The sequence below is a fragment of the Mesobacillus jeotgali genome (genome assembly GCF_031759225.1).
Classification (GTDB): Bacteria; Bacillota; Bacilli; order Bacillales; family Cytobacillaceae; genus Mesobacillus; species Mesobacillus jeotgali_B.
The window spans coordinates 613,529-728,871 of sequence record NZ_CP134494.1 but is presented as its reverse complement, the minus strand read 5'-3'; the positions used below and the strand labels follow the sequence as shown (position 1 = coordinate 728,871).

The window sequence follows — 115,343 nt, the reverse complement described above, 5'->3', positions numbered from 1 at the left end:
AGGTTACGGATGCTGGCGGAAAAAATCTTGCTGATGATGTTTGGATCACAGATCTCTTCGTCGGTGGCAATCAGCTGACCGATATACAGATTTCAGTCATTGACAGCCAGCAGGGGCATGCTTATCACGCAGGCAGTGAGGAAATTCCTCTGCTGTTGGATGGAGATTCGTATTTCACCTCGATCAACAGTGATGATAAGTTCTACTTGATTCCAAACAATGATGCGTCTCCAACTGATGCTTATACAAATAAAGAAGTTTTACAGCTCGTCTCAAAGCACCAGGGAGAATTCGAAAAAAGCGCTCCGCTGTTCCTATTTTTCGATGAGCGAAAGCTGACTGGAGACCTGCTGAAAAAACTGAGAAGAGTCCAATTTTAAAAGGAGAAACTATGAAAATCATCGATGCCCATATTCATCTATCAAACATTAAATCCTTTTATGAAACGGCGGAGAAGCTTTCGTTCGTTGACTACTCCACAGCTGGGATTCTAAAGGAGTTCGAGGAAGCCAATGTGGTTCTCGGAATCGGCATGGGCCTGACGGAAACCAATAAAATGGGCTTCCCGGATTATGAAGCCCGGACGCCGATGGTGCTCGATATGGAAGCAGAGCTCCCCGCCAACATTTTTTGCTGCGCTGGAGTGAATCCTTATGATCTGGATGAGTCAGCCCTTGCCCGGCTTGAAGAGGAACTGAAAAATCCCAAGACGGTCGGGATCAAGATCTATCTGGGGTACTACCCTTTTTATGCGTATGACAAAGTGTACGAACCGGTCTACAAGCTGGCCGCAAAATACCAGCTTCCTGTCGTGTTCCATACGGGCGATACCTATTCGGAACGCGGCTATCTGAAATATTCCCATCCGATGGCGATTGACGAGGTCGCCGTAAACCACCGCGATGTGAATTTCATGATGGCTCATTTCGGGGATCCATGGACGTTGACTGGAGCGGAAATCATCTATAAAAACCCTAACGTCTTTGCCGATTTATCCGGATTGATTGTCGGTACGAAGGCTGAACTGGATAAGCGCAGCCAGGGACGGTTCCTTGACCATCTGCGGCATGCGCTTGAGTTTGCCGATTCCTATGATAAGCTGCTGTTCGGCACAGACTGGCCTTTGATTCCAATCGGACCGTATATCGATTTTATCAAGGACCTGATTCCGGAGGAACATCATGAAGATGTATTTTACAATACCGCCCTGAAGGTGTTTCCGAAGATCAAGCCGTTTTTGGAGTAAAGCTTACGAGGTCCAGGTGCTGGTGCAAAAGCACAAAGAAGTCCCATTATCTCAATGATAATGGGACTTCTTTCGCCTTATAAAAAGAAAACCAAAACCTGTGACGCCACTGCAACAGAAATCAGGGCAAACGGATATGCTGCTGCATAAGCTATCGCCGGGTCTTCGGAATCCATCAACTGGTTAGTTGCGCCGAGTCCTGGTGTACTTGTCATTCCCCCGCACAATGCACCTAATGAGTGGATGATGCTCAGTCGGAAAAGCTTTCTCGCGATGAAAAAGCCGGCTAGGACTGGCAGGATAGTAATGATCGCACCTCCGATGACAAGGTTGAATCCTTCCTGCTGGATGACCTGCACGATTCCTTTACCAGCTGTAGTACCAGCGCCGGCTAGGAATAAAACGAGTCCAATGTCGCGAATGACCTGGTTTGACGGCTGATAATAGCGCGCATGGATGGGGCCGAGTTTTCCGAAGTGGCCGATGATCAAGGCGATGAACAATGGCCCGCCGGCGACACCGAATGTAATCGTTCCGAGTTTCGGGAAATGGAACGGAATCATACCGGCCAGCACTCCTAACAGCAAAACTAAGCTTAGCGACAGGATATGGATATTGGTAACCGTCAGCTTTTTCCTGCTGAACAGCTTTTCGACGTCATCCAAACGGTCTTCACTGCTGACAAGGGTCAGGACATCCCCTCGCTCCAGCCGCCATTTTGAGCTCTGGTTGAATTCAAATCCTCCTCGTTCAATTCTTGTAACTGTGACACCATAGGTCCGCCTCAATTCTAGCTCCCTGATCGTCTTCCCGATCAACTCAAGCGAATCCACTGTCACCTTGCGAAGCTCAACATTATCATGGTTCTCGACATTCGTCTCGACTTCTTTGCCGATATCACCGCATAAACGTTCCAAATCACTCCGCAGGCCGACAGCAACGAGCCTGTCCCCCACTAAAATAACCGTATCATTGAGGGCGATGATATTTCGGTCCCCGCGGATGACGCGGCTGATGACGACCGTATTATATTGATTGAACTCCAGTTCTTTTAAGGTTCTTTTATTGATAGATGGATCTGTCACCTCTATGGTGATCACTTCTGGCGATTCATCATTGCGTATTGGGCCTGATTTCTTTTTCAAATCTTCCGCTAAGTCCACCTTGAGCACACGCGGCAAAAGCTGGACGAACAGCACAACCGCAAGGACGCCGAATGGATATGCTATTCCATAGCCGACCGACGCGAGCGGGTCACCGGTTGCCTGAAGTGCAGCCGCAAGTCCCGGTGTACTCGTCAGCGCTCCGGTCATGATTCCGATACTTAGGGCCGGAGACAGATTGAACAGCTTGGACACAGCAATCGTCGTGACGGATGCAACGAGAACGATCAACAGGCTGATGATGCCAAAAACGATCCCGCTCGTTTTCATCATCCGGAAAAAGCGCGGTCCTGCTGATAAGCCAACTGCCACGATAAATAATCCGAGGCCAAGCTGCTGGATGACCGGCGACACCTGGTAGCCGAAATGGCCGAATACCATCGCCGCCAGCAAGACACCTGATGTTCCAAGGCTGAGCCCCCGTATTTTGATTTCTCCCAGCGCAGAGCCAAGAAATAATATGACAAATAGTAAAATTAATGGTTCCTCAAGCAAACCAATTATGCCGTCCACAGATGATTCCTCCAATGATTGCGATTGTGAAAATCCACACAACTTAGAATATCACGATGCCTAAATTATTCATAACCAGACAGTGACGAATTTAGTACAAAACTACATCAGGTCGAAAAAACTTTTTCATTATTATGCTTTTATGCGTTTTCCTCAAAAAAGGTATCTGTAAACGGTTATTTTGGCGCTCTTTCAGTAGATGCTCGGCATTTTTACTAGCTGCGAACTCCGATTGTATAGCAATACATAGAAAGAATATCTCTTTTATAGCTACCTGTTTATCTTTATAGCGACTTTTCCTTTTATATAGCGACTTTTCTACTCTTATAGCGAATTCATCTTTTATATAGCGACTTCTCTTTTTATATAGCGACTTGGAAAATTTCGCTCTTTTTTTCCAATTGAAAAAGAGACCCATTGCTGAGTCTCTTTCCGCTTATATCACTTCATAGACATCCTGGGAGGATTCCAGGATATGATCTGGTTTTGGCTGGCTGATTTTGGCTTTGTGGCTGGCGATATGGTCGGGATGCTTCTCCCAGTTCTTCCAGTCCTGCTCGGATTGCCAGCTGATCATGACCATGACTTCTTCATCGCCACGGCGGCTCTTTTTAACGAGAACCTGCTTATCCAGGAAGCCTGGCTGCTGTTCGATCAACATGCCTTTTTTCGAGAAGCGCTCAACAACCTGGCTGGAATGTCCTTCTTTCACTAAAATTCTCTTAATTTGATAGAACATTATAATGCTGACCTCACTTCATCAATCATGGATTGCATAGACTGCAAGCCTCCGCCGCTCAGGTACCAGTTTGTGCCGTCAAGGTAGATGATTTTGCCGTTCTTGAAGGCATCAGTCTTTTTCACAAGTTCATTTTCGATTGTTTCCTTCGCGCCGACTTCGCCACCTACAGCTGCGGTACGGTCAATGACAAACAGGATTCCAGGGTTTTTCTCTAGCACATATTCAAATGTGATGCTCTGGCCGTGAGTGGATGCTTCGATATTTTCATCTGCAGCCTTGAAGCCGAATACATCGTGCAAGAAACCGTAACGGGATCCGGCACCATAAGCGCTGACCTTGCCTTCATTCGCCAGCACAAGCAATGCTTTCTCATCTGCAGCAGACGCCTCTTTATTGATTTCATCTATGCTTTTATTGACTTCCGCTAATTTTTCCGTCACAACCTCTTCTTTTTCAAAAATCTCACCAATCAGCTTCATGTTCTTTTCAAAGGATTCCATGTATTTTGTATAGTCCATGCCAACGAAAACAGTCGGAGCGATTTCCTCGAATTGGTCATACAATTCAGCCTGTCTCGCGGAAATGAAAATGACGTCTGGCTTCATTGCGTGGATGGCTTCGAAATCTGGTTCTTTCAAGCTGCCGACATTCGTGTATTCCTTGCCAGCGTATTTTTCAAGATATTCAGGAACGATTGCCTGTGGAACGCCTGTAACCTCTACACCGAGTTCATCAAGGGTATCCAGTACACCGAAATCGAAAACGACAACTTTTTCAGGACTCTTTTTGATAGTTGCTTCTCCATATTCATGCTTGATTATCATTTCGTCTTTTCCTGCTGCTGCGGTTGTTTCTGCTTTTTCATCAGAACCACATGCTGCCAATGCAAATACCATCGCTAAAACAAGTGCTAGTAAACTAAGTTTTTTCATAGTTAAACTCCCCTTTTACTAAGAATTAAAATAAACACAGATCCGGCAATTGTTCATTTCCTGGATTGGAATATCCATATCGTAAATTTCTTTTAAGGCTTCAGACTGGATGATTTCTCTCGTTGGGCCATCCTTGACGACTTTTCCATCCTTCAGGGCGACGATGCGATCCGAATAGACGGATGCAAAGTTGATATCATGCAGGACGATGACGACGGTTTTACCAAGGTCATCGACAAGCTGGCGCAGGATTTTCATGATCTGGACCGAATGCTTCATGTCCAGGTTGTTCAACGGTTCATCGAGCAGGATATACTCCGTATCCTGAGCGATGACCATCGCGATGAACGCACGCTGCTTCTGGCCGCCTGACAGTTCGTCGAGATAGCTGTCCTGCATCTCGGCCAGATGCATGTACTCAATCGCCTGGTCGACGAATCGCTCATCCTCCTCAGTCAGCCTCCCTTTTGAGTAAGGGAACCTTCCGAACGATACCAGCTCGCGAATCGTCAGGCGAACATTCATGTAATTTGACTGCTTCAAGATCGAAACAATCTTGGAAAATTCATTCGACTTCATCTTCCTGACATCGGTCTGGTCGATAAGCACTTCCCCGGAGTCAGCATCGAGCAAGCGGCTGACCATCGAAAGCAGCGTCGATTTCCCGGCTCCATTCGGCCCGATGAATGACGTGATCTGCCCTCTTTGGATATTGACAGTCACATCTTCAACGACACTCTTTTTCCCATAAAATTTGGACAGTGAACGAACTGTGATCATGAGGATCGACTCTCCTTCAGCAGTAAGTAGATGAAATATACGCCACCGACGAAATTGATGATGACACTAAGCGTGGTGGAGAATGTGAAGACTCTTTCCACGACCCATTGGCCGCCCACGAGAGAAATCACGCTGATTAAAATCGCTCCACTGATCAGGACGCTATGCTTGTAGGTTTTGAAAGCTTGATAGGATAGATTCGCAACAATCAAACCTAAAAAAGTAAGCGGTCCTACAAGGGCTGTGGAAATCGAAATGAATACGGCAACGAGCACGAGCATTTTTTTTACAATAGAATCATAGGGAACTCCAAGGTTGATCGCATTTTCCCTGCCGAGCGACAGCACATCAAGATAGGATGTGAACCTCCAGGCATAAACGATCAGCAGGACAATCAGTCCGATCGCAAGCCAGACAAGGTCGGTGTTGATATTGTTGAAGCTGGCAAACATCCTGTCCTGGACCACCTGGAACTCATTCGGGTCGATCAGCACCTGCAGGAATGTCGTAATGCTGGAAAAGAAGGTTCCAACGATGATTCCCACCAGCAGCAAAAAGTAGATTGGTTGATTTCCTTTTTTAAAAAGAAGCCGGTAAAGCAGCAAGGCGAACACAACCATGATGGCCACTGTTAAAATGAAGTTCACCTGTTTATTGACGACTGTCACATGGCCGGAACCGAGGAAGAAAATCAGCACGGTCTGCAGCAGCATGTAAAGCGAATCGAGTCCGATGATGCTTGGCGTCAGGATGCGGTTGTGGCTGATTGTCTGGAAAACGACGGTTGAATAGGCAATCGCCACTCCGGTGATGATCATGGCAGCCACTTTCATCGCCCGTCCCGGCAGGGCATAATCGAAGCTCCCATTCAGATCATGGAATAAATACAGCATGCTCGCACCAATTGCGATTAAAGCAAGGAGGATTAATTTTACTGAGTTACGCATAAGCCTTCCTCCTAAACAACAGGTACAAGAAAATTCCGCTGCCGATGACGCCGACCATCAGGGAAATCGAAATTTCGTACGGATAAATCAGGACGCGCCCGAGTATGTCCGTGACAAGAAGGAAATTAGCGCCAAGCAGAGCTGTGTGCGGCAGTGTTTTTTGCAGGTGGTCGCCCTTGAAAATCGAAATGATGTTCGGGATGATCAGCCCGAGGAACGGAATCATTCCAACTGTCAGTACGACTGTCGCTGTAATCAATGCAACAAGGATCAACCCGATGTTGACGACCCGTTTGTAGGCGAGCCCCAGGTTTTTTGAAAAGTCTTCTCCCATTCCCGCTACCGTGAAGCGATTGGCGAATAAATAGGCAATCACCAGGATTGGAATGCTTATGTACAGCAACTCATAGCGCCCCTTCATGATCATCGAAAAATCACCCTGCAGCCACGCGGACATGTTCTGGATGACATCGGCTTTGTAAGCAAAGAATGTCGATATGGATGATAGGATATTACCCAGCATCATCCCAACAAGCGGAATGAAAATCGCGTCCTTGAACTTGATCCGGTCAAGGATTTGCATGAACAAGAACGTTCCCGCCAGCGCGAATACAAACGCAATCAGCATTTTCTCAATCGTGGACGCGTTTGCAAAAAACAGCATCGAAACGAGAATGCCCAATCTCGTTGCATCGAGCGTGCCGGCCGTTGTCGGTGATACAAACTTATTCCGGCTGAGCTGCTGCATGATCAGACCGGCAATGCTCATCCCTGCGCCAGCAAGCAGGATTGCAATCAGCCGCGGCACCCTGCTGATCAGGAAGATTTCTGTTTCCTCCGATTGAAAATCAAGCAGCTCCATCGGCGTTATGCGGCTTACTCCCACAAACAGGGAAAGCAATGAAAGGATGATCAAGGATGTAAACAAGTAACGCTTTTTCATTTTCTTTGCTCCTACTCTGTATCGATAGATAATGAAAATCATTATCAATTAACCTATTTAAATATTAAATCGTCTTAATAATAAAAGTCAATAACTAATTGAGAACTTTTTTCATTTAGATTTCAATAAAGTGGGAATATGTCGCAGAATTTTCAAATTCAAGGGTGTTGTTTTGTAATGGGCTATTAGTAAAAGCGCTTAGAATCAAGGGGGACTATCCCATACTTGCCTTGGTGAGAATGGGGATCAGGTTCTGACAGCTTTTCTATCTTTTCCTCCGAACCTGTCTGAAGTTGATTGATCTTCTGACAGCTTTTCTGCCTTTTCCTCCAAACCTGTCTGAAGTTGGGCGATCTTCTGACAGCTTTTCTGCCTTTTCCTCCAAACCTGTCTGAAGTTGGGCGATGTTCTGACAGCTTTTCTGCCTTTTCCTCCAAACCTGTCTGAAGTTGAGCGATTTTCTGACAGCTTTTCTATCATTTCCTCCAAACCTGTCTGAAGTTGATTGATCTTCTGACAGCTTTTCTATCTATTCCTCCAAACCTGTCTGAAGTTGATTGATCTTCTGACAGCTTTTCTGCCTTTTCCTCCAAACCTGTCTGAAGTTGATTGATGTTCAGACAGCTTTCCTGCCTTTTCCTCCAAACCTGTCTGAAGTTGGGCGATCTTCTGACAGCTTTCCTGCCTTTTCCTCCAAACCTGTCTGAAGTTGATTGATCTTCTGACAGCTTTTCTATCTATTCCTCCAAACCTGTCTGAAGTTGATTGATCTTCTGACAGCTTTTCTGCCTTTCCCTCCAAACCTGTCTGAAGTTGATTGATCTTCTGACAGCTTTTCTATCTATTCCTCCAAACCTGTCTGAAGTTGGGCGATCTTCTGACAGCTTTTCTGCCTTTTCCTCCAAACCTGTCTGAAGTTGATCGATGTTCTGACAACTTTTCTCCCTTTTCATCCAAACCTGTCCGAAGTTGATTGATCTTCTGACAGCTTGTCCTCCTTTTCCTCCGAACCTGTCTGAAGTTGGGCGATCTTCTGACAGCTTTTCTATCATTTCCTCCAAACCTGTCTGAAGTTGAGCGATCTTCTGACAGCTTGTCCTAAGTTTTATCTGCACATGAAAAAAAGCCCCTATCAGGAGCTTAGATCCAATGACTTTTCAAGCAGCTTTTGATGCCTTATTTCGAATTTATGGATGTGGTTCATTTCTTCCAGCAGGTCGTGTATTGAGACGAGTTCATAATAGATGACGGTTTCTTCTGAGAATCGGTGGGATTTTGCTTCACGCTCATCTACCTCACGTCTTAGTAGTCCCAGCAGTTCCTTGACGATGGCGTCATGAGATTCATCCATTGCGAAATCGGGATGGTGGAAGGCGGACTTGATCGATTTCACCATGTTTTCGACGACCTGTGCTTTCTCTTCTGGCAGGTGCATAGAGGGCAAGGAAATGAGATTACCCACGTGATAATGGACTTGTCTCAAAATCGTCAGTTTCTTGAATTCATAATGGATATTCCGCATATCTTTCCGGTCGAATTGATGAAGCTTCCATTCTTTCTTTTGGTGCTTGCATAGTGTTTCAATCGCTTCCATATCTTTCAGGATTCTTTGGAAATCTGCCCTTGTTTCCCGGTGTAAAGGCTGATGTTTTGTGATTTCAGTTCCCCTGCCTTCTATCAAGTCCCCTGTTTCCACAACCAATTGCTTAATTTTTGCCTTTATCGATTTTGAATAGTCAGGTCGAATCACAAGCAGGTTCACAAGGGTTGACACCGTAAGCCCGGTCAAAGTCGTTCCAAGCCGGATGAAAAAGTTGGACAGATAATGGTCCTGGACAGTTGAAATCATCGCAACGCCCGTCAGCACTGCCACCAGCGCCCCTTCCTGCAGGTGCAGCCTGTGGCAGGCAATAATTGTCGCAACAGCAACGAGCGTATAGGTTAGCGGGCTGTCACCGAATGCAAAGTTGAAGACGACCGAAAAAGCCGCACCTATCGCTGAGGCCGGGAATCTCACATATGCTTTTCTTATCGAATCTGCCGCGGTAGGTTCAATCGTCACGATCGCTGTAATCACGGCAAACATCGGCGGCCAGCCTAACAGCTCGCAGATCACCGCCGTAATGAACACAGCAATCCCCGTTTTCAGAACCCTTCCTCCGACAAAATTAAATTTTTCCAGTATAGCCATTCTGCATTCCTCATTTTTAAATACATACATTCATTATACTGTAAGGGAGCCTGATACCAAAAAGAGCCCCTATAAAAAGGGACTCCTAACTTAATTGATCACATATCCGCCTCCGCTGACCTCGGTATCAGCCGGAACAATGATATAGATGAAATCCAGACCTTCCATCATGCCATATCCACTGGTGAATTGCTCTTCGTCTTCGCTGAACTGAGTAAATGGAAATGCGTTTTTGTACTTAACAAGCTTGATATTCAAAGGATCCCGCGGGAAGATTTTCAGAGTGTCTCTACTTAACTCAATATCTGGTGATTCGAAGCGATCAGTTATATCGATATTGTCGATATAAGAATAAGTAGAGTAATGTGTCACTTCTACTTTCCCGACAAGAGATTTATCCTTTTCGATGAACACCATTGAATTATCCATAGCCCTTATATCCAGACTCTTCTCATCAAAAGGGAAATCCCAGGATTCTTTTTTGGTGAGTCCTTCCGCTTCCTCAATTTTGCCCGATTCTACTGTATGATAGATATCGTTATTCAACCGATCATTTTCCGCTAATTGCTTATCCGTAAGATATTTGCCTTTTATAGTATCCTCCACAGGAACCATAAGTGAGACTATGCCCGCGACAAGCAGGATGGTGAGGTAACCTGCAAAGACTTTTGTGATGACACTGCCACTCATGAATCTGGAACCCAGAAATCTATTTGAAAAGCTTCCGAAACTTACGATCAGCAAAATGATAAATAATAGTAAAACTACAAAACTCATTTCCTCACCTCCAGGCTGTTCGAGATCCAGGCCGCTATTCCGTAGGCAAGCGCGGATGTCAGCAGCACTTTTACTAAAAATAGCAGAAAGGATGTTTCTCTTACAAAAATTTGGCCAATATCAATCACATAGGTTGACTCACTCGCCAGGAACACATTTAAAAATAAGCTTCCGAAAAGGAGGGCAGGAAGGATTATGGTAAAAATCTTGTTCCTTTGTACCAGCATCCCGACCATATAGCCCAGTGCTGTGAACAGGAACAAATATAGAATTGTAGCAGCAAGACCTTCTGTCATTTGCATCACTGTCATCGGCTGGCTTTCAATGAATTCCCGGTCCTTCTGGAATAAAAATGCCAGCTTCAATGATTGGCTTGCAAGCACAAAGGTGATCCCGCCGATGACACTTGCCAATCCAAGGAACAGGATATTCGATAAATGACTGCTCAGCCTGTTGGCCACAAAAGAGTAATCATCATAACGATAAGCCTGGGTGGTAACGATGATCGCTGAGATGAAAGCCCAGATCATCATAAAAACGAGAATGAAATTGCCAGAGTAATAGTTCATATCATAGCTGAAAGATTCCGATCCTCCGCCACCGCCCCCTTCTCCGCCAAGCGAAAAGAGAAGCCCCATAATCTGCAGCATCATCAAGGAAGTGAATACTCCCCGATAGGATTTCATCTTAAAACGAAATTGTTTTTTTACGACATCCCAAAGGCTAACCTTTGTTAAATACATCATCTATCCCGCCTTTCTCCTGGCTCGTCAAGTACAGACAGAGGTCTTCGTTAGAAATCGTCGAGAACTCAAGGCCGTTTTTCATCGCTGTGGCGATCTGGTCATCGGAAAGATCATTGCGAATCACCGCATAGATTCTTCGGAATTCAGCATTGCTTTTGTGAAATACCTCGTGGCCGCGGAGCCAGTTTTTCATACCTTCCTCTTTTCCGCTGACAACCACCGCATATTCACGCAGTTCTTCAATTGGCATATGCAAAAATTGCTTGCCATCCTTAAGGAGCAGGATGTCTTCAAGGATATCCTCCACCTCGTTCAAGTGATGGCTTGAAATGATAATTGTCCGGGGATTAGCGATATAGTCTTTCAAGAGCGCCCGGTAAAAGTCCTTTCTGACCCCCGCATCCATGCCGTTTGTCGGTTCGTCGAAAATGGTCAACGGGCATCTTGCCGCCAGACCTATAATCGCATTGAAGGTATTTCTCATGCCCTTTGATAACCCGGCATGTGTCTGCTTCGGGTCGAGGCGGAAATACTCAAGCAGATTCCGCGCCAATTTCATATCCCAGTTATGATAAAAATCACCCGCTGTTTCCAGCAGCTCCCCGAGATTCAATGCGGCAGGCAGATTCATATCATTATCCACCATGATCATGTTGGCAAATACCGTTAGATTATTGAATGGATTCTCTCCAAACACTCTGACCTCGCCTGAACTCTCACGCATGAAACCGGAAGCGATTTTCAGCATCGTCGTCTTTCCTGCACCATTCCTGCCAATCAGGCCGGTAATCTTATTTTCTCCGAGGGAAAACGAAAGATTATCCAACGCATTTTTCTTCCTATATGTTTTCGTTACATTTTCGAACTCCAGTACACTCATCATGAATCCCCCTTCAAATCCCGTTTGGCTTCCTGGATCATCTCGATTAATTCCTCTTCCGTCACCTTGAGATGCTCCGCTTCCCGCACCAACTCAGCCACCAATGACTTCAATGTCTGGTTCCTCCGTTTCGCCATGATGATCTTCTTCGCATCCTCCGATACAAACATCCCAAGGCCACGCTTTTTATAAACAATGTTTTCATCCGCCAAAATATTCAACCCTTTTGCCGCTGTCGCCGGATTGATATTCAGCATTTCCGCAAGCTGATATTGTGAAAAAACCTTTTCATCCCTCTTGATACTCTCACTGAGAATCTCCGTTTCCAGCCACTCAGCGATTTGGACATAAATCGGCTTCATGCTATCTGAATTAAGGATCAATCCCGCACCTCCTTTTAACAGGCCATATAGTGCATTACTGTTGTAATGTACTGTATAATACAATATGCAAGATCACAAGGGATATTTAACCAATTTTAGAAATTAATCAGTTGATGAGTTAATTTGGTGAGAGTGTATGGGGGGAACCTAATTAGGAGTGAGGAATATTCTTCCATAAACAAAAATCTGGTTAAAATTAGCCTCATTAATCCACTTAGGGTGATATTTAGAGAAATAATTCAGGCTTCATCCCAAATAACACTGACTATCCTCATCATATTTAATAGTCCAACGGGTTATTGCACCGATAACTGAGATAATTGCACGATCAAGCGGGATTATTGCACGGATAATCAGCATAATTGCTCGGTCATAGATGTTAATTGCACCGTTTAGTAAGATAATTGCACTTTCACCCTAATTTTGGAAATATGTTCGAACATCCGGAGAGATCTCCCCACATAAAAAACCCCCTCGCATTTCGCGAGGGGGGAACATCCTATAACACTTTTGTCTTTTCCAGCGGGCTTTCGATCTTCATAAGTTCCAGCTTCATCTTGTCCGTTTCAAGCAGGTAGTTTTCATGCTTCAATCTTTCGAGCTCGATTTCGTCTTTAATCATGTTGTGTTTGATTTTGGCTACTCTTTGATAATGGCTGGTGACGATCGCGACAAGCGGAATCGAGAATACCATTATGATCGTTATGGTTCCTGTCATGGAACTTCACTCCAAATCTATCATGATTTTACCCTTATCATAACAAAAACAGGAAAAATAAACCAACCCTAAATGGATGTTTCGAATTGGACCTTATGCAGGTTTGCGAAGATGCCTCCCTGTTGGATCAGCTCATCATGGCTTCCTTCTTCGGCAATTCCGTCCTCTGTGACGACGACGATTCTGTCGGCGCTTTTGATTGTTGCCAGCCTGTGCGCGATGACCAGCGTCGTTCGGTTCTTGGATAATTCGCCAAGAGCCTTCTGGATGATTCTTTCTGTCTCGGTATCAAGTGCCGACGTCGCTTCATCGAGAATCAGGATTGGCGGATTCTTCAGGAACATACGAGCAATTGCAATCCGCTGTTTCTGTCCACCCGACAGCTTCAGGCCGCGTTCTCCGATCTGCGTCTCATAGCCATCAGGCAAGGCAGCGATGAAATCTTCCAGATGCGCTTGCTTTGCGGCTCTGACGATATCCTCATGTGTAGCCCCTAATGAGCCATAAGCAATATTCTCACGCAGCGTTCCTGTGAACAGGAATACATCCTGCTGGACGATGCCGATTTGTGAGCGCAGCGATTTCTTCTTCATCTCACGGATATCGATGCCATCGATTGTGATACTGCCGCTGTTCACATCGTAAAAGCGGGGAATCAATGAACAAATCGTCGTTTTCCCTGCACCAGAAGGACCGACGAACGCGACCGTTTCGCCATGATTGATCTGCAAATCGATTCCTTCCAATACGGGTTTATTTTCATCATAGCTGAAGGTAACATCGCTGAATGCAATATTTCCTTTCAAACTAGTGACCTCAATCGCATCTTCCCTGTCCACAACATCCGGACTCTGATCCATCAGCTCGGTAAACCGTTTGAAACCTGCCATCCCTTTTGGATACAACTCGAGTATTGCACTGATTTTATCGATCGGCTTAAATAATACATTCACATACAGGACAAACCCGACCAGTTCACCATAACTCAGTTTACCCTGGAAACTCAGCCAAGCACCATACACGAGAACAACAAGGACAATCAGCCTTGTCAGCATATAAATACTGGATGAACTGAAGGACATCACTTTATAGGCACTCAATTTGGCACGGCGGAACTTGCGGTTATTCTTTGTGAATCTCTCAATCTCAAAATCTTCATTTGTAAAAGATTGAACCACCCTGATTCCCGAAACGCTGTCCTCCACTCTGGCGTTCACATCGGCAATGTCTGTGTACATGTTTTTCCACGCTGCGTTCATCTTCAGGTTGGAATAGGTAATCAGCCAAATCAGAAACGGTACAATGATCATCGTAGTCAATGCCAGATTGACGTTGATCGTCAGCATGATCCAGAACGCACCGACAAAGGTCATCACCGCAATGAATAAATCCTCTGGTCCGTGGTGCGCCAGCTCTCCTAAATCAAAAAGATCATTAGTGATCCGGCTCATGATATGCCCCGTTTTCGTGTTATCGAAAAAGCGGAACGATTGCTTCTGAACATGCTGGAACAACTGCTGCCTCATGTCTGTCTCAATATTGATTCCGAGCTTATGGCCCCAGTAATTGACGATGAATTGCAGCAATGTGCTGAAGATGTATAACAGCAGCAGCCCTATGCTTACACTCACGATCATGTTCCAGTTCCCTCCAGGCAATAAGGTATCGATAAACCATTGCACAGCGAGCGGAAAAGCCAGCTCCAGCAAAGCCACAATCACTGCACTGCTGAAGTCAATGATGAATAGCCGCCGATGAGGGCGGTAATAAGTAAAAAATCTCCGTATCATATTCGTTTCTCCTTTGATATCTTCAAGTGATTATATGCCAAGGAGTGTCACTATTTCAATAATTTTGAAAAAATTAACACAGAGGATATTTCTTCATTACATGGTTATTTTTTAAAAAAAATGGACAGTTTATAGAAGAATCGAATTGCGGTTGAGGTGAATACATAATTGATTTCAAGAAAACACTTCCTGTTTAATGTAATAATCATTGCCATTCCATGGCTGTCTTTATTGTTCATCGGCAAAAGAAGCTTCAAGCGGTTCTCTTTTGCTGGTCTTTTTATTATTGGCTTTGAGATTATCAATCATTTGTATGGTCACAAACGGAGATGGTGGAAGTTTTTCAACAAACGAAAGTCCTTCCTAAGGGATGAACTTCCATTCAGCATCGGACCATACATGCCGCTATCAATGTGGCTTCTGAAACTCTCATATGGTAATTTCAAAAAGTTCATTACGCTTAATGCGATTGCCGATGCGATTTTTGCTTTCGTTTTCATTGATATACTCAAGAAGCTAAAGATCATCGGATTGAACAATTTGAGCCACATTCAGTTCTTCTTTTACCTGCATTACAAGGCGTACTTACTGTATGGGGTGCAATACCTGTTTGAGAAAATGCGAGGCTATAGGTTATATATGTAAAAACGCTCCGGGATTCTGTGCCCGGAGCGTTCTTTTTATTAAGAAGGAACAAGGACTCCTTCAAGTTCTCGATTAATTTCTTTAGAGCGGTTTGCCGCATGGTTTACCGCCTGGTAGATGGCGGTACCGCCATTGTACTTCCTTAACGCGTTCAGGCCCGATGCTGTCGTTCCATTTGGGGAGGTGACGTTTTTCCTGAGCACCTCTGGGGTTTCGTCTTTTTCGATGATCATTTTTGCCGCACCTAGGATGGTCTGGGCAATGATTTCACGGGCCATTTTTTCGTCCATGCCGTTTTCCCTGCCGACACGCTCCATGTGCTCCATCAAGTAGTAAAAATAAGCAGGTCCGCTTCCGGCAAGGCCTGTGAAGATATCCATCTGCTCCTCTTCAATCAGGAACACTTTGCCCATGCTGCTTAAAAGCTCTTTTACATCCTCGATGTTTTCGTCCGTTGTGTGCACTCCTGGTGAAATGGCAGTGGCTGATTCCTGGATCATGCTTGATGTGTTCGGCATGACACGGACAACCTGCTGGCCACTCTTAAGGTTTCCTTCCATGAAACCTGTTGAAATGCCTGCCAGAACCGACACAACCACCTGATTAGGAACTAATTTATCCTTCAAAGCTTCCAGTGCTTCCGCTGCACCTTTTGGCTTCATCGCTAAAATAAATATATCTATCTCTTCATATGGCAATTCAGCCTGTGGCATCGCATTGATTCCATATCTGGATTCCAATCGCCCCAGTCTCGCTGCATTGCTTCTGTTCGTCACATAAACATTTTCCGCACGCATCTTGCCTGATTTGACCACACCAGAAATCATTGCTTCCGCCATCGATCCCGCACCTAAAAATGCTACTTTTTTATGTTTTAACAACCGCACTCACCTCATAAAAAGTTTAATTCCGTTCATATTTTATCAACGTTACCTATAGTAACATCCTCAAAATCAGATTCAAGGAGATCGCGGCAATTCGGGAGCATATGGGCGAGATAGTGAATGAAAGCGGAAACATTTTGAAGAATACTACCTCTATATGCATCTAAAGAGCCCTAATCACCTCTTATGCTAAAATATGAAGATATATAAAGAATTAAAAATAAGAGATATTGAGGGAGCGGACATGAATATAAAAGATAAGGTCAAAAACCTTCCTTTGACTCCTGGAGTTTACCTTATGAAAGACCAAAAAGGTACCGTGATTTATGTCGGGAAAGCGAAAAGCCTTAAGAAAAGGGTGCAAACATATTTTCAAAACTCTGCAGCCCATCCGCAAAAAATCAAAAAGATGGTCGCTAACATACATGATTTCGACGTCTTGCATACTGATACGGAATTCGAGGCATTCTTGCTTGAATGTAAGCTCATCAAAGAAATGAAGCCTCTTTTTAACAAGAAAATGAAGAGCCATCTTTCTTACTCTTATATTGCGATCAAGATGGACGGACCTTTCCGGAAAATTACAATCACTTCTGAAAAATCCGAAGATGGCGACACGATTTATTTTGGACCCTATACCAGTCCCATTTATGTAAAAAAAGCAATTGAGAACTTTAAGGAGTATTTTGAAATTAACTGCCTTCAGCCACTCAAGGGTTCCCCTTGCCTGAACTATCCCCTGGGGAAGTGCAATGGTTTGTGTCTAGGAGGATCAAGAGTTGAGGAATACAATAGGATCGTGGAGAAGTTCATTTCTTTTCTCAAGGGATCTGATGCAGAGATTTTGGACGAAATACAGAAGAAAATGAATCATGCATCCGAAGAATTCCAATTTGAAGAAGCAGCAAAATACAGGAATTATATGAAATCATTCTCCATCCTTATGTATAAGGAAAATATAATTCAATTCACCGGAGGAAATAAGAACATTGTCGTGCTCGAATGGATCAACGACCGCACATTAAAGGTTTTTCTGATCAGAGGGCATAAGGTCGTTTTTAGTAAAGAATACCACCCAGAGAAGTTCAATCGTCTTTCAGAGGAGATCAGAGAGAACATTTTTCACTCTTTTCAAGGGAGTGAGATAAGGAAATCTGTCGTCATCGGCAAGGAAGAACTTGATGAAGCCCAAATCATTTATAGTTATTTAAATGGGGGCAATGCCAGATACATCATCATTCCGGAAGAATGGCTGGATGGCAGTGAATCTGAAAAACTGGACGCATCCATTGATCAATTATTAAACGGTTAAAAGGGCTGCAAAAATAAACGCAGCCCCTTCTTATGTTTCTTTTGGCCACAGTATCGAGAATGTCGTGCCGCTTGAATTGCTCTCCTTTAAAATCAAGTCAGCCCCGAGGGAACGTGCGAGCATTTTGCTGAAAGGAAGGCCGAGGCCGAGGCCCCTGACTTTAAGTTTTTTCTTCTCGCCGCGGAAGAAACGCTCAAACACCAGCGCCTGCTCTTCATCCGGAATCCCTGAACCAGTGTCTTTTACATCAATCCTTCCTTCTGAAAGAATGAGGGATATATTGCCATCTTGACCGAGAGCCTGGTAGGAGTTATTCAATAAGTTAATCAGGATTTGCTGCAATCGCAATGGATCTGTTTGAGCGCATACAGTGTGGTCAGGCGTGATGACCTTCAGATTAACAGTTTCAGTTTGCGTGACCTGCCACTGCCGCCCAATATCCTCAACAAGTTTATTCATATCACAATTCTCTGCCCGGATTGTGAATGCTCCTGCCGCCAGTGAATTGAATTCCAGCAAATCAGAAATCATCGTTTGCAATCTCTGGATTTCTTTTAGGGTGATATCCAGGAATTCCTGCCGCTCATCACCGGTTACGACTCCATCCCGTACTGCCTGGACAAGGCCGCTGATCGAGGTTACCGGCGTTTTTAAGTCATGGGTGACTCCCGCGAGCAACTCTGCTCGCATTTGTTCCAGCTGGGTCAGGCGGGTGGTCATTTCTTTAAAAGAAGTGACGAGTTCGTATATTTCAAGTTCCTTTTGGTTCGATTCCAGTGTGATGTCATAGTCACCTTCCCGAACCTGTGCCGCTGCCCTCGCTACATCCTGGATCGGTTTCAGGATTCTTTTCGTGAGAATATAAATGACAATCCACCCAAGCAAGCCAAGCCCTACCAGAAGAATGAGCAACAATCGGTATTCCTGGTCAACATCCGTCAAATCAGCAGCGTTCTGCATCACGACAACCCAGCCGGCCTGAAGCTCATCGATGGTGATTGGCGCTTTAACAGCATAAATAGCTGTTCCATTTTCTGTAATCCTTTGAGTGCTGTCATCGCTTGTAAGGATCTCCGAGGGAACATTTCTTGAGAGATGACGAGGGCCGCCCCCGCCGTGCATTGGACCTGTATTCAGGACATTCCCTTCCAAATCGGTAATGAAAAGCAGTGGCTGACTTTCCATTTCGAAAAATCTACTCGGGTCTCCCATCCTTTTGTCAAAGCCGCCAAAATCCCCGGCCTGCGCGACCCGATCGGCAGTTTCAACTGCCATGTACTCCATTAACTTCAATCTGTTTTCCAGTGTCGTTTTCTTGATCCACCACATCGAGCCTGCACCAAGCAATAGCAGCCCGACAATCAGGGTCAGAAGGTATCTGGTTGTCCAATATCTCAACAAGGTCACGTGCTTTTCATTTTTTGTAAACACTGAACTGATACCCCAATCCTCTTAATGTTCTGATTTCTCCCTGTGACGCTGGCCACCCAGCCAGTGAATGGCGGATTCTTTTTATCGAAAGGTCCACTGCCCGATCGCTTCCGTCATAATCCATCCCCCAGACATTTTCAATTAAATTATCCCTTGTGAACGTCCGGTTTGGCCTCTCCGCCAGGAAAATCAGCAAGCTGAGGTCTTTAGGGGTCAACACCACTTTTTCGCCATTGACTGAGACGACATGCGAATCCATATTGATTTTCAGACTGCCAAACTGTTTCATGTTTTCCGTTTCGAGAACCTGGGGAGAACGGCGCAGCACGGCATTTACCCTGGCTACCACTTCTTCGCCAATGAACGGCTTGGAAATATAATCGTCCGCCCCCTGGTTAAGCCCCTTTAAGCGATAGTCAATGTCCCACAGGGCAGTCAGCATGATCACGGGGCAGGAGCTGATGTTTCGGATTTCCTTAAGAACATACCAGCCGTCCATTTCCGGAACCATCACATCCAGCAGAACAAGATCCGGCTGGTGTTGAGTAAACATATCGAGACCTTCCTTCCCATCGTAGGCCTGGAGTATCTCATAGCCTTCATGCTTCAGGTAGACCGCCAGCACTCTTGAGATCGTTTGTTCATCTTCTACTATTAGTATACTTTTCATTGCCGCCACTCCCGTCATCACTAAGAGTAAATCCGACCTGAAAAATGCATGAATCAGGTCTATTTTTATGTATATTCCACTTATTATCTTACAGGAAAAATCCCCCGCTTGATACCGGGGGACCTTTACTATTTTATGAAGCTAAAACCCACGTCCGCCACCGTTTTGGTGCATGCCGCCACGGCCGCCTTCACCGCCGAAACCGCCTTGTCCCATTCCGCCTTTGCCGCCTTTTCCAAAGCCTCCGTCATGTCCAAAACCACTGCCCATTCCGAAACCTCCCCCATGTCCAAAGCCCATTCCATGGTGCCCAAATCCATCTTCAAACAACTCATCAAGCTTGTCAGCATCCTTGGCTTGAATTTCTTCCATCAACTGGCGTGTGTCTTTATCAGCAGTGGATATTCCCAGTTCCTTCGCCAGGTTCAGGACTTTCTTTTCCTGTACTTCCTGGGCGATTTCGCCAATTGTTTTGCCGTCAATCGTAATGTTCAGTTCTTTTGCGTCTGCTTTTACTTTGGCAGACTGTACCTCCTGCGTGATTTCCCTGATATCCTTGCCGTCTACGGTAATTCCATACTTCTTAGCTTCTTGATTCATATAAGCTGAATGGACTTCTTGCTGCAGTGTCTGCAGGTCTTTGCCCTCCGTAGAAACACCTAGTTCCTTCGCTTTTTCATTCAAGTTCGCTGTCCGGATTTCTTCCATTAGAGTTTGTGCATCCTTGTTGTCCGTTGAAACGCCAAGCTTTTTCGCTTCATTCTTAAGGTTCTCTAAACGGATCGCCTCGTGAAGCGCGGCCGCATCCTTCCCGTCTGTAGAAATGCCCAAATCCTTCGCTTTTTCCTTTAGATTCGCCAATTGGACTTCCTCTGCCAGCGTTGCGATATCCTTGCCATCTGTCTTGATTCCAAGTTCTTTTGCCTCACTCTTGATTGTAGCTTCCCGAATTTCACCCATTAAGGTTTGAGCATCTTTTCCGGAAGTGCTGATGCCAAGATCCTTTGCCTTTTCGATCAGCGCTTCTGAGTTCCCGCCGTAATATCCTTTATGGCCAAAACCCTTACCAAAAAAACTTTTGACAGTAGTCGCAGCTGTGCTTGTCGTACTGTCCTCATTAGCCAGTGAAGTAGTTGCATACCCTCCAAGCAATAATGCGCCTGCAATTGTGAAGCCAATAACTGATTTCTTTTTCATATCTGACATCCTCCTGTAAATCATTCTTTTTAGATTCAAGTTGGACATGAACCTTATACTCATAATTTACTCTGTGAATATGTCAACAAAATGTCAGGAGAAAAAAAAACTTTAAAAAATCAGATAACCTCTAATCGGTCGACATAGCCCAGTTTGAGCCTATCATCATTGCTTTCTTGAAAATCTTTTTATGTCGGGGGTATGTCAAATCAAAAGGAAAATCAAGAAACCCAGAAATATTCCGGGTTCGACCTGTTACTTCAACTGTACTTTCTCGTCCCCAATTTTAATAAACCATGATCCTGCATCAAAGCTTTGCTTAGATACTTCAAATACCTTTGTATCAGTAACGGTGATTCCAGGATTTAAATCACTCGCAATCTTGGCATTGTCTACATTTGTCTCAATTGCATAGTTAGAAGATGCATCAATATCGGAATCGTACTCTGTTCCTTCTTCATCCACCAGTCTAACACTTGGATAATCAAACATTCCGACCGGCTTCTTGGAAGTGTTCTTGATTTTATATTGGATTGCTGCGAACGTCCCGCCCTCAGATACCGATTTATTGATGTATTCATTGCCAACTTGCTCTTTCTCTTCAAATTTTGTAACGGTAATCTCAACCTTGTCAGCTGGAACAGCTTCTCCCACTTTATATATCTTTTGTTCTTTGACAGGTGCAGATGCTGTTGCAGCAGAGCTACCTTCATTGCTTGCTTCTTCTCCACCGCCAAGTGCTGAACCGATAATTCCAAAAAGGATCAATACACCTATGAAACTCAGAATTTTATGCCTACCGAAAAAGCTTCGCTGGTCTTTCCCGCAGTGAGGGCATTTCTTTACACCTTTTGCGATTTCTTTACCACAAGTCTTGCAGCTTCCTAAGTGATTATTTGTCATTACCCATCCTCCTCGAATTTTGTTATTACTTCATTCTTTTTTCCATGATAGATTCCGATACCATTTCATACATGTTTTCAATTCCTTTTTCAGAGGCTTCGAAGTTAAAGGAATTCTCAATATTGATTCCGAGGCTGTCAGCTTCTTTGGCAACGTCGATGTTGGCACCCATGAAGATGAATTCCCAGCAGTATTTTTCCTGCTGGTGCCGGATCAGCTCCTTCACCTTTCCATATGTGAACTCGGTGCTGGCGTTCTCCATGCCGTCCGTCGTGATCACGAAGATGACCTTGCCTGGCCTCTGTTCCTCACTGGTTCTGCCGAGACGGTAGCCAACATCAAGAATCGTCTTTCCGACTGCATCCAAAAGCGCAGTCATCCCGCGGACATAGTACTCATCTTCAGTCAGCTCAGCCTCCCTGGCATCTATCCCGTTCCAGAGCACTTCATATTTATCGTCAAAAAGCACCGTTGTCAGGATTGTCTCGCCTTCCATTTCGGTCTGTTTTTTGACAAAAGCATTGAATCCTCCGACTGTGTCTCTCTCCAGTCCTGCCATCGAGCCGCTCCGGTCTAGCAAAAAAATGATTTCCGTTAAATTATTCTTCATCGCTATCATCCTCCTAAGCTGAATCTGATATAATCATATCTAGATTCATCCATATTTTGGTCGCCTGTTAAGCGACATTTTTAAGGAGGCTGGCCACATGCTGGATCATAAGATATTGGCAGATTTACAAGAATATATCGATCGTAATATGAACTTTGTCCTGTATGAAAAGTCCGCTGGACCGATTGAGGATTATGTCCTTGAGAGCATTTCGCCGCTCGAGATTGAAAGCTTCATAGCAGAGAAGCGGAAGCCGACTCTCCAAAAAGTACTATTTGGCTTTATAGACAAAAAGGGCTGCAAGGACTCCGAGGTCTATAAGAAAGCTGGCCTCGACCGAAGGCTTTTTTCTAAGATCCGTTCAAACCCTGAATACAAACCGAGTAAAAACACGGTCACCGCACTTGCACTGGCCCTAGAGCTGAATAAAAAAGAAACCGACAAGCTGTTAAGCTCTGCCGGCTACTCTTTGTCAGACAGTGAAACATCCGACCTTGTGATTCAGTTTTGCATTGAAAGGAAAATCTATGAAATCGACCAGGTCAATTATGCCCTCGATTATTTCAGCCAGAAGCCATTAAGCGGAGTTCTATAAGAAAAGCATGAACACTGGTGCTAGCATTGTCATGAAGATTTTCCCATAAAAACAGCCTGGAGGAAATCTGCCTCCAGGCTTCGTTTATTAATGAATGGCCTTTCCACGTTCAAAATGATTCATGCATGTCAGCTCGATGATATAGTCGTAGTTAGCAATTGCTCTCTGAAGCTCACTTTTTTCATCTATAGACAGGCTTGGATTCTGCATTTTATTCGCCAGCTGCAGCTGCAATGCTTCTAATTGAGCTTTGACTTCCTGATAGTTCATGTCCAACACCCTTTCAAAAGTGAAATCGCTTTCTTACTTGTTTTTATTATATCCTGATAACCCCTTTGGGTATCATTAGATTTATTGATAATTTGTGAAACTTTTATTAGAAATTTGCCTTTTTACACGTAGCTTCAGATCTATTTTCAGAAAAGCTTCTCCAGTAAACTTTAGGAGCAAAACTTGTTCCATGCCTATCCTTTCTTAAATTTAAGTCGATTAGTCAGACGTTTGCAGTATAATGAATACTATTCAGTTTATGCATATGATGATTCTTTGCGAGAATCCTATATATAAGTCGGATAATACTAAATAAAATGAGGTTTTTTACATGAGTAAAAGAAGTTTTGACGATTACAACTTAAGCGACGAAATTAAACGCGCCCTCTCAGTGTTGAAATATGAATCACCAACAGAGGTCCAGGAAGAAGTCATTCCGTTAGCATTGGAAAAGCAGGATCTTGTCGTTAAATCCCAGACAGGAAGCGGAAAGACGGCTTCATTTGGCATTCCTATTTGCGATATGGTTGATTGGGAGGAAAAAAATCCACAAGCGTTGATTCTCACTCCAACCAGGGAGCTGGCTGTTCAGGTTCGTGAAGACATCACGAATATCGGGCGATTCAAAAGGATCAAGGCCATGGCTGTTTATGGGAAGGAACCTTTCGCAAAACAAAAAGAGGAATTGAAACAAAAAACGCACGTCGTTGTCGGTACGCCAGGACGTGTGATCGATCATATCGAAAGAGGAACACTTGTATTAGATGAAATCAAGTACCTGATCATAGATGAAGCGGATGAAATGCTCAATATGGGTTTTATCAATGATGTAGAATCGATTATCGAGGAACTTCCATCAGACAGAGTAACGATGGTATTTTCTGCGACATTGCCTAAAGACGTTGAAAATCTCTGTCACAAATATATGAAGAATCCTGTTAACATCGAAATTGCTTCCACTGGAATCACAACCAATACGATAGATCATATGCTGATTGAAGTGAAAGAAGAAGATAAGATCTCACTGCTTAAAGACATTACCGTTGTTGAAAACCCGGAGAGCTGCATCATTTTTTGCCGAACGAAGGAAAATGTGGATACAGTGTTTACACAGCTTGAGGATGCTAATTATTCCTGTGAAAGACTTCATGGCGGATTAGAGCAGGAAGATCGCTTTGCTGTAATGGATGGCTTCAAGAGGGGGAATTTCCGCTACCTCGTGGCTACCGATGTGGCTGCAAGGGGAATTGACGTCAATAACGTTTCGCTTGTCATCAACTACGACGTTCCGATGGAAAAAAGAGGGTTATGTGCACCGGACAGGCCGAACTGGGCGTGCCGGTAATAAAGGAAAAGCGATTACGCTTGCTACACCTTATGAAGGGAAATTCATTAAGGCTATCGAACGATACATTGGCTTTGAGATTCCTGTGGCAGAAGCTCCGAGCAAGCAGGCGGTTGCAAGAAACCAGGCTGCTTTCGATGAAAAAATCAGCGGGCGCCGTGTCGTGAAAAACAACAAAACAGCCCGCATCAACCAGGATATCATGAAGCTTCATTTTAGCGGCGGAAAAAAGAAGAAACTCCGTGCCGTCGACTTCGTTGGAACCATCGCGAAAATCCCTGGAGTAACGGCAGACGATATCGGCATCATCACAATCCACGATACCATGTCATATGTCGATATCCTGAACGGAAAAGGCTCGTTGGTCATTCAGGCAATGGAAAATGCAACAATCAAAGGAAAGAAACTTAGAGTCAGCAAGGCTATTAAATAGAACAAAAAGCGCAAGCGCTAAATACTACATGTAGTATTCCCCAACTAATAGCTACACAAGAAGAAAGGACGATTATGACATGCATAATCGTCCTTAAATATATTTTATTTTTTACATACAATGATCTCGCGTTCGAAGGTCCCTTTTCTCACGACACAGCGATCAGCGATTTCAAAGCCGGCTTTCCCGATGATGGAGTCGATTGGTTCAATCGTGACGATGACTACTTTATTAGCAAATCGGTATGTGCTTTGGAGCATCTCGAGCTGCTCTTCGGGTGTGATGACTGAACACAGATTGTAAGGCATATCAATAATCGCCACATCATAGCTCCCAGTGACATGGCGGATGTCCTTAAACGTCACTTCCGTTGCATAGCCAAAATGCGCGATGTTCTCCCGAGTTCCAGGCAGTATGAGCGGATTGATATCACTGGCCACGATGTCGATGCCCATCGACAATGCTTCCACAACTACTGTTCCAATTCCGCAGCATGGATCGATCGCTCTAACTCCAGTTGGATCATGAACTGCGACATTCGCGACGGCTCTTGCGACACGCGTACTTAATGAAGTTGAATAGCTATGCGGCTTCTGCTGATGATTCAGCCAGACCGCTTCACTGCTGTGGTATTCACCAAATACCCAGCGCTTGTTTACATTCATGATACCAAATAGCAGATCTGGATTTAAGAGCTCCGGCTCTCCGGGAATTTGCAGACCCACCTTCCGCTCGATTTGGCGCCTCTCTTCAAAGTTCACCTTTTCGGGACCTGCTACTTTTACATACATCACTTTAAAAGTAGAGCCATTCAATTCTAACTTCTTCACTTGCTCAATTAAGTCCTCTAATTGACCACCTTCAATAATGACATCCATACGTCCCCTCATAAACGGACTTCGGCTTGGATCGATTTTCAAAGTGCTCTCGATGACGCTGGATTCTGTATCCTCCCCAAAAAACGAGCGCATTTCCAGTGCGCATAACTCTTTTTCTTCACTTGGAAAAGCGTAATTATATATAAAAGACTTAGGCTCAAAGTTAGTGAATTCCAATCCGTTTCAAATCCTTCCGCTGTAAGAAAAGCGCAAGCGCCTTGCTCAGCCCCGACAACCGTTGGAGGGCTGACCATTGAAGTCGTTCTTTGACTTCATTGGGCGGACCGAACTCGAAATGTATAGCCGACTGTCAAGAAACGCAGAAACTGGAGACTCCGACAAAGAAGCGCTTTTTGCTTCTGCCGGCGGAGTTGAAGTTTCGGAGTTTCTAGGAGGCGACACTAGACAAACGTCTCGAGGGGCTAGGCGCTGGAGCTAGACACTAATCAAAGTATAAATTTATCCATTCCATATCTTATAACTTACCTTGTGGAAATCGAAATAAAAATGACTTACCCCTTGGGCAAGTCAAGTGCTTGGTATGCGAGCTGATACTTTCCGCCTTCAGCGACTTCAGAGTGATACAAAGCTTTTAATGCAAAGTTTTTCTCCAAGTCATGTTCTTTTATCAAACTTGTTAAGCGCGTTTGCAGCTCCGGATTATCCTTAACCAATTGTTTCATCTGTGATTTTATAAACTTCATCTATTTTACCTTTACCCTTCAAAATCTAGAATTCCAGCTAAGTATAGCATGAACAAGTCAATAGTCATTCATAACTTTTTAATATCAATCCGGCTCTACATGTACATGGACATCATATATATCGTATTCTTCCATCAGTTTCTCTTCGACCCTTGTCGAGATGTCATGTGCGGTGCTGATGTCGAGGGTCGGATTCACGGTGATGACGCAGTCGACGACAATATTGTTGCCGTAGCTCCGTGCCTTTAAATCCTTAATTCCTTTGACACCAGGAATATTACAGATGGTATCGTTATATTCTTTAATTAGGTCAACATCAAATCCGTCTGTCAGCTGGTGGGACGCTTCACGGAAAATGCCCCAACCTGTTTTTAAAATCAGTGCGCCAACAATGAACGCGGTCACCGGGTCGAGCCAAGGCAAACCAAATTGGGAGCCGATGATGCCGACGGCCGTACCGATACTCACCCATGAATCGGACAGGTTATCTTTAGCCGCGGCCATGACCGAATGGCTTTTTATTTTGTGAGCGAGGTTCCGGTTATAACGATACACGAAATACATAATGAGTGCCGAAAATAAACCCGTCCAGGCAGCAATAAGATCTGGTGCTTCCTCAGATCCTTCGAAAACGGATGTGAAGGCGCTGGTTAAAACCTGGAAACCGACAACAATGATGATAAAGGACGCCACCATCGAAGCAACCATTTCCGATTTCCAGTGGCCATAAAGATGGTCATCATCCGCAGGTTTTTGCGACAGCCTCAGACCGATCAAAACGGATAACGACGCTAAAATATCGGTTGTATTGTTCAGGCCATCAGCCTTCAATGCTTCAGAATCACTGATATAACCTACAGAAAGCTTTAAAGCAGAAAGAATTATATAAGCGATGATACTTATTATCGCTCCACGTTCACCTAGTTTCAAATTAGAATAACGTTGTTCATTCATGGACTGGCCTCCATTCAACTGCTAGAACATTTTAACAATCAAGAAGTGAGTAAGTCTACAGCAACCTTTTTACCCTTGCCCATATAATTGACATGGCAGCAAAAAAGTTTCCTGCGGCAAAAAAAAGCGTAAGAGCCGATTTAGCCCGCGAAGCGCTACAGTTTTATTAAATAGGAATAATTACCATAAACTTTTCAGGTGTTTAATTCGTACTAATAAATATCGGAAAATTACGCGATTATCGGTTCAGCTACAAATCTATTTTCAATTGTGGTAAAATGAAAACTTCAATAGATTCCTAGGAGGGATTGCATGGGGACTAAAAAGAATATGTCCGTAAGTTTTGTCTTGATCGCCATTGTTCTATTATGGCTAAAAACCTACACCGTTTATAAGTTCAATTTTGATATAGATATCGAAAATAAAATGCAGGAATTCATCCTGTTCATCAACCCATTGAGCTTCCTTATGTTCGTGATGGGACTCGGGATTTTCATGGCAGGCAGGAAGCAAAAGATTTTTGTCGTCGCGACAAGCTTCATCACTTCCTTTATTCTTTACGCCAATGTTGTTTACTATAAGGAATTCAGTGATTTCATCACGATTCCGCTATTGACTCAGACAAGCAATATGGGTGATTTAAAGAGCAGTGTCGGGGAATTGGTTGGCTGGACTGATATCATTTATTTTGCCGATGCATTATTGATTTTAGCACTTGCTTTTGTAAAGACGCCTAAGATCACTTTTAAAAAGTACAAGAGTGTATATGCAGCTGCCTTTTACTTCAGTGCATTCGGTCTTGCCTTTTTCAACCTTGGGCTTTCTGAGTCTGAGCGTCCTGAATTGCTGACTCGTACGTTTGACAGGGAGATCCTGGTTAAAAATATCGGTACTTACAATCACCATATCTACGATGCGTACCTGCAAACTAAGACAACTGCACAAAGAGCCATGGCAGATGGCAACCAGTTGACCGAAATCGAGAACTATACTCGCGCTCAATATAAAGAACCGTCAAAAGAAATGTTCGGTGCTGCAAAGGGTAAGAACCTCATTGTCATTTCAATGGAATCCACCCAGAATTTTGTCATCGGACAGAAGGTGAATGGCCAGGAAATCACGCCATTCTTGAATGAGTTTATTAAAGACAGCTATTACTTTGATAACTTTTACCATCAGACTGCACAAGGTAAAACTTCTGACTCTGAATTCTTATTGGAAAACTCTTTGTATCCGCTTGGACGCGGAGCAGTGTTCTTCACACACTCAGGGAATGAGTACATGTCACTTGCTGAAAGGCTTAAGGAAAACTCTTATTACACAGCGAAGCTTCATGCGAACAATAAGAGCTTCTGGAACCGTGACGTAATGTACAACAACTTCGGCTATGACCGTTTCTACTCATTGCCAGATTATGAAGTGAATGAAGAAAACTCTGTTGGCTGGGGCATGAAAGACATGGATTTCTTTGACCAGTCAGTTGAACATTTAAAAGCAATGCCAAAACCGTTCTTCGCGAAGTTCATTACGCTGACAAACCACTTCCCGTTCGAACTGGATGAAGAGGACAAATTCATCGATGAGTTTGATTCAAACAGCGGCACTTTGAACCGCTACTTCCCAACCGTCCGCTATACGGATGAAGCATTAAAGCTGTTCATCGAAGATTTGAAAGCTGAAGGACTTTACGAAGATTCAATTATTGTGATTTACGGTGACCACTATGGAATTTCCGAGAACCATAACAAGGCAATGGAACAGTACCTTGGCAAGGAAATCACGCCGTTCGTTTCAACTCAACTGCAGCGTGTGCCAATGATCATTCACATCCCGGGTCATGAAGGCAAGACCATTTCAACTGTAACTGGTCAAATCGACCTTCGCCCAACATTGTTGAATCTTGCTGGCATCGATACTAAGCAGGATATCCAGTTTGGAGCAGACATGTTCTCCGAAGAGCAGGATAACTTTGTTGCCCTAAGAGACGGAAGCTTCATTACTGAAGACGTAGTTTACACGAAAGGCGTCTGCTACGATAAAGCCACAGGAGAGCCAACAGATGGCGCAAGCTGTGAACCATATATCGAGCACGCCAAGAACGAACTGAGCTACTCTGACCAGATCATTTACGGAGACTTGCTTCGTTTTTATGAAAAAGATGAAGAATAATGATTGCGACCCCGCTGATTAATCAGCGGGGTTTTTAAATTGAGTTTGATAAAAAAAAACGCCCCATAAAGGAGCGTTCTCAAAATTAAACTTCCATAATAATCGGCAAAATCATTGGCCTTCTGCCTGTCTGGCTGTACAGGAATGGGTTGACGACGTCGATGACTGCCTTCTTGATGCTTGACCAGTCCTTAGTGCCTCCTGCCAATTCCGTTACAATTTTATCTTTGATCAATTCTTCAACATTCTTCATCAGGTCGCCTGACTCCCTGACGTAGACGAATCCTCTTGTCACCACTGTCGGCTTGTTGACAAGCTGCTTTTTCTCACGATCGATCATCATCGTGACGATCACAAGTCCGTCCTGGGACAGCACTCTTCTGTCTTTTAACACGATATGTCCGATATCGCCGATTCCGCTGCCGTCGACATAAACTGGCTGTGCCGGCACTTTTCCGCCAAGCTGGCCGCCATCAGCAGACAGTTCCAGGACATCCCCATTATCTAAAATAAACGAGTTTTCACGCGGGATTCCGCATTGCTCAGCTAATTTAACGTGCTGATCCAACATACGGTATTCACCATGAATCGGAATGAAAAACTTCGGATTCAGCAGTTTGATCATCAGCTTCTGTTCTTCCTGCTTACCATGTCCAGAAGTGTGGACTTCACTGATCTTATGATGGATGACATCAGCGCCGATTCGGTGCAATTTATCAATCACTCGGTTTACGCTGATTGTGTTACCTGGTATCGGTGATGATGAAAAGACAATCGTATCTCCAGGTATGACCGAGATTTGTCTGTGCGTACCATTCGCAATCCGTGCAAGGGCTGCCATAGGCTCGCCCTGGCTTCCGGTACAGATGATTGTCAGCTGATGGCTTGGAACCTGTCCGATCTCATTGATGCTGACGAATACCTCATCCGGCGCCGTGATATAACCCAGCCTGCGACCGATCTCGAACGTCTTCTCCATACTTCGGCCAACAATAGCAATTTTTCGATTATACTTGAGGGATGACTTCACAACCTGCTGTACTCGGTCAATATTGGATGCAAAGGTTGCGAAAATAACGCGGCCATCCACCGTCTGGAAGATATCCTCGATGGCTTCCCCGACACGTCTTTCAGATACAGAAAAACCTGGCTGTTCACTGTTCGTGCTGTCCGATAACAGGCACAGCACACCTTCACTGCTGATTTCTGCGATCTTCTGAAAATCAGTGCCTCTTCCAACCGGTGTTAAATCGAATTTGAAGTCGCCAGTATGCACAATATTCCCTTCCGGAGTCGTCACGACTACCCCGAATGAATCCGCGATGCTGTGGGTTGTCCGGAAAAAGCGAACCTTGATATTCTGGAACTCCACGACTGTATCATTGTTGATCTGGTGGAACTTCACACCCTTGATTTTGTGTTCCTGCAATTTGGACTTGATCAACTCAACTGCAAAATCGCCTCCATAAATCGGCGCCTTCACATCCTGCAGCAAAAACGGCAAACCGCCAATATGGTCTTCATGGCCATGAGTGACGAAAATCCCGACCAGCTTGTCCTGGTTTTGCTTCAAATAGGTGTAATCCGCGAGCACATAATCAATTCCGAACAACTCATTATCCGGAAACTTAATTCCGCAATCCACTAACACCATTTCATTTTTATATTGTATGACATACGTATTTTTACCGATCTCACCAAGACCGCCCAAAGCGAAAATCTTGAGATCCTTTTTCAATTTCGTTTCCATAGTTCAGCTCCTGTTTCTTTGTGTAAATGTATTTATCAATTCCCATGGGAATCATATCTCTTTTTAAAGAATAGTGAAGAAATTAGATGGAGAAAATAGGGGTTTGAAGTTCTTAAAATATACCATAAATTAAACGTTACAACAAATAATGCTCTCCCTTGTACGATTGAGACGAGAAATATAGGAGAAAAGTTGCTGAGTTCGGATGAATATTGCATTGTACCGGGAGATTTTATATTTCCGAAGAAGAAAAAGCTTCTGCTTTTACCGTTTTGGCTCTTTCGGCTCTTTTTCGGGTAATGCAGGTGCATATTGCTTCTATATGAACTTTTGGTGCTTTTTCCAATCCATCTGGCTCATAGAAAAATTCTAATGACCTTTTACTGATGTTTCCAACTGTTCGGGTTTATAGAACGTTCCTATCATAAAACAGATCTCCTTAGCTCACGACAACCCATCCCCTTTTTATCCACATCAAAAAAACACCGCCATCACCGCGGTGTCCATGTCCTTTATAAAATTTCCTTGAATGTCTTGGCCTGCTGGTCCAATTCGTGTGCGGCGCTGCCGATTTCTTTGAAGGCGGTGACTGCTTGTTCATTGAGTTTCTGGTTGTTGGTGATTCCATTTTGTGAGCGCTGTGTGGCTTCGTTTATTTTGGTGATTTCACCTGCGATGCCTTCGATCCGTTCATTGACTTCCTGGATTGAATCCTGGACGCGAGTCGCAAGTTTCCTGACTTCTCCGGCAACGACGTTGAAGCCTCTTCCATGTTCTCCTGCTCTTGCTGCCTCAATTGCTGCGTTCAATGCAAGCAGGTTGGTTTGTGCAGCGATTTCGCGGATCGTCTGGACGATGCTGCCGATCGATTTGGCCTGTGATTTTAGTGATTCGAGAATTTCGAGATTTTCTTTGGATTCCTCTGCTAGCCTGATGGCTGCTGTGGCTGCCTCTTCACTTCTCGCAATGCCCACTTCCGCGCGTTCGCTAAGATTTTCAGACATCTGCTGAAGCTCTTCAGCCAGTCTCGTTGTACTTAACTCCCGTCGTGTTATGTCCGTGGCCACTTTTACCACACCCGCAACTCTCCCTAAAGTATCGTAAACTGGGGTATAGGTAGCCTCCAGCCAGAGCAGTTTCCCTCTTTTCGTGACCCGCTGGATTTTTTCCTGAAAGCTTTTGCCGTTGCGAAGGTTTCTCCATAACTCTGTGTATTCCCTGCTCCCTGCAAACTCTGCTGTACAAAACTGTTTATGCAAAAGTCCTGGCATTTCATCCACTCGATAGCCCATCGTCCGTGCAAAGTTCTCATTCGCCCAGAGCACTTTCCCGTCAGGATCGAACTCAATCATCGCCAAAGACCTTTCAATGGCTGCCAGGACGGCGTCTTTTTCGAAAACCTGTGTGCTCTTCTTTTCCATATTAATTTGCATGTTGACTCCTCATCGTCATTTGATATGTATCTTTGTTACTATAGTACTAGTCTTGGGGCACATAGACAATTTTGAGTATGCTCTGTCCTTTGCGCCATAGAAACAACGTACGTCTCATGTTAAGATATGGATAATCTTAGTTAAGGATGGGATTCTTTTGGATCAAAAAATCTTGCCCGCATCTTCAAACATGAAGGAATTTGAGCAGTTTCTCAAAAGCCCTTTTGAAATTGGTGTCATGCTGGAAGTGCATATCGCCCAGTTGAAAAATATCAATGCGATGGCAAAAAGCTATGGCAAAAAAATAATTTATCATGTGGATATGATTCAGGGACTGAAAAGCGATGACTATTCAACCGAATATCTTTGCCAGGAATACAAACCATATGGCCTGATCTCCACGAAATCGAGTGTCATTTTAAAGGCAAAGCAAAAAGGCGTACTCGCTGTGCAAAGGGTCTTCCTGATTGATTCACATGCACTCGAGAAAAGCTATAAACTCATTGAAAAAACGCGCCCTGATTATATTGAGGTTTTACCAGGAGCAATGCCCTGGATGATCAAGGAGGTAAAGGAACGCGTCAATATTCCGATCTTTGCAGGCGGCCTGATCAGGACTCCTGAGGAAGTAAAAAACGCACTGGACGCTGGAGCTTCTGCGATCACCACTTCCAAAAGGGAATTGTGGGAAGATATACAAATTCAGAATTCAGACACATGAAAACCCAGCAAATCTGTGATATAATGATTACAAGTTAATAAATCGGGTAGGAGAACTGGAGAGACCACGATAACATTACGGCTTTTGGGCGATAATGTTGTTTGTGGTCTCTCTTTTTTTCATATTCAAGGAGGCGTATCGTATGAGATTCTCAAATCTCGACCGTAAAAATATAGTAACGAAACTGAAAAATGAAACATTCGATGTCCTTGTGATTGGCGGCGGCATTACCGGTGCCGGCATAGCGCTGGATGCTGCAACTAGAGGAATGAATATTGCTCTGTTGGAAATGCAGGATTTTGCGGCAGGCACCTCAAGCCGTTCTACAAAGCTCGTGCACGGCGGCCTGCGTTATTTAAAGCAATTCGAAGTAAAGATGGTGGCTGAAGTCGGCAAGGAACGTGCGATTGTGTATGAAAATGGACCGCATGTCACGACACCAGAATGGATGCTGCTCCCCTTCCATAAGGGCGGAACATTCGGCAGTTTCAGCACCTCTATCGGCCTGAGGGTGTATGACTTTTTGGCTGGCGTTAAAAGATCGGAGCGCAGGAAAATGTTCAGCGCGGCTGAAACTTTAGCAAAGGAACCGCTGGTAAAAAAAGACGGATTGAAGGGCGGCGGCTATTATGTGGAATACCGCACCGATGATGCCCGCCTGACAATCGAGGTCATGAAGCAGGCTGTGGATAAAGGCGCGACGCCATTGAACTATTCCAAAGTTAAAAACCTTATTTATAAAAATGGCATTGTTGCAGGCGTCCTGGTACAGGATCTTTTAACAGGCGAGGAATACGAAGTCCATGCTAAAAAAGTGGTGAATGCTACTGGCCCATGGGTGGATGGAATCCGTGAAATGGATGATTCGAAAAAAGGAAAAACACTCAAGCTGTCAAAAGGTGTCCATATCGTCATTGATCAGTCACGCTTCCCGCTTAAGCAAGCGATCTATTTTGACACACCTGATGGACGGATGGTCTTCGCGATTCCGCGCGATGGCAAAACCTATGTCGGCACGACCGATACTTTTTACAATGAAAATCCGATTAATCCTGGCATGACGGAAGAAGACAGAAGCTATTTGCTAAAAGCGATTCAATACATGTTCCCAGATGTGAATGTTACGGAAAAAGATGTTGAATCCAGCTGGGCTGGCGTCAGGCCGCTGATCCACGAGGATGGCAAGGCACCTTCTGAAATCTCCAGGAAAGATGAAATCTGGGAATCAGATTCAAAACTGATCACCATTGCTGGCGGGAAATTGACTGGCTATCGTAAAATGGCCGAAACGATTGTCGACCTGCTTGCCGACAAGTTCGATAGAGAATATGGACTCAGCTTCCCTGGCTGCCAGACGAAGAATCTGCCGATTTCAGGCGGAGATGTCGGCGGTTCTGCCAACCTTGACTCTTTTGTGGAAAAACAGCTTGAAGAAGGTATTAAGGCTGGCTTTACTAAAGATGAAGCCCGCCGTCTGGCATACCAGTACGGATCAAACGCCCCTACTCTGTTCCAGTTAGCTGCTGAATACAAAAAGGAAGCAGATCAATATGGCCTGCCATTGGAGTTGTTCGCAAAATTGATTTATGGCATCCAATATGAAGCGGCAGCAACGCCAGTCGACTTCTTCAACAGGCGCACAGGAGCGGTTTTATTTGATATCCACCTTGTGCATAACTTCAAGGAAAATGTTATTAACTTCATGCGTGACCAATTCAGCTGGAGCGAGCAGCAAACAGAAGCCTTTACTTTGGAGCTTGAAGGAGCTTTAAATGAAGCAGTGATCCCGGTAAAATAAAGCAAAGCCCCTGATGTTACCCAGTTCATCAGGGGTTCTTTTTATCCATATTTCCTCTGGTGGTCCTTTTTCATCTCAAGATATTCTTTATCGGTTCTGGCCTGTTTCCATTTTTCCATGAAGATTGCTGCAGACTCGGCCTTCACTGGATCATTCTGCCGTTCCTTCACCTTGCCGTCCTCATCATATTTTCTGCCGCCCTTATAATTTGTATAGCGGCGAGCGCGAGTGTAGCCCATTTGCAGGAATTTCCTCGCCATATCCATGCCGACAAAATCATTTTTCGCTTTATAATCCAAAAACATCACATATATTTTTTCAGACGATTCCCTGGCGATGTCCGGAGTCTTAAAGCGCCAATGCGGCAGGATTTCGCTTTTATACGGCTCGACCAGCAGAACGCCCTGTTCGCCCCTGCCCACCCGGTACAGCTCAGGCTGCTCGCGGAAATCAATCTCATCAAAATTTAGGTCATAATTGAAAGGCATACTACCATTCCTTTTTAATGGCTATTTACCCTTTTATAACAGCTGAGTAACAAGCACGGTTATCTACTGAGCGAATAGACTATAGGCATGAATACTATGAGTGGAGTGAGAAAAATGGTGAAGTACCAGCCTTTCAGAGGAGTCGTAACGATGATCAATGATTTTCCAATTACACCCTCCGGAGCAAATGAAGGTTGCTATACCTTGATGTCTGTCATTGATGGAACGGGAAGACAAGTGAATTTTGTGGTTGAACCGAAAACCTATTTCGTCGACCAGGCAATGGTCAGGATTGGCGACCAGGTGACAGGCTATTATGACGCCGATGCACCTGTGCCGCTGATTTATCCGCCACAATACAGGGCGCTCGTCATGGTAAAAGAAACCCCCGGCCAGAATGTTAAGGTTGATTTTTTCAACAGCCAGCTGATCAGCAGTGATGGTATGCTGAAGCTTAACCTTTCACCCGGAATACCTATTTTATTGGAGAATGGCCAGAGATTCACAAAAAGTCCCGCAAACCGGAACTTGATTGTGGTTTATGGTCCCTCTACTTTCAGCATTCCAGCGCAAACTACACCATACAGGATTATTGTTCTATGTTAAAAAAAGAGGCAGCCGCAGCTGCCTCTTTTCAAGAGAATCAATGGTTTGACCACTATTAATCAAACGTTTGATTAAACTTAGAATAATGGGTTTTTCCTTACATCCTGCCATAATTCAGACTCCTCAAGCTCCCCTGCCAATTGGAAAAGCCAATCCTCTTTGCCTCTGGCTGCCATCACCTGTACACCGACTGGCAGGCCGTTTTTTGTCTGGTGCAGCGGCAGCGACATCGCTGGCTGGCCTGTCAAATTGGCGAGCTGGGTGAATGGCGTTCGTGCGAGATTCTTTTGGGCAATCTGGTCGACGATTCCCGCCTTCTTCAATACGCCGCCGATTCCGAGCTTGCCGACAGTACTGATCAGGAACTTTTCAGATGATGACGGCTCAAGCTCTCCAATTTTCGCAGGGTGATGAGCGGTTGTTGGTGTGATGTAAAAGTCATAGGTTTCATGGAAGGTTTCCATTTGCAGTGCAGCCCGATCCCATTCTCTTAGACTCAAAACGAATTCTTCTGCAGATGTGGCCTTGCCAAGCAGGCCAAGCAGCCAGGTCGTTGGCTCCACATCAGCGGCAGTCGCTTTTCGTCCAAGCACTTCCTCTAATGAGGCTAAAAGTGCTGCCGTTTCGCCGAAATACATCGTCAAATAGCTTTTCGCGATTTTATCTCCGTCCACTGGCGCTTCCACTTCTTCAACATGGTGACCCATTGATTCAAGCAGCCGCACCGTTTTCAGGACACCCTCCCTGCAATCAGCATCCACCTCCGTTCCAATCGGAGATTTTACCGAAAAAGCAATCCGGAGCTTTTTACCAAGAGGAGTTGCTGCAGCTGTTAGATAGCTGCCTTCAAAAGGCGGAGCAGAAAACGCGCCTGCACGTTCATGACCGTGAAGAACATCGAGCATGGCCGCGCTGTCCCTGACTGTACGAGTAAGGACATGTTCAGCAGATGCCCCCTGCCATGCCCGGCCGTAGTTCGGCCCAACTGGCGTACGGCCTCGGGTAGGCTTCAGCCCGAATAATCCGCAGTAGGCAGCCGGGATGCGTATCGATCCTCCGCCATCATTGGCACCGGCAATCGGAACGATTCCCGAGGCAACAGCCGCTGCCGAACCCCCGCTGGATCCGCCTGGAGTATGGTCCAGATTCCACGGATTGCGCGTCGGTCCGTAATGAGCAGGTTCCGTCACCGCCACCAGGGCAAACTCAGGCACATTCGTCTGGCCCAGGAAAACCACACCTGTCTGTCGCAGGCGTCTAGTATACTCTGAATCTACTTTTGCCCGGTATGTTAAAAAAGCCTTTGATCCAGCCGTGATCGGTTCTCCTTCAATCTCCTGCGAGATATCCTTAAGAAGCATAGGCACACCTGCAAAAACGCCTGTCAATTCTCTTATTGCTGCCTTTCTTGCCTGCTCGTACATTTTGTTGATGACTGCATTCATTTTTGGATTCAATGAATCTGTCAAAGCGATTGCTTCCTCAACCAGTTCAATGGGCTGAATCTCTTTCTTTTTTACCAGTTCCGCAAGTCCAAGCCCGTCATATCCCTTGTAATTGAACCCCTCCATTGCCCTCGCCACCACCTTTTTTATATCTACTTTCTCTAAAAATATTAAAAATCCTCTTAGGTTATGCCTGTTTAAAATAGGTATGCTCTCTTTCCACGATGATAGATTCCAAAAATCACATCGCAGTAATAAGTTGAATAGCCTAATAAAAACGAATATCCACATGAATGGAGTGTAATATATATGTCATTCAACCCTTTAACACCTGGTATTTTCGGACCTGGCGGCGGTGGCAGTCAATGGGTAGGACCCGGCGGGATTGGACCACTTGGACCCGGGCCTTCAGGGCAACCTTGGGGTGGACCTCCTGGACAATGGGGACAACCACATGGACAGCCTTGGGGAGGGCCAATCCAACCCCACTGGCCTCCTGGCAGTCCAACGCCATCTGGTCACTGGCCTATGCCCCATGGACCAACTCCTGGTCATTTCAATACCCACGGCAGTTATCAGCAATGCATAAATAATTGCTTTGCAACCTATGGCAGTAATGACCCGCGATATGAGCAATGCGTGTTCAATTGCATGAGGAAATTCGGCCTTAGATAAGCAAAGGAACTAGTTCCTTTGATGAAATAAAGACCCAATTAGAATCTGAATCCAAGTTATAAGGAGTCTCTCTGTTAAAAACAAAAAATGCTGCCACTGGCAGCATTTTTTTTCTAACAATTTATTCGTTGTCTTTATCTTTCTTTTCTTCTTCACGCTTTTTCTCTTCAGCTTTTTTAGCTTCTTCTCGCTGTTTTTCTTCTGCTTTCTTAGCTGCTTCACGCTGCTTCTCTTCCGCTTTCTTTTCAGCCTCGCGTTGTTTCTCTTCTGCTTTCTTTACAGCTTCACGCTGCTTTTCTTCTGCCTTTTTAGCTGCTTCGCGCTGCTTCTCTTCTGCCTCACGCTGTTTTTCTTCAGCTTTCTTAGCTGTTTCGTTCTGCTTCTCTTCTGCTTTCTTTACTTCTTCCTGTTCTTTTTTCTCATCTTCTCTTTCTGCTTCCTCAGTTGCTTTTGCTGCTTCATTGTTTACTTCTTCAACATCTCTTGCTTCTTCTTCCTCGATCTTTTCCACTTTATTTTCTAGCTCTTCTTCAAGCTTTGTTTTCTCACGGTCTGCTTCTTCAGTTGAAATTTGTCCGCTTGCTAGCTTTTCTTCTATTTTCGCCATTTTTTCTGCGAATTTAGCATCAGCTTCTTCTAGCTTCTTGAATCTCTTTTCCATTTTTTCAAATGACTTTTGGATATTTTTCATGATCGCCTGTTGAGCAGCAGGATTTTCAACCTTTGCTAAAACAGCTAAAAGAGAGTCTAAGTTGTTGGCAAGCTTGCTTTCTACCAAGTCTTCCGTTGGCTCTGTCAATTCACCATCAGTTTCTTCAGTCGTTTCTGTCTCTCCACCCTCAGTTCCTTCTGCCGCCTCTTCTTGAGTGCCTTCTGTACTTTCTTCTTCGGTTTCTGACTCATTATCAGCTTCAGGCAATTTTTCTTCAGCGAATTCCTGGATTGATACAGCCTCTTTTAAAAGCTCTTCCGCTTCAGCAACTTTTCCTTCAGCAATTAATGCATTTGCTTCAGCAATTCGTTCTGCCGCAAATTCTGCTAATAGTTTCGCTTCTTTATAATCATCAAATGTTACTGCAAGACGAATTTTTTCAGTAATGACTTTTACGAAATAAAAGAAATCCCCGGGAATCAATGAAACTTCATTCAAATCCACCACTTCAAGATCCTCTTCAGATTCTACAACTTCATTTTCTTCTTCTGCAGTTGTTGACTCTGTTGTTCTTCTGCAGTTGTTTCCTCAACAGGCTGTGTTTCCTGGCCTTCTGCCTCTGTTACTTCTTGAGTATTTGTCTCATCCTCGTTAGCGAAAACAGAAGCTGTTCCCATCGAAAGAACAAGTGCAGATGATAATACGGTACTGCCTAGTACGTGTGTGATTTTTTTCTTTTTCATATGTATGTTATCCCCCTTCTTTCTCGGTAAAACTTTCGACACAATCATTTTCTTTTTGTCGGTAAAATTTATACTTCTATAAATAATACTACTATTTACTCATTCAAATATCTGTTTGGAGGATACATGCCAAAGAGCCTAGTCCCAAAAAAGGAGGAGGCTCCTCGGTTAAATGCTCAATACATTGTTACGCACTAATAATCTTTTTAATCTTTCCCTGTGCCCCTCCAGATCAAATTGGGAATTATTCAGGATATTCATCGATATCGGCAGGTTTTCAAGAATTCTATACTCAAGGTCCTGTCTTGCTTTAAGGACATCAATGGTGCCTTCCAGCCCGCTTAGTCCATTTATGTGCCCGTATCCTTGTGACGTGTAATAGTCGACAAACCCTTTAATCCAGTCTTCAGATCGTTCGGTTACTGCTTTGCGGAAAGACTTCTCCAGGTCTTCCTGCTTCACGTAGACAAGCAAAGGATTCAAAGCTTTAACTGCCTGTGCAAGTTTTTTCACATAATCAGTGGTTGCTTCATCTGAAGCACCATACTTGATCATACCTACAGTCACAGGGTTTTGAATAAAACAGCATTCAAAAATATAGACCTTCTCTTCCGAAGCTGCTTGTTTTGCAAACTCTTCCCAGCTTTCAATAATGGTTGCCATATTCTCCTCCAATGGAAGTTCATATATATCTCTTTTGGATATGTTGGCAAACAATTCGTCAGGAAAATTACTGCCCAATTCATTTTTGAGCTTCATATAGGGAAGCAGGCGGCGATTCCTCTTAACGGTCACCCGCTCCTGAAAAACCTTGCTGAGACTGCCGCTCTCTTTAAGAAGAATTTCAAAATCTTCTTCTGTAAAATAAGCAACCCCCTCATAATCTGCCGGATGATCAAGGTTCCCTTCCATATAAAGCTCAGCAGACACTTGATTCTCGGTTAGAATTTCATGTATCAATCCTGCGGTTGTCGACTTTCCCGATCCTGGAAGACCCTCTACTAAAATTAACTTCGTCTTCATTTCATGCACTCCTATTAATTAGTTCCTACGATAATTCTTCACAGCCAGCGAGTTTCCCTCTTTCAACATAAAAAAAGAACCTAATCAGAGATGTTGATTAGGCTCTTGTGACCACTTCTTCTATTCTTTCTCTTCAAGGTCCTTGATCAGCGTCTTCATTTCACTGATTTCTTTACGCTGTGCCTTGATAATTTCATCAGCTAATTTTTTCACCCGGGGATCCTCTATTTTGGCACGCTCACTTGTCAGGATGGCAATGGAGTGGTGAGGGATCATCGCTTTCATCCATGATGTATCATCGACTGTTGTCTGGCTGCGTACCAGGAAAAGCGAAACCGCAATCAACAAGGCACTGCCGGCGAATATGCTGATGTTCACTTTCTTGTTAGTATACATTTTTAGCATGAACGCGAGCATCACAATCGCCATCACACCACCCATGATCAAGGCCATGTACAATCTTGTTTCACTGAAGAAGACATGATCAATACTATAGGCATTCAAATACATCAGAATGAACATGATGACCGTGGAAGTCAAAACCATCAGGGCAAATCTGCCATAGTTATTTTTCATCCTTTTCCCTCCTTTTCATTAATGACTGATATTCTACGAATACCCTACTGGCTAATAAATATTCTTCCAATTGATGGTTTGCCATTTTGCCAAAAGGGGTAAATACGGTTTGGTGCACCATGGTAGAATTTTACTAATTTACCTGATTATTTAATGAATTATTATTAATAAAATAATTTTTAATACACTTTCTTTTTGAGTAAAAACGCGAAAAAACACTTATATATCAACATTTTATGGATTCCTTCCTAATATTGTTTTTGACAATTCACATATCAAAAAGTATTCTAATATAGAAAAATAGGGAGGGGTAACCATGTCAAACCTAAATAGGCAGAAAATTGTGGACAGTGTCCCGCAAACTGGATTCTTCGGACATCCCAAAGGACTTTTCACTCTTTTCTTCACAGAATTCTGGGAGCGCTTTTCTTACTATGGAATGAGAGCGATCCTCGTATTCTACATGTATTATGAAGTTTCAAAAGGCGGATTGGGCCTAGATGAAACACTCGCATTATCCATCATGTCCATCTACGGATCACTCGTATATATGTCTGGTGTTATCGGCGGATGGCTTGCTGACCGTATTTTCGGTACTTCACGAGCTGTATTCTATGGTGGAATCCTGATCATGCTTGGACACATTGCGCTTGCAATTCCTGGAAGTGTAACCATGTTCTTCGTCTCCATGATCCTGATCGTCATCGGTACAGGTCTTCTGAAGCCAAACGTATCGACTGTCGTTGGTGAAATGTATAGCGAAAACGACGCTCGTCGGGACGCTGGTTTCACTATTTTCTACATGGGAATCAACGCAGGTGCATTCCTTGCGCCACTGATTGTTGGAGCAGTATCTGATGCTTACAACTTCCATTACGGCTTTGCTATTGCCGCATTCGGTATGTTCCTTGGACTAGTTGTTTTTGTCCTGACAAAGAAAAAGAACCTTGGCCTTGCTGGAACAGCAGTGCCAAACCCGCTTTCACCTTCTGAAAAGAAGAAAACTTATACGATCATTGCTGTTGCAATCGTCGCTATCGGTATTTTAAGTGCTATTTTAATTCCTGCAGGACTTTTAACATTCGAAAGCTTTATTAACCTTGTTACAATCCTAGGTATCTTAATTCCGACTGCGTACTTTATCGTCATGTACCGCAGCCCGAAAACAACAGAAGTCGAACGTTCTCGCGTTCTTGCTTATATTCCTTTATTCCTGGCAGCTGTCATGTTCTGGGCAATCCAGGAGCAGGGATCAACCATCCTTGCAAACTATGCGGACAAGCGTACGCAATTAGAATTCGCTGGTATCTCCATTTCCCCAGCTTGGTTCCAGTCGCTTAACCCGCTATTCATCATCATTTTTGCACCGATTTTCGCAGGACTTTGGGTGAAAATGGGGGACCGCCAGCCATCAATTCCTAAGAAATTCTCATTCTCATTGATGTTCGCTGGTCTTTCATTCCTTGTCATCCTGATTCCTGGATACTTCACAGGTTCAGATGCACTAGTCAGCCCATTATGGCTTGTACTTAGCTACCTGATCGTCGTATTTGGTGAATTGCTGATCTCACCTGTTGGTCTTTCAGCAACAACTAAACTGGCACCTGCTGCTTTCTCTGCACAAACGATGAGCCTCTGGTTCCTTGCAAGTGCTGCAGCACAAGCAATCAACGCACAAATCGTTAAATTCTACTCTGCTGAAACAGAGATGGCTTACTTCGGTACAATCGGTGGAGCATCCATCGTACTAGGTATCATCCTGTTCATCATGTCTCCGAAGATTCAAGGATACATGAAGGGAATCAAGTAATACAGTTATGCAAAAGACGGCTACTCCTATGGGAGGGCCGTCTTTTTTGCTGTATTGCCGACAAATATTTCTTTTTGAATTATTTTTTTGTTATGTTGTTAACATTAAGCAATAAGGGGGAATGAATTTGACTTATGTCCTATTAGCTATAGGATTTGCTTTGCTCATTAAAGGAGCGGACTATTTTGTTGAGGGTTCGTCAAAAATTGCCGCACTGCTCAGGGTTCCTCCCCTGTTGGTTGGTTTGACGATTGTCGCTTTCGGAACAAGTTCACCGGAAGCAACCGTCAGTATCATTGCGGCAATGGAAGGCAGCAGCGATGTTTCTCTTGGAAATGTCATCGGGAGCAATATCTTCAATATCACGCTTGTTGTCGGAGTCACAGCCATGATCAACCCGCTTGCTGTTGAAACAATGACAATCCGGAAAGAAATACCGTTCACCCTGCTGGCAAGTGTAGCGCTGGCTGTTGTCGCAAATGATATAGCACTCGATATGGCTAACATCAATTTGATTGGCAGAAGCGAAGGCTTTATCCTGCTTCTCTTCTTCATGATTTTCCTTTATTACATCATCGAAATTGCCTTGAATAACCGTGAACCAGCATCGGCGGTGTCCCAAGTTACCAGCAAAGGAACTTGGGGAAAGAATATTCTCTTCACTCTTGCCGGCCTCGCTGCCATTATCTTTGGCGGTGACCTGGTAGTTGATCATGCAACAGAAATTGCTCTTTCCCTCGGGATGAGTGAAACTCTTGTTGGCCTGACGATTGTGGCCGTCGGTACCTCATTGCCAGAATTAATCACATCAATTACCGCCGCTTTGAAAAAGAAAAGCGAAATTGCACTCGGCAATATTGTCGGAAGCAATATCTTTAACATCCTGTTCGTCCTGGGCGCTTCAGCTACCATCTCGCCGCTCGCTGTCAATGATAAGATCTTCACAGACATCGCCTTGATGATCATTCTGACAGCGGTCCTGCTGATCTTCTCCAGATCGAAATTCAAGATTTCAAAAGTAGAGGGAGCCATACTAGCAGCAGGTTATATCGCATACCTGGTTTATATTATTTTGCGGAATTAAAAAAAGCGAAAAGGCCTGACTGAATTGGCAGGCCTTTTGCATGTAATGAAGTATGTATATAGCAGCCTAGATGCTCACAATTTTGGACAAGTTTGAGTCTTTACGGTAGCGGATGATCGTCAGGTTTTGGTTAATGACCTTCGCTTCTCCGATTCGTTTGTACCCCATCTTCTCATACAAATAACAGTTGCGCTCTTCTGTCAGGATGGTATCCAGCTCCCATGTATCTGCTTCCGGGTACATGAGTTCCAGCCGTTTCATGACGGCCTGGGCAATCCCTTTATTATGGTGTTTTTCAAGGATGTTGATAATATGCAGCCTCATCAATCCAGGGGATTTTTCATAAACAAAGACACTTCCCGCCAGCTCACCCTCAAAGAGGATTTTAAAATAAGTGCCCCGTTCGAACCTGGCCGTGAATCTCTCCATCGTTTGGGTCACCGGGCTGGTTTCATGGTCATTGTACTTTTTATACAAAGGCATGAAAACTTCTCGCTGCAGAGCTAAAAGTTCCTCAGCATCCTCAATTGAAGCTTTTTTCAAGCTGATGCGTGAATGGATGATTTCAAATAACTGATCGAAATAGTTGAAAGGAATGAACTCACCATTCTCAACCATCTCCTTTATTTCCTCTTCACTTGCCCATCTCGCTTCAGACACTTCCTCTTCCTGGAGTTGCAGCTCTTCAATCGCAACATTTTGCCGAACCAGCCAGATGTCATCGAAGCCCTGCGAAAATCTCACTGTGAAGATTCGTTCGCCTTTTTCAATTTCCAGGTCGATTCCGATCTCTTCCTTTACCTCCCGGATGGCGGCCTGCTCACTATCATCACCCATGACCGCAGACCCCGCTGCCGAACAGTCCCACATATTCGGGAAGCCAATTTTCCACGGCTGCCTCCTTTGAATCAGAAACTGGCCGTCATCATTCACAATCCAGACATGAACAACAAGATGATAATCCCCAGCCTTCATCTCCTGCCCTCTTTCATGAATCCGATCCGTCATATGCCTGTATTGGTCGTAAATATTCCATAGTTCCATGAAAGACAACTCCCTTTCAAATTTGTTCTATAATTATACAATCCAATTGTAAATTTTGGCAGTTTTTTTGTGATTCCCTGTAAATTCAAGATTTTTGAGCAGCAGTAGAAAGGCTCCATCATCTTGGTGAATACATGTACGAGTCCAAGATTCGATAAAAAAAGAAGCATGCTTACCATGCTCCTTCATTCTCTATTTCACTCTTTTTCTTCTCATCCACTGTGTTGCGGCCCATTTGTCGCCGATCACGACTGGAGCTCCGCCATGCAGGGTCAAATCATTCAAGTCCTGGTTGTCATAAAAATATTCAAAATAAACGGCCATGCCCTTTTGCGGAGATACAGCAAAATTAAGCTTAGGGAAGTAAGTTTCTCCTCCCTGCTCGACATCGTTCAAGTACATGACCAATGTGCTAATCCGTGGGTTGCTGACATTTGACGAGAAAAAGTCAAAATGTGCCTTGTATTCCTGGCCAATTTTATAATTCAAGATTTGCAGGCCTTCTCCATGTTCATTCGGAATGCCCATAATTTGCGAAATCCTATGTTCCACTCGTGCAACAACATCATTTTCAGCTTCTTCAATGAACGTACTGCTGCTAGTCCTCAGTTCATCCACTTCACGGGTATTCCCGATTTTCGAGCGCTGCAGCTTGTCCTTCGACAGCTTCATAAGCTCATCGCATTCCTCGTCACTCAGTACATTACCCAAAATGACGATTAACGGTTCTTCCATTCTAGCAATTATGTTGATTTCACGATCGTCGGTTTTGATTTTGTTCCCGATATGATTAAAAATCGTTGGTTCCTTTACAGTTAAATCAACAGCATCCATTCTCAACTTTCATCAACCTCTTATTCATAAATTTTTCCAAAAAAATAGATTGATATATAAACGAAAGCATCATTCATTCTCTGTGTCCCTTGTTTCCTCCTATAATTCAAAATGGATGACAAAACCGAATCTTAAACTCTATTCAAATTTTCAATTTATTTTACAACGGTGGAAGGTGATTTACTATCTTTTTTTATTCCAGAACGTTCTGTTAAATTAGTCCAGTGTTCGAAAAATAAAAGGAGAAATTCCGTTTAAATTGAAAACAACCCTTATTTCCATTAAAATAGGGGTCGCTTTTCCGTCTATTTAATCCAAATCGTTGGATTTCGTCTTATTTATAGCAGTTAACCAGAATATCTCCGCTTATTTCAGCTTCAAAAGCGTCCTCTATATACAATAGCCGGAAATTCGCCGCTTAAGAATTCTCATACAACAACAAGAGAGCCTTATACTCCCTTTACTCTTTCAAGCGTAATATGAGGAAATCAGCATCTGAAAAAGCTTTACGCAAAATCGCTCTTGCTTCAATATGGTCCCAGAACAGTGCTGTATCAAGAGTGATCGAGCCACTCTCCAATGCATCAGAGACTTCTGATAACTCCTTCTTAATCTCCGGGTCATCTGCTTTTAAAAGAAGCCTTCGAACAGAGTCCAGATACTGTTCAAGTAAATCGGGTCGAGGCGATTGCATCATGACTTCGAACCTCCACTCTTTTTCTCAGCCAATCGCTTAGCTTCTTTCAGGAATTCTTCATTTGTCATTTCTTCCATCAGAACCTTCCTCACTAAGTCGTTATGCTCTTCTGTCACCTTGAACCCCGAAATTTCAAGCGAGGCCTTTGCATTTTTCATCGCCTTTTCTATCGCGTCAGCCATGAGACTGCCTCCCCTCTGGTGTCTCCTGAAAACCACTGTATTAATTGGGTATAATTGAAGCCAACAGCATACTGATCAGATGGCCGGATACGTTTTTCTCGAATTTTATTATATCCATTGAAAGCTCTCCGGTCTGTTCCACTTAAAAACAAAGAGAATCCCAGCTTCATCAGGATTCTCCTTCTAACCTACATCTTTATATATCTATCATATAATCTGCTCGCTGTATCGGCAATCAATTCTTTGAGTTCCACTTGATTGGCCCACTCTTCTGGTATAGCTTCGAGGCCATAGCTGGCACCGAGAATATTCCCGCAGATCGCACCGGTTGAGTCACTGTCTCCATCATGATTGACAGCGAGGATCAAAGCCTTCTTGAAATCAGATTCCTTCATTGCACAGTAGAGTGAAATTGCGAGTGCTTCCTCCGCAACCCAGCCCTGGCCTAGCTTTGTAATGGCAGTTACCGGTTTCTCCTCACTGCCGGCAAGCTCGATCGCACTCTCCATCGCGGCCAAGGTTTCTTCATGCTGAGGATACTTTTTTAGAATCACCATTGCACTCTGGGCACTTTCATCAATGCTTTTACCATTTAGGAGCTCAGCGATGATGACGGCCAGCGCCCCGGATGCTAAAAAACCCGACGGATGACCGTGAGTAATCGCAGCGATCTCCGCAGCCACCTCGAATGCTTGAGCAGGGTCTTTATGTAAAAATAACCCCACCGGCGCAACACGCATGACTCCGCCGCAGCCTTTGCTGGTGTTAATCGGATTCCACATCGTTCCCATTTTATTGCTTTCTAGCGCCGATAAGCACGTGTTTCCAGGAGCTCTTGGTGAAAACAATTCCTTATGTTCTAAAATACTTCCGTTCACTTCATGAGGCTGGGGGTCAAGCAGCCAGCCATAATGCTCATCCGGCAAACTCTTCGTCTGGGTATAAAGCCAGCGCAGATACGATTGATAGACACCGCTCCCCGCATAGCTGCCAATCCCGCGCTCACTCATGCGGTCATAAGCCCAGATCATGCCATCTGCAGTGAACAACGTCATCTGAGTATCATCCGAAATCAGCGCTTTTCCAGCATAATCATCAATCACTAAATCCGTAATTCCCTCTTCACCGAATCTCCACTTAATCTCATGCATCTTCATGAACTCAACTCTATAACCAAGAGCATCACCAACCGCGCCGCCAAGCAAGGACGCTATGAAAGTATCTTTTTTTGACATAGGGACTCCTTTAGCTTCCGTCTTTTCACACTATATTCGATGAAAGTTGTATCATTTCCTGCCTATGTCTATCGAACTCCCCATGCAATCGGCACATAACCCATCAAACCCAACTAGTCAAAAGCTCACGAAACAAGGTCAAAACTGTATGAAAAAAGAGGAAAAACCCCGATTAAGGTTTTTCCTCTTTTTCATTTCAGGTCTGAAGAATCATCATAATCGTAGCGGAAGCCGTCTGTTTGATTAGGAGATTTTCCGCTTTTCTTGTTCTTCAATTCCTGTGCAGTTTGATTCTTGTCTTGCTGTTTTTTGTCAATGTTCAACTGATTTGCCTCCTTTTTGCTCCCTATTATCCCAAGTCGCTCATTTTCATATTCATAAGGCTGAATACAGTGGAAATACTAGGAGTACAAATCCTTTCCTATTCGAGGCCAATCATGCAGCGCAACTACGCAATCGACTTTATCAAATTTTTTGCCATACTGGCAGTTGTCATCATTCATACATTCCCCAGCAATGACCAGCAGGGTTATTTCGTTCTTGATAACCTTTCAAGATTCGCTGTTCCTTTTTTCTTTGTCGCTTCAGGCTATCTGTTCAGTCTAAAGGTGATTGATAATCCCCAGTCCTTCGCTTATTTCAAAAAATATGTCACAAAAATCCTGAAGATTTATGTTAGCTGGCTCATATTCTATGCGAGTTATGATGTAATAAGGATTTTATTGACGGATGGAAACGTTAAAGCCGAACTAGCCAAATACAAGGAAAACCTGACTGTTCTTAATCTCTTCTATTACGGTCAGGGAACGAGCGGGTATCAGCTGTGGTTCGTCATTTCACTGGTATGGAGCATCGTGATTTTATATCTCTTTTACAGGTTAAAAAGAATAAGGCTTCTTTTGGTGATCGCCTTTTGTTTGAATCTACTCGGTCTTTTCGGCCAGTCTTATTCTGTATTTGATGAGCTGCCAGTCAGCACAACCCGGGCTGCTCTATATATCAGCCTGTTCTATATAGTGATGGGATTCTGGCTTGCTTCGGTACACACCTGGCGAAAATATAGTGCCCGGACCTACTTCTACTTGTTTTGTATCTTTACGATCTTACAGGTTATAGAAGGGCTCTGGCTTCAGAAGGGGTTGGAGTCAAAACATGGTGAATACTTCTTTTCGACCATCTTCCTTACCCTATTTCTGTTCCTTTACGCCCTAAGTAAACCCCATCTCGGCAAAAACTTGTTGATCACCAAAATTGGCGGAAACTCTCTCGGCAGTTATGCCATTCATATATTTTTTATTGATATAGTGGATGTCTTGTTTTCAAAAATTGGCTTGGATCAAAGTACACATAACTTACTACAGAACTTGGTGGATGCGTTTCTTGTCTTTGTTTTGTCGTATCTTTCATATCACTTTCTACAGAAGATTAAGATATCACTAAAAAAGAATAGAGCCTGAAGATTCAGGCTCTACCTACTTACTTATGGAAGGTCTTGCATGGCTATAAACCGGTTCACAAGCCCCATATCTCTATAAATCCATTTCCTGAGTTCCCGCATGATCCAGCCTCTCCAAAATCCGTCTCTTCTGATAGAGCATCGTCGCCGTTTCTGCCAGGTCGCTCACCATGGATCGATTGGCGAAGGCGCCAAACACAATCCCGGCTACCGGCACCATCTGGAGCAGCTTTTTCCAGCCGAAGGATTCGGTGTAGGTCAATGTCACTTCACGCCAGCCTTGCAATTGGGAAATGACTTCCCGTGATTTACTTTCGTTGTTAAAATCAGTCAGTTCATTCAGGATTGCCTGCTTTCCAACCACGTCTGCCGAAGAAAACTGCAGGCACTTGATAATGAAGACTCGTTCCTTTTTGTCATTCGGGTCAAATCCATGGATGATTGCGATATCCTGTAGTGTTTTTAAGGAGAGGGCCAGAACTGCCGGAATATCGATCGCCAGGGTGAAAATCCCCCCAATACCTGTACTTGCTCCCTGGATCGTAGCTGCTTTCTTCCGCTGCTCACCCAGTGCCAGCGAAGTCTTCTTCATTTCTTCTACAGAAACATTTTCCAGATCCGAGAGCTGGCCAATTCTTCTGCCGGTCTTTTTTTCAATATAATTGAATACTGATTTCTCACTTGTTAAATACTGTCCGCCGGTTTGAATATAGCTGCCGAGCTCATCCAGCAAGAGGCCGACCTTTTCCTGGATGAACTTTGGCGTGAACCGGTCAAGCATCTTGAAAGGCAGACGGGTCAGCTTCTCCCAAAACCATAAACCCTTCTGGTCCTTCTCCCAATTTTCAATTTCTTTCAATTCATTCAGTAGGAATTCTTTTGAATCCATGCCCAACCATCCACCTGTCATTTTTGATACTATATTAACGGTTTACACTATTAAAAGGTTTCATTTAATATCAATGTTATAGAATTCTTTCGCCAATTCCCTGTAACGATCAGCGTTTATTTCCTCTTTCCGAACTCCATCTTCCGTCCAATGAGTAAAACTGGTTTCCGTCAGCACCATGCTTCCATCGGACGTCACCCTTGTCAGCAATGGCTTCTTATTAAATGGAGACTGCGGATGCTCCGTAATGATGTTCTTCATTTCGGATAAATCGCTGACATTCTCCACAGGCTCTCTGGAATCAAAAGCGTAACCAATTCTCCAATCAAGATCCTTATACTTCAACTTCATCTCGAAAAAGTAATCTCCGAATTCACTATCTTCTTTTTTCACGCGGAACTCACCGTTCGGAGAATGTATAACAGACCCATCCATCGGCACCGGCCTTAAAGGCAAATTTCCGCCAAAGCCAGTATCAACCAAGTACCTTTCCCCATCGTCATTCAGTAAAATCGCCGCATGCGTCCTGCCCGTTGGACTGAAGCCTTTTAAGTCCGGTATGTAGACAGAACCGCGGACCAACTGGACATCAAGCCCATTCTCTTTTAAAAACAAATAGAGGATGCCGTTCAGGTCATAGCAGAGACCGCCTTCTCCTCTTTCTATAACTTTTTCAAACAAATAACTGTCACTTAGATTATTCAGGTCACCCGAAAGTGTACATAAGTTTTCAAACGGCAAAGAGGATGCAGTTTTTTCCAGAAGGTCATCGACGTTCTCAAGAGTAATCGGGTTATCTATAGGAAAGTTTATTCGCTCACGGAACTTACGGTTTAAATCCTTCATGATTCAATCCCTCACTTCTGTATTCTATATACATAAGAATACAAGAAATGTCTGCTCTGTTCCTAATCTTGAGTGCAAATTTCTTTATGAGTCTTTTGAATTATTTTTCATCGTATTTCAGACAACTTTCGACATGTACCCTCTGTATTTCCGCTAAAAATTTTGAAAGTTTTATGAATATTAATAGATTTCTATTTTCGCTTTCTCGGTTTATGTAGGAATTTGGCACTATTCACATAGAATCGAACCATCCCCCTGCCATTGCTGGCTCGGTCTTTGTGTTGTAAAATTAAAAGGAAAGTTTATTGCAAGCGCTTGCATAATTTGTGTTTTTAAATTTTTTTACCAAATTGTGCAAACGGTTTCACTTAGAACTCATTGTTTAAGAAAGGAGGACTTCTTCTACTATTCTAGCAAGATCAATTCATTTAGGGAGGAATAGATTCGCATGAGAAAAAGCACAAAACGCAGTTTTTCTATTTTCATGACAGCGATCATGATCCTGAGCTTATGGCTCCCTTTTATACCTGTACATCAGGCTAATGCTGAAGGAAGTACTGTAACCTCTGAGACTGATCGCAAAGTGCGCTTTACTTACATCCGGGAAGACCAGAATTTTGGTCAATGGAATATATGGACATGGAATACAGGTGTACAGGATGGCCAGGTTGATTTTACAACAAAGGAAGGCAGCAAAGCCGTAGTTGATATCCCCGTTGGCCCTGATACTGCACAGATGGGATTTGTCTTGCGAAGTGCACCAAATTGGGATGATGGAACCCAAAAGGAATTTGGAGACCGTTTTATCAACGTCAGCAAAAATGATTCCATAACAAAAGCATTCATCACTAGTGGTGTAGAACAAATTCGCATCGTTCCCGACGGATCAGCTCCAGTCGTTGAAAATGGGAACGCTACTTTCTATTATCGTGATAAAGACCTTTTCGCAAATGATGCGATGAACACAATTGAAAAAGTAGAATTGAAGTTCAATAACGAAACAATCGAAATGACTTATGAGCCAGAGAATGAGAGATTCGTAACCTCTTATGACAACATTCCGGATGGCACAAATGAATATACCTTCCTTGTTACAAAGGATGGCGCTACGAATGAAGTAACAGATCCTTACAACACCGTTGATGGCAAGTCGACGATTACTCACACAAACACTGATTTAACTGTTTCCGGTTCTGTTCAGCCGGAAGAAATTGATTACAACCAAAATGCTGTTTTGACGGTAAATGTGGAAGGCCTGGCAGATGCCATTGAAGTCAGGAAGATTACTGCTGACGTTTCCGCACTTGGCGGATCGAAGGCTCTTGAGGTCGACCCAGCGCTAGGAAAAGTAACGATTGCAGTCGATGACAATGTCACAGCAGGCACTAAAACGATTCCGTTAACCGTGACAGATTCTTTTGGCAATGCCCATAATGGCTCAGCTACTGTCTCGGTAAAAACCAGACAATCCGTCGGCGAAAATGACTTTGACTGGGATGAGTCAATCATTTACTTCATGCTGACAGACCGTTTCTTTGATGGGGATTCCACTAATAACGATCCTTATGGATTAAACTATGACACTTCTGACCGCGGTACGTACCAAGGTGGCGATTTTAAAGGAATCACTGAAAAATTGGACTACTTAGACGAGTTGGGTGTTAATACGATCTGGATCAGCCCGGTTGTTGAAAATGTTAAGCACAATGTCCGCTACAAAGATGGTGATCCTTCTTATTATGGATATCATGGATACTGGGCAAGCAATTTTGGTGAATTGAATCCTCATTTCGGTTCCATGCAAGACTTCCATAACCTGATTGACGCGGCGCATGATCGCGGCATCAAAATCATGGTTGACGTGGTATTGAACCATACCGGTTATGGTTTAAAAGACATTGATGGTTCTGAGGAAAATCAACCAGCTGGATATCCAACAGATGCTGAGCGCAGCACTTTCAGCAGCCTTCTTCGCCAAGGTTCAAGTGAAGAAGTTGGATCTGATGAAGTTGTTGGCGAATTAGCTGGCCTGCCTGACTTCAAGACAGAAGATCCAGAAGTACGTCAGCAAATCATCGAATGGCAAACAGACTGGATTGAAAAAGCGACAACTGATAATGGCAACACAATCGACTACTTCCGTGTCGACACAGTAAAGCACGTGGAAGACGCAACTTGGAAAGCATTCAAGAATGCAATCACTGAAAAAATGCCTGAACACAAGATGATTGGTGAGGCTTGGGGAGCTAGTGCAAAAGACAATTATGGCTACCTTGAATCAGGTATGATGGACTCCCTGCTCGACTTTGACTTTAACAATATTGCCCATTCCTTTGTAAATGGAAATCTGAATGCTGCTAATGATGCTTTAGTATCACGTAATGAGAAAATCGATAACACCGCAACTTTGGGTCAGTTCCTGGGAAGCCACGATGAAAATGGATTCCTTTTCGATGCGGGAAATGACGAAGGCAAACTGAAAGTGGCTGCTTCCCTTCAGGCTACAGCTAAAGGCCAACCAGTCATTTATTACGGTGAAGAACTTGGACAATCTGGAGCAAACAATTATCCACAATACGATAATCGTTATGATCTGGCATGGGACCAAGTTGAAGGCAATGATGTCCTTGAACATTACAAAAAGATTCTGAACTTCAGAGGCGATCATTCTGAAGTGTTCGCAAAAGGTGAGCGTGCTACAATCGCTGGATCAGACACTGATCAATATCTACTTTTTGCCAGAAATTACGGAAATGAAAACGCATATGTAGGATTGAACATCGCTGATAGCGCAAAAGAAGTAACACTTACGGTTGATGGTGAAAACCCAGTGGTCACAGACCATTATTCTGGCGAAACCTACACTGTATCAGCTGGGAAAGTGACCTTGACAATCCCTGCAAAAGCTGATGGCGGAACAGTTTTACTTACAGTTGAAGGCGGAACTATTACACCAGCCGAAGACGGTGATGACAATGGCGATGGGAGCGGAGATGGAACGGTTGAGCCAATCCCTGCGAATCATGTCCGTATTCACTACAAACGTGACGATAACAATTATGAAAACTTCGGTGCATGGCTTTGGAACGATGTAGCTTCCCCTTCTGGCAACTGGCCTTTAGGAGCAACTCGCTTTGAAAAGACTGACAGCTATGGCGCATATATTGATGTAGAGCTTAAAGAAGGAGCAAAGAACATCGGCTTCCTCGTCATGGATGTAACGAAAGGTGATGCTGGGAAAGACGGCGGAGACAAAGGCTTTACCATCACATCACCTGAAATCAATGAAATTTTTATCAAGCAAGGCGATGACAAGGTATACACTTACGAACCAGTCAACCTTCCTGAAAACACTGTCCGCGTCCATTATGTACGTGACAATGCTGATTATGAAAACTTTGGTCTCTGGAACTGGGGCGATGTCGCTGCACCTTCTGATGGCTGGCCAACAGGAGCTGCTTCCTTCTCTGGCACAGACCGTTATGGTGCGTACGTTGATATCAAGCTAAAAGAAAACGCAAAGACAATAGGTATGATCACTCTCAATAAGACCAACGGAGACAAAGATGGCGGCGACAAGTCATTCAACCTGCTAGACAGATATAACCATGTCTGGGTAAAACAAGGCGATGACAATGTTTACGTTTCTCCTTACTGGGAACAGGCTACAGGCCTGACATCTGCTGAAGTGATTTCCGAGGACACGATTTTACTGAGCTTTACCATGACTGACGGCTTAACAGCTGAAGACCTGAAATCGAAACTGGAGATTAAGGACGCAGACGGTACATCTGTTGAGATTGAAAGTGTGAAGATTGCAGGAGACAAAAAAGTAGAAGTAAAAGCTCAATTTGATTTAGAAAAGCTTCCTTTGTCCATCACGTATTCGGGCAGAACCGTTTCTGCTTCATCTGGCTGGAGAATGCTTGATGAAATGTTCGCTTACGAAGGTAACGACCTTGGTGCCACTTATAAAAATGGAGCAGCTACAGTAAAGCTTTGGGCTCCGAAAGCAAGCAAGGTTGTGGCAAACTTCTTCAATAAAGATAATGCAGCAGAGCAAATTGGCAGCATTGAATTAACAAAGGGTGAAAAAGGTGTCTGGTTTGCGAACATTGAACCTGGCGACCTGGATGTAACCGATCTTAAGGGTTATTTTTACCAGTATGAAGTGACAAATGATGGAGTGACAAAAAAGGTTCTTGATCCTTACGCAAAATCGATGGCAGCGTTCACTGTGAATACGAAGGGTGAAGCTGGTCCGGATGGCGACACCGTTGGTAAAGCGGCGATTGTTGACATGAGCGGAACAGACCCTGAAGATTTCGACCATGCAAAAATCAAAGGCTATGAAAAGCGTGAAGACGCAGTAATCTATGAAGTACACGTACGTGACTTCACATCTGACCCTTCAATCGAAGGTGAACTGAACGCTAGATGGGGTTCTTACAATGCCTTCGTCGACAAGCTGGATTATATTAAAAAGCTTGGCGTAACACATGTTCAGTTACTTCCTGTCATGGCTTGGTATTATGGCGATGAGACGAAGATGGGCCAAAGAGAACTGGATTACTCTGCTGGCGGCAACGAATACAACTGGGGCTATGACCCACACAGCTACTTCTCGCCGGATGGCGCATATTCAGAGGATGCAACAGATCCTGAATTACGCGTAAAAGAATTGAAAATGATGATTGATGCAATCCATGACGCTGGAATGGGTGTCGTGCTTGACGTTGTTTATACTCATATGGCACAAGCGAGCCAGCTGAATGATATCGTTCCAAACTACTATGCGTTCCAGGATGCTCAGGGCAACTTCCTTGGCGGCTTCGGAAACAACCTGGCAACAAGCCACAAAATGGCTGAAAAGCTGATGGTAGATTCAGTGAAATACTGGTTTGAAGAATACAAGATTGATGGAATGCGTTTTGATATGATGGGTGACGCAACCTATCCTGCAGTACAGAACGCATATGATGCAGCTGCATCTGTAAATCCTGATGCATTGTTCATCGGTGAAGGCTGGAGAACATTTGCTGGCCACATCGCCGAACCTGAACTAGCTGGCATGGGTGCTGACCAGGATTGGATGGATAAAACAGATGATGTCGGTGTGTTCTCTGATGAAATCCGCAACGAATTGAAATCAGGCTTCGGTTCTGAAGGTGAGCCTCGATTCCTGACTGGCGGTCCACGAGATATCAACACAATCTTCAACAATATCAAAGGTCAGCCTGGTAACACAGCTGACGACGATCCAGGCGATATGGTCCAATACATCGCGGCACACGATAACCTCCCGCTGTACGATGTTATTGCCCAATCGATTAAGAAGGATCCTGCCAAACCTGAGATCAATCTTGAGATTCACAAGCGCATTAGACTTGGTAACTCTTTGATCCTGACTTCACAGGGTACTGCTTTCCTACACGCAGGCCAGGAATATGGAAGAACGAAGCAATGGAAAGCCGACGGAGTTCCAGAGCAAAAATACCACGAATTGAAGGATGAGCAAGGGAACCCATTTGGTTACTTCATCCACGATTCATATGATTCATCTGATGCAATCAACATGTTTGACTGGCAAAAAGCAACAAACAAGAAGGAATACTCAGTCAACACGACAACACAAGCCTATACTCAAGGCCTGATTGAGCTAAGAAAGTCAACGAATGCTTTCCGCCTTGGCGAAATGGAACTCGTTGACCAGAATGTAAGCTTGCTTGACCTGCCTGAAATCAAGGATACAGATTTAGTCATCGCATACGAAAACGTATCAACAGATAACACTGGCACGTATTATGTATTCGTAAACGCTGATACAAAAGCTCGTACCTTGACATTAAGCGACCTTGACTTCTCAAAAGCTAAGGTGCTTGTCGATAACGACGAAGCGGGGAAAACACCTGTTTCCAAGCCAACAGGCTTTAAGCTATCAAATGGCAAGTTAACTCTTGATCCATTAACAACAGTAGTCATCAAAGTTGACGAAAAAGGAAAGAAAAAGGGACAGAAAAAATAACCTTCTCTCGACAGGTACCATCCTTCCAGATGGTACCTGTCGTTATTTTTGCCTCAATAGTTTACTAACATTGGCATCAAGGGTATCATTAATATACTATCATTGAACGACTAAGGAGAATCGGATGCTAGATTACAGATTGTACAAGGGCCGCGGTTCGGAGTATATTGTATTGCTGCACGGGATTGGCGGGAATTCCAATATCTTTTACAAACAGCTGAAGCCTTTTCTGAAAAAATATAATATCCTGGCGATTAATTTGCCTGGCCATGGAAACTCGCCGGATATTGATTCATATAAAGATCGATTTTCCTTTGACATGGTTGTGAGTGAGATTGTCAAAACCTTGGACCATCTTTCGATTCGCAAAGCGCATTTTGTCGGCATCTCACTGGGAACGATCATCGTCCACCACCTGCTTCAAAAAGAACCTGGACGTGTGAGGTCCGCGGTTCTTGGCGGTGCGATTACCAGACTGAACTTTTTTGGAAAATCTTTAATTAAATTAGCCTGGCTCATCAAAGACTTTCTCCCGTTTATATGGCTGTATCGCATATTAGCGTTGATCCTGATGCCGAAAAACAACCATAAAGATTCCCGGCGATTTTTCATCCAGGAAGCTTATAAAATGAAACGTGCCAATTTCCTTGCCTGGTACCCTCTGGCAGGTGATGTGGAGGCCACTTACAGCCAGGTTCAGGAAAATAGCCAGGATGTCCCCAAGCTTTATATCTCAGGAGCTGAGGACCATATGTTTGTCCGGGAGCTCGAGGAAGACCTGAATGGCGATGAAAGCTCGGAGTTGGTGATCCTTGCCGAATGCGGCCACGTCTGCAATATCGAAAAAGCCGATGAATTCAACGAACTCTCTCTTGATTTCATGGACACATACAAAACGAAAAAAGCGAATATCAGTTAATAAAAATGGGGAGTGAGCCACTTTGGCTTACTCCCCATTTCATCATTGAGTTTAATAGTAATAAAACGGATATCTAGGCGGCGGGCAGCACGGATAAACTTGCGGGTAAAAGCCCCCATAGTAAGGGCGCGGATAAAACAAAGCGCCTCCCAATAACCCTCCAGCCAAACCACCTAAGAATGGCAATCCAAACCCCCAGAACCTCTGATCCTGCGAACGATAAGGATGTCTGTATGCATGCATACGGCTTACCTCCCTCTTCTCTTTTTGTGCTCACTAATTTTATATGCGTTTATCACGGTTTTGGCTTGGGCGAATGCACATGGGAGGTGGATTTACGGGTTGGACGCTTGTGCTGGAGCATTGAGGCCTCTATTTATTCCTTAAAATCTGATTATATTCCTTAAACTACTAGATATATTCCTAACTTTTTTGATATATTCCTGAAAATCCAAAATATCTTCCTTAATTTCCGAATATATTCCTAAATGGGCCTTTACGGGTGTAACCAAAATCGAGTAGGAGGGGGTGACTAACCCCCGACCTCTCACACCACCGTACGTACCGTTCGGTATACGGCGGTTCAATTAAGTGTGACGTAGAAATTCATATCTTTGATATAGACTTTTGAGCCCTCGATGACTCCAATAAGAGTTATCGAGGGTTTTGTGTAAGATTGGACTTGAGGCAATTCTCCAAAATTTCTTTCTGGAATTTCCCCATTCGTATGCCTTTTGGTCTGGAACGCCAAGACTTTTGAGTTTTCTTACTCTTGTCTTCGGGTTCTTCCATTGTTTCCATTCAATCATACGGAGTCTTCTTCTAATCCACTCATCAAATTCTTTGAATTTACTTGGTGTATCAGCTAATGCAAAATATCCACACCATCCCGTTAGAAATTGATTCAATTTCTCAATTCTAACTTCCATGGGGATTGGTTTAGAACGGGATGTTAACTTTCGTATTTTAGCTTTTAGCCTTTTAACACTTTCGTTGGCTATTCGAACCTTCGGTTTCTTATTAACCGTAAAGCTAAAGCCAAGGAATTTTCGTTTCCACGGGCGGTCAACCGCTGATTTCCCTCTGTTTACTTTGAGCTTTAATTTCTGCTCAATGAAGCATGTAATGGAGTTCATTACTCGTTCTCCAGCTTTCTTCGATTTCATGTAAATATTACAATCATCGGCGTATCGGACAAACTTGTGACCTCTCCTTTCTAGTTCTTTATCAAGCTTATCCAAAAGTATATTCGAAAGAAGAGGGCTCAGGGGACCTCCTTGTGGTGTTCCTTCTTCTGCATCGTAGACTACACCATTTATCATGATTCCTGCTTGGAGATATTTTCGAATTAGCTTCAAGACCAATCGGTCTTGGATTCTGCTTGCCAATATCCCCATCAGCTTGTCATGATTCACTTTGTCAAAGAACTTCTCCAAGTCCATGTCAATCACCCATCTGTAACCTTCACTTATATATCCCCTTGCTTTACGTACAGCGTCATGGCCTCTTCGGCTTGGCCTAAACCCATAACTATGTTCCGAGAAGGTTGGGTCAAAAAGCGGAGTTAAAACTTGGGCGATTGCCTGTTGGATGAAACGATCTATCACGGTAGGTATTCCAAGTAACCTTACTCCACCGTTCGGTTTCGGGATTTCGACTCGACGTACTGGGTTAGGTTGATAGGTACCTTTCCTTAAAGAATCACAAAGGGTGTCCCAGTTCTCATAGAGATGTCTTCGTAGGGATTTTACGGACATTCCATCTATGCCGTGACTCCCTTTGTTCTTCTCCACACGTTTAAGTGCTTCTATTAAGTTTTCCCGTGATAGAATCAGATTCATTAACATGTGATATTTCCTTTCGACGTGAACGTAGAAATCTAATTATGTTATTCCTGCTCCACCCTCATGAAGTCCCCTGTGGATTCACCACTTCCTCCTTCAAGTAAGTCCTTTCGGATTGTCTGCTTCTACACAGGAATTGTATGCCTAGTTCTCGTTCTTCCTAATTGTTCAGTCCTTCCCTTACCGTCTCGAGCCGGTAAAGTACTATGACCTCTGCTGACTTCTGATTGTTCAGCTATCTATTGCTAGATAGGTTACCAAGTGTACTTGGCTTTCCAATCAGACCTCCCCGGGTAAGAGTACAGTCTTTCCCTCCATCTATCTGCTTCATTTACTCTGTACCACCTTCGGCAGTAAGGACTTTGTTTTGTTCTGCAAACTCATCCAATGGTACCTAGCCTTATATGAAGTTCGTGTTCCTCAGACCGGAGGTTTGCCGCTCGCTTCCTTCAGATTCCGCGTCACCGCGGACACCCTTGCGTTAAGCTAACCACTACTACTGCCTTCATGGCTCGGGACTTACACCCTATAGACTGCACCCATGCCGGGCGCACAAAAGAAGCATGAAAGCCATTCACGGCTTCCATGCTTCCCAAACTCTTAAACTTTAAACTTCGCGACCATCTCTCTCAGGTTCTCTGCAAGCCGTGCGAGTGATGCGGATGATGATGCGACTTCTTCCATTGAAGCCAGCTGCTCTTCTGTTGCGGATGCGATTTCTGCTGTGCTTGCGACGGAGCCGCGGGCGATTTTAGTTACCTCGTCGATAGAAGCGTTCACCTGCATGACACTTGCCGACATTTCTTCTGAAATCGCGGAGACTTCCTGGATTTCCGAACTGACATTTTCGATTGATTTAAGAATCTCATCAAATGTTCTTCCAGTGTCTTCTACCAATAAAGTTCCCTCGGAAATTTCCGCCGTTCCTTTGTTCATCATTTCAACAACCTGGTGGGTCTCTTTTTGAATCACTTCAATCAAGCCGGAGATCTGGCTCGCTGACTGCCTTGAAAGTTCGGCCAGCTTTCGGACTTCATCCGCGACGACTGCGAAGCCTTTTCCATGTTCACCGGCTCTAGCGGCTTCAATCGCTGCGTTCAAAGCAAGTAAGTTGGTCTGGTCAGCAATCCCGGTAATGACCTCAATGATTTTGCCAATCTCAGCTGATTTGCGATCCAAATCTTTGATGACGGCATTCGTTTCACTTGTCGTATGATTGATCGTCTTCATCTTTTCGATCACTTTTTCCAGAGATTCATGTCCGAGCATTGCCTGTTTCGTCGTATCAGCTGCGGACTCTGCGACTGTGGATGTGGTGACGGCTACCCTCTGGATTCCTCCGGCCATCTCTTCTACTGCCTTCGCACTTTCTTCCGTATTCTTGCTTTGCAGTTCTGCACCGCCGGCAACTTCCTGGATGGCTGTTGCTACCTGGTTCGTGGCCGAATTGGTCTGGTCAGCACTTGCCATCATTTCCTCAGCAGATGCCGCAACCTGCTCAGATGTACTGCTTACCTGATAAATCAATTTCCGCAAGTTTGTTGCCATCTCATTGAAATCCGCAGCCAACTGGCCGATTTCATCATTATTTTTCACATTGATTTTTTCAATAGCCAGGTTACCATCTGCCATTTGCTTAGCTGCGTTAGACACTAGCTGGACAGGCTTGGAAATGATCCGGCTGATATAGGCAGCAATCGCTGTTCCAATGATAAAAGCTGCCGCACTGAGCAAAATGATGAGCAGCGCTACTTTTTGTACTTCGCCGGATAAAGTTTCACTCGTAGCATTCAGGGCATCCTGCTGGTACTCGATTGCATCTTCAGCGGCAGAATTCAGGCTAAAAATCAGCGGATTTCCTTTTTCCTGCATCAATAATCTGACCTTGACCGTTTGCTCATCCCTTATTAAAATAAAGGCCTCTGAAGCCATCTCATAATATTGTGCCTCTGCTGCGATAAGGTTCTCTCCTACCTTTTTCCCCTCCGCCGATTCCGTTGAGCTCATGTATTTCTGAGAGGTCTTTTTAAAATCTTCAACAGCGCCTTCAAATTCAATCAGACTTTCACCATCGCTATTCGCCATATATTTTTGAAGAGCCAGCTGCTCCCTCATAATGGCATCCTTCATCTCGACAATCTGATTCAGCTTTTCCATCCGGTCAGCAATCGATGACGAGTACTGGCTGTTCATCCTGCCGAATTGAAGGTTGGTGATCACCGCTACCAACGCCAGCAGCGCCAGCACAGAAAAGAAGCCAGCAAATAGTTTTTTCCGTACCGTGAACTTCGTATTGAGCTTTACCTGCTTAACCTTGAATCGCTTTTTGATCTTCATCATCCGCTCTCCTTAGCAGCGCAAATCGCACCGTATTCTATCTACTAAGTATTTCGGCTTATATTCTTTTTTTTTTAGAGCTTTTGGCATCCTTTTAGAGAAAGTTAGCCAGATTAATAGAAACGAGCTAAAGGTTGGGAAATAAAAACGCTTGGATTTAATTAAAATCCAAGCGCCTTCTAATTAACTTGCTTTTTTCTTCTTGTCCCTCTCCACTTTGTCTTCATAAAACAGCGCGAAGTCCGGATCGATTTTTCCGATTCCGAGATACCTGGCTTTGTAATCCTTCAACAGCGCGAAGAATTGCTTTCCGAGGATGAGGATGACGACAACGTTGATGAAAGTCGGGATGGCAGATGAGATGTCCGCGAAATACCATACCGTCTGCCCTGGCAGGCCGAATACGACTCCGTAGACGACCATCAGCGTCCCTGGGATTGGGTACAAATAAATGAATGTTTTCAGGATTCTGTTTTTCACCTTTGATTTTCCTTTTAAAAGGTGGCGCAGCACAATTTCGTAATAAGAGTACCAGCCTGTCACCGTCGTCAGACCGAATAACAGGATCGATACGGCAATCGTGATCCGGCCGAATGAACCGATTCCCGTTTCGAACGCCGTAAGCGTCAGGTCTGCTCCGGTCAGGCCTGTGGACCATGCTCCGGTGATAATGATCGTGAATGCCGTGATTGAAGACACGATGATGGTATCTATGAATACCTCAAAAGCACCCCAGATGCCCTGTTTTACCGGATGGTCGACCTTCGCAGTCGAGTGGATCATCGGAGAAATTCCCCAGCCTGCTTCATTGCTGTAAACCGAGCGCGCCATCCCCATGTGGATGACCTGGGCAACCGCCGCACCGGCAAAGCCGCCAACCGCAGCCGTTCCGCCAAATGCTCCGTCGAAAATCAATGCAAATACATTGCCCATTTGAGTAATATTCGAAATGATGATGAACAGACCTGCTACAACATAGAACAGAACCATCGCCGGAACAAGCTTCGACGCCAGCTTCCCGATATGTTTGATCCCGCCCCAGACGACAAAATAGACAAGAATCGAGAAGAGGATCGATGCAGGGATCATCCCAATATCAAATGTAGAACTGATCGCTTCAGAGATTGTGTAATTTTGCATCGTAATAAAGAATGTTGAAAAAATACCGAATCCGAAAATGACTGCAGGGAAAATCCAATATTTAAAATTGCGCTCTTCCCCAAGCCCCTTTTCCATATAATAAGTCGGCCCGCCGTACGGGTCGCCATTTTCATCCGTGCTTCGGTAATAAACCGACAAGGTGACCTCAACCGTCTTGATGATCATCCCGAGCAAAGCGGTGATCCACATCCAGAAGATCGCACCGGGTCCTCCCACCGCGATGGCTGTGGCAACACCACCTATGTTCGCGACGCCAACAGAACCGCCGATCGCTGTCGATACTGCTTCAAAGGATGAGATGACCCCTTTCTTCCCATCCTCTGTCTTTTCCTTTTTAAAAATACTGCTGAAGGTCGCCTTCAGGATATGCGGCAGGTGCCTGAACTGAAAGAAGCCGCTCCCGATTGTAAAATAAAGCCCGACAAAAACCATTGTGAGGATTAAAGGCAACCCCCATAAGAATGCTGATAAACTCGATAACACGTGATCCATGCTGTCTCCCCTTTGCTGTTCGTTGATCTTTGTTGCTTCGCTGTGCATTGACCTTTGTTGCTTCGCTGATTGTTAATCTTTGTTGTTTTGCTAATCGTTGATCTTTGTTGCTTTGCTGATTGTAATCTTTGTTGCTTCACTGATTGTTAATCTTTGTTGTTTTGCTAATCGTTGATCTTTGTTGCTTTGCTGATTATCAGTTCTTCCGATACATGATCTCCCCGCCGATGATCGTCATTTCGATGTCCATCGTTAACAGTTCATCTGGATCTGCCATTTCAAATGGATTCGCGGAGTATACCGTCATATCGGCAAGTTTGCCGCGAGCAATCGTGCCTTTAATGGTCTCTTCGTTCGTTGGATACGCACCCAGCTCGGTGAACAGGCGGAATGCATCCACCATCGACAGCTTCTGTTCTGGCACATAGCCTTCATGGGTTTCACCCGGCTTTTTGCGTGTCACGGCTGCGTGGATTCCGAGGATTGGGTCAACCGGCTCAACCGGAGAGTCAGAGCCGCCAGCACAAATGACGCCAGCTTCCATCAGCGTTTTCCATGCATATGATAGCTTGATCCGCTTTTCTCCAAGGCGCTCCTGCACCCACGGGAAATCGCTGGCGATGAAGCGCGGCTGGATATCAGCAATCCGGCTTGGCGCTTTCAGGCGAGGAATCAGTTCCTCCCGCAGAACCTGAGCATGGATCAGCCTGTCGCGATACGCGGCGGCTGGAAATTTATCGAGCACGTCCAGCATATTTTCGAGCGCTTTGTCGCCAATCGTATGGACCGCAATCGGCATGTCCAGTTCTCTTGCACCACGGACGATTTCGTACATCTGCTCCTGGTCATACATCGCATTGCCGTAGTGACCCGGCGCGTCGCTGTATTCTTCTGACAGCAGCGCAGTCCTCCTACCGAACGCTCCATCGGCAAAAATTTTAACAGCGCCGATATTCAAAGTGTCATTGCCAAAGCCCGTGTACATTCCGGCTTCTTTTAGATTTGGTAAAAACTCATGGTTGATCAGAAGATTGCTTCGCAAGCCCACCTGTTCCCCGTTCAGCAGCTCATTGAAAATGTTCCATGTCATTTCAAGGCCGCCAAGATAGAGCGGGTCATTCGTATGGACACTCGTCAGCCCTTTGCTCATCGCAAAATGCATCGTCTGGCGCATCGCGTTTTTCCAATCATCGTACGAGCGCTCAGGAATATGCTGCCTGATCAGGTTCATCGCAGATTCCAGGAACAGTCCGGTCGGCTGCTTCGTCCATTCATCCAACACGATCGTTCCGCCTTCCGGAACCGAAATCGCTGGGTGATAGCCACTCACTTCAAGCGCCTTGCTGTTGACGATTGCCGCATGAAGGCATGTCCTCGTCATAAACAGCGGGTTGGCTGGCGCCACATAATCCAGCTCAGCAATCGTTGGAATTCCCCCATCGGTAAAAAGATTCTCGTCCCAGCTGCTGCCGACTATCCACTGGCCTGGCTCAAGCTGACTGGCTTTTTCCTGGATTTTAGCGAGCATGTCATGCTTGGAAGTGACTCCAACAAAATCAAGATTGATAAAACTGTCGGCCATGATGGATAAGTGAAGATGGCTGTCAATCAAGCCAGGAGTCGCAGTCTTTCCCTCAAGGTCGATGATTTGCGCGTTGCTGCCCCATTGCAGCACCATATCAGCTGAGGTTCCCATATCGATGAAACGGCCATGTTCGATGACGACGGCCTGGACAATAGGTTTGCGTGAATTGAATGTGTAGATCGTTCCGTTTGTGTAGATGGTTCTCAAGATGATTCTCTCCTTTGGTTAAAAGTGAGACAGGTCATGCTTGAAAATGTTCGGAGTGCGCATACGGACGTATGCAAAAGGAGTTTGACTGAAGGGGATAGTGGAAAAGCTCTACGCATGCAAAAAAGCAATGATAGAAAATAACCTATCATTGCTTTTTACAATATACGTTATCCTCCATTTCGATCAGTAGTTCTCCATGCACAAAAACAAGCATGACAGTCTGCTCCTTATTCAGGAAGCATCCCAGCAGTAACCAGTCTGACCCTGGCCACGCTTCGGCAAACAACCCTTTCATCCATCATCAACGATGTCATACTCCGATGGACTACTCTTGTTATTCGCTCCTCTACCTCACCGATCTGATAAGATCATATGAAATTAGGTTAATAGTATCAGAATGTTTTATTTAAATCAAGATTCTAAAATGTTGGAAAATGTTCACTGTTTTTTACTTTCGCTTTTTTTAAAATGAAGAAGAAAGGAAGTGGAATATGATCTTAAAAGAAAGAACCAAACCAGAAGAATTAGTAATCTTGCAATCCCTTCAGCCACGGATGGAATTGGAAGAGAAAGATGCGCAATACCTGTGGACACTGGAGAAAGGCTATGAAGGTGAAGTGCAATTCGACCAATGGTTTACGAATCATCGAGTTGAAAGTCTCATTATCAACGACCTGTTGCTGGAAGTGAATGGCACCCTTTTTCAAATCGACTCCTTCGTGATCACACAGGACCGTCTGCACCTTTTTGAAGTGAAGAATCTTGAAGGGGACTACTATCTCGATGGAGACAAATTCAAGACTGCCGCCGGCAAAGAAACCAAAAACCCCCTCCACCAACTAAGCCGCGCAGAATCACTCCTTAAACAACTGCTCAAGGAACTTGGCTTCTACATTCCTCTTGAACCTCACCTCGTGTTCATCAACCCGGAATTCGCCCTTCTGCAAGCACCATTGAAATCACCCATTGTTTTGCCAAACCAACTCAACCGCTTTATGGATAAAATGAACAGAACCTCTTCGAAGCTGAATAGCAAACATACCAAATTGGCCGAAGCATTATTGTCATTGCATATTACGAAGTCACCGTATTCAAAAGTGCCAGGTTATGATTTTGAACTGTTGAGGAAGGGGGTTATTTGTGGGGAATGCGGAGGGTTTTGTGAATTTCATAGTAAAAGCAAATTCATTTGCAGTCACTGTGGCCACACGGGGAATATTGATACCGCTGTTGTCCGAACTGTTAAGGAATTTCAACTGCTGTTTCCTGAATTTAAGGTTACAACGCAGACTATATTTGATTGGAGTGGCGGCATTTTGTCTAAGAAAACCCTTAGAAGAATATTAAAAGATAACCTTACCTACATTGGTGATTTTAATAGGCGATATTACGAATAATAATCCTTGATCAGTGTCCGATTTTTGCGGACACTTTTTGTTTTGTGCAGCTTCGAACTTTCTGCTACCGTAATTCAGGACGGTCCCTTTTTCGGGCACAGCTTCGAACTTTCTGCTACCGTAATCCTGGCGTGGTCCCTTTTTCGGTCGCAGCTTTGAACATTCTGCTACCGTAATCCTGGCACGGTCCCTTTTTCGGGCACAGCTTCGAACTTTCTGCTACCGTAATCCTGGCGTGGTCCCTTTTTCGGGCGCAGCTTTGAACATTCTGCTACCGTAATCCTGGCGCGGTCACTTTTTCGGGCGCAGCTTCGAACTTTCTGCTACCGTGATCCTGGCGCGATCCCTTTTTCGGGTGCAGCTTCGAACTTTCTGCTACCGTAATCTTGGCGCGGTCCCTTTTTCGGGCGCAGCTACGAACTTTCTGCTACCGTAATCCTGGCGCGGTCACTTTTTCGGGCGCAGCTACGAACTTTCTGCTACCGTAATCCTGGCGCGGTCCCTTTTTCGGGCGCAGCTACGAACTTTCTGCTACCGTAATCCTGGCGCGGTCACTTTTTCGGGTGCAGCTTCGAACTTTCTGCTACCGTAATCCTGGCGCGATCCCTTTTTCGGGCGCAGCTTTGAACATTCTGCTACCGTAATCCTGGCGCGGTCCCTTTTTCGGGCGCAGCTTTGAACATTCTGCTACCGTAATTCAGGCGGGATTCCTTTTTCGGGCGCAGCTACGAACTTTCTGCTACCGTAATCCTGGCGCGATCCCTTTTTCGGGTACAGCTTCGAACTTTCTGCTACCGTAATCCTGGCGCGGTCCCTTTTTCGGGCGCAGCTACGAACTTTCTGCTACCGTAATCCTGGCGCGGTCCCTTTTTCGGGCGCAGCTTTGAACATTCTGCTACCGTAATCCTGGCACGGTCCCTTTTTCGGGCGCAGCTTTGAACATTCTGCTACCATAATCCTGGCGCGGTCCCTTTTTCGGGCGCAGCTACGAACTTTCTGCTACCGTAATCCTGGCGCAATCCCTTTTTCGGGCACATGCTCCCTCCTCTTGTGTCAGTGCTCTTCCAACTTCCTCTTTCACGGGCACATGTTCCGCCTCAACACCCTTGCCACCAGTAAAATCCCTCCATCCTCGAATGACCACAAAAGATTTTGCCATAATAATCATAATAGAAAACGCTTGCATTTTTTTGTATTCGTTTTATAATACTTGTATACAAGTATACTTGATTAACCAGGAAGGTGAGAAAATGACGGAAAACAGTAATTTTCTTTATCCGCAAAAATGGCTTTCTAAGGCTTCAACGGGTGACCGGGTTGCGAGTGAGCTGCGAATGCAAATTATTTCGGGCTTGATTGAAAGCGGTGCCATCCTTTCGGAGAACAAACTGGCTGCTGATTTTAACGTTAGCCGTTCACCGATCCGTGAAGCGCTTAAAATTCTTTCAGCTGAAAACCTGATCCGCCTGGAAAGAATGGGTGCCGTGGTCATCGGCCTCACTGAAAAGGATATCGAAGAGATTTACGATGTCCGGTTATTGATTGAATCATTTGTTTTTGAACGTCTCATAAAAATAGATACAACGAATTTGGTAGTTGAACTGAGCAAAATTCTCGAAATGATGAAAATTGCCATCAAGTACAAGGATGCCGACGAGTTCAGCCTTCAGGATGTTCTTTTCCATGAAACGATCATCCGGGCCATCAACCATTCTTATATCAGAATGATCTGGGATAACACGAAGCCCGTCATGGAAGCTTTCATACTTTTATCGATGCGGGCAAGGATCGAAGAAAAATATGAGGATTTCGATCGCATCCTCGAAAATCACGAGCTTTATATTGAAGCCATCAAAACGAAGAATCGCGACCTGATGATTAAATCCTTACACCAAAATTTTGATGATGTTCAAGGTAAAGTAGACGACCTTTGGATATCGCAACAAACGCTTTCCAAGGGAGTGGAGAAAAGTGACTGAATATATGCTAGGGGTCGACATCGGTACGACTAGTACCAAGGCTGTCCTTTTCAGCGAAAAAGGCGAAGTCATCCAGCAGGAGAACATCGGATACCCGCTTCATACGCCGGATATCTCAACAGCCGAGCAAGATCCTGAAGAAATTTATATGGCGGTCCTGACTGCCATTACGAAGATCATGAAACACAATAAGCAAAAAAAGCTGGCTTTCATTTCATTCAGCAGCGCAATGCATAGCGTCATTGCGATAGATGAAAATGATCAGCCGCTTACTCCATGCATCACCTGGGCGGATAACCGCAGTGAAGCTTGGACGCACAAAATCAAAACAGAACTGAACGGACACGAAATTTACAAGCGCACGGGAACGCCGATTCATCCGATGTCGCCATTAAGCAAAATCACATGGATCGTGAATGAGCGTCCAGAAATTGCTGCGAAAGCGAAGAAATATATCGGGATCAAGGAATTTATTTTTAAAAAGTTCTTTGACCAGTATGTGGTTGACCACTCGCTTGCGTCAGCGATGGGGATGATGAATCTTAAAAAGCTGGAATGGGATGAAGAGGCTCTGCAAATTGCGGGGATCACGAAAGACCAATTATCCGAGCTTGTACCGACAACAAAAACCTTCACGAATTGCAATCCAGAATTAGCGAAGCAAGTCGGGATTGAACCGGAAACTCCTTTCGTCATTGGAGCAAGTGACGGTGTCCTTTCCAACCTCGGCGTCAATGCGATTGGCAAAGGTGAGATTGCGGTCACGATCGGGACAAGCGGTGCAATCCGTACGATCATCGACGAGCCGCAAACCGATGAAAAAGGCCGCATTTTCTGCTACGCCCTGACCGAGAATCACTGGGTCATCGGCGGTCCTGTCAACAATGGCGGAATGGTCCTTCGCTGGATCCGCGATGAATTCGCAGCATCTGAGGTCGAAACGGCAAAGCGTTTAGGCATCGATCCTTACAATGTTTTAACAAAAATCGCTGAACGCGTAAGGCCGGGAGCGGAAGGTTTGCTGTTCCATCCATACCTTGCTGGTGAGCGTGCTCCTTTATGGAATCCTGATGTCCGCGGTTCCTTTTTCGGACTGACGATGTCCCATAAAAAAGAGCATATGATCCGTGCCGCATTAGAGGGTGTCATTTTCAACCTGTATACCGTTTTCTTAGCGCTTACGGAAGCGATGGAAAGCCCGGTTACACGAATCCAGGCTACAGGCGGCTTTGCAAGATCAGATGTGTGGCGCCAGATGATGTCCGATATTTTTGACATCGAGGTGGTCGTTCCGGAAAGCTATGAAAGCTCTTGCCTTGGTGCTTGCATCCTCGGACTCTATGCAACAGGTAAAATTGACTCATTTGAAGTTGCTTCCGAGATGATCGGCAGCACCCACAAGCACACGCCGAACGAAGAAGCGGCAAAAGAATACAGACAGCTCGTGCCGATTTTCATCAGCTTATCCCGGGCACTGGAACAGGATTATTCGAGAATCGCAAACTATCAGAGAAGCCTGATTCGATAAGGGATTATCAAAGAAGTTTGATTAAATAAGGCATCACTGCAAAAAAGAATCACACTTAGTGATCGCCTCATAATCAATCTTTAATAAGGGGACATTTGATCCCCGCACAAAAATGTTAGCGCTTTATTTTACAGAGGAAATACCCCGCTATAGCGGGCACAATTAAACATCTTAGGGGGAAATTACAATGCCATTGGTTATTGTAGCAATTGGTATCTTAGCTCTATTATTATTAATCATGGGCCTTAAGCTCAACACATTCATTTCCTTAATCATCGTATCATTTGGTGTCGCTTTAGCACTTGGCATGCCATTAGATGAAATTGTTAAAACAATCGAAGCTGGACTTGGCGGAACTCTTGGCCACTTAGCACTGATCTTCGGTCTGGGTGCGATGCTTGGTAAATTGATTGCGGATTCGGGCGGAGCCCAGCGAATCGCAATGACTCTTGTGAACAAATTTGGTGAAAAGAACATCCAATGGGCAGTCGTAGCTGCTTCATTCATCATCGGTGTTGCTCTATTTTTCGAGGTAGGTTTAGTATTATTGATTCCAATCGTATTTGCGATTTCAAGAGAATTAAAGATTTCTATTTTGTATCTTGGTATTCCAATGACTGCTGCTTTATCAGTCACACACGGCTTCCTGCCTCCTCACCCTGGTCCAACAGTAATCGCTGGTGAGTATGGCGCAAACATTGGTGAAGTATTGCTTTATGGCTTTATCATTGCAATCCCAACTGTCATCCTGGCTGGGCCAGTATTTACGAAGATTGCTAAAAAACTAGTACCAGAATCTTTTAACAAAACAGGAAACATCGCTTCTCTAGGCGAGCAGAAGACTTTCAAACTTGAAGAAACACCAGGTTTCGGTATCAGCGTTTTCACAGCACTACTACCAGTTATCTTAATGTCTATCGCAACAATCATTTCTTTACTGCAAAAAACAATGGGATTTGAGAACAATGGCTTCCTTGCAGCAATCCAGTTCATCGGTGATGCAGGAACTGCGATGTTACTTTCCCTGCTTGTAGCCATTTACACAATGGGAATCGCGCGTAACATTCCTATTAAAACTGTGATGGACTCATGTACGACAGCGATCTCCCACATCGGAATGATGCTCTTGATCATCGGTGGCGGCGGTGCCTTCAAACAAGTCTTGATCAACGGCGGAGTTGGCGACTATGTAGCTGAACTGTTCAAAGGAACTTCCCTTTCACCAATCCTGCTGGCATGGATCATCGCGGCGATCCTGCGTATCTCACTGGGATCTGCAACTGTGGCAGCATTGACAACAGCTGGTCTTGTCATTCCATTGCTTGGCCAGACAGATGTGAACCTTGCCCTGGTTGTTCTTGCAACTGGCGCAGGAAGCTTGATCGCTTCACACGTGAACGACGCAGGCTTCTGGATGTTCAAAGAATACTTCGGTCTTAGCATGAAAGAAACATTCGCAACATGGACACTGCTTGAAACAATTATTTCAGTAGCAGGACTAGGATTCATCTTATTGCTTAACCTATTTGTTTAAAAAGAAAGGTCAGCCTGATTACAAGTCAGGCTGACCTTTTTTCTATTACCACTACACAAACCATCTAATATAAATCCCCACCGCCAGGAAGGATAGGAGAATGACAACAATATAAATCAATGATAGGTTCGTAGTGTTTCTTTTCGTGGCTTTGCTATATTCCTCGTCTCCCTTGCCCGAGAGTAACAATGTTGCCAGCAGTGCCCCGATAATAATGATGATTACTAAAATCAGCCCCAGAGTCATACAAACACCTCTATTTCGATATCCTTAATATTTTTTATTATAACAGACTGCAAACAAAAGAACGCTTCAGCTGGTGTTTTCATAGGCTGCTTCTGCAATATGGCTTTTTTCAAAAGAAGGCTCTTCTGCGAGATGTGCAGAAGAGCCTTTCCCTACTAAAATTCCAGCTCCGCAACCTTTTCATAACTTCCCATCTTATGGCTGGTGATTTTATCTGCCGACAGGGCGTAGAGGGTGTCTCCAATGTACAGCAGGCGCTGGATTTGCTTTTCCCATTCTTCGTAATATGGCATGTCGCCTTGGATATGGGTTATTTTTGACTTCAGTTGAATTCCGGTCGCTGGATCGATATCGTAAACATATGCTCCCTGGTATTCAAAGATTTGTTCGTATTCGTTCTTTTCGCTGTTTTGGTAAACCGAGATCGGGAAGGCGAAAATGTCTTTGTCTTTATTGAACAGCAGGGCTTTATGGTCATGGTTCAATGGTGAGTAAGTGCCCTGCCCACCGATGATTTCGGTGAATTTTTCCTTCGGGTTGGACATATCGCTAACATCGAATAAGGAGATTTTGACTCCGTCTGTCAGGATCCGCGGCTGTGACACTCCTTTTTCAGCGATGATTTTCGTATCCTGGCCAAATCCGATGATGTGGTTTTCATCATAAGGATGCAGGTAATTGCTGAAACCAGGGATTTTCAGCTCGCCAAGCACTTTCGGGTTTGCCGGATCGCTTGCGTCAAACACAAACAGCGGGTCTGTTTCTTTAAAAGTGACCATATAAATCCGGTCACCCATGAACCTCGCGGAATAGATTCTCTCCCCGCGCGCCAGCTCCTCGATCTTCCCGGTTTCCTTCAAGTTTTTATCCAGTATATATAAATGGTTGGATGATGGGCGCTTCTCGTCCCACGCATAACCCTTCGTTGTCACCACCCGGAAAAATCCATTGTGCTCATCCATCGAGAATTGATTCAGCACGGTTCCCGGTACGGTAGCAGAGCTGTGGTATTGGACATCCATGCCGCTGATCGCAAATTTATGGACATCTGTGTCAGGTGCAATCACACCGCGCTCTTTCAAATCCAGATCCCCATAATTCTCCACTGCAAGGTACAGGTTTTCCTTCGACATATAAAGCTGGTTGCCGCTGCCCAGATAGGTCGTCATGGAAACTTCCTTTTTCGGCTGGTCAAGGTCGAGCGCGGCAATCATCGTATAGTTCGGCTGTCGTGATTCTGGGAAATAGTGAATATCATCATAACCAATCGTCTTTTCCTTTGCCCCGGCTGCTGTATCGGTGAACTTCGGCCTGATATCAATCTTCCTGCTCTCCTTCAACAGCCAGTAATCCGGATAATGCTGCGTGATCAGGTAAACAAGGTTATCCACCTTCCTCGCTGCTACTTGGTGCCCCTCCACTTTAACTTCACGAATCTGTTTCGGGTCGGCAGGATTTTTCACATCATAGACAATGATTGCTGTTGTCTGCATCATCGGAGCAATCAGCGAATCCTTGGCAACCTCTTCATAGGTCCTGTAAATCTCATTGTACTGATGCCCAATGACCACTAGCTGATTTTCTTGCAAAAACAATTGGCTAGGCGAAAAATTCCCATCAAAACGAATCGTCGACAATACCTTCATCTGTGAGCCGGGGACTGCCTGAATGATCCGCACCTTATCATGCTCGGCCTGGAAAATGCTTTTTCCATCTGTTTTGACAATATCAGCTTCATCGACACCCTGGACCTGGACATTCGTTTCGGAAACATCCCCGCCGCCTCCGGATTTATCAGCAGCCACCGACTCCTCCGTCGCTTTATCCTCGCCGGCAGAGAAAGATTCCTTCAACCCACCAAACCAGCCCCGGGCCTTTTTTTCTTCCTTGATGATTTCTTCAAAATAGCTCGCCAGGTTCTCCTGCGTACCAACAGTTGGGAGTGTTTCTTTTACAACAAACTTCCAGCTATGCTCAGAGTCCAGCTCCCTGCCCAATGCTGATTTGATCCCTTTTTTAAAATGAACGGTATATCCCTTCGACTGGGGGTCATATCCATTTTCCGGAGGATGGATGTAAATGGTTTTCCGGTCGTCACCTAGCTCCATCTTCGTGTCGAGCTTTTCACCTTGGTCATTTGTGACATATACCAAATCCGAGTCGAGACTCTTTTCAGAAATCCTTTCGGAAAATTGCAGCTGCCATACCTTGTTCGGCAGCACTATATGCTCTTCTTCCCACGCATTGACCACCTTGAACTGGGAAAAATAATAAAAAGCCACTGCCGCAATAGAAATGAACATCAACCCGATTATCAACCACCATTTTTTCATCTTTTTCAGCCCCTTTGAAAAATTAGACGGAAATTCGTTCCAGGCGTTTCAATTTTAATCGTAAAAAAAAAGCCCCTTCGCGTTACGAAGGAACCTTGATTTTACTAAACTCTTCTGCCGGGACAGGTTTGCTGAAATGATACCCCTGAGCTTCGTTGCAGCGGTGCTGCTTCAGCAATCCTAACTGCTCTGCTGTTTCAACGCCTTCTGCAATGACGGACAAGCCAAGATTATGCGCCATCAAAATAATGGTCGTCGCGATGTTTTCGTCGCTTTTATTCTCGGCGATGTCCATTACAAAACAGCGGTCAATTTTCAAATGATCAATCGGGAATCTTTTCAGGTAACTTAATGAGCTGTAGCCTGTCCCAAAATCATCGATGGAAATATTCACCCCAAGTTTTTTTAATTCATGCAATATGAAGCTGGCTTTTTCAACATCCATCGTCATGCTTTCGGTGATTTCAATGGTGAGGAAGCGCGGCTCAACTCCAGTCAGCTCGAGTGTTTCCTTAACCATCGAGATCAAATTGGGCTGGTAAAATTGGCGAATCGATAAATTCACCGATACCGTCAACCCTTCCAATCCGTTTCCATGCCATTCCTTGAGCTGAAGCAGGGCGGTTTTCAGCACCCATTCCCCAATTGGAATGATCAGCCCTGTTTCTTCAGCAATTGGGATGAACTGATCTGGAGATACAAAACCAACTCTGTCGTTTTGCCAGCGAATGAGCGCCTCCGCACCTGTGATTTCATTTTTGCACAAGTTCACAATCGGCTGATAATGAAGCACAAATTCCTCCCGCTCTAGCGCTTTGCGGAGTTCATTCTCAACCTGGAGCTTTTCGAATGCTTGACGGTCCAGCATCACATCGTACATCTGGAAATTGTTCCGCCCCTGCTTTTTTGCCTGATACATCGCAACATCCGCTTTGCTCAACAATATGTCGACTTCTTCACCATCATCAGGGTAAAAGCTCATGCCGATGCTCGTTGTCACGAAAATATCTGTTCCTTCAATCGAAAAGGGCTCCTCCAATGACTTCAGGATATTACGGGCAACGGCTTCCGCTTTTTCTCTCGTCGTATGCTCTAGTAAAATCGCAAACTCGTCCCCACCCTGCCTTGAAAAAACAACTCTGTCGCCAAGGCTTTTCTTCAGCTTCTCAGCCACATACACCAGCAAGCGGTCTCCTATTGAATGGCCCAGTGAATCATTGACATACTTGAATCGGTCAAGGTCCAAAAACATGAGGCTCAGCTTTTCGCCATCCTCTACTTTTGTTTCAGCAAACGCCTTTTTAACCCGATCATCAAACAGCCTCCGGTTCGCCAGTCCTGTAAGCGCATCATGATAGGCCATGAAATTGATTCTTTCTTTTGCCCGATAATGCTGGATCACGAGGCTTGCGAGATCGGTTGCTTTCCGGATGATCTTCCTGTCCTTTTCACGCGGAGACCTTTTATGGCAATAATAAAGGCCAAAAGTGCCAATGACCCTTTGATCATCATCAAAGACCGGGGTTGACCAGCAGGCCTTTAAATCATACGACAGCGCCAGGTCCCGGTATTCCTCCCACAGTGGATCGGAGGCAATATCCGTTGTAACCACGGATTCCTTCAGAAAGGCAGAAGTGCCACATGAACCAACCGTGGGACCGATCGGTATCCCATCAACTGCTTCATTGTAGGCTGGCGGCAGGTTAGGCGAGGATCCATGTAATAATCTCTTCCCCTCCTGATCAGCAATCAGAATGGAACAGTGTGCCCCATCCGTAAAACTCTCGATAAAATAGACAACTTCATCAAGGACCTCTTGATAGGAGGCTCCCTTCGCCATCATTCTTAGGATTCTGTTCTGGCCTCTCAATAAAGCCTCGAGCTCCTTTTTTTCAGTGAAATCCTGTGCACATCCTACAATCCCCAGAATATCCCCATCAACCGCAATCGGTACAGCGGTTATCATCAAGTCAATTCGTTCACCGGTGCCATTTTTAAAAATCGCTGTTTCAAATTTCGTTCGATTTCCTGATATGACGGATTTAAACTGCTGGATCGCATCATCCACAAACTCATCATGAATCATCGAGATAAAGTTCATATCCGTAGCCTCTGCCAGCGAGTAACCCGTAATCACCGCAGCCTCCTCATTGAATGCGATGAAATTCCCTTGCACATCAAGGGCAAAACACCCATCATGATTGAAATTAAATAACGACTTATAAACGTCAAAAAGAGATCTGCTATTTAAATCTGGCTGCATTAAAGTCACCCGTCCCTCAAAACTTTCAGTATATACATGTCATATCGGCACTTCCTGTCTGTGGTTGTAGAGGTATATTTTTACAGTTCGGGCGAATGACCACATACAAAAATGAAAAGGCCCTTAGTTCAGGGCCTTTGGTTGGTTATTTATAAGACTGTATACCTCATTTTTTTCAGGGAGTGCTGAAATGGCTCCTTTGCCGGCAGTAGTCAGTGCCCCGCTTGCATTGGCAAATTGGAGAATTTCTGACTGTTTCTGTGTCAGAACTTCCACGAGGTTGTCAGGAGTCACATTCGCCTCCAGGAGTTTAAATAAGAACCCACCGATAAAGGCATCCCCTGCTCCTGTTGTATCCTGGACTTCGACCTTATAGCCTGATGATTGCCATTTCGCATCCTTCACAAAAAGGTCTGCACCATCAGCACCTTTTGTATAAACTACTGCCTGGACCTCTCCTGTAAAAAGGGATTGAATTGCTTCATCAGCATGGCTGATTCCGGTGATGAATTCAAGTTCCTCATCTGAAATTTTCACGATATGCGCTAGCGGTAAAAATTCAAGTATCGCAGCGCGGCAATCTTCTGCTTTTTCCCAAAGCGGCAGGCGTACATTAGGATCAAAGCTGACCAGCCCGCCTGCTTCTTTCATTAGTTGGATAGCCTTTTTGTGGGCTTGCTTCATCGGACTTTCAACAAGGTCCACCGAGCAAAAATGAAGAACATCTCCCTTGCTGAACCAGTGAGCTTTCACTTCTTCTTCATCAAAAAGTAAATCCGCTGACGGTTTTCTGTAAAAAGAGAAGTCGCGTTCACCGTTTTCTTTCAGCGAAACAAACGCAAGACCTGTGTTGGCTTCTCTTGTCCGCAAAATTTTGTCTGTCTCAACTCCCGCGCTTCCCAGCTGCTCAATCAAAAAATCACCAAAAGCATCTTCACCAAGCTTGGTAATCATCGCTGCACCATGACCATACTTCGCGACAGCAGCCGCAACATTGGCCGGCGCGCCGCCCGGAGCCCGTTCGAATGATACTACATCCTTAAGTGCAGCTCCCTTTTGCTGGGGGATAAAATCAATCAATACTTCACCAATTGAATATAATTTCGTCATTCTCCACACCCCTAAAACGAATTTCCCTGTGCAAGCTCATGCTTTTCATATTTACAGCTTATTTTGCCATCTGCAAAAATCTTGATTCCCTTTGATTCTTCCTCAGGGAAAACTCGCGCTGTGAACACAACTTCGCCATCGTTAATGAAAACTTCGGCAATACTGCGGTCTGCAAAAACCTGGACCTTCACTTTGTCATCTATCTTCAATTCCGAACTTCTTACAAAACCATACTCGCCGCCAAAAGCAGCCTCGAACTTCTCACGGTTCAAAGAGACAGTCTGCCCGCAGCGGTCAAATTCCAGTACAAGTCCTTCATTTTCAGAAGCAAACAGCTCCAGACCAAAACGGTCAGCATCAATATCGGTAAAATCCAGCTCCAATTCATATTGAAGTGCTGATCCGACTTCAATGCTGCCAGCCTTCTCAAGTACTACATCACCAGCCTTTGCACTTTTCCTAAGCTGAATCAGTTCCTTGGCAGGCTTCTGTACAAGCTTCCCATTCACAATATCCAGCTCTCGTGGGATTGACAGGCAATGTGCCCATTTTTCAACATCGGAAGGGTAATCGATCTCACCCATTCCAGCCCAGGCGAACAGCAGGCGCTCATTGTTTTTGCCAGCAAAGGTCTGGGGTGCGTAAAAATCGAAGCCCTTCTCCAGTTCCTGATAATGATCCACTTCAAACGTCAGACTTGCCAGATCCAGCTTACCTAACACGTAAATCACGTTATAGATATTATGGTAGTCATGCCCTTCCGGCTTTAATCCCTGTGGCGAAACGACTATGACGTCCTTGCCGTTCAGCTCGAAAAAGTCCGGGCACTCCAGCATATACACTTCTTCAGGAAACTCAATCTTCAGATCCAATTCACCTTTAAAAGTCCAGTCAATGGCATTGTCAGACTCATACACAATGATTGCGCCAGTCAAATCCGTGCGCTGGGCACCAAGAAGCATATAATAGCGGCCATTCCGCGCAAAAACCTTCGGATCGCGAACATGTCCGGTATAGCCTTCAGGGACTCCTTCGATCAATGGGTTGTTCTCATATTTCGTGATCTCGCCTTGCTTGTCCATGATTGCCAGGTTCTGGTTCGCAGACCGTTCGACCGGTCCGTACTTGATATTGCCGGTATAATACATATACAGCTTTCCATCGACTTCAAGCGACGCTCCGGAATAGGCACCGTGTGATTCATAATCCTCCACCGGCACAAGCGCGACTGGAAGCCGCTCCCAATTCACAAGATCATTCGATTTCGCATGTGCCCAGTGCTTCATGCCGTGCATCGCATCGAACGGATACCACTGGTAAAAAACATGGAACTCTCCATTAAAATAAGCCAGTCCATTCGGATCATTGATCAGCCCGTACTGCGGGTGAATATGAAACGCCGGCTTCCATGAGGAATTTGCTGATTTTTCCCTAAGCTGCTCCAGCTCATTTTCCTTCGCATCGTAAATCGTTCTATATTTCGGTTCTGTATACCTTTTCATGTTGTTCCCTCCAGCTGAAATAGCGATGAGAGGAATTCCTTCCTCTCATCAGGGTTATATTTTTTAGTCTAAATTCGGCTTCTTTATTTTAAAGTAAACAATAGTAAGGATTGCGCCGACTGCAAGTGCCAATACGTTGGCGATCACATAGTTCACGTGGCCGCCGTCCTGTGCAGCGACAATCGCAAATCCAGGAAGTGCTGTCGCACCGAAACCGAGTGCCTTGATTCCTGTGATGTAAACATATGCACCGCCGAGGGCGCCGCCGATCATTCCCATGATCAATGGGAACTTGTATTTAACGTTCACACCGAACAGCGCTGGTTCTGAGATACCGAATAGAGTCGAAGCGAATGCTGATACTCCAATCTGCCTGGCTTTTTCATTTTTCCATAAAGCAAGAGTGTACCCAAGTACTGCACCGCCCTGTCCCATAAGGGCAACAGACATGAGCGGCATGATGAAGTTGAAGCCTGTGTCAGCAATCAGCTGTGCTTCGACCGCACCGATGACGTGGTGAAGACCAGTGATGACGATGACCTGCTGGATGCCCGCGAACAGCATGAAACCAACGATTCCGAGGTTATCAACGGACCACATCAACCCTGATGTAATGGCGTCCGCGAGCAAACGTCCTAATGGACCAACTGCCGTGAACAATAAGAACCCGGCAACGACGATTGTCAAAAATGGTGCAAGGAAAAGCTTGATCATATCAGGAACTTTCCTGCTGAAAAACTGGTCAAGCTTCGCAACGACCAGACCCATCATCAACGCAATGATGATGCCGCCCTGGAACGCAACAAGCGAAACCTTCAACCCGAAGATGCTGATGACCTCTGGTTCAACTGTTCCGTTACCAACCAGGTAAGCATTCGCCAGATCCGGGTGAAGCATGATCGCCCCAAGAACCAGACCAAGAACCGGATTGCCGCCAAAGCGTTTCGTTGCCGAATAGACAACCAGCAATGGCAAAATAGTGAAGATTCCAGTAGACATGATGGAGATGAAGCGGTTAAATCCGGCAATCGCAGGATACATTTCCACAACAGACTGCTCACCGAAGATTCCCTGCTGGCTCAACAGGCCGGTCACACCCATCAGGAGTGCCGCAGCCAAAAGCCCAGGAATGATTTCGACAAATACGTCAGATAAAGCTTTGATTCCTCTCTGGAAAGCATTCTGCTTCTGTGCAGATTGCTCTTTCACATCACCAAGGGACATTCCCTTGATTCCCGCTTCTTCGGTAAAGACAGCGTATACATCATTGACCGTGCCAGCTCCGATGATGATTTGCAGCTGGTCACCGGCAACGAATGATCCTTTCACATGATCAAGATTGCCAATCGCTTTTGTATCAGCAAGTGAATTATCTTTTAAAACGAGTCGCAGCCTTGTTGCACAGTGCGCCGCACCCTGAAGGTTCTCTTTTCCGCCTATTAATCGAAGTATATCTTGGACGGTAGGCAGGTATTTGGACTTTAAATTTGGATTAGCCATGATTCTAATTCCTCCCCTTTTCGCTTTGGAACCGGTTCCATCAATAGATAAAAAAATAAGTACGTTGTTCCCACCAGTTTTCCCTTCGTTGGTAGGAACCGGTTCCACAAACTCATAATAAAACAGGATTGCGTTTTCCGCAACCCTTTTTTGAAAACGTTATCAGCTTTTCACGTTTTTGACACTTTCTCCTTCAATAAAAGAATAGCCTGAAACCTGCAATTGAGGTGCTTCTTCCCCATTCGTCATCCTGATGATGGTATTTGCTGCCAGCTTACCGGTTTCTTTGTTATTGTAGCGGATGGTTGTCAGAGCTGGATGGATGACTTCAGAGATATTGTAGCCGCCAAATCCAGATAACGAAATATCTTCAGGAACTTTTTTACCGAGCCTTGATAAGGTCTTCAATGCCCCGAATGCGATCGTGTCGGTAGCGCCAATAATGGCTGTCGGCTGAAAATGACACAGCATCTCCTCCGTTACTCTGGAGGCATCCTGAAAATCAAACTCCGAACGGAACACCTTCACCTCTTGTACTCCGCCCTCTGCCAATCCATCAAGGATTCCTTGTTTTCGCTTCTGGCCAACAGCAATGTCACTCTCGGTCACACCAAGGTAGGCAACAACCTGGTGCCCTTTGTCGGCAATATACTGTCCCATCTCAAATCCGGCATGATAATCATCATTGATAATGCAGTTAAACTGATCGACTTCCTGGGCAACAATCAAAACAGGGATCTGAATCGTTTTAATCGTTTCAATATGCTGTTCTGTCATTCCTGTGGCAATCAGAATGATACCGTCCACTTTCTGTCGCGATAGGCTGACAAGGCTTTCGATTTCCCTGTCAATATGCTTGCTCGTGCTGATGATCAACGTTGTATAATCCTGCTTCCTGAGCTCTTCATCAATAGCCATCAGCACAGTCGACGTAACATATGAATCAAGCGTTGGCGCAATCACTCCGATGAAATTTGTCTTTTTCGCCTTCAAACTCTGGGCAAAAGAATTCGGTTCATAATTGGTTTCCTCAATCACCTTGCGAATTTTCGCCTTCGTCTTTTCGCTGACATTCCCGCCGTTCAAATACCTCGATACCGTACTCTTCGCCACGCCAGCCAGCCTGGCAATATCGTTGATTGTCGTGTTCATTCCGTTCACCTGATTTCTTGCAAATCTAGTTGACCTCATTATATAGCATCGGTGCGATTGTTAAAAGGCAGGCCAAACACTTAGCTCATTTTTTATCAAAAAATGCTGATGAAGCAAAAATGTAAATAATCGTTTACAAAATGCAAAGGATATATTACATTTTAAGTATAAAAACAAATATTTCCAAAGGAGTAAACTTGTAAATGCTGAAAAACTCTGTTCGTGAATACCGTGCGAGATTCCGTTTTTCACAGCAAGACTTGGCGGACAAGATTGGCGTGACGAGGCAGACCATCGGACTAATTGAAAAGGGCGACTACGCCCCATCCGTCACCCTTGCATTGAAGATCGCAGCTGCTTTCCAAGTGCCTGTGGAAGAAGTATTTCGCTTAGAAGGAGAGTAATGACCGTGTTAAAAAGAACGTTTCAATCACCTTTATTCAATATTGTCCTCATATTGGGGCTCGGCATCATCATGATTGGCAACTATTATAGCGAGCATGTCCCGGCCTGGCTTAAAATCGATCCAATGGTGCTGGGCATTCCGATTCTCATCATGATTGCCGTAATCCCGCTCTATAATAAACGCAATCCTGAAGATCCGATAAAACCACAAATCATCCCGATGGAAATGCGCGAAGAGGACGAAGGGATGCAGTGGCTGACTTTCAAGGCGACGAGAAAAGTGTACATCTTCTTTGCTTTATCCATCCCGGTCGCGATTGCCCTGACCGCTTACTTCCATCACATTCCGTATTTGCCGATCATTCTGTTCATCGTCATGGGAGTTTCCCAGTACCTGATCTATTGGTTCCAAATGAAACGATACTCGTAAACGGGAGGAATTTTTATGGAGACGCGCCTTATTGTGACGGGAATCATTCTTGTTGTGCTTCTCGAAGGCTTTCTCGTGCATTTGTTTCTTTTATACCGAAAAGGAAAAATTACGGAGAACCCTTTGCTGTTGATCTATAAAAAAGAAATGATGATTCTCTTTTATGCTTTTTTCAAATGGAAGATACCGTCCCGTAATTCGGAGACTTTCTATTATCATAAAAAATCGAACTACTTCTGGCTGTATCTCGCCCTCGTCCATGAACAGGTCATCGAGATGATTGTCTTCCATATTTATTTGAAAAAAGAAGCGCCGGAAATCGCTCTGGTTATGCTGCTGCTTCATATTTACAGCGTCTTTTACATAATGGGAGATTATAATCTGTTGAGGAATACCCCGATTCTGTTGAAAAAGAATGCTGTCCACATTCAGATCGGCGCTAGAAGGCGACTGAGTTTTTCCTTGAATGAAATTGAAACCATCCAGCCAGCAAAACTGAAATACAATAATAGCGGCGGAATCATCCATGAAAGAGGGGTATTTCATGCCACCGCCTTCCCCCGGGCACTCACCAGGATTTTCGGGATGAGCGATGAAGCTAAATATGAAATCGTCTTCAAGGAACCCCTCATCGCAAGAGGATATTTCGGCCAGGAAAAAGAAGTACAAAAGGTGCTGTTCTACATTGACCAGCCCGATGAATTCGCTGATTTGATCAAAGAAAAACTCGACCATATCAATGATGATCGATTGGTAACCGTATAACGGGCCACTTGGATTGACCGATTGGCTTGTCATATTAATATTTTTCGAAAGTAGTAATGCTCCGCTTCGAGGCAATCGTCTTTCTGGCGAGCTGTTCTTTCCATTCCTTCTCGTCCAGCCGGTATTCACCATTTTCATCTTTATAGGTCTTTTTCAATAGATTGATCGTCCGGGCTTCTTCGGGAAGATTGATAGACAAAGGCCTCCCCCGCTTCCCTTCTTCATATATATAAAACTCAACAACATCGCCAAATTCCATGAAATCATCCAGAAACGAGATGAACTCAGGGCCCTCGCCTCCGTATTCATACACATATGGAAGAGAAAACGGCAGTTCCTTCTTGTACGCCTCACCACTTATAAAAGGATCATCCTGTCCGTTCACATGGAATTCTTCAATCGGCCTCATTGTTGCGATAAAATAATGGCAAGTCATTACGTTCACCCCTTTTTTGTAAAAAACCTTAGGATCGAGTCAATATTCATGAAATATATTACTAATCTGCTGAGGATATCTATATAAGGAAGGAATATCTTACCCGAAAAATTTTTATATAGCGATTTTTTGATTTATATAGCGAGAATCTCTTTTTTATAGCGACTTTCCAATTAATATAGCGAGTTTTCCTTTTTATAGCGATTTTCTGATTTATATAGCGAAATGGAAATTATGATCGATTTTTTCCAGTTAAAAATGCAGCGGAGACCTTTTCAGGCAGCCGCTGCACTTTTTCAGAATATAATAGACAGCAAGACAGCTGCACGTTTCCGAATTTATCATACATCGGGACCGCGAAACGGCACCCGCTGCATTTATTCCTAACAGAACCGCGATTACGGCACCCGCTGCATGTCTATTCATATCTCAATGACTCAATTGGGTCGAGTCTTGATGCTTTGTTGGCCGGCAGCAGTCCGAAAACGATGCCGATGATCATCGAGAACAGCATGGCTCCGGTGACGACCTGCCAGGATACTAGCGACGGCCAGCCGGCAAAAAAGGAAATCAGTGAGGCGGAACCCCATCCTACCAGGATGCCGAGCACCCCGCCAATCAGTGTCAGCGTGACGGATTCAATCAGGAACTGGGTCATGATTTGCGACCTGGTCGCGCCAAGTGCCTTCCTGATGCCGATTTCCCTCGTTCGCTCGGTTACGGAGACGAGCATGATATTCATGACGCCAATGCCGCCGACAAACAGGGAGATTCCGGCGATGCTTCCGATGATCAAAGTCATCACCTTGGTGATTTTGCCGATTCCCTCGGCCATTTCCTCCATGTTGATGACCATGTACGATTCCTCGGTGTCATGCATTTTATTCAACAGGTCTGCCGCCTTTTTGCCGGCGATCTGCAGCTCGTCGGCGGATGCGGCCTGAAGTGTCACCTGGTTAAAATCGCTTTTGCCGTAAATGATCTGCCAGGTTTTACTTGGAACATATATTTGCATGGTCCCAAACGCGAACAGTCCAGTCGGTTTTTCCAGTACGCCGACGATTTCGATCGGCTGGGCACCGATGCGGATCACCTTTCCGACTGGCGATTCGCCACCGAACAATTCCTCCTGCATTGAATAACTGACAATCCCCACCCTTCTGCCGCCAAGGAAATCAGCTGCGGTGAAGCTTCTGCCTTTTTCCGCCTTGATATCATTCATTTCGAAAAAGGCCTGGCTCACTCCAGTTGTGGAAGCGTCCACTGTGTCTTCGCCGAAGGAAGCTTTTGAAAGCTGGGAACTCGATGCCACCACCTGCTTGATTTCCGGTATTTTTTCCAGCGCGCGAATATCTTCCTGTTGAAATGGGGCTTCATTGAAAATATTCGGATTGGCTTGAATTTCTTCATCAGACGGCTGGTAAAACAGCTCAATCGTGTTGCCCGGACCAGTCAGCTGCGTTTTCAGCATCGCTTCCCCGCCCTGGCCGATGGCAACAACAATGATGACTGCCCCAACGCCGATGATGATGCCGATCATGGTTAAAATCGAGCGCATCTTGTGTGCCTTCAGCGATCCGAGTGCCATCCGGAGATTTTCCATCATATTCATGAGCGCATCCCCCTTCCAGCTGGTGTGGAAGAAACAATCAGACCATCCCTGACCATGATTGTCCGCTGCGCATATTCTGCGACTTCCGGCTCGTGCGTAACAAGGACAATCGTGGAACCCTCCTCATTCAAACCGGTAAAAAGCTCCATGATCGTCTCGCTCGTTTTCGTATCCAGAGCGCCGGTCGGCTCATCGGCAAGGATGATTTTTGGTTCATTCACGATAGCCCTGGCAATGGCGACACGTTGCTTTTGCCCGCCGGACAAGGCATTCGGGAGATGGTCCATCCGGTCGCCAAGCCCAACCTTTTCGAGAGCAGCCCTTGCCCTTTCCAGTCGCTCCTTTTTCGAAACACCGCTATAAATCATCGGCAGCTCGACATTCTGGAGCGCCGTCAGCCTTGGCAACAGATGGAATTGCTGAAATACAAATCCGATCGATTGGTTTCTGACCTTCGCCAGTTCAGCATCCAAATAGCGCGAGACATTTTCACCAGCCAGTTCATACTCACCGGCTGTCGGTTTATCAAGGCAGCCAATGATGTTCATCAAGGTCGATTTGCCCGAACCCGACGGTCCCATGATGGCGACCGATTCTCCTGCCTGGATCCTCAAATCGATTCCTTTTAGGACATCAATCGTTTCCCTGCCCACTTCAAAGGATTTCGTAATTTGTTTCAGCTCAATCATTTTACATCCACTTCCATTCCATCCTTCAAGTTGTCGGACGGATTGGCAATAACCTGATCTTCCTCGCTCAAACCACTGATGACTTCCATTTTGCTGCCAAAGGCGATTCCTGTCTCAATTTCCTGCTTGTGGCTTTTGCCTTCTTTTACAAGGAATACATAGACTGTATCCTTGTCAGTCAGGACAGCCTCCGCGGGAACAGTCAGCGCCTCTTTCCGTTCTGTCTCGATTTCCATGATCAGCTGGAATCCTGGCTTCAAATCCATGCCTCTGGCTTTCACCCTGATTGGATATTGTGCGGCAGTACTCTCACTCAATGCCTGAGCCTGCGTCTCTTCCGGGAAAACAGCAATGTCATCGACGACACCATTCCATTCTTGATCCGGCAGGACATCTGATCGAAGCTTGACCTTCTGCCCTTCTTTTACCTTCATACTGTCAAACTCGGATAAATAACCGGATGCTCCTTTAGCATCAAGATTCCCAATGTGAATCACTGGCTTCACTGCAGCCGCAGGGTCTGCTGGGCTTTCCTCATTCACCTGAAGGACAATGCCATCTATCAAACTCTTAATCTCCAAATCCAGCAAGCGTGCTTCTGCGTCCTTCTGTTGGAGCAGCACCTGTCTGAGGTCAATATTCGCCAGCTTTTTTTCACCCTCAAGCTGGTCGATTTCGGCATCTGTCTGTTCTTTTGCAGCTTTTTTACCTATTTGCTTGCTGAGCTCAGATTCCTTTTCCCGTACGTCTTTTATCTTTTTATCCAGTTGATTGATTCGCAAGTAGCCTGATTCCGCCTGAAGTTTGACTCGCTCCAGTTCCAGATTCAAAGCGCTGGCATCATACTTTGCCAACACATCCCCTTTTTTGACCGTTTCGCCTTCTTTCACCAGAATCTCAGCCAGCTTGCCTTTATCTGGTGAAGCATAAACTTTCTGTTCTTCTTCGAGTACGACGGTTCCCGGGATCATGATCTCATCCGCAATTTCTTCCTTCGCCGGATTGACCACCTTCACTTCAGGCCCCTTTGCAAAAGCCTGCCTGTAAATGCTCACCCCGGCCATCAGCAGAACCAGGCTGGCTACGCCAATGGCAATCCAAATCTTCTTATTCATGATTAGACACCCATAGTGTTAGAGAACATGGCCCCCAGAATCGCAAACCCGATTCCAATCAGGAAGAAAACGATGGCAATGCCCCATGCCCATCCTTTTGACAACCCCGCAACACGGTGAAGCCCGATCGCTGTCAAAATCGACTGCCAGATAGAAAATACCTCGATTGATCCAAGGACTCCAGGCTTGTCACTGTTCATCAATCCAGCAAGACTTGTAATGAAAATTTCCGGATTTCCGCCAATAGCTGCCCTAAGTATCATATTCAATAACAGACCGGCAGCACCGATGATCATGATATGTGTATTCATTGAAAATAACTGCTTGAATGTAACATCAGATCCGGCGATTTTTGTAAAAATCATATAAATCGCACTCGATATCAGCACGACGAACACTGGTGTCAGGATTCCTGTGATTGCAACCGTAATCTTTGAAAAAGCCATCACCATGGCGGCTTCTTCCTCACTCATTCCATCAAGCCCAAGGTAAGAGGCATCCATTGACAATGTCATCAAATACATGCCAATGGCATACAGGACACTCACTAAAATCAGCGGGACCCAAATCTTCGGATTCTGGCGTATCCGGTCAAACTGCTCTCCCGGACTCCAGAACATCCCTATTAAACTCGGTTTCTCGGTTTTGCTTTTCATTTCTTGTTCCATTCCATTACACTCCCATTCTTTTTTAAGCCTTTCGCCTTACCTTTTACGAGAATGGTATGTAAAAAGTTTCAAAATTACCCAATTTTATAATTTACTGGGAGTATTATCTTAAGAAAGGCCTTCCCCTGCATTGAGAGGGCCAAAAAAAAACAGCCTCCAAAAAGAGACTGTTTTTTCAATCTTTTTTAAGCGTTTAGCATCCGCCGCCAAAACAACAACGCCATAACCTTCTTATAATGCAGTAGGCAAACAGGATGACCACGATAAATCCAATAATCCCTACAATTGTGCTTATAGTACCAGCCAATGCAGCTCCGCCAAAGACAAAACCGATCAGTCCAAAGTAAGACAATAGAATCAATCCTACCCCAAGCAGGACTCCAAGAAACAATTCGAACACGCTGCAAGCAGCATGAACACCGTTACTCATATGCTTCACCTCCAAACTATTGTTCACCTTCATCATATGCAAGCAACTGACTGCTTGTTTATTTTTAAAGGTAAAAGAGGCGATTATCATGTCTATTTATGTCTTACACCCATATTTCCATCTATGCTGAAAGTGGTTTATGATGGATTTATCCAGAAAGAACAGGAGAATAGTAATGGAGAAACAGCAAACAAGCTTAAAGCCTTTCCTCAATTTGATTTTATCGACAAATATTCCGAAGGCTGCTCTTTTTACCGGGCTGGCTGCGAGTATCATCACTACCCTGGCTGGCCTGGTTGTTCCGCTGCTGACGAAAAACCTGGTTGATGGTTTTTCTGTTGAGGCGATCAGCGTTCCGCTCGTGATTGCAATTGGTGCCGCCTTCATCATTCAGGCAATCATCAGTGGGATTTCCATCTACCTGCTCAGCTATGTTGGCCAAAAGGTCGTGGCGAGGCTGCGCGAACGGATGTGGTCGAAACTGATCCGTATGCCCGTCCGCTATTTTGACAAGCAGTCCAGCGGTGAAACGGTCAGCCGGATCGTCAATGATACGAGTATTGTCAAAGAACTGATCACGAACCATTTCCCGAATTTCGCAACAGGAATTATTTCAATCATCGGTGCTGTTGTGATTCTGCTGGTGATGGACTGGAAAATGACCTTGCTCATGCTCATTTCCGTGCCGCTTACCCTCGCCATTATGATGCCCCTTGGCAGGAAAATGGCCAAAATCGCGCGTGGATTGCAGGATGAGACAGCCATTTTCACCGGACATATCACCCAGACACTCGGTGAAATTCGCCTAATGAAAGCCTCGACGGCTGAAAAAATCGAAGAAGACAATGGGTATAACGGAATTGATAAGCTATTCAACTTCGGGTTGAAGGAAGCACAAATATTCGCGTTGATTGGTCCAGTCATGCAGCTGATGATCATGGTCGTCATCGTCATCATCATCGCATACGGCGGAATGCGCGTTGTGAATGGAACCATGTCGACAGGTGCGCTCATCGCCTTCCTGCTTTATTTATTCCAGATCATCATGCCGATCACTTCGTTCGCGATGTTCTTTACCCAGCTGCAAAGAGCGAAAGGTGCGACAGAAAGGATCATCGAAATTCTCGACCAGCACCTTGAAGAAGGACAGGATGGCATCGAAAAAGATATTACCAACCTGCCAATCACCATCGAGGATGTCAGCTTTGCCTACAGTGAGGAAGAGCCTGTCATTGAGGGAGTCTCATTGGACGCGCAGCCAGGACAGATGGTGGCTTTCGTCGGACCGAGCGGCGGCGGGAAGACAACCATGTTCGGGCTGATTGAACGTTTTTATGAACCGATAAAAGGAGAAATCAGGATTGGTGACACTCCGATCCAGCAACTATCGCTTAACTCGTGGCGCAACCAAATCGGCTATGTATCCCAGGAAAGCGCGATGATGGCCGGTACCATCCGCGAAAACCTGTATTACGGACTCGAAAATGGTGATCAAATTCCCGATGAACGTCTGTGGGAAGTCGCAAAAATGGCCTATGCAGACCAATTCATCGCAGATTTTCCAAAAGGGCTCGATACCGAAGTCGGCGAACGTGGCGTCAAGCTATCCGGGGGCCAAAGGCAGCGCATCGCCATCGCCCGCGCCTTCCTGCGTGATCCGAAAATTTTGATGATGGACGAAGCTACAGCAAGCCTCGACAGCCAGTCAGAAGGCATCGTCCAGCAAGCATTGACCCGCCTGATGGAAGGCCGGACGACATTCGTCATCGCGCACAGACTCTCTACCATCGTCAATGCTGATAAGATCGTTTTTATCGAAAAAGGAAGAGTCACCGGGATCGGCACTCACCAGGAATTGGTTCGAACTCATGATTTGTATAGGGAATTTGCCGAGCAGCAGCTGGCATAATATAAAAGGAGTTTTCTTCCAGGATAATTGGAAAGAAAACTCCTTTTATATTATAATAAACATTTTTTTGCGATTGTGATGAATTCCAAACCATCTTTATAGTGAAGATATCTTAAACTATCCTCATGAACCAATTCATCAATCTTTTGCCAGGTTCCTAAATCTTTTTGATAATAAATCTGTTCAAGAACTAAGATTTCTTTTTTTAGCTTATTATGGAATTCTTCGTTTTCTAAATCAATAAAATCCTTGAACCGATCTTCTAAACGATCCTCATACGACTGATTATAATATCCATCAAAAAAATATCTTAAATAATAGAATCTCTCTTTGAAGTTCACCGATTGGCCCCCTAAACAAAAATAATCTCCTCGGTCGCCCTGTAATCCCTTGGTGACAGACCAACATATTTTTTGAAGGTCCCGCTGAAGTAGTTGGGGGTGTTATACCCCAGTTCTTCTGCGATGGCCTCCACTGTGTGGTCGGTGTGGCGCAGCATCCAGACAGCACGCTGCATGCGGACAAAGGTGACATACTCGACGAAGTTTCGTCCGGTTTCTTGTTTAAAGATGCGACTGAAGTATGGCACGCTCAGGTTAATCTGGTCGGCAACTTGCTTGATGGACAAGTCCTCCGTACAGTACTGGGAAATGTAATCAGCGCACCTTTGAATTTGTATGTCCTTCGATATTTCCTCAAAATAGCGGAGCTGTAGTCTTTCGTATGGCGATGTCCGTCTGGCTTTGCACGCTTCTTTGTATGAGTGGTGCAGCAGCAGCGGCTCGCGATAAACCGAGCCTACACCAATATAAAGCTGTATCCCGTATTCATTTTCCAGAGACTCAATCGTCCCAAGGATACGCTCCTCACCCTCTTTCCAATGCCTTAAAGAACCATACTCTGATGGCACCTGGAGCAGCATGAGCAGATGTTTCCTATATGACAGGAAGGTGAGCTGATACCCTTCAAACTGCTTTTTTAAAAATTCCTGGATCACCATCGACGACTGCCAGCCTTCCTGTATCCGTTTAGCCGGACAGCGGACGAATCCCTGGATAAAACAGACCACATTCGGAACAGCCTCCCCTGGCAGGAAAAAACGGGATTGCAGAAGCTCTTCCTCTGTCTTCAAGTCCCCTGACAACAGTTTCCGTAAAAAAGTCTCCTTAAAAGGCAAGGCATTACGCCCGAGCGCCTGCTCTGAATGGAAATGATGAAATACTTCCTCGGTTTCTGCGAATCTGGTATTCTCACTTTCAATCTCTTCGACCGCTCGCTTTAAGGTACGTAAAAAGATTCGTTGTTTCACCGATTTTACAAGCAGGTAGGTCAGCTTGAATTCGATTGCCAGCGGAGAGGTATGCAAAAGTGATGGGTCCAGCAGCGGAATGATCCGGCAACTTTTACTCCGTTTGCGGAACCGATGTATTTTTACCCAATCATGCCATTTATTCACTTCAATGATCGCGATATGTATATCATTCTCTTCGCCTACTAGCTTACAATTCTCCTGGCACTCTTCCAGTATCCATGCAGCCAGCTTCCCATACTCCCCTTCATCTTCAACACCAAGCCAAATTGAATGCAACCTTACCACCCCCTTGTCTTATTCACCTGAGTGAATAAAAACTTAAATTATATTAAATATTTGTATATTTCTGATAATTTATTGTAAGGTATTGGACAATTCTCTATCGTACAATCAATTTAATCATATCATGGCTTGCCTAAAGGAGGGAAATCTTGATAACGGGTTAGGCCAAAATTTTAACTAGGGGGAATCAGATTTGGCAGGGGAGTATCGGGAGTATAATTATGTAGCGGCTGATACAATTGACGTCAGCGAGCTTGAACCGCTTGATCCAGAAACAAAGCAAATCATGAAAAGTGAATTCAGTACAGGCATTAAACTAACGCTCTTTTATTATGTTTTCATTCTTTCCATTCCTATTTTGAATTGGTATGCAGGAGAGTTCATGTTCTCCCGCATGTGGGGCGGCATGACTTACAGCTGGTTTTTCACCAGTATTGTCGCAATGGCAATGGCCTTCGTCATAGCCCTCATCCATACGACTTTATATGAAAAGCGTCTGAAGAAAAATGACGCAGAGCAAACATCAGCTCCTGCTGATGGAAGGAGGATTGGCTGATGTCTACATTCCTTGAGCCGAAATTCCTGTTAACATTGATCCTGATGGGAACCATTGTGTATATCACCTATCTGACTAAAAGAAGCGCGACTGCTTCCGACTATTTCGTAGGAGGCCGCAGCTTCGGCTGGTTCACCAACGGCTCGGCGATTGGCGGCGATTATTTGAGCGCAGCCACCTTCCTGGGAATTGCCGGCCTGACCTACCAGCTCGGCTATGACGGTGCATACTATGCCTTTTGCTTCTCAATCGGCTTGACACTATTGGCGATTTTCGTTGCTGGACCGCTTCGCCGTTTTGGAGCCTATACAGTTGCTGACTTTTTGGCCTACCGCTTCCACAGCCGGCGCGCCCGCCTGGCAGCCGTCGCTGTCGTACTTGCTATTTCCGGCTTTTATGCAGCCCCTCAGCTGCTTGGTGCTGCGCAGATTCTAAGCATGTTTTTTGGCACAAGCTACGAATTTGGAATCATTTTCACCTGTTCCGTCATGATTTTCTATGTGGGAATCGGCGGCATGAAGGGAACTACCCTTAACCAGGCCTTGGAATTATGGATTCGTCTTGGCGCGTTCCTCCTCATGGTTGGTGCAGCCATCTGGGGCGGACTTCATTATCAGGATATCCTGGCATCAATCAATGAGTTCAAAGGTACGATCACAGGTACAGCAAGCTTCACGTCTGATGGAAAAGATATTCCGTTCGACGGTTCTGTCTGGACAGGAACAGGCAACTACTTCCCGTCATTCTGGCAGACGATTTCAATGACAATCGGACTTTCACTTGGTACCATCGGACTTCCGCACATCCTGTTGCGCTTCTACACAAATCCAAGCGCAAAAGCTGCGCGCAGATCCGCTCTTATGGCCATTGGAATCGCGAGTGCGTTCTTCTTGTTCGCTGTTTACCTTGGAGTAGTAGGACGCTCAATCTTCTTGACTGGCGATGCTGATCCGGCTGTCATGAAAGACCTGTTTGCTGGCGGAAATAACATGGTTGTCCCGTCAACAGCACAGGCCCTTGGCGGGGAATGGCTGCTGGGCCTTGTCATCGCCGGTGCATTCGCAGCCGTGTTCTCGAATCTTTCCGGGCTGTTCATCGCAAGCTCCGGTGCCCTTGCACATGATTTGTACGCAACCTTCTTCCGTAAAAACATTACTGAAAAAGAGCGCGTCATCGCTGGTAAAGCCTCTATCATCGTGCTCGGGGTTTTATACGGAATCCTTGGCCTGATGGTAAAAGAAGCATCCATCGGCCACCTGGTCGCCCTCGCATTCACCGTGGCGGCAAGTACATTCACACCAATCTTCATCCTTGGGATCTGGTGGAGAGGAATGACGGAAAAAGGAGCAATCGCCGGTCTGGTACTCGGTCTCGTCTCTTCCATGTACATGATCTTCTTCAAGACGACACTGCCAGAGTTCCTGCAGTTCAACGTACCTGGAATCATCACTGTGCCAATCGGATTCCTGTCCGTCTACATCGTTTCAAAGCTCGACCGCAAAGTACCATCTGATGTGAACGAATTTATGAAACAAGTTCACTCCAAAGAGTCGGAAGCAGCGTAAATGTTTTGATTTAGGTGTATATTTTTATATAAATGACAATGAAAATGGCGTGTAAAACTGACATCAGTTTTGGCACGCCATTTTTTTGTTTTATGATGTTTTCGCATCTAATATATACAATCCTTATTTTACATAATCTCTCCGTTAGCTGAATAAGGATTATTTATTCATTGCTTAATTTCTCAAATTTTGATATTGCCCTTTTAGCAGTATTTCTAATCCAAGTAATTTCGTGATTAACGAATGGCTTAATATAGGTTATCAACTCAGGGTCTTTAAATTTTGAAAGAGCTGAGAGTGCGTGTCCTTGGACATCTTTATCCTCTAATAGCCCCACCAAAACAGGAATTACCCTTTTGTCTTTATATTTGCCTAGTCCATCAACAATCATTTGCCTTGCCGTACCGTGTTTCTTATCTGTTGCATCTCCAGAAGGTCATTTAATGAACTTTTATCGAGAATTAACGATAATGAATTACCAATTGCCCATTTATATGTGTTGTTAGACGAGTTTTTAAATTCATTGATTAACGGATTAGAGGCAGTATTGAACCCCTTTACTCCCAGGCATCTTACCAAGAACTCCTTATGATTAAGGTCGGTAATTTGCGATAAGTGCCTTAGAATAATCGGAATGACATCTTTATTTTTATTATCTATTTTCTTCAATTCTTCAATTGAAGAGATACTATATCCTAACTCCCTTATCTCTGAAATAAGTAGTTCTTTGTTTAATTTCTCCACCGCCTTACCCCTATCTAACATTGCTTTATATAAGATTTTACCACTTCTTATTGAACTAAACTGCACCGTTAGCTGCATAAGAAAAGGCCATCAATTTGACAGCCTTGATCTTCTGCTATTGCCCTCGTTTAGTTCAAGAAGAAATTGCGAGTTTATTATTGAGTTTCTCTTCTATCCGCCGTGTATTCTAACACGAAATAAAGGATGTACAGTGAAATAAAGTAAACCACCGCCGAATATAATATATTCCATTCACCATAATGTAAAACTCTAATATAAACTGCATACAATTCAAGTAATACAAGAATGCATGTCCATCCTAAGATATATATAAATCTCTTAATGGCATTAGATTTCAGGGGAAAATAATTAAAAACAATAACCAGTACAGCAATCTCACCAACGGCTACAGCTAGGTACAACCACTCTATTTGTTCTTTATCAAAATACCAGTAAAGTTTGTACTTTAAATCAAGATACAGATCAGTTACAAAATTCATTAACAATGCAAACTGTATTGTAGCTAGTAACTCGTGCCTAGTTCTTTTTCTAGGCATTTTTAGGGCAACTAAAAGAACTAATATAACTGTCACTATAAATATCTTCACCAAGAGGAACACCTCGTTTTTAAAAAAACAACAATATTAACCATATTATCATTATTTAATCGAGGAATTATTCTTCTTTAATAAACCTGCTTCATTTGTACAATAAGAAAGCCCCGCTTATACATTAACTACCTAAACAAAAAGACGCATTGTGAGATAAACGCACCCGAGTGTTGAAAATGATTAAACTTCTTTTCCCCTTGTTAGATGTAGAGTCTATACACCATCTTTTTATATCCACCCTTACTTATATCTACTTAATATTTCTTCTGGAATATGACAATAATCATTTGGACATCTAGCTAACCGATCTTGATGTTCTTCTGCACTTCTCACATAGTTTGTAAGTGGTAATACTTCAACAACTATAAGGTCATGATCATTTCTCTCACTAATAAACGCCTTCGCCTCTATTAAGTGTTCAGGCTTTTCACTATATACTCCTGTTCTGTATTTCTCACCAACATCCTGTCCTTGTTTATTCAAACTGTAGGGGTCAATAATTTCAAAAAAATACCCCATTAATTCCTTCATCGTTACAACCTTTGGATCAAATCCTGTTTTTACACATTCGGCGTAGCCATCATATTCACCATCAAGTGTTTGACTTGTTCCATTAGCTCTTCCCGCTTCTGTAAACTGAACTCCAGGTAAAGTTTTGATAAAAGCTTGTACTCCCCATAAACATCCGCCCGCAAAATATACTATTTCCATATTGATTCTCCTCTTTGTCTACTCACACAAATTTTTTATTGTCAGTAAGTAATGATAGGCATATTCAACATACTGTTTTAAACACCTTCGGATTCTTAGTAGTATTCAATAAAAAGGGCATTAATCCCTTCTAAGATCAATGCTCTTAACAACTGTTTACACAAAGAGAAGCCGGGATTCTGATATGCTCCCCTTTAGGTAGACAGATTAAAAAATAAAAATCTGTTTACTTAAAGGGGAGTATTTTTTATGTCAAAAAGGACATATTCATTCCAAGATAAAATCAAGATCGTAGAGGCGTTAAAAAAGGGTAGCCATTCTATTTCAGAGCTGAAGTTTATATACAAAGTAAATGATCATGCAATTTATGATTGGGTCTACAGGTATGAAAAATACGGAGCAGAAGGATTAAAGAAGTCTTCTACCTGGAAGAGGTATTCTAAGGAACTTAAGCTGGCGGCTGTACAGGACTATCTTAGTGGGGACTACTCTCAAAATGATGTTATCAGAAAGTATGAAATCTCATGTAGACGAGTCCTCCAGAAATGGATTAACAAGTATAATAGTCATAGAGAATTAAAGGACACTTCCAAAGGAAGGACAAACACTATGACTAGAAGAAACACTACCATAAATGAACGAAAAGAGATTGTGCTCTATTGCCTTGAGAACGGCAAGGATTATCAGAAGGCAGCTGAGACCTTTAAGGTCTCTTACCAACAAGTATATCAATGGGTTAAAAAGTATGAGGATGGCGGCGAAGAAGCCCTTCGGGATAAGCGAGGGAGGAAAAAGGAAGAAGTTGAACTCTCCCCAGAACAGAAGATGAAATTGGAGATGAAGAGGCTTGCGAGTGAAAATGAGCGATTACGCGCAGAGAACTTATTCCTAAAAAAGTTAGAGGAGATCGAAAGGAGGCGAAGATAAGCCAGATACGCCTTGAGGAGAAATATATCGCTATCAAGGAACTTCACGAAGAAGAAGGATTCTCTTTCGTTATGCTTTGTGAAATTGCGGGGTTGGCCAGGTCTGCATATTATAAATGGCTGAAGCGAACACCTTCCAAGCGTGAATGTCAGAATGTGATACTTGTAGAAGAAATGAAGGCTCTCCATGAGGAGGTTAAAGGAATCTACGGCTACCGCAGGATTACGATGACTTTGAATAGAAGGTTGAGCAAGAGCTTCAATGAAAAGCGAATCTATAGGCTGATGAAGATTGTCGGCATTCAAAGCGTTATTCGGAAAAAGAAAAATCGATATAAAAAGTCAACCCCTCAACACGTCGCAGAAAACGTGTTAGACCGTAATTTCCAAGCCGAAAGTCCTAATGAGAAATGGGTAACTGATGTGACTGAGTTCAAGTATGGAGAAGCAAAAAAGGCTTATTTGAGTGCAATTAAAGACTTACATGATGGAGCCATCGTTAGTTACGTATTTGGACATTCCAACAACAATAAACTGGTGTTTGATACGCTGGATCAGGCCACGGCCCTACTGAATGGTGACCGCCCACTTATACATAGCGACAGGGGCTTTCAGTATACCCATTTTGGATTTAAACAAAGAATAGATCAAGCACAGATGACTCAAAGTATGTCCCGAGTCGGAAGATGTATTGACAATGGTCCAATGGAATCCTTTTGGGGATCACTGAAAAGCGAGAAATATTACATGGAGAAATATAAGACCTTTGAAGAGCTTTCTGCGGCGATTGATGAGTACATATACTTTTATAATCATGAACGTTACCAAAAAAGATTAAACGGCCTTAGCCCCTTAGAATTCAGGGCTAAAGCCGCCTAGATTGTTTTTATTATTTCCACTGTCTACTTGACGGGGAGCAGTTCATTCTCCACGGCTTCTCTTTTTCTGCTATATAGACTCTGCAACCCTCTTCGCAGACTCCCCCTGTGTTTTCACATAAAGTGTCCGGCTTGGGAATGCGACGAAAACTCCTTCTTCTTCGAGGATTTCCATGATCGCGAAGTTGATTTCTTCCTTTACTGCCAGGTATTCTGCCCAAACCTTGGTTTTTATCACTCGTTCCATCATAACCTAAAAACTTTACTTAAAAAAATCGCCAGGAATGATTTGTATCACTTCTTTGTGTTTGGATAAGTGTTATTTTTATCATGAGAAACATTATCAGTTATTACCTATACACACTCTAGGAGGAAATATAATCATGAGTGAAATGATAAATAATCGTGAATTGAAAGCAATGGATCCTGCGAAACGCAAGGCAACTTTAAAGCAGCTTTTCAAAGATCTGCATGATGGGAAAAATGTGAATGAGGTCAAGGCTCACTTTGATGCTTTTATTGGAAAAATAACGATCGAGGAAATTGCCGGCCTACAGCATGTCGAGTTGATCGACGGCGATATATCCGTTACGGAAATGCAGCGTATTTATGCAGCACACTCCGACCTTTTTAAAGGAGCAATAGAAGAGAATGATTCCGTGTACGGTCCAGAAAACCAGCCCGGGCACCCTGTCCATACATTCGAAATGGAAAACCGTGAGATTGAGCAGCTTTTACAAAATCGGCTTCGCGTCCATCTTGAACAATTTGCTATAGAAGACAGCGCTGAAAATATCAACCTTCTGCTAGAGGACTGCAACCTGCTATATGACATTGACAAGCACTACAGCCGCAAGGAAAATTTGATCTTCCCTTACCTGGAGAAGTACGGGATCTACGGACCGACAACGAATATGTGGCGGATCGACGATTTCATCCGTGACGGAATCAAACTGGCAAAGAAAAAGCTATCCAACTATGATGGAGATAAAAATGGCGTGATTGAAGAGGTCCAGTTTGTCCTCAGGGAAGTGAGTGAAATGATTTACAGGGAGGAAAACATCCTCTTCCCGATGGCACTGCAAAACTTCACGGAGGATGAATGGGTGAAAATCGCCCATGAAAGCGACGAGATCGGCTATTGTCTGACATCACCAACTGAGGAATGGAAGCCTGCCCGAAAACACCTTGACGCCGATGCAATTTCTGAAGGCTATATCAAAATGGAGACAGGCATCCTGTCATTGAAGCAGCTCGAACTGCTGTTGAACCACTTGCCAGTCGACATCACCTTCATCGACCAGGACGATGTGGTCCGCTACTTCTCACACGGAAAAGAACGGATATTTGCAAGGACCAAAGCCGTCATTGGGCGCACTGTCCAGAATTGCCACCCGCCAAGAAGCGTCCATGTCGTCGAGGACTTGCTGAGGGACTTCAAATCAGGCAAAAAAGATACCGAGGATTTCTGGATCAAAGTTCGCGACAAATTCGTCTACATCCGCTACTTCGCGGTCCGCGATGAGAACAATCAATATATCGGTACGCTCGAATTCACGCAGAATATCAATCCGATCCAAGCCCTTGAGGGAGAGAAACGGATTTTGTCATGATTCCTTGTCACAGGCAACGGCCATCCACGGATTTTGTGATGATTCTTTGCCATAGGCAACAGCCACCCACGGCTGTTGCTCTTTTTTTGCCAAAAATACGACCACAGCCGTAGCACACATTAAGGCTGTGGCTCATTATGAATCTATTTTCCAACCACTATAATGAGAGACGATTAATAGATTGGAGGAAGCAACATGAGAAAGATAGGACCGAAGGGTTTAAGATGGTTGAAAATGATTCATGTATTTTTGGTAGTATTATTCTTTGGCGGGATTTTGAGTTCTGTGGCGTTAAATCTCCACATTGATTTCACTCGATATGATGAGGCTTATCTCGGCTATAAAAACATCGTCACCATCAGTGACCAGATTGTCAGATGGGGAGCAATCGGAACGCTGCTTGTCGGGTTCACATATGGTTTTTTTACCAATTGGGGATTTTTCAAGCACCGTTGGGTGGGCGTGAAATTCATTTTGTATATCATCCAAACAGTCGTCGGCATTTTCATCGTAGACGAGCTGATGATGGAAAACATGGAACTATTGGAGATGCAAAAAGAGGCAGCTTTAAGCAACCCCGAATTCATTCAAAATCATCTAATCAGGCAATACGCTGTCTATTTTCAAATTGCCGTTACCATCTTCATCTTCATCATTTCCTTTTTAAGACCGTGGAAAAAGAAAAAGGTTTAATCACCACAGCAGGTATTCCCAATTATATACAGAATAATAGATGAGAAATAATATATTGGGAGGTTATAAAGATGGTTGCAACACAAGCGATCTTAGCTTGGACGTTTATCTCTGAATGCCCGATTCCAAATGATGTGAATGTACTATTAGTAGAAGGTGAAAAGGCGATCGCGGCCTATAAAACCGTTCGCGACAGTGCGATTTTCACCAACAAACGTTTGATTGTCCGAGACGCACAGGGCCTTACCGGCAAAAAGGTTGAAATTTACTCCCTGCCTTACTCATCCATCAATATGTGGTCCACTGAAAATGCCGGCAGCTTGTTTGATGTCAACGCAGAAGTGGAATTATGGACAAGAGCCGGCCATATTAAAGTCAACCTGAAAAAAGGTGTAGATGTTCGCAAGTTTGATAAGCTGATCGCTGAAGCGATTTTGTAAAATGAGAAAAGCATTCCTTGCCAGTTCAGTGGACAGGAATGCTTTTCTTTTTTCAGCGTAAAAACTAAGACTCCTGCGGATGAGGGTATTCGATCAGTCGGGATAGAGCCCTTTTATCGGACACTTTTCTCTTCTTGTCCTCCGCGTTTGTCCGATAGAGCCTTCCTATCGGGCACTTTTCTCTTCTTTTCCTTCGCGTTTGTCCGATAGAGCCTTTCTATCGGACACTTTTCTCTTCTTGTCCTCCGCGTTTGTCCGATAAAGCCTTCCTATCGGACACTTTTCTCTTCTTTTCCTTCGCGTTTGTCCGATAGAGCCTTCCTATCGGACACTTTCCTCTTCTTTTCCTTCGCGTTTGTCCGATAGAGCCCTTCTATCGGACACTTTTCTCTTCTTTTCCTTCGTGTTTGTCCGATAGGGCCCTTCTATCGGACACTTTCCCCTGCTTTTCCTCCGTGTTTGTCCGATAGAGCCCTCATCAATTGAAGTCCTTCAATAAAATTTTCCCCCACCCTGTCCTTTTCCCTTCCCCATCTGTATATAGAAGGTGAAAGGAGGTGAGGCAAATGGCAATGGCGATGTTGAAGGATTCTAATATCAGGCTGATGTTTGAGGCTGGTGTGGATGAGAAGGGTGAGTCGATTTTCAAGCCTAAGACTTACCGCTATGTGAGAAAGGAAGCTACTGCTGATCAGGTTCAGCAGGCAGCTCTTGCACTTGGCGGCCTTAGCGGAAACTTGTTAAGCTCTGTGGAGCGTAACGACAGCTTCGATATCATCTAATCTGGAAATCTACTAATTTAATAGGAGGTGAAAAACATGGCAAAAACACTTGAGTTGCAATTCACTACAGCTCTTGGCAAATACGCCAAGCTGGCGGTTGATAACCCGAAGGAGCCAGTTGATCCAGCGGCAGTCAAGCTGGCAATGGAGCAAATCATCGCTTCCAACGCATTCCAGCCAACGAATGGAACCCTTGTTTCCGTTCACAGTGCACGCGTTGTCGAACGCAACGTAACCGATTACGAATTAATTTAATAAAAGCGGGCCGGTCTTCTACTAGAGACCGGCTCTTATTTTAAAAATGAAAGGAAGGAGGAAGCGCATATGGAACAGCTGATTCCGTTCATCAGCGATGTTGGGTTCCCGATTGTCGTGACACTGTACCTGCTTCACCGAATCGAAGCAAAGCTGGATACAGTCGTCCAATCAATCCAGGGCCTGCCCGCGAGACTGCAGGAAAAGCATGAAACCGACGCCGTTCATTCCGCCAAGATTGCCCAGCAGCAAATCCGTGAAATCAATTAACTTCAGGACCATCTCTCTTTTAAAAGAGGGGTGGTTTTTCGTTTCAAGGGCTTGGGCAGCTTGAAAAACGATTTAATCAAACGTTTGATTAAATAGTTTAAACATGTACTCTATTATGATTTTTCTCTAAGAAAATGCCTCAAATCTGCCATCCCAAAGCGGAGGCTTACTTAACCGGAATCCAAACCTCAGAATAATAATCCGGGTCAGCAGAGTTCCCTGCTGTGTAGACCTCTAGCTCGGGTGTTCCGGCATGTTCAAATCCGCTGGACGGGAACCATTCAGTAAAAATTTGCTTCCACACTTTCTGCATGGCTTCTGGCATTGGGCCGTGAACTTCGAAGATTGCCCATTTCGATGCGGGTACCTCCATTTTCATATAACCATCAGGTGTTTCTCCATCGTATGCCGCAGCAACCCAATAATCCATCTGTTTTTCCTTTACTTTACTTTGGTCCACACAGACACCAAGGATACCTTTTACAGGGCCGTTGTTTTTACATAACAATAAATCACATGTTCCATCCTTGTTCGCTCTGTCCCACATCTTGGGGATACCCGCTAGATTTTCTCCATTAGCATAAGAGAATTCCTCTTTAATCCCAACCACTTCAAAAGCTTCTTGTTCCACCACTCTGTATTGCATCGGTTCCGCTCCCTTCAAACTCACCTGGATTCCCAGGCGGCTGTATGATTTCAGCTTTCCGGTGTACTTTCGCGCTTCACTTGGAGAAATGCCATGCTGCCTGCGAAAAGCCTTCGTAAATGCTTCAGGAGTGTCATAGCCATATTTCAGCGCAAGATCTATAATTCTGGCACCACTGCTGCATAGTTCACCGGCTGCCAGCGACAAACGTCTCCGCCTAATGTACTCGCCAACGGAAATATCCGTTAAAATGGCAAACGTGCGCTGGAAATGAAAAGGAGATGAATTTGCCTGTTTCGCAATGTCCTCCACCGTGATCTCATCCAGCAGATGCTCCTCCATATAGTCAATGGCTTTTTGTAAAGCCTCTATCCACGCCATATCACTCACTCCCTTAAAACCATCCTATCAAGAATCCTTACAGCAATCTGGTCATTTTTTGCTCATGTTTGTCAGTATTTTCTATATAAAAAGGCCAATCCCCTTTTTTTAAAAAAAGATCTGTATTCAACTTTGAATCGTTAGCTTAGCAGAGTCTAAATATTTAACTAAATAGGTTATGATGTTACAAAATACATATAGAAGGAGAAAGTGATGAGCGAACATGATATTGAGCTTTATGCACGTTTGCAGGCAAAAGATTACTCACCACTTTAAAAACAATCAAGGAGTTCTGTAATCCGCTTACCGCAACAATCATGAAAAAGAGACGGATTCTGGATGATCCGTCCCACTTAAATCGTTCTGTCAGTTACTTCGCAAGATAAAACCACAGTAACCGTTAAAGACACGGTCCAGTACAAGAAGTTCCAGGAGTTTTATTTCACTGAACTGGCGTACCTATAGTTCTTATTATACCTTTTCTCTCTGTACATCTGATTATCGGCTTCGATGAACAAGTCTTCCATTTTACCGAGTGAGGAGTGGTCGAAGGCATATCCTTTGGAAAGGTGGATTTTGTATACCCTGTTGACATCGCTGTTCAGATGGTCAATCTCCCTTTGGATCGCGGCCATTAGGGACTCTGCCTGAGCGGGAGCGCTATTCACCTGCAATATGGCGAATTCGTCACCGCCAATTCTTGAGGCAATCACGTCGGAATTCGAGAAACTTTTTAAAATAGCGGCCGTTTCCTTGATCAGGTGATCGCCCACCTTATGGCCATATGAATCATTGATTTTTTTTAAATCATCCAAATCAAAAACCAAAATCGAAATGGGTGCATTGATTTGATGATCATACCGGTCCATCATGGTTTCAAAGTATTCCCGATTGTACAAAGTGGTTAAAATATCATGGGAAACCTTATATTCCAGCTGTTTTTGCAGTTCGACTTTATCGCTGATATTCCTGATGATTCCCTGGATCGCAACGATTTCACCCCTCTGATAAATCGGTGTCGCATGTTCCTCAAACCAGATATATTCACCAGCATCATTTTTCCAGCGCTGGATGATCGGTTGATTATAGTCCAGCTCACCGGAAGTTTTTTTCATCAAGATGGGAAGATCTTCAGGATGAATCCTTTCGAACGCTGTATATGGGTTCCTCATGCTCTCTTCAACAATATTCTGACTTAAAACAGCATTGATGGATGGACTTAGATAACGATATTTAAATCCTGGCTTCAGCTCAAAGTAGTAAATGATATCCTTCGAGTACTCTACCAGATTAGTAATGGTCGTTAAATAGTTCATCCTATGCTGTACTTTCTGCCATACCTGATATGCACCATAAATAAAAACCATTCCTAAGATGAAATATAGAACGTTCATGAACACCCTTCTTCTCTTCTGAATAATCTTGTAAACATAGTAATTTTTTACTATATTATACATTTAAATTACATTTTTTGTTAGTCATAATATGCAAGATTTCATAGATTAAAAGAAGATCGAAGAGCAATGACCATCATGGCATTCCTCATTACTGCTCGTAGGTGCTGATTAACTTTTTACGATTTTCCACTTTAATCAGCTGCCACATCGGCATATAGGTAATACTGAAAACGATGAGTGCCGCAGCTTCAAGATTCAAGTAATACATGATCCCGCTGCCAAAAAAGCTCAGGATGGTCTTCGCTTCTGTTGGACTCGCCAGGTAAAAGAAATTCGTATCAAACAGTAAATTGAAAAGGAAGATTGGGACGGCAACGATGTTCACTACTAGATAAGTGAAAAGAATGGCTTTGCGGGGAACTCTGTAGCCTTCAAAAAGGATGAAATACAATACGGCAATCGGAATGGCTGAGTGATTGAGGAAGTATTCGATATAGTCGAAATGAGGAAAGGTATAAGACATTTCAGGTGTAACCATGGCTAAGATCGCTGGCAAACTGCCTATGAAGTAGAGCACATAAAAACCTTTTACACTCTTCTTTAAAAACAAGTACATCGCAAGGAAGGAACTCATCGAGCACATATGCAAAGGAAGGTCGCCAATTTGCCATTGCCCGGTCAGGATGAGCCAAAGCTGGTGCGAAACCTGGCATGCCACCAGAGTCCAAAAGATCATCCATTTCAAAACATTTTTATGCGGCCTGATTTGATTTCTGAATAACACCAATCCAAGACAAACCCCAAAGAAAATCCCAAGAGTAATCAAATGCTCAGCAGAAAACAACTCAAAACCCTGCATTCCCGAAACAGAAAACATGATGTCATCACCTCGCTGCACATTAAAATGTTGTTAACTATAACTATATGCGCGAGGTTATGTGTTGAACACAGGATTACCGAATATACTCAAAAATAGTCCTTTAAAGAAAAATAGACTCCCTTTAAATAGGGAGCCCAAATTTAAAAATTTCATTGTTGAACAAGCCTATTGAGACAGATTTGTAAGTTCAAAGAAGTCAGGATCTGCTTTCATCATTTTTGTACCTTTTTCAGACTGGAAATAAAGATCTATTTCGTTTCCATAAAGAACTGTTATTTTTATGTCCCCAAAGTCAATCGCGCCTGAATTTTCACGGTGTGGAACTTCTTCTTCCCAATCAATTCCATCATTTATGAAGGCAGCAATTTGCTGGATTTTAGTTGGATCATTGATTTTAGTACAGGCTTCATCTTTTAAACTTTGATATACACATATACTTTCCGGGATATTTTGAATCCAAGTTGTAGAACTATATCTTGGGGTCTTGTCAAACTTCACCTCAGTCTGGTCTTCATGTTGATTATAGTAAGATGAGATGTATAATTCCCCATCGAATCCATTTTTTCTCCAGCCTGAATGAAAACCGCCCCAATCATTATCTGGTTCCCCATCGTCAAGGGCGGAACCTTCGAACTCTAAATTCCAGCCATGCTTAGGAAGTTCCTTTAAATAAAAGTCATAGATCTCAGTCCAATGATCTCCACCGATAACATAATTGTGTTCTCTAGGTTCCAATCCCTCAAATAAAGGGATATCTTCATGATCCTCGGGGATAATCGTCATCCCCTTATAAGTATCATCAGTAGCTTTTTGATACAAAAACAAGCCCATTACGATTAAAACCAATACACCTACTAAAATGAGCCAATGTATTTTTTTCATCTAATCACCCTTTGATGGATTTAATGATCATCGTTGTCGGAAATCTCCTAGCCTTATACAAAGAATAGTAACGATCTGATATTTCCTCATCCACGCCATCAAATCCAGATGAAACATCACTTTCAATCACTGACTCTATCGTAAAACCTGCTTTAATCAATTCATTTATGTAGGTGGCCATCTTCCTTTTAGGGATGACGACTGGTGCTTCTTCGCCTTTAAAATTTTCGTACTGCGTGACCCCTTCATTCTGATAGGACCCATCAAGATGAATTTCACCATTCTGGCTTTTCAAATGAGCGTATAATGGATGATCCCAGCTGAATATAAAGGAGCCGCCTGGCTTCAAATAGGAATGGATCAATTGAAACGTAGCAGCAAGGTCAGTTGTCCAGCCAATGGCATAAATAGAGTAGACCACGTCAAAGTACTTTTTTGGCAGTCCAATATCTGACTCCATTGGGGCACAGAATAAGTTGTTTTTTACCTCTTTAAGAGTTTCTCTTGCTGTATTGATTTGGGCTTCCGACAAATCAACTCCCCAAAGTTCACTCGCACCCTTTTCCGCCATATAGGCAAGTGAATGCCCGCTTCCACATCCAATATCAAGGACCTTTTTATTGCTCAGTTCACCAAACAACCCTAACTCCTCTTCACGTTGCGCAAAAGGACCGTAACTTGGCAAGGCATCCTTCCCGTTAAAATGATGTGCTACTGTATTCCAGCTCTTTTTGTTTTGTTCTATAATCTCAATCGACAATTCAATCGCTCCAATTTCATTTAAGACTTCAATCGAATTTTAACATATTATCCCATACAATAACCGTAGTTTTCTGAAAATAACGACAAAAAAAGAAGCAGAGTTCATCGCCCTCGTGCTTCCAGAAAGTCTGACAGTTTTCCGCCATTCCTCTTCACTTCAACCTCTTCCACAACACCAAATTCAATACAAACATTAGAACTCCATAACCTAAGACCCCAAATGGCACCTTCAATGCTAAAAAGTGCAGTCCTACAAAGACTGGGATGATGAGGAACAGCAGAAAGATTCTGATATCCCCACTCTGCTTTACGGCGTCAAATGGCTGTGAAAAGGGAAGTTCCTTTTCTCCTGCCAGGTAGCAGAGCACTGTAAAAATCAACGCAGCCACTAATACGGCAATCAAATCATCCAAAATTCTAAGCCCGAACAGAAAGCTGAACATGATCGATACGAGCAGGAACAATGGCAAAAATAGCTGGAACAGGAATGCCTTCAATGCCGCTTTATTGATGATGAAAGGATTTTTCAGCGTTGCGACCTGGTAGATCCAGCCTCCTATATAGGAACCGGAATGCGCGAGCATGATGACCGACGTCGGGATGACCAGCAGGATCGAGTAGATGGTTAAATAATAGCTGCTCGCCCTGAATTCCTCAAAACTCATCATGGAATAGCTGTTGAACATGAACGCAAATGGAATCACGATGGCAAATCCTAGGGAAGGATACACCTTCAGCTTGAAATCGCGCTCGTTTTTCATCATGATCCTCGTGAACCGGAAAAATGGCAGTTCCTCTTTGGAGAAAAAGAAAGGCATGGATCGAAACACCTTCCACTTGCTGCCCGCTTTTTTCTTGCCTGTCTGAGCGGTCAGTTTCTGCAAATTGCGTTCGAAGTCAGGAATCATTTTTACATACAAAAGGATGGACACAATAGGTCCAAGCACGGCAAAAAGCGTCAAAATCAGATTGCCGAAACTCCTGCTGTCCCCAAGCAGGACTTCGAACAGTCCAGCAAACCACATGGGCGGAAGCAGCAGCTGCCACCAGGCAAAATCCAGTTGATAATCGAGATTCACCAACTCAAAAGACCGCGCCACGACCTGATAGCCAACCATGACTCCGACGGATAGGGCAATCTGGACATAGTTGATGATATCCTTCAGCTTCTCACCGTCAAAATATCGCAAAATAAACAAATACAGCAACGCCGTGAAGGCAATGATGAAAACATCCGCCATCGCAAATGAAACGAGCAGCAGTCCCGAGAACAAAATCCCTTTGAAGATAACGCTGACCACCAAAGGAATCATTGTTGTGGCAAGGGTTATGTACAGCATATAAATCGTCACATGCAGCAGTTTTGCCATGCTCACCGTCTTCGAATTGACTGGCTTCGTGTCGAGCACACTTTTATCCCGCAAATCGAGCAGCACCGATGAAAAATCGGAAATGAGTGTCGTCATGATAATGAACATGAAAATACTGAACAGGATGGACACCTGAAACAGATAGTTATCATTTAAAAATAAAAACGGGATCAGCATCAATCCGAACAAGCCATAAATCCATAGGGACTTGAAAAATTCATTCGTCTCCGGCTTATCCTTCTTCTTCATAGACTGATTGAACACCGTCGGCTTCCGGCGCTGGTCCATCGTCAGTTTGACTTGAAGGATCCGGCGCATCGTTTTGTACTCTACGCCCATTTTTAAAAAGAGAGGTTTGAATACATCAAGCAGCCTTAATATGAAAAAATTCTCCATCGTCATCCCTCCCTGACAATGGATACAAATTCAGCGGCACGGTTCTCATGCTCATGAAAACCGGTCATCTGGTTGAAAATATTCTCGAGCGAACCTGCCTGGCTCTGAGTCTTCAATTCTTCGAAACTCCCATTTGCCACGATATGGCCTCCATGCAGCAGGACAATCCGGTTGCTGATCTTCTCGACGACATCCATGATATGGGAAGAATAAAAAATCGTCTTCCCCTCAGCTGCGAACCGTGCAAGGATTTCTTTGAACACCATCACACTATTCGCATCCAGACCCGTCAACGGTTCATCCAGGAACAGGAGATCCGGATTATGCAGAAAGCTCGAAACAATCAGCGTCTTCTGCCTCATCCCTTTCGAAAAAGAAGAGATCCGCGAATGGTAGACATCACGAAGGCCAAACACATCAAACAGCTGCTCCGCTTTCCGGTCCGCATCGTCATAATCCATCCCGTAAAGCTCGGCCACGAACGTCAAATACTCCTGGGCCGTTAGCGAATCATACATTTCCGACGTCTCGGGAATATAACCGATTCTCTGCTTATAGCGTTCACCCTGTCCAACGATATCCTCCCCGAAAATCTCAATCTTCCCGGAATATCCTTCTTCAAGCCCAAGCATCAGTTTTACCGTCGTGCTTTTACCCGCGCCATTCGGCCCTATATATCCAATGATTTCTCCTCTATTAACCTTTAAATCAATCCCTCTCAGCACCTCTTTGCTGCCATAAGACTTAGTCAGGCCGGTGATTGATAATACCTCCGCAGACATGTCACTCCCCCTTTTAAAAATGGTTCAAAATACCATATTCCCATTCTAGCATATTAGGAAAATACTGGAATGGCATGTGGGGTATCAGCCCATTTCCTGGGAACACTCTACAACACTTTTTCAAAAAAGATCTGCACAACAAGCGCCACTGTCATTACTCGCAGAATCGGTTTGACATAGTTCGGGTTCAATTTGCTGGCGATCCTGACGCCAATTTGCGCTCCTGTCACTGAACCAAGCATCAAAGCGAGGGTCACTGGCCAAATCACAGCACCTGTTGATATATAGGTAATCGCAGCACCTAAACAGCTCGAAAACGTGGCAAGACGGACATATCCGACCGCACGGATGTAAGCGATGTTCAAATGGTCAAATAAATACAGCATGAGCGTTCCCTGTCCTGGTCCAAAAAGTCCATCATAAATTCCGATTGCATATAACCCCGGGACACTTTTACCTGAAGGCTTTAATGGCTGATCACCAGACATGCTCCCTTTTCCCAGGAATGAGGCGAGGAAAGCAAAAACCAGCAGGCCAATCGCCACCACATACATGTCTTCACTTGATATTTTCGAAGCAATGAACCCGCCGCTGACTCCGCCAATCAGGCTGACTGGGATAATCCAAAACGATTCCTTAAAAGTGATTTTCTTTTCTCTATAAAGATGATAAAAGCTCGTGAAGGAGCTGACCGTATTCGAAACCTTATTGGCTGCAATCGCCGAATGCACCGGAATTCCCAGTACGAGCATCGACGGCAAACTAATCAAGCCCCCGCCACCTGCCAGAGTTCCAATCGTCGTCGCTAAAATTCCAATGAAAAACAGAATGACATAATCCATTTTCATACACCTCCTAAAATCCATTATATTCCTGTTAGTTTGATAAGGAAATTTAATGTTTCTAATGAAAAGGTATAAGAATTAGTTATGTTAGGGATTCAGAATAATCCGGAAGGCTATTGTGCTCCTGCCACTAATGTGTAGTAATGATTGTACCAACCTCCCCAGTCCGGGCTGGTTTATGTTACCAGTTTTCTTCACTCTCACCGAATCCGGGCACATAGAGCCTGTTTATGTTACCGGTTTCCTTCACTCTCATCGAATCCGGGCACATAGAGCCTGTTCATGTTACCGGTTTTCTTCACTCACACCGAATCCGGGCACATAAATGGTTTTAGTCCTAATTCAGGTTTCAACTTTCACAGTAAAATCACCCATCCTAATTCCTTTGAATTATCAGTAAAGTTTACTATGATTGAATGAGAATATAAACAAATGGAGGGTGTTACGATGGAATTAACGGTGTATTTAGCTGGGCAGATTCATGATGATTGGCGGGATCAGGTGGCGAAAAAGGCGAAGGAAAAGAATTTGCCATTGGTCTTCGTTGGACCGCAGACTAACCATGATCGCTCTGACAATATTGGCGAGGATATCCTCGGGGAACAGCCGGGCAATGTGTATAAGGACGATGCGGCATCTGATATCAACAATTTCAGGACGCAGGTTTTAATGCAAAAATCCGATATCGTCATCGCCCTTTTCGGTGAAAAGTATAAACAATGGAACACCGCGATGGACGCCAGCACTGCGATCGCGATGAACAAACCGACGATTATCGTCAGACCTGAATCCTTGATATCCTTTGAAGGAACTTTCCAATAAAGCGAATGTTACGGTAGAAACGATCGATCAGGCACTGGATGTCATCAGTTATATTTATGAATAAGAGTAAAAGCGCAGGATACACGTTCCTGCGCTTCTTGAATAAAAATAAAGCATAGGGGCGCCCCTATGCTTTTGTTCTTTCCGTTGCTATTCAGTTGCTGCTGCAGAGTCTTTTATTCTAATGTTAACACGAGCAATTCTTCTGTCGTCCATTTCCGCAACGGCAAACACGATATCCTGATATTCAACCTCTGGATGTTCATCCGCGGCGGGGATATATCCAAGCTGCCCAAGGACAAATCCGCTTAATGTATCATATTCTTCGCTTGGGAGTTCTATTTTTAGAGCATCCTCTACTTCATATAAATTAAGCGTACCATCCATCACATATTGGTTAGTGTCTACCTGGACAATTTCAGCGGCGTCAAGCTCCGGCTCATCATGCTCATCGAAAATATTGCCGACGATTTCCTCAATCAAGTCCTCAATCGTCACAATTCCATCCGTTCCGCCATATTCATCGATCGCAACCGCCATATGGAGATTGCTCTGCTGCATTACCTTGAATAACTGATCAAGATGCATGGATTCCAGGACAAAGCTTGGTTCGCGAAGCATGCTTCTAAGGTCAAATACTTCTTGATCACCACATTCAATGAACGGAATCAAATCCTTAGTATGAAGGATTCCAATGATATGGTCGATACTTCCTTCATACACAGGCATTCTTGTGTACTTTTCCCTGTTGACGATGGCAACCGTATCTTTCAGGCTGGTATCAACAGAAAGAGCGACAATGTTGGTCCTGTGTGTCATGATATCAGAGATCGTCTTATTATCGAATTCAAAGATGTTGTTGATCATCTCTTTCTCTGTATCCTGAATCGTTCCTTTTTCCATGCCCACATCGACCATCATGCGGATTTCTTCCTCTGTCACATTCTCTTCATCCGCATTTGGATCGACTCCAAACAATCGGACGATTCCGTTCGTCGATAACGTCAATAACTTAACAAATGGAGATGAAATCTTGGATAATACCGTCAAAGGAGCAGCGGCGAACATCGCAATCGGTTCTGCCTTTTGCAGCGCAAGCCGCTTCGGGACCAATTCTCCAAGTACAAGGGTAAAATAAGACAGCACCAATGTGATCGTTACGACAGACACTAATTCAAGCATGCTTTGGGAAAGCGGCACGCCCATTTCGCTTAACAATACTGCCATCCTTCCGGCAAAGCTTTCAGCTGCGAACGCACTCGCCAGGAACCCGGCAAGTGTGATGCCAATCTGGATTGTCGCCAGGAACCGGCTTGGTTCAGATGTCAGATTGTGGAGCATTTGCGCTTTGCGGTCACCGCTTTCAGCCATTAATTTTATTTTATTGTCATTCAAAGAAATCAGCGCGATCTCTGATGCCGCAAAAAAAGCGTTCAAAACTATCAGGATCAATAATATGACTATCTCCGTTCCCAAAAGGGATCAACCTCCAACTACATATTTCTCATTATTTTATCACATAATTTAATGGTCAGGACATTTGGAGCTTTTCTCCCACTGTAAACGCCATTCATTATTAACAGTTACTCAATAACTATTCTTTGCATTGATCCTTCAAATTCCTCTGACATATTTAAGCAGCCTGCTTTACTGTTTTTTCCTTCGACATGAACCAGCCAGTAGCTGCAATGCCGATGAGGACAGTGTAGAAGAACAGCTTCCATTCAACAGAATGCGCGAATTCGTAGGAAATGACTCCAATATCCTTATGCCCCAGTGTCAATACAGCCAGTTTGACGCCTACCCAGCCAACAATTGCAAACGCAGCAATCTCAAGGCCAGGTCTTGACTGAAGCAGTTTTACAAACAGGTTGGCTGCGAAACGCATGATGATCAACCCGATCAGGCCCCCGGCGAAAATGACGAGGAACTTGCCTCCATCCATCCCGCCAATCGCAGGCAGGTTTGTGTTCGGCAGCGTCATCGCGAGTGCCACAGCTGCCAGGATTGAATCGACTGCAAACGCGATATCTGCAAGCTCTACCTTAAAAACAGTTGCCCAGAAACCTGATTTCTTTTTCTCATCCGCTTTATTTTCATCTTCCAATTTCTTGAAATAAAGCTTCCTGACTATGTGATTGATGGCAATGAACAACAAGTATAGAGCCCCGATTGCCTGCACCTGCCAGACATCGACGAGAAAAGAAATGATGAATAGAGACCCAAAGCGGAAAACAAAAGCCCCGGCCAGACCATAGAAAAGCGCCTTTTTCCGCTGCTCTTCCGGAAGGTGTTTGACCATGATCGCCAATACTAAAGCATTATCGGCTGCCAGCAACCCTTCTAAAGCAATCAGTAATAACAATACCCAGCCATACTCAAATAAAATCGTCAGTTCCAATCGTTTTTCCCCCTTTTAAAATTAAGATGCATTTCCACTTTTAGCAGCCAATATTTTGGCCTCAATCCGTTCCTCAATTTTTTCAAGCTGCTTCTGATCCTCCAAAAGCTCAATCCTGTTCGCCTTCAGCAATTCCTCAAAAGTCACTTTTTTCTTTTTCACCCTGATCCATCTCCTTTTCAGTAGTTTCATATATTGAAAGTTCATTTGTCTGCGGTCTGAAAATAGAAAAGCGCAAGCGCCTTGGTCAGCCCCGACAAGCGCTGGAGGACCGACCGGTGAAGTCGTTCTTTGACTTCATTGGGCGGACCGAAGCGACTCGAGGGGCTAGGCGCTGGAGCTGGACAATTCTCGAAATGAAGTTTACACTTTCCTATCACGAGAAAAAGACCTTTACCAGACATGGCAAAGGTCTTAAGACAACAAAAAAGACCTTTACCAAATAGGCAAAGGTCTTGCTAACAACGTCAACGTTGCCAACAAAGCCGGGAAGTGCGAAACTTCCGAAATGACGACTCTGCTGTAAAAGCTACTCCCCTTTAGGAGAACTATTCAATTAATGTAAGTACAATATAATTCATGTACAAGCACTGTGTCAATATATTATGTGAACATAAAAAATCACTTTCTTTTCACCGGAATCCAGATTTCACTCCTGAATTTAGGAGAAGATACATCTTTATGTTCATTCCAGAGGATCTCGGGGCCTTCTGTCTGTTCGTAGGCAGCAGATGGAAACCACTCGGAATAGATTCTCCCCCAGACATTTTGAAGGGTCTCAGGGAACGGGCCGATTGCTTCAAAAACCGCCCATGTTGACGGTACAA

109 protein-coding genes, 2 pseudogenes and 1 riboswitch (2 of these 112 running past the window's edge) are annotated in these 115,343 nt (G+C 44.3%); of the genes and pseudogenes, 33 read left to right on the top strand and 78 right to left on the bottom strand.

Annotation, left to right across the window (positions count from 1 at the left end):
• Both RH061_RS03650 and RH061_RS03645 read left to right on the top strand, forming a co-directional pair.
• Nucleotides 1-380: the 3' end of a GNAT family N-acetyltransferase gene (locus RH061_RS03650; RefSeq protein ID WP_311074013.1), read on the top strand. It extends 2,665 nt beyond the left edge of the window; only the last 380 of its 3,045 coding nucleotides appear in the window; its start codon lies off the left edge, out of view; the stop codon is at nucleotides 378-380.
• An 11-nt stretch (nucleotides 381-391) separates the two neighbouring features.
• Nucleotides 392-1,246, top strand: coding sequence for an amidohydrolase family protein (locus tag RH061_RS03645; protein ID WP_311074012.1), 855 nt, complete (start codon nucleotides 392-394; stop codon nucleotides 1,244-1,246).
• A 77-nt stretch (nucleotides 1,247-1,323) separates the two neighbouring features.
• Here RH061_RS03645 and RH061_RS03640 read toward each other — a convergent pair whose 3' ends face one another.
• The 15 genes from RH061_RS03640 to RH061_RS03570 all read right to left on the bottom strand — a co-directional run bounded on the left by RH061_RS03640 (nucleotide 1,324) and on the right by RH061_RS03570 (nucleotide 14,751).
• Complete coding sequence (locus RH061_RS03640; RefSeq protein ID WP_311074010.1) at nucleotides 1,324-2,922, bottom strand: aspartate:alanine exchanger family transporter; 1,599 nt, start codon at nucleotides 2,920-2,922, stop codon at nucleotides 1,324-1,326.
• A 436-nt stretch (nucleotides 2,923-3,358) separates the two neighbouring features.
• Nucleotides 3,359-3,661, bottom strand: coding sequence for an antibiotic biosynthesis monooxygenase family protein (locus RH061_RS03635; RefSeq protein WP_311074009.1), 303 nt, complete (start codon nucleotides 3,659-3,661; stop codon nucleotides 3,359-3,361).
• Complete coding sequence (locus RH061_RS03630; protein ID WP_311074007.1) at nucleotides 3,661-4,596, bottom strand: siderophore ABC transporter substrate-binding protein; 936 nt, start codon at nucleotides 4,594-4,596, stop codon at nucleotides 3,661-3,663. Before RH061_RS03630 ends, RH061_RS03635 begins: the two co-directional genes overlap by 1 nt.
• An 18-nt stretch (nucleotides 4,597-4,614) precedes the next feature.
• Nucleotides 4,615-5,376: an iron ABC transporter ATP-binding protein gene (locus tag RH061_RS03625; RefSeq protein WP_311074006.1), complete on the bottom strand. Its 762-nt coding sequence runs from the start codon at nucleotides 5,374-5,376 to the stop codon at nucleotides 4,615-4,617.
• On the bottom strand, nucleotides 5,373-6,323 hold the full coding sequence (locus RH061_RS03620; RefSeq protein WP_311074005.1) for an iron chelate uptake ABC transporter family permease subunit: 951 nt from the start codon (nucleotides 6,321-6,323) through the stop codon (nucleotides 5,373-5,375). Before RH061_RS03620 ends, RH061_RS03625 begins: the two co-directional genes overlap by 4 nt.
• Nucleotides 6,316-7,266 carry an ABC transporter permease gene (locus RH061_RS03615; RefSeq protein ID WP_311074004.1) on the bottom strand — a complete coding sequence of 317 codons (951 nt, stop codon included), beginning with the start codon at nucleotides 7,264-7,266 and terminating at the stop codon, nucleotides 6,316-6,318. The genes RH061_RS03620 and RH061_RS03615 overlap by 8 nt, the downstream gene beginning before the upstream one ends.
• Before the next feature lie 246 nt (nucleotides 7,267-7,512).
• On the bottom strand, nucleotides 7,513-7,746 hold the full coding sequence (locus RH061_RS03610; RefSeq protein ID WP_311074003.1) for a hypothetical protein: 234 nt from the start codon (nucleotides 7,744-7,746) through the stop codon (nucleotides 7,513-7,515).
• A gap of 257 nt (nucleotides 7,747-8,003) precedes the next feature.
• Entirely contained in the window at nucleotides 8,004-8,381 is a 378-nt protein-coding gene (locus tag RH061_RS03605; protein ID WP_311074001.1) for a hypothetical protein, read from the bottom strand.
• A gap of 17 nt (nucleotides 8,382-8,398) precedes the next feature.
• On the bottom strand, nucleotides 8,399-9,457 hold the full coding sequence (locus RH061_RS03600) for an aromatic acid exporter family protein (protein ID WP_311073999.1): 1,059 nt from the start codon (nucleotides 9,455-9,457) through the stop codon (nucleotides 8,399-8,401).
• Between the two features lie 90 nt (nucleotides 9,458-9,547).
• Nucleotides 9,548-10,234, bottom strand: coding sequence for a hypothetical protein (locus RH061_RS03595; protein WP_311073997.1), 687 nt, complete (start codon nucleotides 10,232-10,234; stop codon nucleotides 9,548-9,550).
• Nucleotides 10,231-10,980, bottom strand: a complete 750-nt coding sequence (locus RH061_RS03590; RefSeq protein ID WP_311073995.1) for a hypothetical protein — start codon at nucleotides 10,978-10,980, stop codon at nucleotides 10,231-10,233. Before RH061_RS03590 ends, RH061_RS03595 begins: the two co-directional genes overlap by 4 nt.
• On the bottom strand, nucleotides 10,958-11,863 hold the full coding sequence (locus RH061_RS03585) for an ABC transporter ATP-binding protein (RefSeq protein WP_311073993.1): 906 nt from the start codon (nucleotides 11,861-11,863) through the stop codon (nucleotides 10,958-10,960). Before RH061_RS03585 ends, RH061_RS03590 begins: the two co-directional genes overlap by 23 nt.
• Nucleotides 11,860-12,243 (bottom strand): GntR family transcriptional regulator, encoded by a 384-nt coding sequence (locus RH061_RS03580; RefSeq protein ID WP_311073991.1) that lies wholly within the window; start codon nucleotides 12,241-12,243, stop codon nucleotides 11,860-11,862. The genes RH061_RS03585 and RH061_RS03580 overlap by 4 nt, the downstream gene beginning before the upstream one ends.
• A gap of 499 nt (nucleotides 12,244-12,742) precedes the next feature.
• Nucleotides 12,743-12,961 carry a hypothetical protein gene (locus tag RH061_RS03575; protein WP_311073989.1) on the bottom strand — a complete coding sequence of 73 codons (219 nt, stop codon included), beginning with the start codon at nucleotides 12,959-12,961 and terminating at the stop codon, nucleotides 12,743-12,745.
• Between the two features lie 68 nt (nucleotides 12,962-13,029).
• On the bottom strand, nucleotides 13,030-14,751 hold the full coding sequence (locus RH061_RS03570; protein WP_311073987.1) for an ABC transporter ATP-binding protein: 1,722 nt from the start codon (nucleotides 14,749-14,751) through the stop codon (nucleotides 13,030-13,032).
• Nucleotides 14,752-14,919: 168 nt separating this feature from the next.
• Between RH061_RS03570 and RH061_RS03565 the strand changes: the two genes are divergently transcribed.
• Nucleotides 14,920-15,396 (top strand): hypothetical protein, encoded by a 477-nt coding sequence (locus tag RH061_RS03565; protein ID WP_311073986.1) that lies wholly within the window; start codon nucleotides 14,920-14,922, stop codon nucleotides 15,394-15,396.
• Between the two features lie 38 nt (nucleotides 15,397-15,434).
• On the opposite strand, the gene proC is transcribed toward RH061_RS03565, so the two are convergent.
• Complete coding sequence (gene proC / locus RH061_RS03560) at nucleotides 15,435-16,235, bottom strand: pyrroline-5-carboxylate reductase (protein ID WP_396654882.1); 801 nt, start codon at nucleotides 16,233-16,235, stop codon at nucleotides 15,435-15,437.
• 343 nt (nucleotides 16,236-16,578) lie between these two features.
• Between proC and RH061_RS03555 the strand changes: the two genes are divergently transcribed.
• On the top strand, nucleotides 16,579-17,592 hold the full coding sequence (locus RH061_RS03555) for a UvrB/UvrC motif-containing protein (protein ID WP_311073982.1): 1,014 nt from the start codon (nucleotides 16,579-16,581) through the stop codon (nucleotides 17,590-17,592).
• Between the two features lie 30 nt (nucleotides 17,593-17,622).
• Here the strand turns inward: RH061_RS03555 and RH061_RS03550 are convergent, their stop codons facing one another.
• The 5 genes from RH061_RS03550 to RH061_RS03530 form a co-directional block, all read right to left on the bottom strand.
• Complete coding sequence (locus RH061_RS03550; protein WP_311073981.1) at nucleotides 17,623-19,023, bottom strand: HAMP domain-containing sensor histidine kinase; 1,401 nt, start codon at nucleotides 19,021-19,023, stop codon at nucleotides 17,623-17,625.
• On the bottom strand, nucleotides 19,007-19,693 hold the full coding sequence (locus RH061_RS03545; RefSeq protein WP_311073980.1) for a response regulator transcription factor: 687 nt from the start codon (nucleotides 19,691-19,693) through the stop codon (nucleotides 19,007-19,009). Before RH061_RS03545 ends, RH061_RS03550 begins: the two co-directional genes overlap by 17 nt.
• 141 nt (nucleotides 19,694-19,834) lie before the next feature.
• Nucleotides 19,835-20,890: a hypothetical protein gene (locus RH061_RS03540; protein WP_311073978.1), complete on the bottom strand. Its 1,056-nt coding sequence runs from the start codon at nucleotides 20,888-20,890 to the stop codon at nucleotides 19,835-19,837.
• Nucleotides 20,891-21,145: 255 nt separating this feature from the next.
• Nucleotides 21,146-21,793 carry a DUF4352 domain-containing protein gene (locus RH061_RS03535; protein ID WP_311073977.1) on the bottom strand — a complete coding sequence of 216 codons (648 nt, stop codon included), beginning with the start codon at nucleotides 21,791-21,793 and terminating at the stop codon, nucleotides 21,146-21,148.
• 25 nt (nucleotides 21,794-21,818) lie between these two features.
• On the bottom strand, nucleotides 21,819-22,403 hold the full coding sequence (locus RH061_RS03530; RefSeq protein WP_311073976.1) for a vWA domain-containing protein: 585 nt from the start codon (nucleotides 22,401-22,403) through the stop codon (nucleotides 21,819-21,821).
• Between the two features lie 97 nt (nucleotides 22,404-22,500).
• Between RH061_RS03530 and RH061_RS03525 the strand changes: the two genes are divergently transcribed.
• Nucleotides 22,501-22,998, top strand: coding sequence for a hypothetical protein (locus RH061_RS03525; protein ID WP_311073975.1), 498 nt, complete (start codon nucleotides 22,501-22,503; stop codon nucleotides 22,996-22,998).
• An 87-nt stretch (nucleotides 22,999-23,085) separates the two neighbouring features.
• Here the strand turns inward: RH061_RS03525 and RH061_RS03520 are convergent, their stop codons facing one another.
• Nucleotides 23,086-23,268, bottom strand: coding sequence for a DUF3896 family protein (locus RH061_RS03520; protein WP_311073974.1), 183 nt, complete (start codon nucleotides 23,266-23,268; stop codon nucleotides 23,086-23,088).
• 331 nt (nucleotides 23,269-23,599) lie between these two features.
• Between RH061_RS03520 and RH061_RS03515 the strand changes: the two are divergent.
• Nucleotides 23,600-25,046: pseudogene (locus RH061_RS03515) on the top strand (DEAD/DEAH box helicase).
• A gap of 104 nt (nucleotides 25,047-25,150) precedes the next feature.
• Here the strand turns inward: RH061_RS03515 and RH061_RS03510 are convergent.
• The 3 genes from RH061_RS03510 to RH061_RS03500 form a co-directional block, all read right to left on the bottom strand.
• Entirely contained in the window at nucleotides 25,151-26,017 is an 867-nt protein-coding gene (locus tag RH061_RS03510) for a TRM11 family SAM-dependent methyltransferase (protein WP_396654856.1), read from the bottom strand.
• A gap of 419 nt (nucleotides 26,018-26,436) precedes the next feature.
• The gene (locus RH061_RS03505; protein WP_311073971.1) at nucleotides 26,437-26,628 is read right to left on the bottom strand and encodes a hypothetical protein; all 192 of its coding nucleotides are present in this window, start codon (nucleotides 26,626-26,628) and stop codon (nucleotides 26,437-26,439) included.
• 84 nt (nucleotides 26,629-26,712) lie between these two features.
• Complete coding sequence (locus RH061_RS03500; protein WP_311073970.1) at nucleotides 26,713-27,582, bottom strand: cation diffusion facilitator family transporter; 870 nt, start codon at nucleotides 27,580-27,582, stop codon at nucleotides 26,713-26,715.
• 312 nt (nucleotides 27,583-27,894) lie between these two features.
• On the opposite strand from RH061_RS03500, the gene RH061_RS03495 reads away from it, so the two are divergent.
• On the top strand, nucleotides 27,895-29,751 hold the full coding sequence (locus RH061_RS03495) for an LTA synthase family protein (protein WP_311073968.1): 1,857 nt from the start codon (nucleotides 27,895-27,897) through the stop codon (nucleotides 29,749-29,751).
• Nucleotides 29,752-29,836: 85 nt separating this feature from the next.
• Here RH061_RS03495 and rnjA read toward each other — a convergent pair whose 3' ends face one another.
• On the bottom strand, nucleotides 29,837-31,501 hold the full coding sequence (rnjA, locus tag RH061_RS03490) for a ribonuclease J1 (RefSeq protein WP_311073966.1): 1,665 nt from the start codon (nucleotides 31,499-31,501) through the stop codon (nucleotides 29,837-29,839).
• A gap of 512 nt (nucleotides 31,502-32,013) precedes the next feature.
• Nucleotides 32,014-32,934, bottom strand: a complete 921-nt coding sequence (locus tag RH061_RS03485; protein WP_311073964.1) for a methyl-accepting chemotaxis protein — start codon at nucleotides 32,932-32,934, stop codon at nucleotides 32,014-32,016.
• Between the two features lie 151 nt (nucleotides 32,935-33,085).
• Between RH061_RS03485 and RH061_RS03480 the strand changes: the two genes are divergently transcribed.
• Complete coding sequence (locus RH061_RS03480; RefSeq protein ID WP_311076254.1) at nucleotides 33,086-33,655, top strand: glycerol-3-phosphate responsive antiterminator; 570 nt, start codon at nucleotides 33,086-33,088, stop codon at nucleotides 33,653-33,655.
• A gap of 142 nt (nucleotides 33,656-33,797) precedes the next feature.
• A complete protein-coding gene (locus tag RH061_RS03475) occupies nucleotides 33,798-35,453 on the top strand; it encodes a glycerol-3-phosphate dehydrogenase/oxidase (RefSeq protein ID WP_311073962.1) in 1,656 nt (551 codons plus the stop codon).
• Between the two features lie 41 nt (nucleotides 35,454-35,494).
• Here the strand turns inward: RH061_RS03475 and RH061_RS03470 are convergent, their stop codons facing one another.
• Nucleotides 35,495-35,941, bottom strand: coding sequence for a DUF4385 domain-containing protein (locus RH061_RS03470; protein ID WP_311073961.1), 447 nt, complete (start codon nucleotides 35,939-35,941; stop codon nucleotides 35,495-35,497).
• Between the two features lie 114 nt (nucleotides 35,942-36,055).
• On the opposite strand from RH061_RS03470, the gene RH061_RS03465 reads away from it, so the two are divergent.
• Complete coding sequence (locus RH061_RS03465; RefSeq protein ID WP_311073960.1) at nucleotides 36,056-36,547, top strand: hypothetical protein; 492 nt, start codon at nucleotides 36,056-36,058, stop codon at nucleotides 36,545-36,547.
• Nucleotides 36,548-36,624: 77 nt separating this feature from the next.
• On the opposite strand, the gene RH061_RS03460 is transcribed toward RH061_RS03465, so the two are convergent.
• The 5 genes from RH061_RS03460 to RH061_RS03440 all read right to left on the bottom strand — a co-directional run bounded on the left by RH061_RS03460 (nucleotide 36,625) and on the right by RH061_RS03440 (nucleotide 41,661).
• Complete coding sequence (locus RH061_RS03460) at nucleotides 36,625-38,118, bottom strand: amidase (protein WP_311073959.1); 1,494 nt, start codon at nucleotides 38,116-38,118, stop codon at nucleotides 36,625-36,627.
• A gap of 670 nt (nucleotides 38,119-38,788) precedes the next feature.
• Nucleotides 38,789-39,826: a DUF5667 domain-containing protein gene (locus RH061_RS03455; RefSeq protein WP_311073957.1), complete on the bottom strand. Its 1,038-nt coding sequence runs from the start codon at nucleotides 39,824-39,826 to the stop codon at nucleotides 38,789-38,791.
• A gap of 20 nt (nucleotides 39,827-39,846) precedes the next feature.
• The gene (locus RH061_RS03450) at nucleotides 39,847-40,062 is read right to left on the bottom strand and encodes a hypothetical protein (RefSeq protein ID WP_311073956.1); all 216 of its coding nucleotides are present in this window, start codon (nucleotides 40,060-40,062) and stop codon (nucleotides 39,847-39,849) included.
• Nucleotides 40,063-40,230: 168 nt separating this feature from the next.
• Entirely contained in the window at nucleotides 40,231-41,085 is an 855-nt protein-coding gene (locus RH061_RS03445; RefSeq protein WP_311073955.1) for a P-loop NTPase family protein, read from the bottom strand.
• 120 nt (nucleotides 41,086-41,205) lie between these two features.
• On the bottom strand, nucleotides 41,206-41,661 hold the full coding sequence (locus RH061_RS03440; protein ID WP_311073954.1) for a DUF305 domain-containing protein: 456 nt from the start codon (nucleotides 41,659-41,661) through the stop codon (nucleotides 41,206-41,208).
• 316 nt (nucleotides 41,662-41,977) lie between these two features.
• Between RH061_RS03440 and RH061_RS03435 the strand changes: the two genes are divergently transcribed.
• Nucleotides 41,978-43,471 carry a peptide MFS transporter gene (locus tag RH061_RS03435; RefSeq protein ID WP_311073953.1) on the top strand — a complete coding sequence of 498 codons (1,494 nt, stop codon included), beginning with the start codon at nucleotides 41,978-41,980 and terminating at the stop codon, nucleotides 43,469-43,471.
• A 127-nt stretch (nucleotides 43,472-43,598) separates the two neighbouring features.
• The gene (locus RH061_RS03430) at nucleotides 43,599-44,555 is read left to right on the top strand and encodes a calcium/sodium antiporter (RefSeq protein WP_311076252.1); all 957 of its coding nucleotides are present in this window, start codon (nucleotides 43,599-43,601) and stop codon (nucleotides 44,553-44,555) included.
• Nucleotides 44,556-44,621: 66 nt separating this feature from the next.
• Here RH061_RS03430 and RH061_RS03425 read toward each other — a convergent pair whose 3' ends face one another.
• From RH061_RS03425 to RH061_RS03400, 6 genes are all read right to left on the bottom strand, one after another.
• A complete protein-coding gene (locus tag RH061_RS03425; protein ID WP_311073952.1) occupies nucleotides 44,622-45,599 on the bottom strand; it encodes a GNAT family N-acetyltransferase in 978 nt (325 codons plus the stop codon).
• 192 nt (nucleotides 45,600-45,791) lie between these two features.
• Nucleotides 45,792-46,433: a 2OG-Fe(II) oxygenase gene (locus RH061_RS03420; RefSeq protein ID WP_311076250.1), complete on the bottom strand. Its 642-nt coding sequence runs from the start codon at nucleotides 46,431-46,433 to the stop codon at nucleotides 45,792-45,794.
• A gap of 460 nt (nucleotides 46,434-46,893) precedes the next feature.
• Nucleotides 46,894-47,130 carry a hypothetical protein gene (locus tag RH061_RS03415; RefSeq protein ID WP_311073951.1) on the bottom strand — a complete coding sequence of 79 codons (237 nt, stop codon included), beginning with the start codon at nucleotides 47,128-47,130 and terminating at the stop codon, nucleotides 46,894-46,896.
• Nucleotides 47,127-47,312, bottom strand: coding sequence for a hypothetical protein (locus RH061_RS03410; protein WP_311073950.1), 186 nt, complete (start codon nucleotides 47,310-47,312; stop codon nucleotides 47,127-47,129). Before RH061_RS03410 ends, RH061_RS03415 begins: the two co-directional genes overlap by 4 nt.
• A 188-nt stretch (nucleotides 47,313-47,500) precedes the next feature.
• On the bottom strand, nucleotides 47,501-48,547 hold the full coding sequence (locus tag RH061_RS03405; RefSeq protein WP_311073949.1) for an ADP-ribosylglycohydrolase family protein: 1,047 nt from the start codon (nucleotides 48,545-48,547) through the stop codon (nucleotides 47,501-47,503).
• A gap of 191 nt (nucleotides 48,548-48,738) precedes the next feature.
• Nucleotides 48,739-48,870, bottom strand: a complete 132-nt coding sequence (locus tag RH061_RS03400; protein ID WP_311073948.1) for a hypothetical protein — start codon at nucleotides 48,868-48,870, stop codon at nucleotides 48,739-48,741.
• A gap of 69 nt (nucleotides 48,871-48,939) precedes the next feature.
• On the opposite strand from RH061_RS03400, the gene RH061_RS03395 reads away from it, so the two are divergent.
• On the top strand, nucleotides 48,940-50,004 hold the full coding sequence (locus RH061_RS03395) for an acyltransferase (protein ID WP_311073947.1): 1,065 nt from the start codon (nucleotides 48,940-48,942) through the stop codon (nucleotides 50,002-50,004).
• A gap of 72 nt (nucleotides 50,005-50,076) precedes the next feature.
• On the opposite strand, the gene RH061_RS03390 is transcribed toward RH061_RS03395, so the two are convergent.
• Together RH061_RS03390 and RH061_RS03385 are read right to left on the bottom strand one after the other, a co-directional pair.
• The gene (locus RH061_RS03390; RefSeq protein WP_396654854.1) at nucleotides 50,077-50,898 is read right to left on the bottom strand and encodes an EcsC family protein; all 822 of its coding nucleotides are present in this window, start codon (nucleotides 50,896-50,898) and stop codon (nucleotides 50,077-50,079) included.
• Between the two features lie 54 nt (nucleotides 50,899-50,952).
• Nucleotides 50,953-51,738 (bottom strand): arylamine N-acetyltransferase family protein, encoded by a 786-nt coding sequence (locus RH061_RS03385; RefSeq protein ID WP_311073945.1) that lies wholly within the window; start codon nucleotides 51,736-51,738, stop codon nucleotides 50,953-50,955.
• Between the two features lie 448 nt (nucleotides 51,739-52,186).
• Between RH061_RS03385 and RH061_RS03380 the strand changes: the two genes are divergently transcribed.
• Together RH061_RS03380 and RH061_RS03375 are read left to right on the top strand one after the other, a co-directional pair.
• Nucleotides 52,187-57,763 (top strand): pullulanase, encoded by a 5,577-nt coding sequence (locus RH061_RS03380; RefSeq protein ID WP_311073944.1) that lies wholly within the window; start codon nucleotides 52,187-52,189, stop codon nucleotides 57,761-57,763.
• A gap of 124 nt (nucleotides 57,764-57,887) precedes the next feature.
• Nucleotides 57,888-58,682 carry an alpha/beta fold hydrolase gene (locus RH061_RS03375; RefSeq protein ID WP_311073943.1) on the top strand — a complete coding sequence of 265 codons (795 nt, stop codon included), beginning with the start codon at nucleotides 57,888-57,890 and terminating at the stop codon, nucleotides 58,680-58,682.
• A gap of 51 nt (nucleotides 58,683-58,733) precedes the next feature.
• Here the strand turns inward: RH061_RS03375 and RH061_RS03370 are convergent, their stop codons facing one another.
• From RH061_RS03370 to RH061_RS03350, 5 genes are all read right to left on the bottom strand, one after another.
• Nucleotides 58,734-58,925 (bottom strand): hypothetical protein, encoded by a 192-nt coding sequence (locus RH061_RS03370; RefSeq protein WP_311073942.1) that lies wholly within the window; start codon nucleotides 58,923-58,925, stop codon nucleotides 58,734-58,736.
• 344 nt (nucleotides 58,926-59,269) lie between these two features.
• Entirely contained in the window at nucleotides 59,270-60,529 is a 1,260-nt protein-coding gene (gene ltrA, locus RH061_RS03365; protein ID WP_311070432.1) for a group II intron reverse transcriptase/maturase, read from the bottom strand.
• Between the two features lie 597 nt (nucleotides 60,530-61,126).
• Nucleotides 61,127-62,866 (bottom strand): methyl-accepting chemotaxis protein, encoded by a 1,740-nt coding sequence (locus tag RH061_RS03360; RefSeq protein WP_311073941.1) that lies wholly within the window; start codon nucleotides 62,864-62,866, stop codon nucleotides 61,127-61,129.
• A gap of 180 nt (nucleotides 62,867-63,046) precedes the next feature.
• Nucleotides 63,047-64,516 (bottom strand): alanine/glycine:cation symporter family protein, encoded by a 1,470-nt coding sequence (locus tag RH061_RS03355; RefSeq protein WP_311073940.1) that lies wholly within the window; start codon nucleotides 64,514-64,516, stop codon nucleotides 63,047-63,049.
• 196 nt (nucleotides 64,517-64,712) lie between these two features.
• Nucleotides 64,713-66,311 carry an amidohydrolase gene (locus RH061_RS03350; RefSeq protein WP_311076248.1) on the bottom strand — a complete coding sequence of 533 codons (1,599 nt, stop codon included), beginning with the start codon at nucleotides 66,309-66,311 and terminating at the stop codon, nucleotides 64,713-64,715.
• A gap of 179 nt (nucleotides 66,312-66,490) precedes the next feature.
• Nucleotides 66,491-66,668, bottom strand: a riboswitch (Lysine riboswitch).
• Nucleotides 66,669-66,802: 134 nt separating this feature from the next.
• Between RH061_RS03350 and RH061_RS03345 the strand changes: the two genes are divergently transcribed.
• The 4 genes from RH061_RS03345 (at nucleotide 66,803) to RH061_RS03330 (ending at nucleotide 72,749) form a co-directional block, all read left to right on the top strand.
• Nucleotides 66,803-67,708: a nuclease-related domain-containing protein gene (locus RH061_RS03345; RefSeq protein ID WP_311073939.1), complete on the top strand. Its 906-nt coding sequence runs from the start codon at nucleotides 66,803-66,805 to the stop codon at nucleotides 67,706-67,708.
• 1,250 nt (nucleotides 67,709-68,958) lie between these two features.
• On the top strand, nucleotides 68,959-69,687 hold the full coding sequence (locus RH061_RS03340; protein ID WP_311073937.1) for a GntR family transcriptional regulator: 729 nt from the start codon (nucleotides 68,959-68,961) through the stop codon (nucleotides 69,685-69,687).
• Nucleotides 69,680-71,215 carry a gluconokinase gene (gene gntK / locus RH061_RS03335; protein WP_311073936.1) on the top strand — a complete coding sequence of 512 codons (1,536 nt, stop codon included), beginning with the start codon at nucleotides 69,680-69,682 and terminating at the stop codon, nucleotides 71,213-71,215. Before RH061_RS03340 ends, gntK begins: the two co-directional genes overlap by 8 nt.
• Before the next feature lie 187 nt (nucleotides 71,216-71,402).
• Entirely contained in the window at nucleotides 71,403-72,749 is a 1,347-nt protein-coding gene (locus RH061_RS03330) for a GntP family permease (protein WP_311073935.1), read from the top strand.
• A 51-nt stretch (nucleotides 72,750-72,800) separates the two neighbouring features.
• On the opposite strand, the gene RH061_RS03325 is transcribed toward RH061_RS03330, so the two are convergent.
• The 7 genes from RH061_RS03325 to RH061_RS03295 all read right to left on the bottom strand — a co-directional run bounded on the left by RH061_RS03325 (nucleotide 72,801) and on the right by RH061_RS03295 (nucleotide 82,855).
• Nucleotides 72,801-72,995, bottom strand: coding sequence for a hypothetical protein (locus RH061_RS03325; RefSeq protein WP_311073934.1), 195 nt, complete (start codon nucleotides 72,993-72,995; stop codon nucleotides 72,801-72,803).
• Between the two features lie 155 nt (nucleotides 72,996-73,150).
• Complete coding sequence (locus RH061_RS03320; protein ID WP_311073933.1) at nucleotides 73,151-75,328, bottom strand: beta-propeller domain-containing protein; 2,178 nt, start codon at nucleotides 75,326-75,328, stop codon at nucleotides 73,151-73,153.
• Between the two features lie 82 nt (nucleotides 75,329-75,410).
• Nucleotides 75,411-77,591: a bifunctional diguanylate cyclase/phosphodiesterase gene (locus RH061_RS03315; protein WP_311073931.1), complete on the bottom strand. Its 2,181-nt coding sequence runs from the start codon at nucleotides 77,589-77,591 to the stop codon at nucleotides 75,411-75,413.
• A 123-nt stretch (nucleotides 77,592-77,714) separates the two neighbouring features.
• Nucleotides 77,715-78,701: a carbohydrate kinase family protein gene (locus RH061_RS03310; RefSeq protein ID WP_311073930.1), complete on the bottom strand. Its 987-nt coding sequence runs from the start codon at nucleotides 78,699-78,701 to the stop codon at nucleotides 77,715-77,717.
• Between the two features lie 11 nt (nucleotides 78,702-78,712).
• The gene (locus tag RH061_RS03305; protein ID WP_311073927.1) at nucleotides 78,713-80,203 is read right to left on the bottom strand and encodes a glycoside hydrolase family 32 protein; all 1,491 of its coding nucleotides are present in this window, start codon (nucleotides 80,201-80,203) and stop codon (nucleotides 78,713-78,715) included.
• Nucleotides 80,204-80,266: 63 nt separating this feature from the next.
• Nucleotides 80,267-81,703, bottom strand: coding sequence for a PTS transporter subunit EIIC (locus RH061_RS03300; protein WP_311073926.1), 1,437 nt, complete (start codon nucleotides 81,701-81,703; stop codon nucleotides 80,267-80,269).
• Between the two features lie 162 nt (nucleotides 81,704-81,865).
• Nucleotides 81,866-82,855, bottom strand: coding sequence for a LacI family DNA-binding transcriptional regulator (locus RH061_RS03295; protein WP_311073925.1), 990 nt, complete (start codon nucleotides 82,853-82,855; stop codon nucleotides 81,866-81,868).
• A 203-nt stretch (nucleotides 82,856-83,058) separates the two neighbouring features.
• On the opposite strand from RH061_RS03295, the gene RH061_RS03290 reads away from it, so the two are divergent.
• From RH061_RS03290 to RH061_RS03280, 3 genes are read left to right on the top strand one after another with little or no spacing between them, the layout of a single operon-like run.
• Entirely contained in the window at nucleotides 83,059-83,259 is a 201-nt protein-coding gene (locus RH061_RS03290) for a helix-turn-helix transcriptional regulator (RefSeq protein WP_311073924.1), read from the top strand.
• Nucleotides 83,260-83,264: 5 nt separating this feature from the next.
• On the top strand, nucleotides 83,265-83,690 hold the full coding sequence (locus RH061_RS03285) for a hypothetical protein (RefSeq protein ID WP_311073923.1): 426 nt from the start codon (nucleotides 83,265-83,267) through the stop codon (nucleotides 83,688-83,690).
• Between the two features lie 15 nt (nucleotides 83,691-83,705).
• Nucleotides 83,706-84,455 carry a hypothetical protein gene (locus RH061_RS03280; protein ID WP_311073921.1) on the top strand — a complete coding sequence of 250 codons (750 nt, stop codon included), beginning with the start codon at nucleotides 83,706-83,708 and terminating at the stop codon, nucleotides 84,453-84,455.
• A 34-nt stretch (nucleotides 84,456-84,489) separates the two neighbouring features.
• On the opposite strand, the gene RH061_RS03275 is transcribed toward RH061_RS03280, so the two are convergent.
• The 6 genes from RH061_RS03275 to RH061_RS03250 form a co-directional block, all read right to left on the bottom strand.
• Nucleotides 84,490-84,891, bottom strand: a complete 402-nt coding sequence (locus RH061_RS03275) for a hypothetical protein (RefSeq protein ID WP_311073920.1) — start codon at nucleotides 84,889-84,891, stop codon at nucleotides 84,490-84,492.
• Nucleotides 84,892-85,309: 418 nt separating this feature from the next.
• Nucleotides 85,310-86,503, bottom strand: coding sequence for an ABC transporter permease (locus tag RH061_RS03270; protein ID WP_311073918.1), 1,194 nt, complete (start codon nucleotides 86,501-86,503; stop codon nucleotides 85,310-85,312).
• Nucleotides 86,500-87,192: an ABC transporter ATP-binding protein gene (locus RH061_RS03265; RefSeq protein WP_311073916.1), complete on the bottom strand. Its 693-nt coding sequence runs from the start codon at nucleotides 87,190-87,192 to the stop codon at nucleotides 86,500-86,502. Before RH061_RS03265 ends, RH061_RS03270 begins: the two co-directional genes overlap by 4 nt.
• Nucleotides 87,189-88,307, bottom strand: coding sequence for an efflux RND transporter periplasmic adaptor subunit (locus RH061_RS03260; protein WP_311073914.1), 1,119 nt, complete (start codon nucleotides 88,305-88,307; stop codon nucleotides 87,189-87,191). The genes RH061_RS03265 and RH061_RS03260 overlap by 4 nt, the downstream gene beginning before the upstream one ends.
• A gap of 2 nt (nucleotides 88,308-88,309) precedes the next feature.
• On the bottom strand, nucleotides 88,310-88,975 hold the full coding sequence (gene yknW, locus RH061_RS03255) for a YknW family membrane protein (protein ID WP_311073912.1): 666 nt from the start codon (nucleotides 88,973-88,975) through the stop codon (nucleotides 88,310-88,312).
• Nucleotides 88,976-89,168: 193 nt separating this feature from the next.
• Nucleotides 89,169-89,405 (bottom strand): ABC transporter, encoded by a 237-nt coding sequence (locus tag RH061_RS03250; RefSeq protein WP_311073911.1) that lies wholly within the window; start codon nucleotides 89,403-89,405, stop codon nucleotides 89,169-89,171.
• Nucleotides 89,406-89,580: 175 nt separating this feature from the next.
• On the opposite strand from RH061_RS03250, the gene RH061_RS03245 reads away from it, so the two are divergent.
• Nucleotides 89,581-91,314, top strand: a complete 1,734-nt coding sequence (locus tag RH061_RS03245; protein WP_311073909.1) for an ABC transporter ATP-binding protein — start codon at nucleotides 89,581-89,583, stop codon at nucleotides 91,312-91,314.
• Between the two features lie 50 nt (nucleotides 91,315-91,364).
• Here the strand turns inward: RH061_RS03245 and RH061_RS03240 are convergent, their stop codons facing one another.
• Both RH061_RS03240 and RH061_RS03235 read right to left on the bottom strand, forming a co-directional pair.
• A complete protein-coding gene (locus RH061_RS03240) occupies nucleotides 91,365-91,655 on the bottom strand; it encodes a hypothetical protein (protein ID WP_311073908.1) in 291 nt (96 codons plus the stop codon).
• An 11-nt stretch (nucleotides 91,656-91,666) separates the two neighbouring features.
• Nucleotides 91,667-92,902: a helix-turn-helix domain-containing protein gene (locus RH061_RS03235; protein WP_311073905.1), complete on the bottom strand. Its 1,236-nt coding sequence runs from the start codon at nucleotides 92,900-92,902 to the stop codon at nucleotides 91,667-91,669.
• 199 nt (nucleotides 92,903-93,101) lie between these two features.
• Here RH061_RS03235 and RH061_RS03230 point away from each other — a divergent pair, with 199 nt between their 5' ends.
• Together RH061_RS03230 and RH061_RS03225 are read left to right on the top strand one after the other, a co-directional pair.
• Nucleotides 93,102-93,464, top strand: a complete 363-nt coding sequence (locus RH061_RS03230) for a hypothetical protein (RefSeq protein ID WP_311073903.1) — start codon at nucleotides 93,102-93,104, stop codon at nucleotides 93,462-93,464.
• A complete protein-coding gene (locus tag RH061_RS03225; RefSeq protein WP_396654852.1) occupies nucleotides 93,464-95,029 on the top strand; it encodes a sodium/solute symporter in 1,566 nt (521 codons plus the stop codon). The genes RH061_RS03230 and RH061_RS03225 overlap by 1 nt, the downstream gene beginning before the upstream one ends.
• A gap of 163 nt (nucleotides 95,030-95,192) precedes the next feature.
• Here the strand turns inward: RH061_RS03225 and RH061_RS03220 are convergent, their stop codons facing one another.
• The 4 genes from RH061_RS03220 to RH061_RS03205 all read right to left on the bottom strand — a co-directional run bounded on the left by RH061_RS03220 (nucleotide 95,193) and on the right by RH061_RS03205 (nucleotide 97,095).
• Nucleotides 95,193-95,420 (bottom strand): HEAT repeat domain-containing protein, encoded by a 228-nt coding sequence (locus RH061_RS03220; RefSeq protein WP_311073902.1) that lies wholly within the window; start codon nucleotides 95,418-95,420, stop codon nucleotides 95,193-95,195.
• Nucleotides 95,417-95,773: a hypothetical protein gene (locus tag RH061_RS03215; protein ID WP_311073901.1), complete on the bottom strand. Its 357-nt coding sequence runs from the start codon at nucleotides 95,771-95,773 to the stop codon at nucleotides 95,417-95,419. The genes RH061_RS03220 and RH061_RS03215 overlap by 4 nt, the downstream gene beginning before the upstream one ends.
• A 155-nt stretch (nucleotides 95,774-95,928) precedes the next feature.
• On the bottom strand, nucleotides 95,929-96,381 hold the full coding sequence (locus RH061_RS03210; RefSeq protein ID WP_311073899.1) for a CBO0543 family protein: 453 nt from the start codon (nucleotides 96,379-96,381) through the stop codon (nucleotides 95,929-95,931).
• Between the two features lie 243 nt (nucleotides 96,382-96,624).
• Complete coding sequence (locus RH061_RS03205) at nucleotides 96,625-97,095, bottom strand: peptide-methionine (S)-S-oxide reductase (RefSeq protein ID WP_311073898.1); 471 nt, start codon at nucleotides 97,093-97,095, stop codon at nucleotides 96,625-96,627.
• 249 nt (nucleotides 97,096-97,344) lie between these two features.
• On the opposite strand from RH061_RS03205, the gene RH061_RS03200 reads away from it, so the two are divergent.
• A protein-coding gene (locus RH061_RS03200; RefSeq protein ID WP_311071301.1) for an IS3 family transposase occupies nucleotides 97,345-98,900 on the top strand; the annotation gives its coding sequence in 2 pieces (ribosomal slippage) (nucleotides 97,345-97,984 and nucleotides 97,984-98,900; 1,557 coding nt in all).
• 69 nt (nucleotides 98,901-98,969) lie between these two features.
• Here RH061_RS03200 and RH061_RS03195 read toward each other — a convergent pair.
• Nucleotides 98,970-99,137, bottom strand: a complete 168-nt coding sequence (locus RH061_RS03195; protein ID WP_396654850.1) for a hypothetical protein — start codon at nucleotides 99,135-99,137, stop codon at nucleotides 98,970-98,972.
• Between the two features lie 145 nt (nucleotides 99,138-99,282).
• Here RH061_RS03195 and RH061_RS03190 point away from each other — a divergent pair, with 145 nt between their 5' ends.
• The 6 genes from RH061_RS03190 (at nucleotide 99,283) to RH061_RS03165 (ending at nucleotide 102,952) form a co-directional block, all read left to right on the top strand.
• Complete coding sequence (locus RH061_RS03190; protein ID WP_311073896.1) at nucleotides 99,283-100,512, top strand: DUF438 domain-containing protein; 1,230 nt, start codon at nucleotides 99,283-99,285, stop codon at nucleotides 100,510-100,512.
• Between the two features lie 195 nt (nucleotides 100,513-100,707).
• Nucleotides 100,708-101,205: a DUF2269 family protein gene (locus RH061_RS03185; RefSeq protein ID WP_311073895.1), complete on the top strand. Its 498-nt coding sequence runs from the start codon at nucleotides 100,708-100,710 to the stop codon at nucleotides 101,203-101,205.
• 71 nt (nucleotides 101,206-101,276) lie between these two features.
• Nucleotides 101,277-101,645 (top strand): PH domain-containing protein, encoded by a 369-nt coding sequence (locus tag RH061_RS03180; RefSeq protein WP_311073891.1) that lies wholly within the window; start codon nucleotides 101,277-101,279, stop codon nucleotides 101,643-101,645.
• Nucleotides 101,646-102,211: 566 nt separating this feature from the next.
• The gene (locus RH061_RS03175; RefSeq protein ID WP_311073890.1) at nucleotides 102,212-102,427 is read left to right on the top strand and encodes a DUF1659 domain-containing protein; all 216 of its coding nucleotides are present in this window, start codon (nucleotides 102,212-102,214) and stop codon (nucleotides 102,425-102,427) included.
• A gap of 36 nt (nucleotides 102,428-102,463) precedes the next feature.
• Nucleotides 102,464-102,682: a DUF2922 domain-containing protein gene (locus RH061_RS03170; protein ID WP_311073888.1), complete on the top strand. Its 219-nt coding sequence runs from the start codon at nucleotides 102,464-102,466 to the stop codon at nucleotides 102,680-102,682.
• A 69-nt stretch (nucleotides 102,683-102,751) separates the two neighbouring features.
• Nucleotides 102,752-102,952 carry a YvrJ family protein gene (locus RH061_RS03165; protein ID WP_311073887.1) on the top strand — a complete coding sequence of 67 codons (201 nt, stop codon included), beginning with the start codon at nucleotides 102,752-102,754 and terminating at the stop codon, nucleotides 102,950-102,952.
• 166 nt (nucleotides 102,953-103,118) lie between these two features.
• Here RH061_RS03165 and RH061_RS03160 read toward each other — a convergent pair whose 3' ends face one another.
• The 8 genes from RH061_RS03160 to RH061_RS03125 all read right to left on the bottom strand — a co-directional run bounded on the left by RH061_RS03160 (nucleotide 103,119) and on the right by RH061_RS03125 (nucleotide 111,290).
• Nucleotides 103,119-103,979: an AraC family transcriptional regulator gene (locus RH061_RS03160; RefSeq protein WP_311073885.1), complete on the bottom strand. Its 861-nt coding sequence runs from the start codon at nucleotides 103,977-103,979 to the stop codon at nucleotides 103,119-103,121.
• A gap of 437 nt (nucleotides 103,980-104,416) precedes the next feature.
• On the bottom strand, nucleotides 104,417-105,373 hold the full coding sequence (locus RH061_RS03155) for a sensor domain-containing diguanylate cyclase (RefSeq protein ID WP_311073883.1): 957 nt from the start codon (nucleotides 105,371-105,373) through the stop codon (nucleotides 104,417-104,419).
• A gap of 151 nt (nucleotides 105,374-105,524) precedes the next feature.
• Nucleotides 105,525-106,253 (bottom strand): YwaF family protein, encoded by a 729-nt coding sequence (locus tag RH061_RS03150; RefSeq protein ID WP_311073881.1) that lies wholly within the window; start codon nucleotides 106,251-106,253, stop codon nucleotides 105,525-105,527.
• Nucleotides 106,254-106,421: 168 nt separating this feature from the next.
• Entirely contained in the window at nucleotides 106,422-107,138 is a 717-nt protein-coding gene (locus RH061_RS03145; RefSeq protein WP_311073879.1) for a hypothetical protein, read from the bottom strand.
• A gap of 4 nt (nucleotides 107,139-107,142) precedes the next feature.
• On the bottom strand, nucleotides 107,143-107,898 hold the full coding sequence (locus RH061_RS03140; RefSeq protein WP_311073877.1) for a class I SAM-dependent methyltransferase: 756 nt from the start codon (nucleotides 107,896-107,898) through the stop codon (nucleotides 107,143-107,145).
• Between the two features lie 154 nt (nucleotides 107,899-108,052).
• Nucleotides 108,053-109,666: a hypothetical protein gene (locus RH061_RS03135; protein ID WP_311073874.1), complete on the bottom strand. Its 1,614-nt coding sequence runs from the start codon at nucleotides 109,664-109,666 to the stop codon at nucleotides 108,053-108,055.
• A 2-nt stretch (nucleotides 109,667-109,668) separates the two neighbouring features.
• A complete protein-coding gene (locus tag RH061_RS03130) occupies nucleotides 109,669-110,448 on the bottom strand; it encodes an ABC transporter ATP-binding protein (RefSeq protein WP_311073872.1) in 780 nt (259 codons plus the stop codon).
• 107 nt (nucleotides 110,449-110,555) lie between these two features.
• Nucleotides 110,556-111,290 (bottom strand): sulfite exporter TauE/SafE family protein, encoded by a 735-nt coding sequence (locus tag RH061_RS03125; protein ID WP_311073871.1) that lies wholly within the window; start codon nucleotides 111,288-111,290, stop codon nucleotides 110,556-110,558.
• A gap of 450 nt (nucleotides 111,291-111,740) precedes the next feature.
• Between RH061_RS03125 and RH061_RS03120 the strand changes: the two are divergent.
• Nucleotides 111,741-112,179, top strand: a pseudogene (locus RH061_RS03120) (YtoQ family protein).
• Between the two features lie 86 nt (nucleotides 112,180-112,265).
• Here RH061_RS03120 and RH061_RS03115 read toward each other — a convergent pair.
• The 4 genes from RH061_RS03115 to RH061_RS03100 form a co-directional block, all read right to left on the bottom strand.
• Nucleotides 112,266-113,591 (bottom strand): hemolysin family protein, encoded by a 1,326-nt coding sequence (locus RH061_RS03115; RefSeq protein WP_311073868.1) that lies wholly within the window; start codon nucleotides 113,589-113,591, stop codon nucleotides 112,266-112,268.
• Between the two features lie 157 nt (nucleotides 113,592-113,748).
• Nucleotides 113,749-114,516: a TerC family protein gene (locus RH061_RS03110; RefSeq protein WP_311073866.1), complete on the bottom strand. Its 768-nt coding sequence runs from the start codon at nucleotides 114,514-114,516 to the stop codon at nucleotides 113,749-113,751.
• A 21-nt stretch (nucleotides 114,517-114,537) separates the two neighbouring features.
• On the bottom strand, nucleotides 114,538-114,678 hold the full coding sequence (locus RH061_RS03105) for an FbpB family small basic protein (RefSeq protein WP_311073865.1): 141 nt from the start codon (nucleotides 114,676-114,678) through the stop codon (nucleotides 114,538-114,540).
• A gap of 459 nt (nucleotides 114,679-115,137) precedes the next feature.
• A protein-coding gene (locus RH061_RS03100) for an AraC family transcriptional regulator (RefSeq protein ID WP_311073864.1) crosses the window boundary here: on the bottom strand, nucleotides 115,138-115,343 show its 3' portion. Its footprint extends 667 nt past the window's final position; the window shows 206 of its 873 coding nt (coding positions 668-873); the start codon falls outside the window, past its right edge — the gene reads right to left on this strand; the stop codon is at nucleotides 115,138-115,140.

Bases quoted from the DNA above. Each gene is read 5' to 3' on its own strand.
- rnjA (WP_311073966.1), bottom strand. From the start codon at position 31,501: ATGGAAACGAAATTGAAAAAGGATCTCAAGATTTTCGCTTTGGGCGGT.
- RH061_RS03495 (WP_311073968.1), top strand. From the start codon at position 27,895: ATGGGGACTAAAAAGAATATGTCCGTAAGTTTTGTCTTGATCGCCATT.
- RH061_RS03530 (WP_311073976.1), bottom strand. From the start codon at position 22,403: ATGAAGAATAATTTAACGGAAATCATTTTTTTGCTAGACCGGAGCGGC.
- RH061_RS03460 (WP_311073959.1), bottom strand. From the start codon at position 38,118: ATGGAGGGGTTCAATTACAAGGGATATGACGGGCTTGGACTTGCGGAA.
- RH061_RS03320 (WP_311073933.1), bottom strand. From the start codon at position 75,328: ATGAAAAAATGGTGGTTGATAATCGGGTTGATGTTCATTTCTATTGCG.
- RH061_RS03420 (WP_311076250.1), bottom strand. From the start codon at position 46,433: ATGGATGCTGTTGATTTAACTGTAAAGGAACCAACGATTTTTAATCAT.
- RH061_RS03170 (WP_311073888.1), top strand. From the start codon at position 102,464: ATGGCAAAAACACTTGAGTTGCAATTCACTACAGCTCTTGGCAAATAC.
- RH061_RS03625 (WP_311074006.1), bottom strand. From the start codon at position 5,376: ATGATCACAGTTCGTTCACTGTCCAAATTTTATGGGAAAAAGAGTGTC.
- RH061_RS03380 (WP_311073944.1), top strand. From the start codon at position 52,187: ATGAGAAAAAGCACAAAACGCAGTTTTTCTATTTTCATGACAGCGATC.
- RH061_RS03175 (WP_311073890.1), top strand. From the start codon at position 102,212: ATGGCAATGGCGATGTTGAAGGATTCTAATATCAGGCTGATGTTTGAG.
- RH061_RS03635 (WP_311074009.1), bottom strand. From the start codon at position 3,661: ATGTTCTATCAAATTAAGAGAATTTTAGTGAAAGAAGGACATTCCAGC.
- RH061_RS03225 (WP_396654852.1), top strand. From the start codon at position 93,464: ATGTCTACATTCCTTGAGCCGAAATTCCTGTTAACATTGATCCTGATG.
- RH061_RS03510 (WP_396654856.1), bottom strand. From the start codon at position 26,017: ATGCGCTCGTTTTTTGGGGAGGATACAGAATCCAGCGTCATCGAGAGC.
- RH061_RS03555 (WP_311073982.1), top strand. From the start codon at position 16,579: ATGAAAGACCAAAAAGGTACCGTGATTTATGTCGGGAAAGCGAAAAGC.
- RH061_RS03145 (WP_311073879.1), bottom strand. From the start codon at position 107,138: ATGAAAAAAATACATTGGCTCATTTTAGTAGGTGTATTGGTTTTAATC.
- RH061_RS03600 (WP_311073999.1), bottom strand. From the start codon at position 9,457: ATGGCTATACTGGAAAAATTTAATTTTGTCGGAGGAAGGGTTCTGAAA.
- RH061_RS03435 (WP_311073953.1), top strand. From the start codon at position 41,978: ATGTCAAACCTAAATAGGCAGAAAATTGTGGACAGTGTCCCGCAAACT.
- RH061_RS03260 (WP_311073914.1), bottom strand. From the start codon at position 88,307: ATGAATAAGAAGATTTGGATTGCCATTGGCGTAGCCAGCCTGGTTCTG.
- RH061_RS03155 (WP_311073883.1), bottom strand. From the start codon at position 105,373: ATGAACGTTCTATATTTCATCTTAGGAATGGTTTTTATTTATGGTGCA.
- RH061_RS03450 (WP_311073956.1), bottom strand. From the start codon at position 40,062: ATGAAAAAGAAAAAAATCACACACGTACTAGGCAGTACCGTATTATCA.
- RH061_RS03535 (WP_311073977.1), bottom strand. From the start codon at position 21,793: ATGACAAATAATCACTTAGGAAGCTGCAAGACTTGTGGTAAAGAAATC.
- RH061_RS03300 (WP_311073926.1), bottom strand. From the start codon at position 81,703: ATGGCTAATCCAAATTTAAAGTCCAAATACCTGCCTACCGTCCAAGAT.
- RH061_RS03150 (WP_311073881.1), bottom strand. From the start codon at position 106,253: ATGTTTTCTGTTTCGGGAATGCAGGGTTTTGAGTTGTTTTCTGCTGAG.
- RH061_RS03370 (WP_311073942.1), bottom strand. From the start codon at position 58,925: ATGCATGCATACAGACATCCTTATCGTTCGCAGGATCAGAGGTTCTGG.
- RH061_RS03325 (WP_311073934.1), bottom strand. From the start codon at position 72,995: ATGACTCTGGGGCTGATTTTAGTAATCATCATTATTATCGGGGCACTG.
- RH061_RS03265 (WP_311073916.1), bottom strand. From the start codon at position 87,192: ATGATTGAGCTGAAACAAATTACGAAATCCTTTGAAGTGGGCAGGGAA.
- RH061_RS03270 (WP_311073918.1), bottom strand. From the start codon at position 86,503: ATGAATATGATGGAAAATCTCCGGATGGCACTCGGATCGCTGAAGGCA.
- RH061_RS03280 (WP_311073921.1), top strand. From the start codon at position 83,706: ATGGAGACGCGCCTTATTGTGACGGGAATCATTCTTGTTGTGCTTCTC.
- RH061_RS03135 (WP_311073874.1), bottom strand. From the start codon at position 109,666: ATGGAGAATTTTTTCATATTAAGGCTGCTTGATGTATTCAAACCTCTC.
- RH061_RS03405 (WP_311073949.1), bottom strand. From the start codon at position 48,547: ATGTCAAAAAAAGATACTTTCATAGCGTCCTTGCTTGGCGGCGCGGTT.
- RH061_RS03340 (WP_311073937.1), top strand. From the start codon at position 68,959: ATGACGGAAAACAGTAATTTTCTTTATCCGCAAAAATGGCTTTCTAAG.
- RH061_RS03290 (WP_311073924.1), top strand. From the start codon at position 83,059: ATGCTGAAAAACTCTGTTCGTGAATACCGTGCGAGATTCCGTTTTTCA.
- RH061_RS03590 (WP_311073995.1), bottom strand. From the start codon at position 10,980: ATGATGTATTTAACAAAGGTTAGCCTTTGGGATGTCGTAAAAAAACAA.
- RH061_RS03465 (WP_311073960.1), top strand. From the start codon at position 36,056: ATGGTGAAGTACCAGCCTTTCAGAGGAGTCGTAACGATGATCAATGAT.
- ltrA (WP_311070432.1), bottom strand. From the start codon at position 60,529: ATGTTAATGAATCTGATTCTATCACGGGAAAACTTAATAGAAGCACTT.
- RH061_RS03615 (WP_311074004.1), bottom strand. From the start codon at position 7,266: ATGAAAAAGCGTTACTTGTTTACATCCTTGATCATCCTTTCATTGCTT.
- RH061_RS03315 (WP_311073931.1), bottom strand. From the start codon at position 77,591: ATGCAGCCAGATTTAAATAGCAGATCTCTTTTTGACGTTTATAAGTCG.
- yknW (WP_311073912.1), bottom strand. From the start codon at position 88,975: ATGGAACAAGAAATGAAAAGCAAAACCGAGAAACCGAGTTTAATAGGG.
- RH061_RS03360 (WP_311073941.1), bottom strand. From the start codon at position 62,866: ATGATGAAGATCAAAAAGCGATTCAAGGTTAAGCAGGTAAAGCTCAAT.
- RH061_RS03500 (WP_311073970.1), bottom strand. From the start codon at position 27,582: ATGAATGAACAACGTTATTCTAATTTGAAACTAGGTGAACGTGGAGCG.
- RH061_RS03375 (WP_311073943.1), top strand. From the start codon at position 57,888: ATGCTAGATTACAGATTGTACAAGGGCCGCGGTTCGGAGTATATTGTA.
- RH061_RS03190 (WP_311073896.1), top strand. From the start codon at position 99,283: ATGAGTGAAATGATAAATAATCGTGAATTGAAAGCAATGGATCCTGCG.
- RH061_RS03330 (WP_311073935.1), top strand. From the start codon at position 71,403: ATGCCATTGGTTATTGTAGCAATTGGTATCTTAGCTCTATTATTATTA.
- RH061_RS03525 (WP_311073975.1), top strand. From the start codon at position 22,501: ATGCTGGATCATAAGATATTGGCAGATTTACAAGAATATATCGATCGT.
- RH061_RS03205 (WP_311073898.1), bottom strand. From the start codon at position 97,095: ATGGAAATAGTATATTTTGCGGGCGGATGTTTATGGGGAGTACAAGCT.
- RH061_RS03160 (WP_311073885.1), bottom strand. From the start codon at position 103,979: ATGGCGTGGATAGAGGCTTTACAAAAAGCCATTGACTATATGGAGGAG.
- RH061_RS03595 (WP_311073997.1), bottom strand. From the start codon at position 10,234: ATGAGTTTTGTAGTTTTACTATTATTTATCATTTTGCTGATCGTAAGT.
- RH061_RS03505 (WP_311073971.1), bottom strand. From the start codon at position 26,628: ATGAAGTTTATAAAATCACAGATGAAACAATTGGTTAAGGATAATCCG.
- RH061_RS03125 (WP_311073871.1), bottom strand. From the start codon at position 111,290: ATGGATTATGTCATTCTGTTTTTCATTGGAATTTTAGCGACGACGATT.
- RH061_RS03185 (WP_311073895.1), top strand. From the start codon at position 100,708: ATGAGAAAGATAGGACCGAAGGGTTTAAGATGGTTGAAAATGATTCAT.
- RH061_RS03165 (WP_311073887.1), top strand. From the start codon at position 102,752: ATGGAACAGCTGATTCCGTTCATCAGCGATGTTGGGTTCCCGATTGTC.
- RH061_RS03585 (WP_311073993.1), bottom strand. From the start codon at position 11,863: ATGATGAGTGTACTGGAGTTCGAAAATGTAACGAAAACATATAGGAAG.
- RH061_RS03630 (WP_311074007.1), bottom strand. From the start codon at position 4,596: ATGAAAAAACTTAGTTTACTAGCACTTGTTTTAGCGATGGTATTTGCA.
- RH061_RS03275 (WP_311073920.1), bottom strand. From the start codon at position 84,891: ATGACTTGCCATTATTTTATCGCAACAATGAGGCCGATTGAAGAATTC.
- RH061_RS03540 (WP_311073978.1), bottom strand. From the start codon at position 20,890: ATGAAAAAGAAATCAGTTATTGGCTTCACAATTGCAGGCGCATTATTG.
- RH061_RS03610 (WP_311074003.1), bottom strand. From the start codon at position 7,746: ATGATAGAAAAGCTGTCAGAAAATCGCTCAACTTCAGACAGGTTTGGA.
- RH061_RS03440 (WP_311073954.1), bottom strand. From the start codon at position 41,661: ATGAAAAATAACTATGGCAGATTTGCCCTGATGGTTTTGACTTCCACG.
- RH061_RS03545 (WP_311073980.1), bottom strand. From the start codon at position 19,693: ATGAAAAGTATACTAATAGTAGAAGATGAACAAACGATCTCAAGAGTG.
- RH061_RS03310 (WP_311073930.1), bottom strand. From the start codon at position 78,701: ATGACGAAATTATATTCAATTGGTGAAGTATTGATTGATTTTATCCCC.
- proC (WP_396654882.1), bottom strand. From the start codon at position 16,235: ATGGCGGAAGCAATGATTTCTGGTGTGGTCAAATCAGGCAAGATGCGT.
- RH061_RS03425 (WP_311073952.1), bottom strand. From the start codon at position 45,599: ATGGAACTATGGAATATTTACGACCAATACAGGCATATGACGGATCGG.
- RH061_RS03355 (WP_311073940.1), bottom strand. From the start codon at position 64,516: ATGGATCACGTGTTATCGAGTTTATCAGCATTCTTATGGGGGTTGCCT.
- RH061_RS03220 (WP_311073902.1), bottom strand. From the start codon at position 95,420: ATGATTGTTGATGGACTAGGCAAATATAAAGACAAAAGGGTAATTCCT.
- RH061_RS03485 (WP_311073964.1), bottom strand. From the start codon at position 32,934: ATGCAAATTAATATGGAAAAGAAGAGCACACAGGTTTTCGAAAAAGAC.
- RH061_RS03295 (WP_311073925.1), bottom strand. From the start codon at position 82,855: ATGAACACGACAATCAACGATATTGCCAGGCTGGCTGGCGTGGCGAAG.
- RH061_RS03475 (WP_311073962.1), top strand. From the start codon at position 33,798: ATGAGATTCTCAAATCTCGACCGTAAAAATATAGTAACGAAACTGAAA.
- RH061_RS03470 (WP_311073961.1), bottom strand. From the start codon at position 35,941: ATGCCTTTCAATTATGACCTAAATTTTGATGAGATTGATTTCCGCGAG.
- RH061_RS03245 (WP_311073909.1), top strand. From the start codon at position 89,581: ATGGAGAAACAGCAAACAAGCTTAAAGCCTTTCCTCAATTTGATTTTA.
- RH061_RS03575 (WP_311073989.1), bottom strand. From the start codon at position 12,961: ATGACAGGAACCATAACGATCATAATGGTATTCTCGATTCCGCTTGTC.
- RH061_RS03645 (WP_311074012.1), top strand. From the start codon at position 392: ATGAAAATCATCGATGCCCATATTCATCTATCAAACATTAAATCCTTT.
- RH061_RS03345 (WP_311073939.1), top strand. From the start codon at position 66,803: ATGATCTTAAAAGAAAGAACCAAACCAGAAGAATTAGTAATCTTGCAA.
- RH061_RS03570 (WP_311073987.1), bottom strand. From the start codon at position 14,751: ATGATACGGAGATTTTTTACTTATTACCGCCCTCATCGGCGGCTATTC.
- RH061_RS03445 (WP_311073955.1), bottom strand. From the start codon at position 41,085: ATGAAGACGAAGTTAATTTTAGTAGAGGGTCTTCCAGGATCGGGAAAG.
- RH061_RS03520 (WP_311073974.1), bottom strand. From the start codon at position 23,268: ATGAACTATCAGGAAGTCAAAGCTCAATTAGAAGCATTGCAGCTGCAG.
- RH061_RS03130 (WP_311073872.1), bottom strand. From the start codon at position 110,448: ATGTCTGCGGAGGTATTATCAATCACCGGCCTGACTAAGTCTTATGGC.
- RH061_RS03620 (WP_311074005.1), bottom strand. From the start codon at position 6,323: ATGCGTAACTCAGTAAAATTAATCCTCCTTGCTTTAATCGCAATTGGT.
- RH061_RS03385 (WP_311073945.1), bottom strand. From the start codon at position 51,738: ATGAAGGATTTAAACCGTAAGTTCCGTGAGCGAATAAACTTTCCTATA.
- RH061_RS03415 (WP_311073951.1), bottom strand. From the start codon at position 47,130: ATGATGCAATCGCCTCGACCCGATTTACTTGAACAGTATCTGGACTCT.
- RH061_RS03410 (WP_311073950.1), bottom strand. From the start codon at position 47,312: ATGGCTGACGCGATAGAAAAGGCGATGAAAAATGCAAAGGCCTCGCTT.
- RH061_RS03305 (WP_311073927.1), bottom strand. From the start codon at position 80,203: ATGAAAAGGTATACAGAACCGAAATATAGAACGATTTACGATGCGAAG.
- RH061_RS03180 (WP_311073891.1), top strand. From the start codon at position 101,277: ATGGTTGCAACACAAGCGATCTTAGCTTGGACGTTTATCTCTGAATGC.
- RH061_RS03250 (WP_311073911.1), bottom strand. From the start codon at position 89,405: ATGAGTAACGGTGTTCATGCTGCTTGCAGCGTGTTCGAATTGTTTCTT.